The following is a 115,343-nucleotide window of genomic DNA, read 5'->3' as shown; positions in this document are numbered from 1 at the left end:
TTATCCGATGAGAACTTCATTGGAATTGTGGTTGCCAATAAGAGGCGCAGGGGCATCGGGACCGAGGCGCTGCGAATATTTTTGCAGGAGATTAAACAGCTTAAGCGAGTGGAAAGTGTAAAGGCAGAAGTGTATGAAGATAATTGGGCAAGCCTTCAGTTTTTTATGAAAAACGGTTTTCGATTATCGCAAGAGCCTTCCTGGGAAATTTTTAGAGGGAGGCAAAGAAGGCTGTTCACTCTATCCAAAGAGATATAAATGAAAATTTAATGAAGTGTTAATTATAGATGAATTGGGTATGAACACAATAAATGGAAAATACAGGAGGTTAACCATGACACAGTTAAAAGCATTGTTTTTAAACGCGTCGTTGAAATCATCCGAGGAACCGTCTAATACGGCCGCTTTAGCTAAAGCGGTCAGTGACATATATGACCAGGAAGATGTGACCAGCGAGTTTGTCAGATTAGCAGATTATCATATTCCCTTTGGTGTGAGAGAAGACATGGGGGATGGAGACGAATGGCCGCAGATTTTTGAAAAAGTAATAGAAGCCGATATCGTTATTCTGGCTACTCCTATTTGGCTGGGAGAAAAAAGCAGTCTGGCCAAGGTTGCGATTGAAAGACTTGATGGAAGCAGCAGTGTAACTAATGAAAAAGGACAATCCATTTTCTACAATAAAGTTGCCGGCGTAGTGGTAACAGGAAATGAAGATGGCGGTAAGAAAGCAGCTTCGTCTATTTTGTATGCGTTATCTCACCTTGGTTTTATAATCCCGCCTAATGCGGATACCTATTGGGTGGGAGAAGCTGGGCCGGGTCCATCATTTGTAGAAGCGGAAGGACTCAAGAATGAGTTTACTAAAAAGCATGTAGAGATGCTTGCTTATAATACCATGCATTTAGCTCGAACATTCAAAAGTAACCCAATTCCGGCAGTGGGCAACACAATGGAATAAGTGATGTAAGGGAGAGGCTTCCAATAGGGAGCCTCTTTTTTTTAGGCTGTGTCAGCTCATGGTTTTTACCGATTAATAGTAGAGGAAGTGCTTAAAAGTGAGGGTAATCCAATGTTATACTTTTATCAAGGAGGATGGTCATGAATAACAAGAAACCAATAGTTAAAGGATTAGAGGTAGATCGCGAGACAAGGTGTGCCCACTACCATACAGAAGTTGATATTATTGCTATTAAGTTCTACTGCTGTCAGGAATACTATGCCTGTTATGATTGTCATGAGGAACTTGAGGACCATTCTCCGGAAAAGTGGCCGAAAGATAAATGGGAGCAGAAAGCGATTCTCTGTGGAAGTTGCGGAAAAGAACTTGCCATTCATACATATATGTCTGCTTCAGAATGTCCTCATTGTACACACCCATTTAATGAAAGGTGCAGCAACCATTTTCCTCTCTATTTTGATATGAACAATAAATAAACGATTCTTTGAGGTCAATAGTTGGGTTTGATGCTCTTTGCGTTCGTTTAATCACTCGATTTATTCCTCCTTGGAAAGACGGTTCTATTGAGGTTTTCTTGGAAATCAAATAAGAATCTCTATCGATGACAGCTAGTTTTATTTGTATGATGCCGAACGGGAGGCGATATTTAATTGATGGCCTATGTATTTGATTCCGTGAATTTTTTAAAATTAGGGCTCGTCCTCCTCGTCTACTTGGCCGGGTTCTGGTTTTTCCATCGAACTCTAAGTAAAAAACTTGGGGTGGAAAAGAAGAAGAGAGGATTTGCGAACCAATTTGTTAATAAAAGTCACATGGAGTACCACGTCTTCATAACCATTGTTTACGTCCTGTTTGTTCTATTTTTTGGAGCGGCTTATCCTGGGAAAGCGTATGTCCTGGAATATGTCATTCTCCTGTATGGTGCCGTCGTTCTCATTCTCCAGGCGATCATGGAGTGGAAACATGACAGTAACCGCCGTGCGTACCTTCTCCCGCTTTGTAACTTTGTATATCTGCTAAGCGGATATTTCTTCATTCAGCTAGTCCTATATTAAAAACTTCCGCAGCCCACTTCAAAAGGGCAAGCGAGCTGCAGAAGGTTTTGATTTCATTCGTTCATGATCAGCAAATTCATTTCTTCTACAATCGTTTCCCAAGCAGGATCTGATGTATCAATTAATTTGAAGTGCTCCGCTTCCGGCAGCTCCACAAACTTCACGAAATCCCCCGCGTTTTCTGCCGTTCTGTGATAATGATCACTTATTCCAATCGGTACATTAATATCCAAAGAACCATGTATTAAAACCTGGGGAACGCCTAAAGGGAGAAGCTCAATGGGCGATGTCTGCTTATACCTGACAGGCTGTTCTTCAGGAGTCCCAAGCAGAAGTTCGGCAACCGGATTATTCGCTTTTTGTGCCAACGTTTGATCTCTGAAGTTATGGACATCATACATCAGTTGTAAATCATTGACTCCGGCTAAACTGACCGCTCCTGAAACAGGGAGAGGCTTGTCCGTGGAGGTAAGTTCACTGTCTGCTGGCAGAGGGTGACGTCCAGCTAGCCACAAAGCGAGTTGTCCACCGGCTGAATGTCCGATCGTCACCACTTTATCTACTTGCAGGGGATGCGTTTCTGTAAGAGTAAATAGATGATCGGCTGCTCTTGCTACATCTAAAAGGGTTCCTGGCCACCCGCCACCCTCTTGTCCTACTCTCCTGTATTCAATGTTCCATGTAGCAAACCCTTCATCCGTTAAGGCTATTGCTGCCTTTTCAGTGCTCTCCAGAGTAAAAGGTTCTCTCCAGAATCCTCCGTGAATGACGATGGCAACTGGGTGCGGTCCACTTCCAGCGGGCAGGCGCAATTCACCGAATTGATTTTCGTTTTCTCCATAATAAATCTTTTCCATATGTATTCCTCCATTCTTAAATGTGCTGACACAAGATCACGGGCAATCCAGGGGGTACGGTTTTTCAACCTAAGTATCTCATATTATGGAGGAATGATTTAACCAAGGGGATCTTTTCTATTTACCAAACAGCTCATAGAAAATTAAAACGGCCTTTCTCCGATTGAATATCAGAGAAAGACCGTTTGACTGGTTGATAAGATTCATGCTGGTACTTAAGTTATTTATTTAATCTGAAATGCGCATTTAATTGACCTCGGAGCATATGTTCAATCACTCTTTCTTTATTTTCATGAAGCATATCTTCTTTGATTTCATAGGTCTGCACCCCTTCTTCCCGCTTATCGGCGATCTTCATCAGCAATTCCACATCCGCAAAGGAGTACTTTCTTGTTCCGCGTTTGGTCCGTTCAGGGAAAATTAACTCTCGTTCCTCATAGTAACGGATTTGACGTAAAGTCAGCCCGGTTAATTCATTCACCGTTCCAATCGAAATGACTTTCTTATCTTTATATGAAGACATAATTTCTCCTCCTTGAGTATCTTTTCTACTCAAACTTCAAGTGAAAAATGACTTACAATAATGATGTTAGGAAATATAACATGAATGATCTCACCTGTAACGATCCATGCGCTTAACGAGTGCCTCTAGTTCTGTTAAGGTTAGGGACTGAATCGTACCGTCCGTATCTTTAATGACTCCGCCATCCACTAATCTTTTAATATAGTACTGCTTCATTTTCTCAACGGCATTTCGTAAGTAATTGATTTTCACAATCTTCACCTCTGTTTTTTGGTATTTATAACGGTTTATTAAACGACGGGCTCTTTTTTAATGGACGTGGGGTTTCAAATGCTTCACGGTGAATATGTTTCTTTCCTTTCTGTGTTGTTTGTTATATAAAGGTTAAAGGAATTTGTCATTTATGTCACTTGTTATGTGAGGAAATCTAACATAAATTATTTTTTGTTTCATTTATTTTGAGAGTTAATCTAACAATAGGAAGATATTGTTCAAAAAACTTCCTCCTAAATTAACTAAAATTTATCAAGGGATGGTAAAAGGAGAAGAAATTAGGGTAACTACATAAAGTGGTTGATCAATACAAGGAGAAAGGAGAATGAAAATGTGGGCGAAACATCCATTTTTTAAATATATTACGGGCGCAATTCTGGTCTTGTTATTTGCCTATTTATTAGCTAAGCTCGATTTGTTTACACCGGTGAAAACCATCATTAGTACGCTATTTTACCCGATATTAATTGCGGGATTTCTTTTTTACATTCTTCGTCCGATTGTCAGATGGCTGGCAGGAAGACTTTACCTGCCTGTTTCATTGGCGATTTTAGTGGTGTTTGGAGCGATAGGAGGATTAGGTTATGCTGCTTTCCGCTTACTGTCTGGAACTATTAAAGAGCAGGTGAATAATATTTCCCAACTTCCTCAGCAGCTTAAAGAGACAGCTCAGAAAACAAAAGAGAATATTGAGCAAAATGATATGGGGATGATCTCCACTCACTCGCTTACCAATAAGATTACGCATTATTTTGGGGGCATTACGCAAACAATTGGTGATCATTTAACGCAAATTGTCAGTGCTTTAACAGGAATGACGACCGTACTGGTGATTGTACCTTTTGTCCTTTTTTATTTTCTTAAAGACGGGGATCGTTTAGTTCCGTTTCTATTGAGAGCTATTCCTGAAAAACATGTAGAAGAAGGGAAGAGTTTACTGAGAAAAATCGACCAGACTCTGGCGGCTTACACGATTGGCCAAGTTACAGTAGCAATCGTAGATGGTATTCTTATGTATATTGGTTATCTCATTATCGGATTGGATTACGGTTTGATCCTTGCGATATTTGTTACCTTAACCGCTGTGGTACCGTTCTTCGGTCCTATCATTGGGATTATTCCCGCTATTGTGGTGGCGCTGATGCAGGATCCGATGATGGCGCTTTATGTTCTCGGAGTTATGGTCATTGTTCAGCAGCTGGAAGGGAATCTAGTTGCCCCTGTCGTACTTGGGAGCAAACTTAACTTGCATCCTTTGACAATTATCTTCTTATTAATTGTTGCCGCTGCCCTGAAAGGATTCGTCGGAATGTTAATTGCCATTCCTTTATATTCTGTTATTAAAGTATTAGTGAAGTATCTATACCACTTTTTCAAACTGCGGTCTTCGCCTGAATAGTGAAAGAGCTCCTGCCGAATAACAGGAGCTCTTTTTATTATTTAACTAATTTCATATTAATTTCATGATCTTTGATTTCTGCTTTAGGTAAGAGGATTTTTTCAAAATCAAAGGCGCTTCTTTCAATGCCGGCTGATACTTTATTTGGGAAATCTGGGTTAGCAAGAGCACTAGTTGCGAGAGAAACATAGTCAGCTTCGTTTTCACGAATTGTCCTTTCCGCTTTTTCTGGATCTCCCAGCTTTCCATTAGCAATTACCGGTAAACCGCCAAATTCTTTCGCTGCTGCAGCTAAAGTTCGTGTGCCGTTTCCGAAAGATGGTGCCGTCCCATCTCCATCAGTTACATGAATATAATCCAAGGAAGTTTTCCCGAGTGTAGAGAAGAGGTATTCGGCATCTTTCTCCCCACCGGCCCATTTATGGTCTGCATCAGCAACTTTTCCCTGGGATATACGGATACCGACCATATATTGTTCCCCAACTGCGGTGCGAACTTCCTCAATAACTTCCAAAAGCAGACGAATTCTATTCTCCAGAGATCCCCCGTATTCATCAGTACGCTGATTTAAATAATCGGTTAGAAACTGATCAAGGAGATAACCATTGGCTCCGTGAAGCTCGATCCCATCGAATCCTGCTTCTTTTGCATGAAGGGCACTCTGTACAAAGGCTTCTTTTACCTTCTCGATGTCTTGCTTACTCATTTCCATTGGCTTTTGAAAGGGGCCGGACCCGCCGTAAAAGCCTAACTGTTCACCTTTTGGTGCTATGGAGGATGGAGCGATGGTTTCACTCTCATAAGCATTTCCCTGGCTTTGCCCGCCAGCATGCATGAGTTGTGCGATAAATGTGGTTCCGTGTTTCTTTACAGCATCTACGACTGGTTTCCAGGATTCTGCTTGTGCTGCATTGGCAAGGCCGGGCTGGTTTTCATACCCTTGGCTGTACGTTTCATCTAGATAAATTCCTTCAGAAATCACAGCAGAAAACCCGCCGATTGCAAAACGTTCATAGTAATGCTTCATCGTTTCGTTAGCTTGGCCGTTGTTGTCGGCGCTGATGCGGGTCATAGGCGCGACAACAAATCGATTGTTTAACGTTTCATTTTTAAGTTGAGTAGCTGAAAATAAAGAACGTTCCTTCATGTGAACACATCCTTTCTTAAGGCTTTCATGACTAATAGTAAAGACTTCCAAGGATTAAATACAAGAAATCCGCTTGTCTTTACACGAAGGTTATTCTACACTTAGTGTTTGTGTAGTATTTCGGGGAAACCTTTAATGTAACAGCTAACCGGCTGAAGCAGGGCCGCCGATTAGAAGCAGAATTAAAGGAGAGGATAAAGAAAGCTCTATCCATCGATAAAACATTTTACTTTTGATTTCCAGCTTAATCTTTTAATATGGATGGTGTGATTTTAAATCAATGCCGTGATAAAACATTAAATGATCAAAAGTATATAAGAAAGTGGAGGAAAAGCAATTGGAATCTATGACGTTTGTATTATTTGGAGCCACGGGTGATTTAGCTAAGCGAAAAATTTATCCGGCTCTATTTAATTTATACATGGATAAGATGATGCCCGAAGCCATTTCGATTATAGGATTAGGAAGAAGAGAATGGAGTCATGAAACCCTTCAAGCCCATGTGAAAGAAGCGGTGCATACTTACTCTGACCACGAGGCAGACAGTGAGAGTATGGAAAGCTTTCTGCAGAATTTCCGCTATTGCTCATTGAACGTGACGGATCCTGAGGATTATTTTAAACTTGAAGATTTAATGCTTCAGAGAGAAGAAGAGCTTAACATCGTTCAAAACCGTTTATTTTACTTATCTGTTGCTCCTAAATTCTTTGAAGTGATTGCCGCAAATATTAAGGAAAGCGGACTGAGCCAGACAAACGGCTGGAAACGATTAATTATAGAAAAGCCATTTGGAAATGATTTAGAGACAGCTCGAGAATTAAATAGAAATCTTAGTGAGGCATTTAATGAAGAAGAAATATTCAGGATTGATCACTATCTTGGGAAGCCGATGATTCAGAATTTAGAAACCCTTGAATTTGCCAATCCTGTGCTTCAGTCGCTTTGGAATAATCAATACATTTCTAATGTGCAGATTACGGCGAGTGAAACGGTTGGCGTTGAGAAGCGTGCGGGATACTATGATCAGTCAGGGGCCGTTCGTGACATGCTCCAAAATCATATGCTGCAAATGCTAATGATGACAGCTATGCATGTTCCTCAGAAGATCAGCCCGGAACAAATCCGAGAAGTTAAGAAAAATGTCATGGAAGCTTTAGAACCTTTACAAGAAGATACCTTGGAAGAACAAGTCGTGCGCGGCCAGTATACCCGCGGCGATATTGATGGAGAGGAAGTAAACGCCTATACAGAGGAGACAGGCGTCAGCGCTTCTTCACAAAATGACACCTTTGTGGCAGCAAAATTGAATATTAACAATAGCTTCTGGCAAGGGGTGCCCTTTTACTTAAGAACAGGAAAACGGCTTGCCCAAAAATCAACGCGTATTGTTATTGAGTTCAAGAATCCATTGAAGGGTCTTTACGATCAGGAGGAAGAACAAACTTCCCCTAATTTGCTTACCATTGAAATCAATCCCAATGAGAGTATCACTTTGCAGATTAACAGTAAGAATCTGCTCAGAGACGGAAAGATTGAACCGGTAAATATTAACTTCTCAGCTAATGACAAGCATTTACCGCAAGCGTATGAGCTGTTAATATATGATGCGATGCTTGGGGATCCGACTTTCTTTGCTCACTGGGATGAAGTAGAATTATCCTGGAAATGGGTTCAACCCATTTTAGACGCATTCAAACAGAATACTGTACCACTTCATTTGTATGAAGCAGGTACAATGGGACCGGATGCAGCAGAGCAGTTAGTAGAGAAAGACGGCTTTAAGTGGTGGTAAACACCCTTCCCTTATATAGAGGAAATTTTCAAGAATAAAGGAGTAGCAAACATGAAAATAGGCATGATTGGTTTAGGAAATATGGGCTTTAACTTAGCTCAGAACTTAATGAATAATGGAAATGAAGTAGTTGCCTTTGATGTAAACCCTCAGTCAGTAGAAAGGTTAGCAGAATACGGTGCGGCAGGAGTTTCTAGTTTAGAAGAACTAGTCACCTCTTTAGAATCACCAAGAGTCGTCTGGATGATGGTTCCTCACACCGTGGTCGATTCGATCATCGACGACCTTATTCCTCTATTAAATAAAGGGGATGTATTGATTGATGGCGGAAACACCTTTTATGAGAAAACGGTGGAAAGAAGCCAGCATTTGGAGACAAAAGGGATACATTTCATAGGAGCAGGTGTTTCCGGGGGAGAAGAAGGTGCGTTGAAAGGACCTTCTCTAATGCCAGGAGGCCAGGAAGAAGCTTATGAAATTGTAAAACCTATCTTTGAATCCATTGCTGCTCAAGCAGATGGTGTTCCTTGTACGACCTATATCGGCTCTGATGGAGCGGGTCATTATGTAAAAATGGTCCATAATGGCATTGAATATGGCGACATGCAATTGATTTCAGAGGCGTACTATATTTTGAAAAATATTGTTGGACTCTCTGCACAAGAACTTCATGAAGTGTTCTCTGAATGGAATAAAGGTGAACTAGATAGCTACTTAATTGAAATTACCGCAGATATTTTCACCAAAGTTGATGAGGAAACGGGAAAACCTCTCGTTGATGTTATTCTTGATACAGCTGGACAAAAGGGAACAGGAAAGTGGACAAGCGTGAATGCGCTTGAATTGGGCGTTCCTCTACCTATTATTACGGAATCCGTATTTGCACGTTTCATTTCTGCTATGAAAGAAGAACGAGTGAAAGCTTCTTCCATTCTGAGCGGACCTGAGATTCCAGAGTTCTCTGGTGATAAACAAAAAGTAATTGAAGCCGTTAGACAAGCACTTTATTTAAGTAAAATTTGTTCTTACGCTCAAGGATTTGCTCAAATGCGTGCGGCATCCGTTGAAAAAGACTGGAATCTTGACTACGGTAATATTGCTATGATCTTCAGAGGTGGTTGTATCATTCGTGCTCAATTCTTGCAAAAGATTAAAGAAGCTTATGATCGTGAAGAAGATATTAGCAATTTACTGCTTGATCCATATTTTAGAGGTGTAACGGAATCGTATCAATCTTCCTTGCGTGATGTGGTCTCATTAGCCATCCAGCGTGGAGTTCCAGTGCCGGCGCTCTCTGGAGCATTAGCTTATTTTGACAGCTATCGCTCTGAACGTCTTCCTGCGAACCTGTTGCAGGCTCAACGCGACTATTTTGGGGGACATACCTATCAGCGTATTGATAAAGAAGGTACGTTTCACACGGAATGGCTTAAAAAATAAAGGTTGAAACTGAATCTAAATAAAAAAAGGAATGAGCTCCCTAAAGCGTCATTCCTTGTAGTATACCCTGAAGTCTAACAAGGCTTCAGGGTTTTAATTATATTTAATTTTTACTAAGTGGTTGAATGGGGGGTTAACCTACAGATGGGAAGGTGACTTGTTTCTACTCAGCAAAAGGTTCTAACATTGAACTAATTTATTTTATTGATATTTCTTGCTTTCTCTGCAGCCTCCGCCACTTCATCAACCGTTTTTCCGAAGCCTGCTTCCATTACAGCGCTGTAAGCTCCTTCGATGAAAGGGGCGTTAGCGATTCTTACTTTCGTGTTTTCTTCCAGCATATCAATTGCCATTTCAGCATTCATGACCGAACTTCCGAAATCGACTAGAATTAAGACCCCTTCGCCTTGATTCACTTCTTCTACACCTTGCTGGATTTTTATAGCGCTTGTTCCCATTTCTCCATCTTCTGTACCGCCAGCATCACAGACCTGAACGTCAGAATTTGCTTCATTTAACATCTTTTTTAACCCTTTAGTAATGTCAGGGCTGTGAGAGACAATCACTAGACCGACGAGAGACATTATTCTTCACCCTCCTTCAAAACCGTGGCAAGGGCTGCTATGAGGTAGTAGGCTGACTGTGCGCCTGCATCCTGTTTTCCGATGGATTTATCTTTATAATAAGCTGCTCGTCCTTTTTTCGCTTCAAATTCTATTACTTTATTTAATGCGTCTGCCGCTTTTTGTTCGAGCTCATCAGGGTCCAACGTATCCTTTTGGCCTTCCATAAACTCTGTGACAGGTTCTAATACATCGACCATCGTTTTTTCGCCTTGCTCTGTTTTCCCTCTTTTTTTAAGGTTGTCCACGGCTGTTCTAAAAGCTTTGCTAAGTTCTTGAACATCTGCACGATCTTGATTGCCTAAACTCGTTCCCGCTTTCATGAAAAAGGTTCCGTAGAGAGGTCCGGATGCTCCGCCGATTTTCGATAATAACGAAGTTCCGGCTCCTTTTAAGACTTTTCCGGCATCTGTGGTGTCTTGATCGAGTTGGTCGACAGCGGCATTAAAGCCGCGCTCCATATTAAGGCCGTGATCGCCATCTCCAAGTGTCTGATCTAATTGGGATAACTGGTCCTTATTTTCTTGGATTTGTTTAGCTGATAGTTGAATCCACTTTCTGGCAGAGTCTGCTGTGAACATTGTTATGCCTCCTCTTTCTGAATGTTTAGAGCTAAAGTGTTGCAGGGCTGCTTAAGCAGTGATTTAATTTCCTCATTATGTTTTAATACCGTTAATGAGGCACCGGTCATTTCAAGGGCTGTCATGAAATTACCAACGTGTGTATCTGAAATGACCGCCCCTTTTTCTCTAATTAAATCGTGAATATGATTGGAGAGTATATACAGCTCCATGAGCGGAGTTGCCCCTAACCCATTTACCATGACGGTGACCTCGTCTCCATTCTTAAGATTAAGTTCTGGAAGTACTTGATCGACGAGACGTTCAGCTATGTCATTTGCGGATGAAACTTCGGTCGTTTCCATACCTGGTTCACCATGAATTCCAATTCCTAATTCCATCTCGTTTTCTCCAATTTCAAATCCTGGATTTCCTGAACCAGGAACTTCTGCAGGGTATAGCGCTATTCCGATGGATTTAATATTTTGAATGACCGATTCTGCAGCATTTTTTACTTCATTTAAAGAGGAGCCTTGTGCTGCGGCTGCCCCTGCTGCTTTATGGACAAATAATGTACCGGCAACTCCGCGGCGTCCTGTTGTGTGAGTACTATCTTCAACTGCCACATCGTCATTAACTACCACCTGCGCCACTTCAATTCCTTCATCTTCGGCAATTTCGGCGGCCATTTCGAAATTCATAACATCTCCTGTGTAATTCTTAATAACAAGCAGAACTCCCTTGCCTTGGTCCACGGCCTTGATCGCTGCTAATACCTGGTCTGGGGTAGGGGAGGTGAATACCTCTCCACTGACTGCAGCATCGAGCATTCCGTCTCCAATATAACCCGCATGAGCAGGTTCATGGCCGCTTCCTCCGCCGCTGACTACTCCCACTTTATCAGGTGTCAGTTCTTTCTTAACGAGAACAGTGGTATTTTCTAATCGTTTTAATCGTTCAGGGTGGGCTTTCACCATACCATCGAGCATTTGAGTAACTACATCATTTGGTTCATTAATTATTTTCTTCATCATCATGCCTCCTTAAGATAGTTGACTATACCCGCTTCGAAGCATCCTTAAAAGAAGAGAGCAAATATTGCTGGAAATAGTTCTCTAACATAAACCTTACATTAGCGGAGAAACTAAGAAGGCTTCAGACAATATGGATAGGAGAGTGAACCAGAATGCAGAAGAAAAATGTACAATGGTTACCCATGATCGCATCTGTAGGAATTGGAGCCGCAGCTTATAGCATGATGACAGGCCAATCGGGCCAGCTGCAAAACATGATGCCGGGTGTAGCGAAAATGCTGAACGGCAGCCAGCAAAATGGTTTTCAATCAAACCAGCAATAAACATTGAGGCTGGACAATCATCAAAAACCCCGAACCAATTTAGTTCGGGGTTTTCTAATCTTGTTGGCGTTTGATTTAAGCTGATTTCGTGCTTTCTTCATCTTTTTTAAGTTGAAGTTCTGCTCTTTCCTGGCGTAATGATTTATACAACGAGTACACCATGAGAAGCATAATAAAGGAGAACGGTAATGCCGCAACTATCAAGGCGTTTTGCAATGCTTGCAGACCACCTGAGTATAAGAGAACGGCCGCAATGGTTGACTGAGCAACTCCCCATACAAACTTAACGGTTTTAGGCGGGTTTAAAGACCCGTTCGTTGTCTGCATTCCAAGAACAAAGGTTGCTGAATCGGCAGAAGTAATGAAAAACGTGGCGATCAGCATCATGGCAATAACCGATAACACTATGCTTAATGGAAAATGATCAAAGACCCCGAACAATACCTGAGGATCAGGAAGACTTGCAATGTCGGCACCTTTTTCCTGTGTTTGAATACCTGTTGCACCAAAAGCACTCATCCATAGAAAACTGACTACAGATGGAACAAGCAGCACACCGGATAGAAATTCACGAATGGAACGTCCTTTGGAAACACGAGCAATAAAGATACCTACAAATGGAGACCATGCAATCCACCATGCCCAGAAAAAGACTGTCCAGTCCATGATCCATTTATGTTCGTCATCGTTATTAGGAGCAAGACGTACACTTTCAGTGGCTAAATTTTGTACATAAGCTCCAATTGTATCCGTAAACGTGTTGAGAATATAAAGAGTCGGTCCAATAATCAGCATGGCTAAGAAAAGGATAGTGGCAAGAATCATATTCGCATTACTTAAGTACTTGATACCTTTACTAAGACCAGTATAAGCAGATAGCATAAACAGCACGGTTACGATGAGAATAATCACCAGCTGAATCCAGTATTGCTTTTCTACATCCAGTAAATAAGTAAATCCTCCATTAATCTGGGCAGCACCAAATCCAAGGGTAGTGGCTACGCCAACGATTGTTGCAAATACAGCAATAACATCGATCGCTGTACCCCACGGACCTTTCATTTTGTCGCCGAAAATCGGTTCAAGAGTGGCACTGATTAAACCTGGTTTGTCATGTCGGAATTTAAAATAAGCAAGAATCAAGGCGACGATGGCATAAATGGCCCATGCGTGGATTCCATAATGGAAGAACGTTACGCGCATAGAATCTCTAATCGCTTCCGTTGTGCCTGGTTCAGCTGTGGGAGGAGTTTTAATATAGTGGGAGATGGGGGAGGCAGCTCCATAAAAGACTAGCCCAATTCCCATACCTGCACTGAAAAGCATAGCGAACCAAGTGGAATAGCTGTAGTCTGGCTTATCATCAGGTTTTCCTAATTTTATCTTTCCGTAAGGACTAAATATTAAATAGATACAAAATATGACAAACAAAGTAACGATGAGTAAATAATACCAGCCAAAGTGAGTGGAGATGAAGTTCTTTACATTTCCTGAGATGGACTCAAAGTTCTTCGGAGCAAATACACCCCAGAATGATGCGGCAAGTGTGATGGCTAAGGTGATCCAGAACACGTTCGTAACTTTTTTCATTTTCTTCTCCTTTCAAGTTTTCAATTTTTTCTCGATATGGAAGTGATTAGTGCGTAGTATGATTATCCTATACCCATTGGAAATAATGATAAACAAGTTATTTCAATGTTCGACAAAAGCAAAGGTTATTTCTACTTCCTTATTTTCTAACTTATTTCGTTGTCTAGAGGTATAATGGGTGGGGAAAGGTGAATCAAGAGAAGTTCATGCATAAAGTGGCTGGTTGCGATGACCTAATTCACACGGCGGAGAAGAATGGATATGTTAATACAAAGGATCTCTACCTATTTAGCTGGAAAGAGGAGTTGATTCTAATTTTTCTCTTCTATGGACCCATTTAGGGTTATTTTTGAAAGAGAGGTGGGCAGCGATGAGTTATTTCTCATCATTCCCAAATCTAAAGACAGAGCGCACGAGTCTAAGACAATTAAGAAGAAAAGATGCTGAAGACCTTTACTACTTACGAACCGATGACCGTGTATATACTTATCTCGATCGAGAGACTTACCATACGATCGATCAAGCTTATGAATTCATCCATAACATCAATGCGGGAGTATCCAGTGGAAATTGGATCATGTGGGCGATTGTGCTGCAGAAAACAGGCCGTGTGGTTGGAACGGTCTGCCTATGGAAGTTCGACTTTCTTGAAAGGAAGGCGGAGATTGGTTATGAACTTCATCCCGATTATCAGGGGAAGGGAATTATGACGGAGGTAGTAAATAGAATCATTCACTACGGATTTAGCAATTTAAAGCTTGAAACGATCGAAGCTGTTACAAATGCGCTGAACACCAAATCGCTGAATCTGCTGGAAACGCAGCAATTTGACAGAGTGAGAATATTCCATGAGATAGACAGCCGGGGGAGAAGCGTGAATATGGCTGTCTATCGATTACGGCAGCAATCCTTTCGCAGGGTTAAGGACTAAAGGATTGGGACATCAAAAGGTGCAGATGTTGAAATTTGGAGCGGTCGTCATAGCAGCCCTCATCAATCGCTTCTAAACAGCCATGGATAAATGTCCTCTCATAGGGAGGAAGAGAATCTACATCTGCTCTGCTGATCTTTCGATAACCAAATGGTTTATCTAAGTATTGAAGCATGATACTCCGGCACTGATGCTCAATTAGTGTGCTATGAATCCGTATTTCGCTATTTACAGGGTAGAATTTGTGACTGCCAAATCCGTCTTGAAGTAAATTGAAACTCATTTTCATACCCCCTTTAAGTGATTCCTGTTGGTATTTGTTAAAATTGGATGGTTTATAGCTGTTATGTATGGAAGTTTAATATTAAGATTAATCTTCGCGGAGGTATAGAATTTCTTACTATAAACTATACCCTATTTTGGGGTATTTTAACTAGTAGTGGAGCAATGTTCGTAAGCCAAAAGATTTGCTAAGTTTATAGTTATAGTATTTTTAATAAGAGGGAGTGAAGGGATGAAGACAATTTTTGTAGATTCAAAAGGTGTAGAATACGTTCCAGATAAAAACAATTGGAAGCCCGCGGATGGATTATTTCAAGTGAAACACGGTGCCATACGGTTTCCATTAAAAATGATTTCTGTCCGGCCAGCTACAATGTGGAGATATCAGGAGGCTCTGCCGGTTTCTGAAAAAATCTCTTCAAGCCTCTCTTTAGGAGAGGGGATGACACCGCTCGTCCCATTCGACGATCAAGAACCTAATCTATGGGTTAAGATGGACTATTTAATGCCAACGGGTTCCTTCAAAGATCGCGGAGCAGCTGTTCTTATTGCTAAAGCAAAAGAGCTGGGCGTGACCTCTGTCATTGCCGACAGCAGCGGCAACGCAGCAACTTCGATTGCAGCATATTCTGCGCGAGCAGGGATCGAATGCCACGTTTTCGTTCCGGATTCTGTCTCTGAAAAAAAATTGGCCCAAGTAAAAGCCCATGGTGCCATCGTACATAAGATTGCAGGAACAAGAGAGGAAACGGCGGTAGCAGCTCAATCAGCTGTGGAGGAAACAGATGCTTTTTATGCTTCACACGTCTATAATCCTTTTTTTCATGAAGGAACAAAGACTTTTTCATTCGAAATTTGGGAACAATTGCAGTTTAAGGTTCCAGACCAAATCATTCTTCCCGTTGGAAATGGAACGTTATTGCTTGGTGCCTATATCGGTTTTACAAATCTGCTAAACGCGGGCATGATTGATAAATTACCTAAGCTCGTCGCGGTTCAAGCTGAAAATTGCGCCCCCCTGGCACACGCTTTTACCAGCAGCTCGCCAGTAACATCCGTTGAGAATGAAGGAACGGCAGCGGAAGGGATTGCCATCGCTGATCCAGCTAGAGGCGAACAGATTATTCAGGCAGTTCATGCGTCTAAAGGGACAATCATCACTGCACCTGAGGAAGATATTGATGAAGCGAAAGCCGAGTTAGCAAAGAAAGGATTTTATGTGGAACCTACAACCGCAGCCACTTATGCCGCGTACAAGAAGTATAAAATCAAGCACGTAACCGAAAGTGAGAGGGTTGTGATTGCGCTGTGCGGATCGGGTTTGAAGAAATAGGAAAGCGGGATGAATGCTTATAGTTGGCGGCTGATTTAGTAAATGAATAATTTGTTAAAAAACCCGAGTAAGGGACACAAAGCTCATTGTCCTTGATTCGGGTTTTCTTTTTTGGAGGACCAATTAGCTAAGGATAAAGTGGTTTCTTTAATAAATTCATAAAATTTAAACTTTTCCAATGGGTCAATCGTCTACAAAGAGAAGCAAGAAAGGAGGGATGGGATTGGATAATGATTTTTCATCAAAAGAGGCTTTTCTAGAAAGTATATTTAATCAATACAACAATGATATTTACCGACTATGCTATACCTATGTGAAACGGAAAGAGACTGCTGAAGATCTAACCCAGGAAATATTTCTTAAATGTTATCAAAACTATGATAAGTTTCAGAGCCTTTCCTCGATTAAGACTTGGATTTACAGGATTGCGATTAACCACTGTAAGGATTTTTTGAAGAGCGGTTACTCTAAGTACATTATAATAAGTGAGAAAATTCTAAGGTTTGCAAAAGGGAAAACCAAAACCCCTGAGGACGTAGTGCTTAAAAAGGATGAGTCTGCCCAAATAACGGATAAACTGTTAAACCTCCCGATAAAATATCGTGAAGTTCTAGTTTTTTATTATTTTAAAGAATTGAAGATTAAAGAAATGGCAAGATTGCTTGAAGTGAATGAAAATACAGTGAAGTCGAGACTGAAAAGAGCTAAAGAGCTTCTTAGTCTCTCATTACCAAATGAAAAGGAGGCAACAGGTGATGGAGAAGAAATTAAAAGAAATGGCGAAGACTTCCTATGTTAATGAACTAGAGTTATCAGAAACCCAGCAACGTAACATGCTGAAGGCGATTAAATCGAAAGGTGATTCATTGAAACCTTCCTGGAAATTTCATTGGTTTAAAAATATCCTTGGATTAGTCGCTTGCTGTTTAGTTATCATAGGTTTAAACTTTTTAGACGTGGACCAGGAAGCGGTGAATAATAATTCTTCCTCTTCCTCAGACATCCAAGAATTCAACTATGAAATTTTAAGTAAAGCTAAGGGAAATCTCCCAAATGATATGACGATCCCCACCCCCTTTTTTAAAACTATTGAACAGCCATATGTTAAGTATCAGAGAAATGGCAGGAACATAGAAGATGTATCAATTAAATTTAGAGGGGAAAAGAACGTCCTTTTTGTTCATATTTCTTTGGGGAGTAGTTTGAAAGATATTAAGGCAGATACTAAATCTAAGACAGACTCTTACTCTTATGAAGACAGCACTAGCTTATTATTGCTGCGTGAAGATAACAAACCAGGGATCATCTACTTTGAGAAAGGAGATTACTTATACTCGTTTTCACTTCTTCCTATTAATAGAGAAAGTAATAAAAAGGCTGTTCACTACGCAAAGGAACATTTAACAGAAATTCATCAAATGGCCCATCAAGTCATCACGCAGACAAACGACCGTTCTTAGTCCTGTTCGTTCTTGCAAGGAAGAATCCAATGTTAAAAAGCAGGTGCTAAGGGGAATTTATAGTGACTTTAAATTAAGGTTTAATTAAGAAAAGGGGGAGGTCAAGTTGGCTAATCGATTTCTATTATCTTCGATCGGAGTTTTCCTATTTTCATTATGCCTTTCCCTTTATTCATTGTATTCCTGGCTCAATCACACTTGGCTGGTGGCCCCGCCGAATTATGTTCTATTATGTTTTGGAATTATCGCTTTATTCTTAGGTTTAAAAGCGGTAAAGGGTCAAGTGGGTCTATTCTTCAAGTTGATGAGCTGGTTCTCCATTATTTTTTCTTTTCTGTTATCTACCATTCTCTTAGCAGCTTTTCTACTTTCTCTTGTGTTCCACACTTCAGGAGGGCGGGAGTTAATTAGAAGCATTCACTCTCCTGATGGAGCTTATACCATAGATGTATATCGCTGGGACGCTGGCGCTGCTGGGTCATTTGGAATAATGGGGGAAAGGAAGGGGCCGCTTTGGTTTAAGAAGAGAATTTACTATCAGCGGCATAAAGATCAAGTAGAGGCAGTATGGGAAAATAATCATACGGTGACGATTAATCACCATAAATTAAATCTCCAGAAAGGGGAAACTTACGGGCTGAGTAACCAGGTGGGAAATTGAGCAGAGTACTTTCTGTTGGGGTTGGGTTTATTTGCGAGTATCGTCTTTTATTTTGCGAATATCGAATTTAATTTGCTTAAAAGGAAATATATTTGCGATAATCGTCCCTCTATTTGCGAAAACGAGAATTTATTTTGCAAAGCTCCTAACCTAAACAAATAAATGCGGGATGCAGGCATGCGCCGAATTCGACAAATACATAGCATCATTTCCCAGGAAATATTTATTACGACAAATTCTGACCAGTTCCTTTCACGGCTGCCCATCCGATTGCATTTAATTTACCATGAAATTATGAGAGAGAGGTCCCGAATATAGCTGCCTGCTGCTGATTATTTTGAGGAACAAATTTATTTCCGTCCCAGACTAATGTAGTTTGGATAAGTCCCAGACCATCCGCGCTGTATCTGCCTGCAATTCTCTGTATGGCAAAGAGTTCGTACGTGCCGTTTCCTTGGAAATCAATAGGATAGAGACGGTTGAGTTCGGACACCCATCCGCTGATTGGGGTAGTCAGCTTACCACTTTTATCATAAATCTCTGAAAGATATTCTTCTCCTCTGCCGCTCAAATCAATCATGAATTTAAGTTGAAGAGTCTTGTTAACGACTTCTACTTGGTAGTGATCCTTATAAGTAACGGAATAAACAAATTCGCGATTAAATTGTTCATAGTTAAACAACAGCTGTGATTGGTTATCCTGAAAAGAATATGCGTAATAGTAAGCAAATCCACCGCTGCCTCCTGAATCTATACTAATTAGAATGTCGTCTACATGATTGCCTGTAAGATCTCCCAAAAAGAGTCCGGGCTGATACCCCTCATTGGTTTTTAAAGGAACACTGTAAAATTGATTTGTCTTGCCATCCTGGATGACCAGGGTAATATTTTTCGTGTAAGGACTGTCAGGGAACTTCTGACCGATTAAGTAAACGTAATCCTGGATATAGTCTCCATTTACATCCCCCTGTTGGAAAGCAAGAATATAAGATGTGCCGTTCATCTGCTGAAGTCTTTGGTTATAAGGATAACTATACATATAAGGATCCCTCCGCGATTCAGGAAGCTGAAACATACTTCCTGTATTCATAGTCATTTATCATATGCCCATTTGAGGGAGATTGGTGCTTATCCCGCTACTTTTCGCTAAGGGTTTCCTGTTTTTTCGTACATGTAATCTTTTTGTCATGAATTAGTAAAAATCCCGTTTAACTACCGTTCTATATAGGGAATGGAATTTATACTGAGGCAGGTAGATTATGGGTGGATTAGGAAGTGCCATGCAATTATTATTATATTCTGTGAGAAAAAGGTGTGCAGATGACACGCCGTATATTATAGGAAACCACCTTTAAAAGTTTTACTTCACTCAGAAGGAGATAAACAATCTTTTCAAGGTAAGGAGGGAAGTCGTGAATAAAAGAATAACAGGTTTGATCAGTCTATTAGCTGTTTTATTTGTCCTCTCGGCATGCAGTTCAGACACGATTAAAGCAAGCACTAGTGATTTAAAGTACTCATTTAATAATGAAAAAGTAAGTAAAGCAGCTGGAAAACTTGATTTTAAACCAGAACTGCCGGCAAAACTCCCATTTGACGCAAAAGATATATCTGCTGAATCGTCAGACGGTGTTTTGAGAATTCATATGAAGAATGAAGGGATCGGGTTTGTCGAAGTGCAGATGAAAAAGAAGGCGAAAAAAGTAAAGGGAGGAGATTTAACTAAAGCTTCTACTCCTGCAGGACAGCAAGTGAAATATAGTCAGAATCCTAATGGGAAAAACGTCTATTGGAAGAAAGATCATATATCCTATGCTATTACCAATCTTTATAAGCGCGAATCTGAATCCCTAACAAAAAAGCAGCTGCTTAAGATGGTTGATCACTTTAACTAAACGAAGCAAAAAAACTCATGGTCAGATTTCTGCCCATGAGTTTTTTTGAAAATTATAAAGGTTGAAATCCTTCTTGATCAAGAAAGTTTGCCGCTTCCTTGTACGTATTAAACGTCCCTTCTAGGTCCTCTCCTGCATAAACGTTGTATCCGTCATCTTCTCTCATTAAGACCAGCGATTGGTCATCGTCATTTAACCATTCTTCCAGAACAGGAGCTTTTTCAGCAGGGGAAAGGGATAAAGATTCGATGGATGCCTGGATAATGGATCGAAGCTCATCCTGATCAAAGTTCCGTATGTTAACCATTCCACGGTTATCTGCAGCATATTGGTCCAACTGTCCTCCATAGACAAAGCCGTTTCCGTTGGGATGGAGGTGATAGACCACGATCTTCTTTTCATAAAGACTTTCTTCAAAGTGAAAATTCAGGCGGCCGAGCGATATTTCTTTTTTTGTGAGTTCTTGAAACTCTTCTATAATTGATAATTTTTCTTCAAATGTTAGCATAGACGCCTCCAACTAGTGTATTCGTCCGTTTATTATAGCATAGGGCAGGATGGCATAGATACAGCTATTGTTTTCCAATCGTCAGCGTGGTATAGTAAGAGGGCGATGAGCTATTTGTGTAAGACGAAGTATATGCGATTAAGCTAAACGACGAATGTGGTCGTCGGTACATTCGCGACAAAATATCGAAGGCTTTCCCTTTCTGAGGGAAGGCCTTTTTAATGATTAAATGATTAAACGCTCCTCTCCGGCTTTAAATAAAACTATCCTTTGGTGGTGATTGGGTTGTACATAACGATTAAGGAAACTGCTGAATATTTGGAGATGCCGGAAGATTACATTGTGAGTCTTATTAGGCAGCGGAAAATTAAAACGGTAGATGATGGGGAACAGCTTCTCATTAACAAAGACCAATTCAGTAATCATTTTGAACAAATAGAAAAGTATCGGCAGTGGATTCAGGAGTACCTAAGTGAACCCATCCCTGAGGATCCCGACGTCAAAGATGAGGATTAATGATAGATAATTCAGCAACAGAAGAAATTTAATTACCAGGAAACCCGAACCAAAAAATAAAAATGGTCCGGGTTTTATTTATGTCCATTTATTCTTTTACGGCAATAGCTTCGATCTCTACTTTTGCACCTTTAGGAAGTTTTCCAACTTCTACAGCTGCGCGTGCTGGATAAGGTTCACTTAAGTAGCTGGCATAGACTTCGTTTACGATAGAGAAATCATCCATCGAATCGAGGTAGATATTCGCTTTAGCAATATGTTGATAGGAAAGTCCAGCTTCATGTAAAATCGCTCCGATATTCTTCATCACCTGTTCGGTTTGTTCCTTCACATCCTCCGACACAAAAGCCTGGGTGGAAGGATCCAGCGGAATTTGTCCTGAGATAAAAATTAAATTTCCTACATCAGTCGCTTGGGAGTATGGGCCAATGGCTGCTGGTGCCTTTTCTGTTGCAATGGGTTTAAACATGTCTTCTCCTCCATTATGCAGATTTTAATCTATCCTATCATGGGTGGCGGTATTTTTCGAAATGATGAGACAGATTTCCGGAAAAAATTTAGCGAATCTTGAAACCAAAACTCAACTTGTCCGTATATTTAACTATGAATCACAAACATGGAATTGGTAATTAATAGAATAGTCTTACTTTCTAACTGTGATTCTTGGGATTTTAGTGATGAATGGTGTATGATAATAGCAGAATCTATCATATATTCTGTTCAAAAATAAAAGATTAGAGGAGTGAAAGATGTGGCAATTTCTTTACAAAAAGGGCAGCGGATTGATCTCACCAAAGGGAACGCAGGTCTATCAAAAATCATGGTGGGTCTTGGCTGGGACCCCGTTCAGTCGAAAGGCGGCGGAATATTAGGGAATTTATTCGGCTCTGGAGCTCCTGAAATAGATTGTGATGCTTCTGTTCTAATGCTGGAAGATGATAAGTTTAAAGACAATAAAAGTTTAATATATTTTGGGAATCTAAATAGTAAAGACGGAAGCATTAAGCACACCGGGGATAACCTTACCGGTGAAGGAGAAGGCGATGACGAACAGATTCTTGTAGACCTGGATAAAGTTCCAGCTAGCGTGAATAAACTAGTATTTGTCGTTAATATTTATGATGCAGTTAAGCGAAAGCAGGACTTCGGCATGATTAAAAATGCTTTCATTAGAGTGGTTGATAATGCCAACCGCAAAGAATTGCTTAAGTTTAATTTAACGGATAACTACGCTGGAAAAACGACTCTTGTTGTTTCCGAGATTTATCGTCAGGAAAATGAATGGAAATTTGCAGCGATTGGCAATGGCACTAATGATCGCGGCTTAAAAGAGATCGTGCAGCACTACGTATAATCCTATTAACTAAAAGGAGATGAATGAAATGGCAGTATCATTATCAAAAGGTCAAAAGGTAGATTTAACTAAAACAAACCCTGGATTATCTAAAGTTACCGTTGGACTGGGCTGGGATACGAATAAATATGATGGTGGTCATGACTTTGATTTGGATGCCAGTGTGTTCCTGCTAAACGGTCAAGGCAAATGCGGCTCAGACCGTGATTTTGTATTCTATAACCAGTTGGAAGGCGGTAGTGGTTCCGTTGTACATACAGGGGATAACCGCACTGGTGAAGGCGATGGGGACGATGAGAAAATTGACGTTTCTCTAGCGGATGTTCCTGCCAATACTGAGAAGATTGCTTTCGTAATTACGATTCACGAAGCTGAGGCGCGCAGCCAAAACTTTGGACAGGTATCGAACGCGTTTGTTCGTGTTGTTAATAAAGAGTCAAACGAAGAATTAATTCGTTACGATCTTGGGGAAGATTTTTCAATTGAAACCGCCATTATTGTCGGCGAGCTTTATCGTCATGGCGGGGAATGGAAATTCTCTGCTGTAGGTTCTGGCTACCAAGGCGGACTTGCACGTATTGCAAGCGATTTTGGTTTAGAAATCGGCTAATGCCAGCGGCAAGAGGGAGTGGATCCTTCTTGCTTTTCTTTTCACTTTTTAAATGGCTATGAAAAATCATCACTAACGAATAATTGAAGGAGGACTTCGAAGTGGTTGTGCAGTTATCAAAAGGTCAACGAGTTGACTTAACAAAAACTAACCCAGGATTAACAAAGGCAGTTATCGGATTAGGCTGGGATATTAACAAATATCATGGCGGAGACGATTTTGACTTAGACGCCTCAGCCTTTCTAGTAAATGGACAAGGTAAATGTGAACACGACCAAGATTTTGTCTTTTATAACAATTTGGAACATCCAAGCGGCGGGGTCGTTCATACAGGGGATAACCGTACTGGTGAAGGAGAAGGAGACGACGAACAATTAGTCGTAGACTTCGGGAAAGTTCCTTCTCACGTTGATAAAATCGGGATCGCAGTGACTATACACGATGCGGATGCACGAAGTCAGAATTTCGGTCAAGTATCCAATGCGTTTGTGAGACTTGTAGATGAATCAAGCAATGAAGAATTATTACGATTTGACTTAGGAGAAGATTTCTCTATTGAAACAGCTGTCGTGATTTGCGAATTATACCGCAATCAAGGGGAATGGAAATTTAACGCTATCGGCAGCGGTTTTTCAGGAGGACTCGCATCCCTTTGCCGTAACTACGGGTTAGAAGTTTAATCTGCGGTTACGGAGAGGGTTAATGAATTAGGAGGAATTACGCAGTGGATATTATACATCAAATATTATCAACCTATGCATCCTTTTTTGATTGGAAGATGTGGGGAGAGGTCCTTACTGATCCAGTAGCCTGGGGGTATATAGGAACCTTGGTTATCTTAGAAGGGCTGTTATCGGCTGATAATGCTCTTGTCTTAGCTGTCATGGTCAGACATCTTCCGAAGAAACAACAAAAGAAAGCTTTGACCTATGGGTTATTTGGTGCTTATTTCTTTAGAGTCTTATTTATCGGTTTAGGAGTCTATTTAATTAAGTTCTGGTGGATTAAATTGATTGGGGCAGGCTATCTTGCCTGGCTGGTTATCCAGTACTTCTGGAAAGGTGAAGATGATGATGATGCCGGTGCTGTAAATAAAAATGGCTGGGCAGCCCGAGTCTTTGGATTGTTCTGGGCCACAGTTATTTCGGTGGAAATCATGGACTTAGCCTTTTCTGTGGATAGTATTCTAGCTGCTTTTGCGGTTTCCGAAGAAGTATGGATTCTATTCTTAGGCGGTGCCTTAGGAATCTTGATGATGAGAACGGTAGCCAGAGTCTTTTTAGTTCTGATTGATAAGGTGCCGGAGCTTGAAACCACGGCATATGTGCTGATTGGAATTATTGCCATTAAGATGGGACTAAGTACGTTTGGCGTGCATATTCACCACCTATTATTCTTTGGTGTTCTGATTGCCGCTTTCTTAATTACATTTATTGTCCATTACTATAATACTAAAAATGGTAAACATGAGTCGGATTCACTGAAAGAAGTGGCTGCCTCTAAAGAGGAATAGGGGAAACTCATGTGGGAAGGAGAGGGCTGAGCACTCCTTCCCTTTTGAATCTAAAGAGGTGGAAGCATGAAATACTTTAATTGGCTATCTCCATTGCAGGAATCTGGGATTTTTTATAAGAACCCAGAGAATATTTCCAAGACGTCACCGAAGTCCGTTCTCGCCCTTGCTTTAGGAGGCACTCTTTATATGCCGGCAAACCGGCAGGACTTTCTTGAGCTGGTCACTGGGAAGAAACATCCGGAAATCGGTTCCATGGTCATCTGTCTCGAAGACGCGATTGGAGATGAAGAAGTTAAGTTAGCAGAGCAAAATGTAATTCAGCAATTGAAAAAAATCTATCAATCTGTTGATCAGGATGAATGCTTCCCCTTTCTATTTATTCGGGTTCGAACTCCGGAACAAATGAAATTTGTAGCAAAGCAATTAGGAGAAGCAGCGGATTTACTGACTGGTTTTGTTTTTCCAAAACTTTCGAGTGATAATGTGGATGAATACTTCTCTTCTTTAATAGTAATTACTCAGGAATTGAACATCACCCTTTATGGAATGCCGATTTTAGAAACGGCAGATTTACTGGATAAACGCACTAGAGAGGCGCGGTTCAATCATTTGTCGGAGCGATTTGGCGCGTATCAGGATTTCCTTTTAAATCTTCGAATTGGAGCGACTGACTTATGTGGTCTTTACGGAATTCGCAGAAAGTATAATACCACCATATATGATATCTCCATCATTCGTGATTTTATGGCCGATGTGATTAATTACTTTGCTAGAGATTTTGTTATTTCTGGTCCGGTGTGGGAGTATTTTGGACAGTCCTCCCGCGTGTTAAAGCCGGAATTGCGCAAAACACCTTTTTTTGAAGATTATGGTGAAGAAGGACTGGTCTATCGTTCTCAGTTGCTGAGTGAACACGCTGATGGACTGATCAAAGAAACGATTCTGGATATAGAAAACGGCTTAAATGGAAAAACCATCATTCACCCTTCTCATTTGGGGATTGTTCAAAGCTTGTATGTAGTCACGAAAGAGGAATATATGGATGCCTTGAGTATTGTCTCCCAATCGAGTGAACATAGCGGCGCCGTTAGAAGTGCTTTTTCTAATAAAATGAATGAGATTAAGCCTCATAGCAGATGGGCAGAAAAAATTATTGCGAAATCAAAGATATACGGGGTGTACCATGAAAAACACAGCTACATCGACTTACTCACCAAACAAAGAGACTTATATGATCATGAACAACATGAAGGTCGAATTACAGATCAAAGATAATCCTTTTCAACTTCCGCTAGAAGCTCTATTCACTATGGCTGCAAGAGTCAATAAGAAACGTGCCTTTCTATTTGTCAGCAACCTATTAGGTAAACATGTTCCTGTTCACCCGATCGTTCCTTTATTTACTTCTGGACTTCTGGCTCTTCATTACTTTCAGGAGAAAGAAGGCAAGTCAATGGATTTGACGGATGTGGTGGAAGATTATTTATCAAATGAGCCGGAGCGACTTCATCAGGGCTATATGGCTTTGCGGGAACGACTGAAGAGCTATGAGACAGACGCGATTATTATTGGGTTTGCAGAAACAGCAACTGCGCTTGGTCATGGGGTATATGATGGGATGGAAGGATCTTCATACGTTCACACGACTCGAGAAGAAATTCCTGATGTGGAACCGGTCTTAACCTTTGAAGAGGAACACTCTCATGCTGTGGATCAGAGATGTCTGGCAAATGAAGAGTTTCTGGCGACCAATCAGCCGGTTATTCTTGTGGATGATGAAATTTCCACAGGGAAGACAGCACTTAATATTATCGATGATATTCATACGAAACATCCAAGAAAAGATTATACGATACTTTCAATACTTGATTGGAGAACTGAGGAACACAGGGAGGCTTTTTCCAGATATGCAGCGGAAATGGAGATCAATATCCATTGTTATTCCCTATTATCTGGAGTGATGAGTTTTGAAGGAGAGAGTTTAAGCACTTCTTCTTATGATTATGAAATCCCAAACGATACTTCAGAGCAAGTGAAGGTGAATTGGATCGACCTTTCAAGTTGGTTTCGCAGCGAGGATTGTCTATCTTCTGAACAGGGAAATAGTTCAGTAGAGCCTGGCTATATTCATGAAACGGGAAGGTTTGGTCTTGCTGCTCAGGAGCGCGATTCCATAGAGGCTGCCTGTCAATCAGCGGGAGATCAGCTGAAATTAACAAGAACCGAGGGCTCTGCCTTGTGTCTAGGAACGGGAGAGCTGATGTATATCCCTATGAAAATTGCAAGTATGATGGGGGAGGATGTTCACTATCATTCGTCGACGAGAAGCCCCATCCATCCTATTGATAAAGAGGGGTATGCCATTAGAAATGGCTGCTGTTACGCTAACCCGGAAGATAGTCGAGTCCTCCATTATCTTTATAATATTCCATCTCAACAGTATGAGGAATTGTACTTTTTCATAGAAAAACCTGTTGAAAATCGAGCCATTCAGCCCATAGTAGAACTATGCAAGAATAAAGGGATATCTAATCTAAATGTAGTCTCTTTCTCCAAAGGAAGTGTTGATCAATGACCGTTACAGGCAGCTATCCCAAAGAAGATGTTACTTTTCTCTTGAAAGATTTATCTGATCTTTCAATTGAGAAAAGTACCGCCGAACGTGAAGAAGCTATTCAGAATGGTGTTCATTATTCACAAATGCTTCCCATTGAATATGAACCTACAAAAGAGTATCTTCAACTATTCTATGATTCTTTAGAGACGAACAAACGAAGAGTAGCGATCGCTGCAGGGGTGGTTGCTGAACAAATTGTAGAGCGAAGAGGTTTCGACACCGTGCTTTGCAGCTTGGCTAGAGCGGGGACTCCCATAGGCGTGCTGATTAAAAGGTATATTGAATTTAAATATGATTGTTCCCTGCCTCATTACAGCATTTCCATTATCAGGGACAGGGGAATTGATCATAATGCTCTTCAGTATATCGAGAACGCCCATCCACATGCCTCTCTTACATTTATAGATGGCTGGACGGGGAAAGGTGCGATAACGAAACAATTAACATCTTCCATCGAACGATATAATCAAACTTTTCATACCCAACATTCTGCAGAGCTTGCCGTCCTGGCTGATCCTGGATACTGTTCTTCACTCTATGGAACGAGAGAGGATTTCATAATACCGAGTGCGTGTTTGAACTCCACGATTTCTGGTTTAGTCAGCCGGTCGGTATTAAATAGAGAGTGGATCAAACGGGATGAATTTCATGGGGCCAAGTATTATGCGGAGCTTAAAGAGAAAGATCTGTCCAACTTTTATATTGAAACGATCAGCGAACAATTTAAGAACACCCGGACAGAAGTGAATGAATTACTGGGGCAGGTTAAAGAATCCTATACAGCCCCGAACTGGGAAGGACTTCGATCCATCCAAAGAATACAGGAGCACTACTCTATAGATAACATCAACTTGATTAAACCAGGAGTCGGCGAAACTACGCGGGTACTGTTAAGAAGAGTGCCCTGGAAAATCCTAATTAAGCCTGGCACGGAAAGCGAACTTCAGCACATTTTATTACTCGCAGAGGATCGCGGGGTCCCTGTCATAGAATTTAAGGATATGTCCTATGCCTGCTGCGGGCTTATTCAGCCGATGGAGAAGAAAGAATGAAAGTTTTTGCTAGCGACTTGGACCGCACGTTAATTTACTCGAAAAGAATGATAGAGCAATATTCACCGCGAGGACCTTATGAAGTAATAGAGAAGCTCGAGAATCGTGACCTGTCTTTTATCTCGAAGGAAGCGAAGAGAAATTTAGAAGAGTGGGCTTATAATCAATATTTTATTCCCGTCACCACCAGGACGACGGAGCAATACAAACGTATACAGCTCTTTCATGAAGAAATTAAGCCGACTTATGCAATTACCTGTAATGGGGCGGTGATTTTAAAGGATGGAGAAGTTCTAGAAGAATGGACCAGCAGGATTCACAATGATCTGCGTCACTATTTTTCCGTAACAGAAATGGAAAAAGAGCTAAAAACCATCTCATTCTACTCGCATGTTCAGCGCATTAGAAAAGTGGATCCCTATTTTTTCTATTGTATAGTTGATCCTCATCTTAAAGAATCTATTGATGTAAGAGCATTAATAAATTGGACAGAGGCTCGAAACTGGCAGTTATCCTGGCAAGGAAAGAAAGTTTATTTCATTCCAGGCTGCATTGATAAGTGGCGTGCCGTGAAATTTATAACAGGAGAACTGGGTATATCCGAAGTCTATACAGCAGGCGACTCATCCCTTGATTTGAACTTAATTATAAATGGTCAGCCAGGAATCGTTCCTTCTCACGGGGAAGTGCTTGATGCTTACCCTGACCTGTTCAGCACCGATTCACACGGTATGGATGCTTCGGAAGAGATAACCAGTCGTATTCTAAATTTATCGTTTTACTTCACCTAGAGCGGTTTCGTCAAAAATGAAGCGTGAAAGGAGGGGACACCGTGGGTGAATATCATGACTTAACCATACACAAAGCTGCGCTGGAAAATGATCAATGGAAAGAAACATTGAATAAGAAACTTCCGGAACGCCAGAATTACGGAATGGAAAAATCGTTGGAATTCAGTGCATTAGCAGGTAGAATCATAGGCACTACGTATGATGAGACCGACTACCTTATGACCCTGCATCACCTATACCAGAAAGAATCCATCCATGTGCTAAGTGAGTCTTTAAATAAGCAGATCCCGCCAGAAACGTTTCAGGCGGTACAAAAAATCATAATGATTAATCAGGAGGAAAAAGGGTTATCTACTAATCGGTTTGTGGCTTTTTTAGATGGAGAGAAGCTTACTCCGAAGCACTCGAATCCTGCAATGAATCGTCATATCCGTTTATCTTTAATGAAAGTACTTGATACATTTAAGAGCTCTCACTCCAAGGGATTTACGGATCCGGATTTTCGCAGAGTTCTTGTTGATTTAGTGAAATGGTCCTGGAACCACTTGGATCCTTGGCTGAATGAAGTCAATATAGAAGAAGAGATGCCTCATGTAATTTGGTATGGAGACGCTACCAAAAGCCAGCTCTACTTCTTATATTACTTAATGATCTTAGGCTGCGATGTCTTACTATTCCATCCCGAGGGAAAAGATCAATTCGAATTAATCGACCCTGAGCAGAAGCAATCTCTTGTGTATCAATATCCGGCAAAAGGAGAACTTGAGCCTTTCCCTGTTGAGGAACCAAAACGTCAATCAACGGTTGCTTATCGTTCTTCTCAGGAAATGGACCATGTGCTTCATCATGAGGGTTCTCAGCTCTATAAACCATGGCAGTTTAGAAATCACACCCCTAAATCGGTTACATTAAAAACGACTTATGACGAATTATTTTTGATTGCCAAGGAAAAAGCCTTTATTCGTCCAAACTTTAAAGCTTCAAGAGATACCGTGGAAATTCCGAACATTTTCGCGAAAATCATGGGGGTATCTACCAATTCCAAAGAATATTGGGACAGGCTGCAGTCACTCACGGAGATGAAAGAAACTGAATTAATAAAGAAATTTCCGTTTACCGATGAAATCCATGCGAACTACACCTTTCATTTGCGGGACGCCACTAATCGAGAGGGGAAGATAGATCCAGGGAAGCTGATGGAGACGAATGTCTGGCAATATCAGCATTTACCAAGCGGAACTCAGAAGGCAATCGCCGAAACCATTTCTAGGATATGCGACAAACCAAAGCTTTTGCCTAAAAATAATGAAACAAAGGAAGATGTCCGGTTGTATTTATTCACCCAGGTGACTAATCTTCCACCATCTTTATTACATTTAATGCAGACTTTTGATTATTCTCAAACCGTTCCTAAACTCGTTCTTTATAATACCGAAATTAATGGCACACTCGCTCGTTCGGATGCAGCAAAGCTTCTTTTACTTAATGCATTTGGTATCGATATTGTTATTTATAATCCCCCGGGTCACAACTGTATTGAACAGTTTATTGAGGAAAAAGAATTTGATACGCATTGGCTGGAGGAAATGACATTTGGCCAGGAGTTTAAAGAACCAACGTTTGTGAAGAAATTCTTGAATTCTATTATGAAGTAGGGAGAGAATACTATGACAAATTCAAATGAATCCGCAATTACTACACTAGACCAAAAAGAAGAGATCACCGAGGCAAAAGCCGATGATATTCGCGGCCGTTTAAGAAAAGAACCGGAAGTTCAGCAGCTAAGTAATCAAATTGACGTTAAAGACCAGATTGCACTGCTGGAGTTTGGTAAAGAACCAGCTTATGAGATTTCTCAGTTTTCCGATCGAATTCTTTCTATGATGAGGACAAATAGCGTTACAGACTCTGGAGTGATGCTTACTCAGCTTGGTAAAATCATGGATAAGTTTGACAAAAAGGACTTTGAAGAAGAGAAAAAAGGGCTGTTCTCCAAGATTTTCAAGCGGGGTAATGATATGATCGAGAAAATCTTCGGCAAATATCAAACCATTGGCGGAGAAATTGAAAAAGTACACGTGGAAATTTCTAAGTATAAAGATGAAATGACGCAATCTACCACGACCCTTGAGGAAATGTACGAAAATAATATTAATTATTATATGCAGCTTGAAAAATATGTAGTTGCTGGCCAAATGAAAATAGAAGAGTTACAGCAGATTGTACCTGAATATGAGCAGAAGGCCGCCAATGGAGATCAGATGGCAAAAATGGAGCTGGACACGCTTAAAAATGGATTACAGGCATTGGAAGAGAGAGTCTATGATCTCGATATGGCACGTATGGTAGCCTTGCAGACGGCTCCTCAAATTCGCATGCTTCAGCGCGGGAATACGAAGCTCATTGGGAAGATCAATTCCGCCTTTATTATTACCATTCCAATTTTCAAAAATGGTATTATTCAAGCCGTTACGGCGAAGCGTCAAAAACTGGTGGCTGACTCTATGAGTGAACTTGACCGTAGAACAAATGAAATGCTTAAGCGTAATGCGGAAAATATTGCGAACCAAAGTACCGAAATCGCTCGCCTGTCTGGCCGGCCAAGTGTGGATATTGAAACGATTGAAGAGTCCTGGAACACGATCGTCAAAGGGATGGAAGAGACAAGAGCGATTGAAGATGAAAATAAGCAGCTGCGTGAAGATGGAACTCGCCGTATTATGGAGCTGCAGGAAAATATTAAACGTATTGGACAGTAAGCTATCTAAAGGGACAGTGAGACTTAGCGCTTACTGTTCTTTTTTTACTATGGAATCAAGAATTCTAGAAACGTGCAGGGGTCTGGAAGACTCGATTTCGTGACAGTTGTAGAAATGGGCAGCGGGGAACGATTCGGTCATGCGCAGAGTTTTCCCAGGCATAGCCTTCGGGGATCTCACCTGTTAGGTGCATCCAACAGAAATCTTGCCGTCCCCTGCGGACTTTGCCCTTTACAAATGCTCGAATCTACCAATCATCCACCTATACAGGGAGGGAGAGCATCTCTCCATGCGAAATCTCGGCTTTACTAGCATCCAAGGGATTTAAACAACGCACACTTCTTATGTCAAATGTGTCCGTTCACCTGAATAGGGCATTGTTGGATGGGAAATGAGGAGACTCCCGCGGGAGAAGGAGCTAGGCAAGACCCCACAGAGAGTGAAACGAGCGAGGAGGCTTGCCAGTTCCCCAGCAGGAAAGCGAGTTATTTCCCATCCAACCCTAGTCTTCCTAAGGCGACGGGCTTAGAATGTCTCTAAACGGAGTATTCCAGATATGGAAGCTTTTATATAAAAGGATGGGGAAGTGTAAGAATAGTAAAATCATAGAAGAAGTTTTTGGAAAACTGTGCAGGGGTATGAAAGTAGTAAAGGAGTGAATGGATTGGATAAACAAAAGCTGGAAACACAAATAGAAGACTTAAGAGAAATGATGTATGAAATTTATAATAATGACCCACAAGATGAAGAGTTAATTACAATATCACAAGAGCTCGATTCACTGCTTAATAAATGGCGCGATTATCAGAATAAGCATTCTTCACAAAGCCGTAAATTCTGACCACACCATTCTTACTGCAAAGTATACCCCCGGGTTCTTTTCAATGTACCTAACTAAAATAGATCTAGTCTGGATTGACGGGAATACAAAGGTACTGATAATTTGACTATGAAATAATTGCAATAGCAGAGAATAGCTAATTCTCTGGCTGATAGGTTCGTAATTTTTTTTGGATTACAGAACTGGATCTTGCTAAATATGGAAGCTTATGATATTTTTTAATCAATGCCATTCCATTCGCTATTACGACTGCGGGAACTTAACCATTCTTCATGGGATGGCAGGTTACATAGATCTAGACTTCTTTTAGATCACTCATAAAATAAAGTTATAAAAAAACGCTTAGTCTTAATAACTAAGCGTTTTTTTTAGTCTTCTATTTGCTAAAATAAGCAATACAATCGCACCAAACCCAAAAATAATACTGCCAGAAAACATGCCAAGCCAAACATATGTCAGTATTCCGCCACCTATAAGGGCTATACGGTGATTGTCCCCCCAGTCATTACGCCCAGACCAATGATAAACCATTAAGAAAAATCCTGTGGCTAGTATTACACAAGCACCAAAACTCACCCATCCATAAGAAGAATCGGCGAGCATAAATAAGCTTGAAGTAATGAAAGAAACTCCCCCTATGAACCAGGGTTTCGGGGCCGGAGTTTCTAAGGAAACACTGGTATGATATTTGCATTTAAAGGAAACAATCACAAGGATTATGACGGTTAAAGTTGTTCCTAGTAATTGTGGTACTGAAGCAAAGAAATGCTTTTCCATTTTTGTTTCATAACAGAGATAGGCTGATCCAATAATAAAGAGGGCAGCAACGAACCCTAAACCTTTTTTACTAAGCCACGGCTTCAATTTCCGTTCAGGGAAAAGTGCCTCAATAAGGAGGATCGGGATACAAGTGCTCCATACCGCATGCATGGCCAGAACGTATATCGTTAACCTGCCATCCATACCAAGAAAGGAAATATACGAATTCCATTCTTGCCCAGCAAGATAGTTAGGATTAAAAAGCATTTGGTCGACAATACCTTCTTCTATCAGACCATAAGCAATTCCGAGGATGAGCAGCATGACTGTTCCTTGCCCAGCCCTTCGAGTGACCTCACGGATTAGAATAGCCCCGCCTCCATACATTGGAGAGAGGAAAAGAACATAATAAATTTCTGATAACGATAATATTCCAAGCAAATACTCTCCAAAAAGAGGGGCGAGGAAGAATAACAAAACAGCAGGTAGAATTCGTCTTTCTTTTAATTCTGTTGGTCTTGACGTGATATGCGCTTTCTTTTTTACTTTCATATTTACCTCTTCTTTTAAAGGATATTCTTTTAAACTCATACGGATTTTTAAGCAATTATCCTGCCTGCAGCATTTGATAAATGAATAAGTAAATCATAATTCCTGTAGGACGACCTTCTTTTCTATCTAACGAATAATTATACGTAAAAATTATCTTTTAGACAATGTATCCTCATTTGTCTCAAAATCAAACCCATGCCAGCTTACTTATTCCAAATTTGAAACTTTTTCCATAATCATCCGTAACAGTAAGACATAGGAATAAGCAAAAGCGGAGGTTTTCATAAAGTGAATAATAATAAAAATTTTATCCTGTTGGATTTGGTATGCTACATTGTGTTCCCGTTAGCTGTGTGGCATCTGACTAGAGAGGCAATAGGAGATTATTATGCGATGCTGTTATCGACAGTGCCAGGGATCATTTATACGGTCTATCGTTTTTGGGCATTAAAAAAGATCAACGTGTTTGGAATCTATATGGTCGTCAACCTTATCATCGGTACGCTGATCGACGTTTTCGCTGGTTCTGCGCTGCAGTTATTATGGAACCATGTGATTTATGCGTATGTCATGGCCGTTGTCTTTTTAGTAACTATCCTCCTGAAAAAACCGCTCGCCCTTTACTTTGGTCTAGACTTTACGGAGATGCAAGGGTATGATCGCAAGTTTAGCAATCAACTATTTCATAAGCAAAAACTCTACTTGATATTCTGTCTCATCACCGCTGCCTTTGCCCTTCAAAATGTGATTCTAGCAAGTATTAAAGTGTGGCTGATTAAAGAATATGGAGTAGACGCTTTTGATAAAGGCATCATTTTGAAGCAAGCACTCAGCTGGGGAATTTCTTTCGTCATTATGGGCGGGTATTTCTATATTGGGAAGGTGATTAATAGCTCGCCAGATTTGTTACAAGAGGTGCAATTGGAAATGAAAGACCAAAATAAAAGGGAAGCATAGGGAAGGGCTGCCCTCTTATGCTTCCTTTTTTATATTTATTACTGCAACAGCAACCTACGCGACCTTACTAGTATGAAGGAGGGGCGAGGTCATAGAAGCGGCACGTATTATTAAAAAGGATCGAATACGTCCGTTCTAAAGGCAGCTGTTTGATCTTGCTAATCTGGTTAATGGAAGAGTGAATCATAGCCGGGTGGGTCAGCTGATCAGTAAACGGGCCGTTAAATGGCCAAGGACCGTCTGTTTCCACCATCATCAGCTCGATAGGATAGAAATCTATGATGTTCTGGATTTCGCGTTCATATAAGCAGTCGGGAGTAATGGAAATAAAGTAACGATTGTTGATCATTCTTTTCATTGTTGACTGTTTTCCTTTGAACCAATGAAAGTGTGCTTTGGCGATCGACTCTTGTTCTAGTAGATCACAAACTAAGTCTGCCTGATCATAGATGGCATGCAAAATAACGGGTTTATTGAGTTTCGCTGCCTGATGAATGAATCTCTTTAAGAGCGTAACATAGGGTTCCATTGCTAACTGGGGATCTTCCTTTTTCAGATAGTAGGGAAGACCGACTTCACCGATGGCAGTAATAAACAGTTTAAATCTTTCCGATAGAGAAAGCAGTTCCTCAATTTCCTCTTCAGAGGGGAGGAGTTGCTCAGGGTGAAATCCTACTGCCGGCTTAATCCGTTCATTTTCCCGGGCAAGATCTAAAGTATCGTAAGCTGATTTCAAATGGTTAGATACGGCAATAAGAGCTTGGATGGAACCAGATTTCATATCCTTCAGGAGTTTCTTTTGTTCTTGATCGCTATACATTTCAAGATGAATGTGGGCATCAATTACGGCTTGTTTCATAGCATGTCTCTCAATTCATTATAGATTTCTTTCTTCCATTCAAGAAATTCATTGGTGAGTGTAATATTTTCTTTTCTTGGACGGTCAAAAGGAACATGAAAGGTCCGTTTTACTTTGGCCGGACGGTTCGATAATACGATAATTCGATCTGATAAGAATAAGGCCTCTTCAATGTTATGAGTCACAAAAAGGATGGATCGTTTATGTTCTTCCCATATGGAGAGTAGCCATTTCTGCATTTCTAATCGAGTGAACTCATCCAGTGCGGAAAAAGGTTCATCCAGACAAATCAGTGACTGAGGACTTAACAAACTGCGGATGAAAGAAGCACGTTGCTTCATCCCGCCGGAAAGTTGGTGGGGATAAGCTTGAGCATAACCTTCCAGACCGGCAGCTGCGATCATTTCACTTGCTTCCTGCTCGTTTTCCTGGCCAACAATTTCGCCTCCCACTAGAACATTTTCTAAGATCGTCCGCCAGGGGAACAGGGAGGGACTTTGCGGCATATAGCTAATCTTTCCTCGTTTGCCGGTAACGTTCTTGCTGTCTAAATAGATTGAACCGGAATCCGGCTGATAGAGGCCGCCTATTAAATGAAACAGTGTACTTTTCCCGCTGCCGGATGGTCCGAGTATAGAAACAAATTCTGCTTCATTCACAGAAAAGGTTACATCTTGTAATACAGGCGCATTTTCAAATGACTTTGAGAGACCTTCTATCGATAATTTCTTCATGTCTTGTCCACTCCTTTCCGCTGCCAGCTGGTGGTCTTTTTCTCGATGAGATGGATGATCAAAAAGAACAGAAGACTTAAAGCCATAATGAGAAAGATGGCGACAAATACCCGGTCCGTTCTAAAGGAAGAAGAAGCGAGGGTCATATACACGCCGATTCCGTTCTTTGCCCCCAGCCATTCAGAAATAACTGCTCCCATTACACTGTAGGTGGCAGAAATCTTCAGACCTGAGAATAGTGAAGGCAGGGCGTGCGGCCATTCCAGCTTGCGAAAGATCTGTCCCTTTGCGGCGCCGGCCATCTTCATATAGTGCATCAGTTCCTGGCTGGTCTGACGCAGTCCGTCCATCACCGCAATCGCGATTGGGAAGAAGCAGACGAGAACGATCACAATAATCTTAGGAAGCCATCCGAATCCAAACCAGATGACCAGTAAAGGTGCAAGAACAATGATCGGGATGTTTTGCGACAGAATAAGAATAGGGTAAAAGGCTTGCCGAAGCGCAGGAATTAAATGCAGGGCGATGGCCACTACTAATCCAAAAGCCGTTCCGATGCAAAAACCCAGAAGAGTCAACTCAATGGTTGAAAAGAGGTGATGATGATATTCAGTCCATCCCTCAATGCCTTCCTGGCCGATATCAGAAGGAGCAGGAAGAAGCCACTCGGGTATTTCAAAGAAACGGCTGCACATTTCCCAAATGAGCAAGAAAAGGATGAGGACCAGCATAGGTCTCCATCCTTTTTTAAACAAAGAGATCAACGGTATTTCTCCGTTAATTGATCCATGGAGGCTCCGCTTGGCTGATAAAGAACTTTAATTTGGGAAATAACATTTGTGCTGCCTTTTTCAATCATAGCTTGATTCATTTTTTCAATTAAGGAGAATATCTCTGAAAGCTCACCTTCAATGGTTGTTTCCAGCGGGTGTACTTCATACCGTAACCCTGAGTCTTCAATCAATGATATGGCGTGATCTACATAAGGAATGACGTCTTCCCCTTGTTTCGTCTTTGGAATAATTTGAATGCTGACTAATGAGTTTGCCAATCTATCTCATCTCCTTTATTTGTTAGGTAAAAATTTGTTGGTATATGCATCTTCTACATTTAAGTGCTTATCTAATAAGTCGTGGTTATACATCCATTCAGAGTAATTTTCCCATACTTTCTGGTCTTGAATTCCCCACTGGTCTGCGTCATCTTTATACTTTGGGGACAGCCATTTTTGACTGGCTTTGACTAGTTCTGGATCTAAATCAGGGACAGCTTTAATTAAGATATCAGCAGAATCTTCCGGGTTGTTGATGGTATATTGGTATCCTTTGGAAACTGCGGCCATGAAAGCTTTCACAGTATCTGGCTTGTTCGCGATCATTTTCTCGTTTGTAGTGAGAACGGGCGTGTAATAATCCAGCTTATCTGAGTAGTCGGTTAAGTATTGCATGTTTAAGTCCTGACCGCGAAGTTCTGCCTCGACCCCGGTCCATCCGTAGTAAATCCAAGCAAAGTCTACGTCTCGTTTAACGGCAGTGAAAAAGTCTGTATTACCCATATTTACAATATCGACTTTATTTACGTCCGCATCTTCTTTTTCCATAATGGAAGAAATAACGGCTTTCTCAACGGGCGCACCCCAGCCTCCGTAGGTTTTCCCTTCAAATTTCTTTGGGGAAGTAATATTTTTATCTTTTGGTGAAGCGAATCCTGAGGTGTTGTGCTGGATGATTGCGCCAATAGACACGATAGGAATATCCTGTACACGTGCTTGGGTAATGGATTCCTGTGCACTAATTCCGAAGTCTGCTTTACCGGCAGCTACCAGCTGATCGGCACCTGTTTCGCCGGGCATCATAACTTCTACATGGAGTCCTTCGTCTTCGAAGTATCCTTTCTCTTTGGCAACGTAAATTCCCGTATGATTGGTATTCGGTGTCCAATCGAGAACGAGTTTCACGTTTTTCATTTGTTTCTTCTGGCTGGTACTTGCCTGTGACGTTTCTTTCTCCTGATTGCAGGCAGCGAGAAAGAGCAGCAGGCAGCCCATGAAAATAAGTAATTTCTTCATTGGTTTTCCTCCCATTCGTTTGACTAACTGAAAGTTCTGGAACAATTGAGAAGGGAACCTGTCTAGGTGAAAGGAAAATCAGGCATACAAAAAGCACCCTGGTACCATACCTAGGGTGCACATATTTTTAAAAAACGGAATGTCGTTTTCTATGTTTCCTACGCTGGTTTAAACCAGATCAGGTTCTAAGGGTCAGTACCTTTTCGGATACAATCTCAACCAGCTTTACTGGTCCCCCTACATTCAAGATTATTCAGTTAAGTTAGTCGTGAATAATTAAATCTTCCCATAGAATCGCTTTTTAATCAACCTTTTAGCTGATCGACGTGAATTAATGACGTTTACTTAACCAAAGTACGCCTGATTTAGCAAGTCTTGGCAGCAGGCCGGTCATTGGCTTCTGAAGCATATTGCCAAATCCATCTGACTTACCTAGCGAGCCCAATGATCCTTTTAACTTGATTTCTTTAGGCTTTTGAGGCTCTTTGCCTGCAAGAACAGCAGTTAGAATCGCGGCAATTTCCTCTCCTTGCTGGCCAGCAAGCTGAGCACTAGGAGAATATTCTGAAGACGCACAGTCTCCCACCACATAAATGTGAGGCTGCTTCGGAATCTGGAAGAATTCGTTCACTTTAATTTTTTCTTGATTGTCTTTCTCGACGGGCATTTCTCTTACTAGATAATTTGGACGCACTCCTGCTGTCCAAATCGTTACGTCATTAATGAAGCAGATGCCATTATTACAAACGCCGTCTTTTTCCACATATCCGACATTGGCATTATGAATGACTTCTACATCATTTTTCTCAAACCAGTCTTCCACATAGTCTTGGATTTTCGAGTCAAAAGCACGAAGCACCGTTTCTCCTCGGTCCAGTAAACGGATATTTAAATCCGGACGGCTCTCTCTAATTTCAGAGGCCACTTCAATTCCGCTCAACCCGGCTCCAACTACAGAGACCTTCCCGTAAGCTTTCAAATCATTGATCGCTAGTCCGGCCTTTCTGGATTGAGAAATCGTTTGGACACTATTGGTAAACTCTTTAGCTCCTTCAATCCCGTGATAATTATCTTCGCAGCCAAGGGCAACTACTAAATAATCGTAAGAGATGGGTTCGTTCGGATCCTGGACAATAATTTGTTCATTCTCGGTATCGATTTTTTCTACTTCAGCAAATACGTAGTCGACTTGATCGTGGGCTGGAAAATCCAAACGAACATTACGGTCAGATTCTGTTCCTGCAGCAATCCCATAAAATTCTGTTTTTAGTGAATGATAAGGATTACGGTCCACTACAGTAATTTGAACGTCCTTAGGCAGATCCTTGTCCAGTAAGGTCGTAAGTATCTTAATCCCGCCGTAGCCACCACCCAGTATGACTAATTTCTTCATCATTAATTACCACCTTTGTGTAACAGCAATGTTGTGAAATCACGTTGATTCTGCATTTTTAATAGTAAACGCTGACGCTGCCTTCCATTATAAAGAGTACCAAAAATAAAGGAAGAAGACTAGATATACCTGATAATTTAACTATTTCCTTTGCAGAAGTTTTACAAACGGTTTCAAGCGAAGTTTTATTCTAGTCCAATAGGGAAAGAGTAAATTAGACAGGGGAAGATTGTCACAATTTCTAGAAATGGAGGATAAGAAGACATGGACAAACAACAAAGTATTATCGAAGAATCGTTAACAGCATTGCTAGAAGATGAATCATTTCTTCCAGATTTAAAAGAACAAACAAGGGACCAGGCATTTAAATCACTCGTGTCTATTCTCTCTACCCCTAATCATATACATAAATCCTTTTTAAGGGTAGCGTTAGAAAATGGTATGATTATCCGGGTACCGGCATTCCGAGTTCAGCACAATGATACAGTTGGCCCCTATAAGGGCGGGATCCGTTTTCACGAATCGGTTAATGAAGGGGAAGTTGCTAATCTGGCCAAATTAATGACGTTAAAGAATGCCTTACACGAACTTCCTTTCGGCGGAGCGAAGGGCGGAGTGGTTATTAACCCGCGCGACTACTCCAATAAAGAGCTGAACTTGATCTGTAAAACCTACGTGCAATACTTTGATGATATATTAGGACCGTCGAAAGACATTCCTGCTCCAGATGTTGGAACAGGGGAGCGGGAAATGGACTGGATGATGGGTGAGTATAAAGAAAACCATCCAGGCGAAGAGTATAGAGGAAGCTTTACGGGAAAAAGCATTGTCAATGGTGGATCCCTTGGCCGAAGGGAAGCCACAGGAAAAGGAGTCTATTTCACTTTTCGTTATATGATGCACGACTTCTTACGAGAGAATAAGAAATGGCTTTCTGAAACGGATAACCGATTTGCCAAAACAGCTCTGGCTCATGAGGATCAGTCGTTGAGAATGGCTGTACAAGGATTTGGTAATCTCGGTTCAGTGGCAGCGCTTGAAGCATATAAATGTGACTATTTACAAAATAAAATTGTCGCCGTAAGTGATCAAAATGTGATGGTATATCATGAAGAAGGTCTGGATATTCCTGCCTTGGTTAAATATACAGAGGAAAATGAAGGTGAGCTTCCAAAAACGGAAGAGGACCTGCAGAATAGTGATATCAAAGCAGAGATAAAGGAACGGGATGATCTGCTTGAATTAGACGTGGACGTGCTCCTGCTAGCGGCATTGGAAGACCAAATTCATATGGACAATGTAGAGAACATTAAGGCAAAGTTGATTATTGAAGGTGCGAACGGGCCAATAACAGAAGATGCCGATAAATATTTAGCAGATCGAGGTATTCTCATTGTTCCTGATATACTGGCAAACGCCGGCGGGGTTATTGTTTCTTATTTCGAATGGGTACAAGGCCGAGACACACAATTTATGGATGAGGACGAAATCTATAAGAAGCTCTATAAGAAAATGAAGCATACTATGGACACAATCTATCCTCAATTCTTCGGCGATCCGTTCCCGCTGCGTCAAAACTGTTACATTCATACAGTTATGAAGATATCTACAATTATGTATCGTCAAGGTAAGCTGTACTAAATAGATTAAATCAGGCACCGTCTTTAACGATTAAGACGGTGCTTTTTTTAGTTCATTTACCAGAGATTGAGAAGTATTTGAAGGTGCTGAGACATAAGGAGATCCTCAAATCTAAAGTCGAACAATCTAGGAAAGATCAGAGGTTCACCTGAATGAATGCTTGGAAAATACACGACACTTGGCCGTCAGGTGGTCCTCCACCTGCAGAACTCTACTTGGGCCGAGATAAAGGAACGGGATCAAATTTCTTTATATTTGACAAGAATTCCCTTACTATTGGTTTCAATACATACAACTAGGAGAGGGAATTTCACATGAAGGAAGTCTATAGTGAAGTGATACAATTTCGCGGCAGTCATTATGATTTTGGCTATAAACAAGGAGAACGGCTGAAAAAAACATTAACGGTTAAAAATCGGGAAAAACAGTGGAAGGTACGAATTCCCCGATTTAAAGTGCAAGAAGAAGAAGTAAAATCCGCCATTACTCGTTTTGCACCTGGGCTTTGGGACGAGCTCATTGGGCTGAGAGATGCGCTTGAATGGCCGATGGAAAGAGTGATGATGGAATTTGGCGGATATCGAGTTAATTATAAGAAATCCGGCTGCTCGATCATTACCGGAGATGGATATTTGATACGGAATTATGATTATATGCCAAAAACTTACGAGGGGCGTTTCAGTTTCTTTAAGCCGTTAGATCAGGGGTACGCCTCAGCTGGCCCTACTCAGCGGATTACAGGCAGAATGGATGGGATGAATGAGAAAGGATTAGTTCTTGGTTATAATTTCATGCACCGAAAACGTCCTGGTCCCGGCTTTATTTGCTGCATGATTGGAAGGATCATATTAGAATCCTGTGCGAGTGTGGAGGAAGCGGTATTGATGCTCCGTGAAATTCCGCACCGTCATTCTTTTAGCTATACAGTCTTTGATCAGGGCAATACTGCGTATGTCGTGGAGGCATCTCCTAGAGGCGTAGAAGTGCGGGAATCTGATGTGTGTACAAACCATTTTGAAATCTTAACTAAAGAAAACCGCAATCATCTTGTGGATTCCATGAAACGATTGGAATCGATGAATCAGGCGAAAGGTCATTTAAGGTCGGTTGAGGATGCTTTTCGGTTTATGAATGGCACTGAAAACGGTGTGTTTTCCAAGCAATACCGTAATTGGGCGGGGACTATCCATACGTCTGGATACGTACCTCAGAATCTTAAAGTGCTGTTTGCCCTTGGCGGTGATGAAACACCCGTTACCTTTGATTTTAAGGAATGGCTGGCAGGCGGGGATTTAGAACGATCACGCATAATTGGCCGCGTCGATACGAATATCCCTTTTGTGCACATGGATGAAGGAGCTTTCTGGAACGGTAAAACGTATAATTAATTTAGGAAATCAGCGGGGAGTTTAATCATCTCGGTTTTAAAAATAGCGAAAACCCGAACCAGGGAAAAATAACTGGTTCGGGTTTTTTGTAGTATGCCGCTTTTTTTACATAAAACAGGAAAAATGACGGAGTTAAGAAAGATTGTATTTGGGTATCGATTAGGAAACCAGTTAGTAAAGCAGGAAGGTCTTATTTTAGGAGGAATAAAAATGCCGCGATTGTCAAAACTCATGCAAAGGTACACTCCTTCGGTAACGGATGAAGCAGAGCTTTATCAAATACTAGAAGAACACACTACAGAGAAAGAGAAAATCAAACAAGATGAAACAGCTTATTATAATAAAGAAAAGGATCAAGAAGCAGTCCAGTCATACTACTGCGATATTGATTTCACTCAACTTAATGAAGAGAACTTTATGTCCGCACTCCACCAGCTGCTGAAGGACACACATAAACATCCGAATTCCTATAATCCGAGCAAATACTTGTATCCACGCGTAGATTTGCGGCCGGATGGAAGACTTATTAGTGTATATTCAGGGAAAATCCGGCAGCCGGAAGAGGTGATTAAAGAAGATTACCAGACCTCCTTATCGAGAAAAGACGCAATAGAAAAGGCCGATGATTTTTCCACAGAAAGTGACACTCAGTTAGTGAAAATTATGGACAAACTGAAATATAATTGCGAGCATACCGTTCCGCAATCATGGTTTAATGAAGATGAACCGATGCGTGGCGATCTTCACCATTTATTCACTTGCGAACCTGTCTGTAATTCGATGAGAAGTAATTATCCTTATCACGATTTCTTCGGTTACCAGCCGGAAAGTGCCAACATTGAACAAATTCGAGAAGCATGCGGTAAAGCAGAGGACCATCTATTTGAACCAGAACATGGCAAGGGGACGGTTGCCCGCGGGGTACTCTATTTCTTAATTCGATATCCAGATCAGCTCGTTGATCATCACAAAGACGAAATCGATACCCAGCTTCTATTAAAGTGGCACGAACAATTTCCACCTGAACTATATGAGAAGCACAGGAATCAGGTAATCTTTGAAATGCAGGGAAATCGCAATCCGTTTATTGATTTCCCTGAGAAATTGAAGAACATTCAATTTTAATAATAAGTATGTAAAGGAATAAAGCTCACCAGCCATCCGGCGATCTAACCGCTGGACGGCTGGTGTTTTTTTACCAGAATGGGAAGAATGGCGAAAACCATCGTATGCCGAAGAATGGAAAACCAAACAATCCAAACGGTCCGAAGAACGGGAAGAAGCGGTTGTCATTGGACTGGGCAGCCTGGTTTTGCGGAGTATTTGGATTTGCCATGATGAGATACATGTGATCTTTGTCGAAACTGTGCAGCATCCCTTGATACATTGTGCCATCATTCATTTGGATTTGGATGAATTGGTATAAGTATTGATTACATGCCTCATGCATTTGGTTTTGGTTCATGGCTTGCGTGCCTTGGGGTTCAGCAGCCTCACGCTCATTATTCGTAATCATAGCAGCACCACCTTATTAAATTTAATGTATTCTATTCACTGGGCGGAAAAGTGTGTTTCTATTGTTAACTCCGCTAACTTAAGATGGAAGCTCGTTAGATTATTAATAGTCAGTAGATTCTGTTAAAATTAAACAGAATATTAAGACAGAGAATCGTTTCGTTGAAGTCATGTTTTTCATGCAGGTAACCTAACAATAATTAGAAGAGGTGGTTTCTTTGATCAACGTAGCTTTATTAAGCAAATGGCACGTACATGCGGTGGATTATGCAAAGCAAGCGAAGGAAAGTGATCATATTCATGTTAAGACCGTTTGGGATGAAGATCATAAGCGTGGGGAAGAATGGGCGGATGAACTCGGCGTTCCCTTTGTAGCAGACTTATCTCAAGTACTTAGCGATTCAGAGATTGACGCTGTAATCGTAGCGGCACCAACGAATAAACATAAAGAAATTATGCTGGCCGCTGCTGAACATAAGAAACATATCTTTACGGAAAAAGTATTAGCGATGAATGTTCAGGATTGTGAAGAAATATATTCTGCTGCTGAGAAAGCAGATATCGAATTGACGGTCTCGCTGCCGAGGCTTACGGAGGATTATTATTTGTACGCTCAGAATGTGATTGATAACGGGAATCTGGGAACGATCACGATGATGCGCTGCCGGCTGGCACATAATGGAGCCGTCCCGGGAGAGAATCACCCGAAAGGCTGGCTTCCGGAACAATTTTTTAATGAGGAACAATGCGGGGGAGGCGCGCTGATTGATTTGGGCGCCCATCCCATCTATCTTGCCAATCGACTGCTTGGAAAGCCTGCAGCCGTGACGGGAAGGTTGGAGGAGATGATGAACAGGGGAGTGGACGACCATTCAGCGGTGATTGTGGAATATGAATCTGGAGTCCTGGCTGTTCTTGAAACGAGTTTTGTTTCAGCTGGCAGTCCATTTCAACTTGAATTATATGGGACGGAAGGAACTCTTCTGGTAGAAGATGATCATATTCGGATTAAAAGCTCTCATTTTGACAGCAATGAATGGGCCGCTCCAGATGAATTGCCTGCCTCCTTGCCGATGCCGATGGAGCAATGGGTAACTGCGATTGAACAAGGAAAAAAGACGAAGATCAAGAAAGAAGACGCTCTTCAGCTGACCCTGATTAATCAAGCAGCAGCTTTGTCTCATAGAGAAGGACGACGGGTAACTCTTAGGGAACTAGTGTGATAAATAAACGGACACAAAGGAATTTTACGCATAGAAAAACCCGAACCATGTATGACTGGTTCGGGTTTTCCAATGGTAAAAAGGGCAATGTCGTGGTTTTGCTTATGCGACTCGCAGTATCATGTAGTTCTAAGCGATAGGGATTATAGTTTTTTTGCTGCTGCGTCTACGGTGTGTTTGAGGAGCATGGAGATGGTGACTGGGCCAACTCCGCCTGGAACTGGGGTGATGGCACTTGCTTTTTCGTAGCATGAGTCATAGTCCACGTCGCCAATGTTTCCTTTATTGTAACCCGCATCGAGCACCACTGCCCCATCTTTAATCCATTCTCCTTGGATGAAGCTTGGTTTCCCAATGGCTGCGACTACAATATCAGCTCGTTTTAAAATGTCTGGCAAGTCTTTTGTGCGTGAATGACAGGTGGTTACTGTAGCATTTTCATTTAGTAACAGGGCGGATACAGGTTTTCCTAGAATCGGGCTTCTGCCAACGACGACAGCATTTTTTCCTTCTGCTGAAATGTCATAATAATCTAGGATTGTCATGATGGCAGCGGGAGTGCAGGAAGGGTATTCACCAAAACCAAGAGCCGTTTGACCGTAACCTGTACTGGTTACACCGTCGACATCCTTTTCAATCGCGATAGTGTCAAATGCTTTTCTTTCATCAATTTGTTCAGGAACAGGGTGCTGGAGTAAGATTCCGTGTACGGCATCATCATGGTTCAATTTATTAATCGTATCCACTAATTCTTCTGTAGTAGTTTCACTTGACAGATGGATCCGTTCTGACTGAATGCCAAGCTTCTTACAGGCGTTACCCTTCATTTTTACATAGGTTTCAGAGGAAGGGTTTTCTCCTACCAAAATAGTAGCAAGGCAGGGGGTGACTCCTTTTGATTGCAGTTCTTCCACACGTACGGCCAAATTGCTTCGTATGTCTTTTGATACAGCTTTTCCATCTAAGATTAATTTTTCCACTTGAAAACCTCCCATAGTAATAACTGAAAATACTCCTATAAACAACAAAAGAGATAAAGATGCATTCATCCCTATCTCTGCCCAGACGACCCGACCGTATATAAAATGCAGTTTCCACGTGGTCTTTTCCACAGATGTCGTCAGTTACTGCATTAAGGTATTGCTTTTCTTAAAAATATCATAACCAACTTCATGATGCAATTAAGAATAATCGTTTATCAAAAGCCGCTGTTATTTTTCGCTGATGAGGAGTTTTAAACTGATTAAAAGAAAGACCATTCCTTGGACTAGACTTATTTTTCTTGAAAGAGAAGGTTTCTTTACAAATAGGGAACGGACTTTTTCAGAAAACAAGCTGATTCCTATAAATAGGACTAGAGCTTGGACAAGGAAGACCATGCCTAACACAAACATTTGTAACGACACATGCCCGAGTGATTTATCGATGAATTGTGGCAGTAAAGCCAGGAAGAACAAAGACACCTTAGGATTTAACAAGTTCATTAAAATCCCTTTCTTATAGAGAGATTTGTAATTGGTGGACTTCTGAGTTCTCATTGTTAAATCTGCAGAAGGATCACGGAATGCCTGCCAGGAAAGATAGAGTAAGTAAATGGCTCCCGCATATTTAACCAGATTAAATGCCAGAGAAGATTGGTAAACAATAGCGGATATGCCAAGGGAAGCAGCGGTTACGTGGACAATTAATCCTGAACAGAGACCGAAAGAAACCGCGATTCCTGCATTCTTTTCCTGGGAAATGCTTTGAGCGATTACAAACAGGTTATCGGGTCCTGGCATAAGAGTAAGTACAATAGCTGCTCCTAGAAAAGAAAACGTCAGCATGGGATCCATAGAATCGTACCTCCTTAAGGAAATTTTAGTCTATTATACAGGAAAAAGAAAAAAATCACCCCTTGAATCAGAAGTGATTTCATCCGCGTATTCACAATGTTAATTGGACGAAGGTTTAATTATGCATAATTATATTCACGAGGAACAAGAAGGTCGGCAAATTCGTACAGCAAGCCATCAAAGATCGTATCCCAGGAGCGGCTGAGTGCATACTGACGAGCTTCGTAACCCATTATTCTTAACATTTTTTTGTTTTCCAGTAAGTTTGTTATGGCATCAGTAAAGTCTTGTACACTCCCAGGGTCACATAAGATTCCAGTCTTTTTATCCTGAATGACTTCCTGGACTCCTCCTGCTTTTGAGCCAACCACTGGTGTTCCGCAAGCCATTGCTTCCAGGACCACATTGCCAAACGTTTCTGTTGTAGAAGGAAAAACAAATAAATTTGAGCCTGCGTATACCTGGGTTAGTTTTGATCCGCTTAAGTAACCAGTAAAAGTCATGTTGGCCGGCGCATTGGCTTCCAATTCCTCATGTAACGGCCCGCTGCCTGCGATCAGCCAGTGAACTTGATCTTTAATAGAGTCGGGCAGTTGTCGAGATACGTCCATAAGTATGTGTAAGTCTTTCTCTGGAGCTATTCTTCCTACATAGGTCAAAATATAAGGCTGGGTAATTTGGTATTGCTGTCTGAGAAGATCAGTATTTATCATTGGATGAAACTGGCGGCAGTCTACTCCCCGGCTCCAAATATGCAGGTTGGAGAAGCCATTGCGCAGCAGCTCCTGGCGCGTATTTTGAGAGGGAACGAACGTTTTCTTGAAGGAATGATGGAACCACCTCATGTACTTCCAAATCCACTTGGAAAGAAACTGGAGATCATAATATTTTAAGTAATGGTCGAAATTCGTGTGAAAGGAGCCGACGATGGGGATGTTTAGTTTTTTTCCATAATAGAGCCCGGCCAAGCCTATATTGAAAGGGGTGGCAATATGAATGAGGTCAGGACGAAAGGATTCCAGCTCTTTACGGATGGAATATATATTAGGAATAGCTAATCGGCATTCAGGATAAAGATGAAAAGGAATACTTTTAAAACGCTGAATTTGACTTGAAATGCAGCGGTCTTTACTCGCTTTAGGTACAAATAATCGATATTCGATTCCTTTCGTTTCTAAATATTCGACATAGCGCTGCAGTGTCTTAGCCACACCATTGACTTGTGGCGCATAAGTATCTGTAAAAACAGCAATTCTCATGATGACCCCCCTGTCTTCATGGAGATAAAATGTACTTTTCTGCGATTAATTATATGAAATATTTATGTGGGCAGTATCAACCTCATGTTAAGTTGCTATGGATTTGTTCTAATATTTATCTAATCTTTACAAATTCCGCTTTCAGGAATATAGGAGTTTGAGGAGAGTGGATTCAGAAGTTATGCTGCGAATCGGCTTAGCCATTGTCTAATAGACATTAAGGTGCCCAGGGAGAATGAGGGAAGAAGCAACAACCAAAATTAACTCAAATTTAATAGTGTCAGGGAATAATCAAGGTAATCTATGAGTATGATGGTGGTTAGTACAGAGAAGGGATCTCAGCATGATATGATGGTCTATAAAGGAAGAAGAAGGAGTGGAATGGTATTGTATCTGAACGAAATAAACAATCTTCAGTTTCATAGTCAGCTATCTTTAAAGCAAGTGGAAGACCGCCTTATGATTACTGCGGACTTTCCCAGGAATTTTCTTGTGGAAAGCGATTTGATACAGCCTTTTCTCTATGTCACTTTGTACGTTCGCGGCGGGGAGCAGATTAAGATCATAGATGAGGCAACTGCGAAGCTTTATACCCCCGCAAAGAAAGAGTTTGAACCGGGAACTTATCGGCAGATTATTCAATTTGCCAAAAAACATGCGAAGCAATTTACAGCGTAATTCTCATGGTCGGTTAAAAAACATGTACTGCTATGTTAAGAATAGACAAGCAATGAACATCCGAACCTCAAAAAAATGGGGTTCGGATGTTTATATTTTTCTTTCATTAGATCAGTAAGCGTGGACATTATTTCTTCTGTCGCTTTTGGATGGCCTACCTTAAACAAGAGGGCTAAGTATGATAGAGTGGTTATGTAATATTTACCATTTATATAACTAGATCAAATTTTATAGATCAAATAGTATGCATACGAAGAATGCTTACTAAATAAGAACACTCCAACAAAGAAGAAGGGGGGAAGATAGCTTTGGAAAGGAATCAAAATGCTTTTCTTCTAGCGGGATCTTTTTTTAGTATAATCGCGGCATTATGGATCTTTACTGGAATAGCAGCGGGTGAGTTACCTCCTGCTTCGTCCTATACAGCACTCTCATTAGCGATTCTCTCTTTTTGCATGATCTATTTATATCCCCATTTAAAAAACGATCAGATAAAATGGATAAGAAAAAGAGCCTTTCGTTATACGCTGGTTGCTTTATTCGTGTGCGTTGCGGGGTTTTTAATCACTCTTCCTATCGATAAGTTCACCCTTGGATCCGTTGATTTTCTAACGATAGTCATTTCCATATTGATTTCTACCCAGTTTTTATCGATGGTTTGGGCTGCTAAAAGGATTTAGGTAGATAGCTAAACAGCAAAATTTGGGAGTGGTAACATGGATAAATGGAAAACGTTAGACTCGAATTATTTGTTCCAAACCCCCTTTGGCCATTTAAGAAAAGATACATGTGAATTGCCTGATGGAAAGGTCATTGATGATTACTATGTACATGAATACTCTGATTGGGTGAATGCTGTGGTTTTGACAAAGGAAAATAAATTAGTGCTGGTTGAACAATATCGACATGCCGGCGAAGACTTCTATTTGGAAATTCCTGCTGGGAAAACGGAAAAAGATGAGTCTGCTGAAGAAGGTATTCTAAGAGAAGTTCGAGAAGAAACCGGGTTTATTTCTAAACATCGGCCAGTTAAATTAGGCGATTTTATGGTTAACCCGGCAACTCAAAATAATAGAATCAAAACGTATCTTATTTTAGATGCGTACAGAGAATATGAACAGGATCTCGATGAAACCGAAGAAGTAAAAGTAGTGCTGCTAGACTTTGAGAAAATGGGAAGTCTCATTGGCGGATGTGAAATAAACACTCAGCTGTTTACTGCCCATGCTTACTTTATGGCAAAAGTCTATTTATTGGAACACAGTGGAGGATCATTTACATACAAATAGAGACTGGAACAGAATTCTTTTAACCCTTATGAAATCTGAACTATGATGGAATGTTACTAACATTCTTCCATAGTTCAGATTTTTTGTTGCAAGATTTCTAGAGGTTTCCTCAGGACATATACTCACGCTGCCTCTTTTTCCTATGCTTTCTCTTGTGATAAACCATGGAGGAGCCATTCCTGCAAAGGACAAACACGAGACTCTTTATATAGGGATCCCGTCCCTATTTTTAGAAGTTCGGGCCGGGAACTATTGCTGGGTTAAGCAGGAAATCATTTTAAGTAGAATTTCGTACATGTTTTCTAGTAATCAGAATATAGATAACTAGTATCTAACGTTTTTCAAAGAGGTGGAAAAATGAAATGGTATAGTCTATCTATTCAAGAAGTTGAAAAGATTACTAGAACTAGACATGAATGTGGTTTAAGTGCATCTGAGGTAGAAAACAGACTAAGAGAAATAGGCTATAACGAGCTTGAAGAACGCAAGAAACCTTCTCTCTTTCTTATGTTTCTTGAGCAGTTTAAAGATTTTATGGTTTTAGTTCTGTTGATTGCTACTGTGATTTCAGGTTTATTGGGGGAATATCTCGATGCGGGTGCGATCATTTTTATCGTGATCATTAATGGGGTATTAGGTTTTATTCAGGAACGAAAAGCTGAAGAATCTTTACAAGCACTTAAAGAATTGTCGGCTCCTCAGATGACAGTGTTAAGAGATGAGAAGTGGTCATTGGTGCCTGCTCGCGAAGTCGTGACAGGAGATATCGTTAAATTTGAAAGTGGCGACAGGGTTGGAGCAGATACGAGAATATTCCATTGTAACGATTTATCGATTGAGGAATCCTCCATGACGGGTGAGTCGGTTCCTGTAAAGAAAACTTCTCGTCCCTTAGATGGATCAGACCTTCCAATAGGAGATCAGGAAAACATTGCATTCATGGGAACTATGGTGACTCAGGGAAATGGTATGGGAATCGTTGTGGCAACCGGAATGAAAACGGAGATGGGAAAGATTGCGGATCTGCTGCAAACAGAACAAGCTTTAATAACTCCATTGCAGCAGCGGCTGAAACAGCTGGGAAGTATTCTAATTACGGTTGCTTTAATGTTAACAGCGTTAGTAGTCATGGTGGGAGTTTGGCAGGGACACGGTGTCTATGAGATGTTTTTAGCAGGCGTATCTCTGGCTGTAGCTGCCATTCCCGAAGGTCTGCCTGCTATTGTAACCGTCGCTCTTGCCCTTGGAGTTCAGCGTATGATCAAAAGAAATGCCCTTATCCGCAAATTGCCCTCAGTGGAAACTTTAGGCTGTGCCACCGTCATTTGCTCGGATAAGACTGGTACGCTGACTCAAAATGAAATGACCGTCACGACTCTTTGGAGCGGTGGGGAGACCTTGAAAGTAACCGGAACCGGCTACCATCCTAGGGGAGAATTTTATAATCACAGTCAGAAGATATCGGTTCAGCAGAATCATTCGCTTTCTCAGCTGCTTTCCTGTGGGATGATTTGTAATCATGCAAGCATTAGAGAGAAAGGAGACCATTTTATCCTTGAAGGAGATCCTACGGAAGGGGCTATGGTGGCAGCTGGAATGAAAGCTGGTTTGTCCCCTGATAGTCTTTCCAAGGATTTTGAAATCGTAAAAGAATTTCCGTTTGATTCGAACAGAAAAATGATGAGTGTCATTGTTAAAACAAGAACTGGAGAGCACTTGATTATTACTAAGGGAGCCCCTGAAGTGATCCTTCCCTGCAGTGAACGGATCAGGTGGGGCAATAAGGATGTACTGCTCTCTGACAAGTATATAAAGCAAGTAAATAATAAAATTAATGAATTGGCGGGTGAGGCATTAAGAACTATTGCAGTAGCTATTCGTCCGTTAAAAAGCTTTGAAACGATTCATTCCTCACAAGAAGCCGAGCGGCGATTAACCTTTGTCGGTATGGAAGGAATGATAGATCCTCCTAGACAGGAAGTGAAATCTTCTATAGAGGAATGCCATGCAGCAGGGATCAAAACGGTGATGATCACGGGTGACCATGCGATTACCGCAGCTGCTATTGCACGGCAAATAAATTTACTGCCGGCTACTGGACAGGTCCTTGATGGGAATGCTTTAGAAAAGATGTCAGTGGAACAATTACAGGAAGTCATTGAGAACGTTTATGTTTTTGCCCGTGTTTCACCTGAGCATAAGTTGAAAATAGTAAAAGCTTTTCAGCAGAAAGGGCACGTTGTGGCAATGACTGGAGATGGAGTTAATGATGCCCCAGCCATTAAAGCATCTAATATTGGCATAGCAATGGGGATATCTGGTACCGATGTGACGAAGGAAGCTTCCTCCTTAATCTTAAGAGATGATAATTTTGCCACCATTAAAGCTGCTGTTAAAGAAGGCAGAAATATATATGAAAACATCCGCAAGTTTATTAGATATTTGCTTGCCTCTAACGTAGGCGAGATCCTGGCGATGCTCTTTGCCATGCTGCTTGGTCTTCCTCTTCCATTAGTACCCATTCAGATTCTTTGGGTGAACCTTGTTACCGATGGACTACCTGCAATGGCATTAGGATTGGATGAACCGGAGAAGGATTTAATGCATAGAGGTCCAAGACCCGTGGAAGAAAGTATTTTTGCCAGAGGTTTAGGAATGAAGGTAGTCAGCCGCGGGTTTTTAATCGGTATAGCAACGATGGCGGTTTTTATTACCGTCTATCAGAGAAGTTCGAGTGAATTGATTATGGCTCAAACGGCTGCTTTTGCTACGCTGGTTATGGCACAGCTCATCCATGTGTTTGACTGCCGTTCGGAACAATCGATCTTTCATAGAAACCCTCTGGGAAATCCTTATTTGATTTGGTCCGTATTGTCTTCCGTCGTCTTACTGTTGGTTGTTATTTATATCCCTTTATTTCAGCCTATTTTCCATACGACTGCCTTGCCTTTCAGTCAATGGCTGCTCATTTTAGGGTTTGCTGCGTTACCTACAGTTTTACCAGGGGGATTTGTTAAAAAAAGTAAAGATAAGTAGCGATGTTTCGTTTACTTAAATCCGTCTATAGTTCATGCTGTACGCACAGAAAAACCAGAGGCTGGGACAAAACTTGCTCTTGTCCTAGTCTCTTCTTAATTATTGATAAAGAGTGTCGCAATACCATTGAATAAAGGCACTACGAATCCATATACATAATAGTAAACCTACATAAATTAAAACCTTATAAGTTTTATAAAAGGAAGGGGGGATCGTGTGGGGTATATGTTTGACATCGACAAGTTTATTGATGAACGAACATTAACTGTAAGTGTGAAGAATAAAGGGCTGAATTACGGACTGGGCTGTTTTGAAGGAATAAGAGGATTCTGGAATGATAGAAAAAAACAGCTGTATCTCTTCCGGCTCGAGGATCATTTAAATAGATTTCATCAATCAGGAAAGAGTATATTCATCCCCGTCCCCTATTCTGTTCAGGAACTATCCAATATTATTCGTAGACTGCTGTTACTGAATGAGACAAAGAGTGATGTATATATCCGTCCGATTTGTTTTAAAGGCACCAATACGATTCGTCCGGATTTAAACGATCCATTTAATCATTTGTCTATTTACACGGTTTTTACCGATTATGAACCTAAACCTGCCTTGAAAACTGGCATTTCTTCATGGGCACGGGTGGGCAGTAATATGATTCCTCCACAAGTAAAACCGACCGCGGGTTATTTGAATTCAGCTTTAGCTATTAATGAAGCTGATCTGAATGGTTATGATACAGCAATATTTCTGACTGCAGAAGGTTATATTAGTGAAGGGCCGGCAGAGAATATTTTTATCGTGCAAGGGAATAAGGTACTTACTCCCCCTGTTTCTGATGATATTCTGGCCGGAATTACAAGGGATACCGCCATTCAAATTCTTCAACAAGAGCTGGGTCTGCCAACGATGGAGAAGAGCTTTACAAGAGTGGAGTTATATGAAGCTGATGAAGTCTTTTTTACAGGAACAGCCCTTGGAATAAAACCTGTGATTGAAGTAGATCGCCGAATCATTGCAGACGGGACAGCTGGAGCGGTTACTTTACGCATTCAGCAAATTTATAATCAGATGGTAAGATGCGAACTGCCTCACTACCAGAGTTATTGTTTCCCGTTATATTAATTTATCCTTCCATGGAAGGTCAACAATTCCTATTCATTTAAATTTGTATGGGGAAACATTTACCCGCATAAGGTAAGTGTTTTTTTATTTTTTGCAGATGGATTTCTGTTGTGTGGGTTTTCCACTGTCTTCAATTTGCTGTTTAAGGTGAGAGAAGAAGATTATAAGGAAAGCATTCCATTGGGAACGAGCAATATTCTCTTTGGTTGTTTTCCATCATGAAGCGGTTTCCATGGCGGGTAATTATAGAATTAGTCATCATGATCGGCTTAACTCTGATCGTAGCCGGCGCTATTATTCTATAAGAGTTTTCTATGTTATATTAAAAAAAATAAATGCCTGATTATCGGCGGTACTTTTTTTAAGAACAGGTATACTTATACTTAACAGCAACTCTTGTAGAGGAAGCGGAGGAGTAAGGATGATCTGTTCAGAACTGGAACGTGAATATTACCAAGCATTAGTAGAAAGAAAGAGGAACTATGAAGGGTTATTTTTTGTCGGGGTAAGAACTACAGGTGTGTTCTGCCGGCCCACATGCCCAGCGAGAAAACCTAAATTTGAGAACTGTGAATTCTTTGAAACTGCCCAGCAAGCTTTACTTGCTTCTTACCGTCCTTGTCAGCGATGCAATCCGCTTTCTCATCCGATGATCGCCTCAGAGCTTGTCAAAGAGCTTGTAGAGAAGGTTGAGGAAGACCCAGAAAAGCGATGGAAGGATCAAGATTTAAGGGGACTGGGTATCGACCCTTCTACAGCACGACGTCAATTTAAAAAAAGATTCGGCATGACATTTGTAGAATATGCCCGGGCAAGAAGAATGGGCGTGGCGATGAAGGAAATTAGAAAAGGGAATTCAGTGATAGATACTCAGATATTAACCGGTTATGAATCCAGCAGTGGTTTTCGTGATGCCTTTTCCCGGATTATGGGAGCCCCTCCTTCTGTAAAAGGAGAAGTAAACATTTTGAAAGCAGCATGGCTTGACACAGAGTTAGGTCCGATGATAGCAATTAGTAATGAAGAAGCACTTTATCTGCTTGAATTTGTAGATCGGAAGGGTCTCGAAAAGGAAGTAGAGCGGATGAGAAATAAATTGAATGCAGCCATTATACCTGGCAATACGGCTATTACTCGTTCAATTGAAAAAGAATTACTGCAGTATTTCAAAGGACAGCTCACAGAATTCAAGACGCCGATCTATTTAATGGGGTCACCTTTCCAAAAGAGCGTATGGGAATCTTTGAGACGAATTCCTTCTGGAGAAACCAGGTCGTATTCTGAGCTTGCTGCCTCGATACAAAGACCTACTGCATTTAGAGTTGCTGCCAGAGCAAATGGTGCGAATCAGCTGGCCATCGTAATTCCTTGCCATCGGGTGGTTCAGTCCAATGGCGGGCTGGGAGGTTATGCTGGGGGATTGAATAGGAAAAAGTGGCTGCTTGAGCATGAATACAAGCTGAAACTGGAGAGAAAACAGGTGTTAAAGGAGAAATAAATGAAAAAATGGATCGTTACATTTGGGATTATCGTTATTCTTCTAATTGTGATGGTTGTGACCAAACCCTCAGAAGAACAATATGTAGACTGGGTCGTTGATAAGGCCGGCGAACAACTGGCTGGAGACAACCCATTTATTGGTGCTGGCATAGAACTCATTGGTCCCAATATAATTAGAAATCATACAACAGAAAAGGATTACTTCATTTTTAAGGAGTATAAGACAGAAATGCTTGGTAAAAAAGTGAAAGTGATCGGTATATTTCATACGTTTATTCCCATCTCAAAACCTTAAAACGCAGTTAAAACAGGACGGAAATAACACTACCAATAGTCACCTGAAAAGCCACTGATGTGAATAGGGAGATCAGCCGCAAAACGTAAGAATACTTTCTGTAGAAATGTTTAGAAACCTTTTTCAGGCAGCACAAAAAATCCGGACGAAGCTGGGATAATGACGTAACATTCCATCTTCGTTCGGATTTAATTATGGCTAAAAGACTTCCAGTACCAGTCGCTGTATAACTTCGTTTGCCAAACAGTTAATTTTTAGGTTTCAACTCATTCTCTACGTCTTCGTTTACTGCACCAGGACCGCCAAGAATGTACAGGCGTTCGATTCCAAGCTGATCGTATGCTCTTTTTACACTATCTGGAACTCGGTTTTCTTTTACTAAAATGGATGCGGCATTTTGTTTAGCAGCGAGTACGGAGCCGGTAAGTGCATCAGCAAATTCCTGGCCAGTACTAACAAATGCAGTGTTCCCAGCATCGTTTAAATCAGTAATGACTTTAGCTGCGGTTTTATACCTGTCTGTTCCGCTATAGCGCTCAGCATTTGGAAGTTTATCCATAACTTTCTTACTGACCACTCCATTGCCTCCGACTACCACGGTGCGTTCCATTCCATGAAGGGCAAGGTTCGTTTCACGAGGAAGAGTGCGGTCTTTAGTCAGAAGGATCGGGTAACTATTTTTAGCTGCATAGGGAGCAACGGATAAGGCATCGGGAAATTTATCTCCGTTAACAACTATTGCTTTGTCAGGGTTTCCATCTAAACGGGCAGCAATGTTGGAAGCTGTTCCGTAACGAGTATCCCCGCTAATGCGCTCAATATTCAGACCCATTCCTTTCAGTTGGTATTCCACATGATCAGAAATAGCATTGGGTCCACCGAGAATAATTGCTTTCTTTGCTGATAAGCGTTCCACTTCTGTTCTTACTTTGGGATCAAGGTAATAATTGTGACTTAGTAAGACAGGGGCATCCTCTTTATAAGCAAGAGGAGTGCCAGCCAATGCATCGGCGAATTCATCTCCTCGAGCAATTATAACTGTATCTGCTTTGTCCCAGCCTTCTTTCGATACTTCAATGGCAGTTTCATAGCGATCGGAACCAGCAAGCCTCTTTTCTCCTAATAGACTTTCAACATTAAAGGCAGCAACTGTTCCAGATACTTCATGTGCGACCAGGAGCATCGGGCTGCCATTTGGGCTGTCTTCAGCAGGGATAAAGGTTAATCCTTCTGGACCGCTGTCCCCTTTGACTGAACCGTCCTCACTAGAGAAGTCCCGGCTGGTAAAGTATGTGACATAATGAGGGTTTTCCGGGTCATCAATATTGTAAACCATTACCCCGCCTTGTCTCTCCAGCCCGATAAATGCATAGTTTTTCCCTTTTATTTTTCCAACAACTGCCGTTTCAGGTTCTGGTCCTTTATCATCGCTTCGTTTTTTAGCCTCATTTTCATCATTATTAGCATTAAAGTGTTCTGGCAGGTTGTTTGCAATAATCTTCTCAAATTCATTTCCGCTGTCATAGACTTGGTTAAACTGCTCCGCTTCATAGATAGAAAAAGATCGTCCTCCGAAACTGTAAAGAGCTTCATATTCATCTTGATCATTTAATCCATTGGCAGTAGTTACGTGTAGTTTACCTAATTGATCATCATCGAATAATCCATTTGCAATCATTTGATCTAATTCTTTCTGAGTGAACCCTGAATAATTGTCGGCATTTAGATGGATCTTTTTTCCGGTATCTTTTTCTAAGTCACCGACACGAGTTTCTTCTGAATAACCGTCGTAATCTCTGGAATCTCCTTCATTTGGAGTAAGGATGTATTCTTTTCCGTTCACAGTGTAGGAAGCAATGGCATCAGGCTGATACATTCCAAGCACTGGGAGGGGCTTGATGTCGATAGTTGAAGAATCGTTGGATGCATCAAGTCCATTCCCTTTAGTGGAATGGTCTTTAAAACCCAATCCGTGAACAGCGGTAAATTCATTATTTTCTAAGTCCAATTCTGCAATACCATTGTTTTCCTGCAGGGAGACATATGCTTTTTTATCCTGGGGGCTGATTGTGATATATTCTGGTTCGAAGTCTTGTGCAGCGGAGGCTTCAGGGCCGAATATCCGAACGTTTTTATCAATTTTGCTTTCATCAAGTGAACCAAATCCGGCAGTAGTTACTTTTCCGTCCGCAGGTCCTTTACTAACATCTATGATTGAAACACTTCCCTCAGGGTCCACGGTGTAATCATCATTTGGCTCCCCCTCATTAGCTGATAGAATCTTTGTTCCATCATGAGAAAAAGTCACCATATCCGGAAGGGCACCGACTTGATATTTTTTAATGAAATTTCCGTCCGCATCAAATAGGGCAACAATACCATCAGACGTTTTCTTATCATTTACGATTGCTACGGCCACATAACCTTGACTCGGGTGAACCGCTACACTTGTAGGACCGTCTATTTGAAAGTCTCCCAGATCGAGGTCATTTAGTTGAACACGTTTCACAAGTTGAAATTTTCCGTTTTTCGTTGATGACAGGTCAAGAATATCAAGCGATTTGGCGTCTCCATTCGTTACAAAGGCTCGCTTGTGCTTTTTGTCATATTCAATAATCTCAGCACCACCTTCATCAAAGGCTGCACCGCTGTCGTAGTGGCCGGCTAAAGACACTTCCAGCTCTTTCTTTCCATCATAAGCTGTCACTTTCTGATCACTCGCCATGGACATGGCAGGTAAGGATAGGAAAGAAGCGGTAAATACCGTCGCTAATGCTAAAGGGAGTTTCTTCATTTCTTTTACCTCCTATATAATAGATTCACTCTTACTATGAAGGATCTGTATGAATAGGAAATTAAAAGTAGATAAATTTTTGTAAATATTCAGAGGATTATGCCGTTTTGATTGGCATTCATGTTTAAGCCGCTGTCCACATAATTATGAAGGAAGGAGGAGGGATTAAATGGATGTCGTTCATATCTTCATTACTACCTTTTGTACAACTTTTGGTGCAGTTCCTGTCTTATTTATTCGCCGATTATCCCATAAAGGAAAAGACGGTCTTCTCGCATTAGCAGCGGGGATAATGGTTGCAGCTTCTACATACGGATTGATTCCTTCAGCGTTGAAATTATCGAATCTTTTTACGCTGGTGGCGGGTATTTTAATAGGAACGTTCGTCCTTCTAATCCTTGAGATCATGATCCCTCACCACGACTTAGAGCATCATAATGATACAAACACGAATATTAGTCTTTTTATCATAGCTATGGCCTTACACAATCTACCAGAAGGAATGTCTGTAGGGATGAGTTACGCTAGTCAGTATGTGAACCTTGGTCCGGTGGTGTCCTTTGCGATTGGTCTGCAAAATTTCCCGGAGGGTTTTCTGATTGGGTTATATTTAATCATTCAGAACATTCGCGGATGGAAAATGCTTGGTCTGGTAACTTTCACTGCCCTGGTAGAATTTTCGGCTGGCCTTGCCGGTGTTTTTTTTGGACAAGCGTTTAGTGGACTGGTCCCCTATGGTCTTGCGTTTTCTGCAGGTGCAATGTTATTTATTGTGTATAAAGAGTTGATTCCAGAAAGTCATGGGGATGGGAACGAACGGATTTCCACATTGGCTTTTATTATGGGATTTATAGTTATGATAATACTTACAGAACAACTAAGATAATCTCCAGCAAAGTTTTTAAATTTGAGGAAAAAATTCAAAAGAATTCTTATGGGGTCTTTGTACGATTTATATGTTAATAATTGGATGGGGTATCTATGATAAAAAGATCGATTTTGATTTACATTTTACTTAGATAAGATTAGGGAAAAAAGAGTAGTCTTGTAAAGATAGGTTTTACAATAGAATTAAGATTAGTAAAGTTTCATCTTTTTTGTACGTCTTTAAACGGTTCCCTAGACTTAAAAGATGCCCTTTGTATATATCTTTTAATAATTTAAAACAAATAAAAAGTATTGTAATTTTATTGTTACAGTACTGTTACAAGATTATCAATGATTCGAATGACTACTCATTTAGCAGTGGAATCATTACATAATATCTGGAAGCGGATTTCGACATCGTTCGTTATAGTCTAACTATCTTCGTAATACTTTCCTACCTTTGCACTGTATACATTGTATGGTAGTCTATTGCTGGAATTGATCATCAAGAATAAAAGAAGGGAAGGTGGCATATGGGAAGGGTTCCACATGAGACTGAAGCTCAAATAAAAGAAAGTATGATGAATGCAATGAAAGAATATTGGTCGGATGCAAACCTACTAGAGTTAGCGAGCGGATTTATAGACTACCAATATAAAGAGGGGTTTACTTTTTCTGCTCTTACACAGGTAAACTTTCATATGATCTCAAATCGAAGAGATCAAACATTCATTCATCGTTTAGCTGCAGTTGAAATACTAATCCTTGCCTTAGATATATTCGATGATCTGCAGGATCAAGATACAGAAGACCGCCCCTGGACTCAATCTCCAAGTGCTTCCACCATGAATATTGCTACTGGCTTTCTCTTACTGAGTGTAAGTATTATTGAACGAAGTAATATGGATGAAAGCTGCAAATGGAAGATCATCCCTTATATTAACCAGCAGGTTTTGAAGGCTGTCCAGGGGCAGCATCAGGACTTATCTACAGATATCCAGTCAGAGAATGAATATTTACAAATGATAAGAAGGAAGTCCGGCTCATTAATGGCTTGTGCTTCGTTAGTTGGGGCTGCGTCTGCCTCTAAAGAACATCAAGAAATTATTTATCAATATTCAGAATATCTTGGCATGGCTGCTCAACTAGCGAATGATTTAAAGGATGTAACTAGAGTAGATGGGAAGAATGATCTTTTTAATAAGAAGAAGACCTTGCCGATTATTCAGCTTCTAAGTGAAGATTGTATAGAAGCACGATGGGTGAGAGATTATTTTGATGAGAAGGTAACCTGCGAGTTTATAGTAGCGAATAAACTCCCCTTATTCAGCTGGATTGAGAAATCTTCAGCTCTTAAATATACGCAAGTAATGAAACGGCTGTATCAGTTAAAAGCTCTGAGAGAAATTGAGTCATTAGAGGTTGCAGACCATTGGAAATCAGAATTAACTACCATGGTTGAGGAATTTTAAAATTATGAAGGAGGCAGTTATCATGTTGCAAAAAGTAGTCGATTATGTGGTAAACCACCCGAACGCACTAGAAGATTTAAAGAATAATAAGCTGGACTTCGCAGGTGTTTCTGAGCTGGAGAAAGCAGCATTGGTGGATGTATTAAATGACCAGGACAATAATGGACTGGAAGTTGAAATGTGTTATTGGAAATAATTAAATAAAGTAGAGAGGAAAAGCCAGAAATTTTCTGGCTTTTTTGCTCTGCAAATAACGAGGGGAGTTCGTCATGACACAAGCTCGAATGAAAAAGAAACCCATCTTTTTCTTTGCCTTTATTTTTATGGTCGCTCTATATTTAGTGTACGTTACGATATCTATTACCTACGCAGGGATCGATGTTACTAAAAATGTGAAGGATGAATGGGAGATCACAGATGTTGATCAAATTGGATGGGCAAGTAAGCGGAATTTGAAAGAGGGGGACAGGGTGGTTGAGGTTAACTCACAGCCGCCCGGTGACTATTACTCTATAAAAAGATATGGAGTCATTGGAAAACTTGATGAAATGGTAATAGTGAGGGACGGTAATAAGATCAAGTATGAAGTAAAGTCCCCTCTGAACTACAACACACTTCTCTATCACACGTTCATCCCTGGACTCGTTTTTGCCGTTTTGTTTATTCTATCTGTTTACATTTTCTATAAGAAAAGCAATGAGCGGCTCACTTATTTTTTAATCGCATTTCTCCTTGCGGTTGGATTAGGATACTTAAGCGCTGGGGCTTCTGCCAGAACAGATACAATAGGAAGGTTTATTAACGGTTGTTCTCTCTTACTAGTACCTGTTCTATTCTTGCATTTTTACTATTACTATTTCTTGAAATTTAATATAAAGTTACTGAACGGAAAACTGATCGCCTTTCTATATTTAATTAATCTTATGACGGTTCTATTAGATACGGTTACCATGTACGTCTTTATTGGAAAAGTGTATGCGGTGATTCGAAATTTACAGCTTATTTTATTTTCTATTGAAATATTATTAGGTTTATTTTTACTTATTTTTTATTACTTCCGATTTCGAAAAACCATACATAAACCGATCTTTCAAAATACTATTTTCAGTATTATTATTTCCTTTTTCCCATTTATCTTTTTAACCGTTTTGCCGAGTACGCTGCTTGATGTAGAATTACTTCCAGCACCCGTAACAGCTGCATTTCTCATCTTTCTGCCTATTTTTTTCTTCTACTTAGTTGTAACAAACCGGATATTCGATATTGATTTTATTAACAGCCGTCTTCGTTATTATTCCCTCATGTCGCTGATTCTGACGACAGTTATAGTCGGGCTTTTTGTCTTCTTTACAAATATGACTTGGGTTGAGTGGGCACGATTAATGATCATTATGTATGTTTCTATGGTCGTTTTCTTTTATTTAGAAGAGAAATTAAATCTTCGTCCCCGTTTGGTGAGAGATAAATTGAATTTTGAAATCAGTCTTGACCGGTTTTCTAATGATTTATCGCAGATTGTAAAAAGAGAAGAATTGGACGAACGACTGGTGAAGGAAATCAGAGATGTTCTTTTAGTTAGTTCTGTTTCCCTATTAAAATATAAGAAAAAAGATGGATTTGTGGGTCTTGTCTATGGAGATTATGAATTTCCTGCCGATTACATTAAAGAGTATATTACTCATAAAGACGAAAGATTAAAAACAGGAGATGCTTTCTTTATCGAGCATGGGATATGCTATGTGATCAGTGAAAGGCATGAGTCGGTCAGAGTACTATGGGTTGAGCAAAAAATTAATCATACCCCGTTTAACCTTGATGAACAGCGCTGGCTGAAGACGATATCGCATTATACAAGTATGGTATATGAGAATTTCCTGCTTATTGAAGGAGTAACCGAGGAATTGAAGGAATCCATGCATCAAAACCAGAATACTCCGGCTTGGATGCTGCGGCTATTGTTTAACCTATCAGAAAAAGAACGGTCTCGCCTTGCTTCCGACCTTCACGATTCTGCACTTCAAGAACAATTAATATGGTATAGGAAAATTGATGATTTTATAGAAGATAAAGAATTCCCAGTCCAATATAACGCTCAGCTGAAGCAATTGCGGGAAGGGCTGCTTGGAGTAGTGAATCAAATCCGGGAAACGTGTACGCTGTTAAGGCCGCCTTTTCTAAAAGAAACAGGAGTGGTAGAAGCACTCAATTATTTGATCCACCAATACCAAGTCAGAGAGTCGTTTGATGTTACTTTTACTTATCGGAAATTCTCCTCTGAGCTTGGGGATGATCAGTCACTTACGATCTATCGAATTGTTCAGGAGCTAATGAATAATGCGGCCAAACATTCCCTCGCTAAGAACGTTCATGTTGATTTAAAAAGCGAAGGGGATATGGTGATCTTAAATTATGAAGACGATGGAATTGGTATTAAAAAAGTAGAAAATGATGCCTCGTCACCGAGTATGGGTCTGGCTGGTATACGGCAAAGAGTCAATAGTCTGCAGGGAAATATGGAAATTTTCTCTTCAGGGGATGGTGGTGTCGAAATTGCCATCCTTGTCCGTGCAGATATTCCAATGAAGAACTTTTTTGAAGTTATGTAAGAGAGGAAGAAGATAATGATAAATATTCTATTAGTGGATGATCACCCGTCAGTTGGGGCCGGGACTAAATTAATGATAGAAAAGGAAGCAGACATGATCGTCACCAATGTTGAGTCTCCTGGAGAAGCATTAGAGGTGTTGAAACGGAAGGACTTTGATATTATGCTTCTGGACTTGAGGATGGCAGGGATGAATGGGATTGAGTTGAGCAAGCAGATTCGTTCGACGGGGAATCAAAATCCTATTCTTATCTATACCGGATACGACATTGGCCCCTACTTTAATACGCTTGTAGAGGCAGGAGCTTCCGGGTTTATTGATAAAACTGAACCGAGAGAGGACCTCATCCATGCAATACGCTGCGGGATAAAAGGAAAGACCGTCTTACCTGTTTCGCTATTTCTTCAGCTGAGAAAAATGGAAGTTAGAGTAGAGGAAACGGAGAAAGAAAATGATGCTGAATTCGAAGAAGTTTCCATTACGTCTAAGGAGCAGGAAATTTTAAGAGAAGTGGCCAGAGGAAAAAGTAATAAAGAAATTGCTAAAGAGTTTTTCAAAAGCCCGCGGACTATTGAATATAACCTGACAGAAATATTTAAAAAGCTGCAAGTGAAGACGAGAGCAGAAGCTGTATTAAAATCGAAACAGTGGGGGATCATCCCTGATGATTTCGATTAAAGAAAGGGCCGCGGAATTAAGTTCCGCGGCCCTTTCTATATGTGTTCTGATTAGCTTGATACCAAGTTATTAAATAGTAAGACTCGATTTCGAAGCTTTTATGGTGGTTTAGGGAGCTCAGGGGAACGACTCGCTTACCGCGGGCATGCGCCTGAGCCTCTTCAGACTTCGACTTCCGGTGTCTCACCTGTCATGCGTCTCCCCGTTCCCCTCCGCTCCTTGCTGTATTGCGGCTCTCGAAATCTACTCCATATCTGCTTAAGTTTCATTGGTGTCAGTCTTTCTTTTTTCGGTTTTGCAGCGGCTTACTTAGCCCGAAGAATCTTACCGCTCATCTCCGCTTTTGATTATTCCTTTGCGTTTTTCCAGTATTTGTAGGAGTGGATGATGTGGCCTTGGTAGGAATTGTGCTGGCCAAGGTCTTCATCGGCTAGGCTGAGTTGTTTCCTCATGGCTTGTTTTCCATTATCGTGAAAAGTTATAACTTTGTTGCTGACATCTTTCATTTCTACACTGATGTAGAGCTCTTTGTTAAGTTCATCTGCGTATTTGACTTCATTTTTAGTCATATCTACAATTCCGCCTGAACCTTCTGCATAGTCACGGAATGCCATAACGGACGTATGATCGACTTTGCTTATGACCCACTTGTTAAAGGGAGTGTCTGGCTTGCCAGGAGTAGGGGTATCATCAAACCACATGGCTAGATCCATACTGGATTCGAGGTTTGCATTTTTAGTTTCCTCTACAAACATAGTGATATTATCCATCCACGTTCGTAAGATCTCTTGTTCATCCGATGTCCAGGATGGATTAACATACGGTTCCACATCGAGGTGGATGCCTGTGAATTGCTGTGCATCTGAAGAGTGATTATTATAGTCCTTCACGTAATTAATTAATTTTTCGAGGTGAGGTCTACCTTCTTCCAGAGCCCACGTAGGGTGTCCACCCATGGCGTGAACTTCTATACCAGCTTTACTCGCTTTTTCTACGAAGTCCTGATACGCACTAAAAGGCTGGGTTAAATCTAAACGAGTATAGAGCATATTTAGGTTATTTTCTTTCGCAAAAGCAATGATTTGGTCCTGCTCAGATACCAGTGTATCCGCATGCCAAATGTAAGTCCCTCTTTTCTTCTTGTTTGTTTGAGTATCCGCAGGCTTATTGTCGGCATTTACATGGCTTTGGTAGCTTTGAAAGTCGGCCACAGCGGTTCCTGCGTACGAGGACCATTTTCCTGCGTATTGATCGACCAGAGATAAATGCATATCCATATCCTCAATGCCTTCCTCGTTAAAGGTGGTATAATCTGCTCCTGTGTCTTCGAGAGTAACCCCAACCATGACTTGTTTGTTATCCTTTTCCGCCTGCTTTAATTCGTCTTGAACTAAAGCGATTATTCCGTTATCACCTTCTAAAGTATCTCGGTAAGCAAGAATAGTCGTGTGATCAAATTGACGGATCATCCATGTGCTGAAAGCTGTATCGTTTTGACCAGGTGTTGGTGTCTGATCAAGCCAGAAAGGGATAGAAGCACTAATTTCGAGATCCGAATCTTTTGTCTGCCCCGTGATTTCGTCCACGTTGTTCTTCCATTGGCTGATTACATCACTTTTATGGTCATACCACTGAGATAGAAATTGGGGCTGAATTTTAAAATGGATACCCGTAAATTTCTCATTCGTGGCTGCGGACTGGTTATAGTTCTTCACCCATTGAATGAAATGATCGATATCTCCTTGGTTTTCAGTCAGGGCCCATGAAGGAGATCCGCTAAGTGCATGAACGGTAATTCCTGATTTTCCTGCTTTTTGAATGAATTGCTGGTATTCTTCAGCTGGAATATCTGTATTTACTTTTAAATAAATGACATCAAAATCATTTTCTTGACTCGTTGTAATAATTTTATCTGCACTCTTATTCCACTCATCTTTACTTACCCACAAGGCTTTATGTGTTTGATCAGGGGATGAGAATCCTGCCAATATCCATGAAATACTGATCAAAGTTAGCACCGGAATTAATTTTTTTATCATCATTTACCCTCCAGAATGTTCTTCATTAACAAGAAGTCAATAAAGTTTTATGAAAATCAATAGGAAAAAACCTTTTTTCAGCCGGTAACATCGAACTCTTTTCTTTCAGGGTTATCCGGGGGTCCCCGGGTCTTTTTGCTGCGGAAAAAAGTAAGCGTTTTACATATGAATCTCATCCGTTTTAAGAGAGATGTATTTTTTCCGCATGGACCGAAGAGAGAACCTGTTAACTCCACGAAATATGTGGGGGTACCGAAATAGATATTCGGAGTTCCGAATCCTAGTTTTCGATGAAATGGCCGGTATGTGCGTGATAGGTTTAATGTGTGCTCAGCAAATGACAACTTCAAGTTAACTGTTTACATTTAAATTTTCAACAAGAAATAATTTGAAAAAAGAGATTTAGAAGATCAAAAGAAAGGAGGAACTGACAATTCATTGGAAGGGTAAAGTGCTCACTATATTACTCGTGGTTGCCGGGGTGGGAAGCTACCTGCTCTTTACCAATCACAGTGTGATAGAGAGTAAGGAACTTAGTAATGGTACAAATATCAAATTCAGAACTAATGGAGAACAATTAGAAGTGTATCAGAATAAATCCTGGTCCCCGCTATTTGTTAAAGGAGTAAATTTAGGAGCTACTTTACCCGGACATTTTCCTGGGGAGCTCCCGATCACGAAAGAAGAATACCTGGACTGGTTTCAAATGATGAAAGATATGGGTGTCAATACAGTTAGGATTTATACCATTCATGAACCCGTCTTTTATGAAGCACTGGTCGAGTTTAACAAGGATCACAAGGAAGATCCTCTTTACTTCATGCAAGGGGTGTGGTCACCTGTCAAACTGCTGAATGAAACTCAAAATGCTTGGTCTGAAAAGGTTACAAACGCTTTTAAAAAAGAATTGGATCATGCGATTGGAGCTGTTTACGGGGATATTACTCTGCCGGATCAACCTGGAAAAGCAAGCGGCGAGTATTCCTATGACGCAAGTCCTTACTTGCTTGCCTGGCACATTGGAACAGAATGGGATCCGAAAGTAGTCGCTCATACAAATGAAAAGAAAAAAGGGCGCCCCGTTTTTAAAGGAGACAAAGCGGCAGCTGTTGAGGAGGCTTCCCCTTTCGAAAGCTGGCTTGCCGAATTGTTAAACTATACAGCGAAAACGGAAGAGAAAAAGGGGTGGCAGCATCCGCTGACTTTCACGAACTGGATCACGACTGATCCATTGAAACATCCCGCAGAGCCATTACCCACTGAGGATTCAGTAAGTGTAGATGCGACTCATATCAAAGTAAGGAACTGGAAGGCTGGTTATTTTGCTTCGTTTCATGCTTATCCCTATTATCCCGATTTCTTGAACCAATCGGATCATCAACAGCAAGATTCAAATATGGATTCTTATGAAAAGTATTTGAAAAATCTTAAACAGTATCACAAAGGTATGCCAATCATGATCACGGAATTCGGGGTTCCTTCTTCACTCGGGAATGCTCATCACGGCCCAAAAGGGAGAGATCAAGGCGGCCACAGTGAAGAGGAACAAGGAAAGATGGATGCAGCAATGCTTAAGGAAATTCATGCGGAGGATTATGCAGGTGCGGTCTTATTCAGCTGGCAGGACGAATGGTTTAAGAAAACCTGGAATACGGTTCCACTCGTGAAGAAACAAAGCCGTCCGAATTGGTTTAATTATCTCTCTCCGGAAATGTCGTTTGGCCTTATAGCAATGGATCCTGAAAAAAATGATCATCTGCAAATCGATGGCTCACAAAAAGATTGGCAGGAAATCGATGATAAACAAAAGCTTTTCCCCCAATCAAATCGTTTTCAAAATATGTGGGTTACCCATGATGAAGGCTATGTATACGTTACAGCTAAGCTGAAACAGAAATTTGATCCTGCTAAGGAAACCCTCTATTTCGGTGTGAACACCATACACGGAGGAATTAAGTCTCCCCAAGCATTAGGAAACAAAAAGTTAGATGAGGGGCTGGAAACCTTAATTGAATTAGGTCAGAACAGTGAAGTTAGGATCGCTTCGAATTACGATTTTGATCAGCGTCTTTATGAAGAAGCAACGTCGACCTGCGGCAATACAAAGCCTTGTTTTGAACCGTGGAGACTAGCTGTGAGCAGAAAAATGGAACCTCCGCAAGCCAACGCTTCGCTTCCGTTTGAAGATGTGAAAGTTGGACAACTGAACAGGGCTGACGCCGGTGCGGAAAAAGATCAAGCTTTATGGCAAGTCAAAGGCAGTGTTATAGAAATGAAGATTCCCTGGGCGCTGCTGGGATTTGCAGATCCAAGTACTCACCAAGTGATCGGCTATCAAGAAAAAGAGTCAGGCAAGAATTCACTTCCAACCACTACTACGAAAGACTTGACGTTTGTTCCGTGGATCGTAGACCGCTCGGACGGCGCTATAAAAGGATTTGATCCGCATCCAGATACGATTTCACTATCTGATAAGTCACGGTATCAATGGGAGAACTGGGAGAAGGTCCATTACCATGAACGTAAGAAACAGGGATATGATCTGATGAAAAAAGCATTTAGATCACTTAATTAAGGAAGGGAGGAGCCATAATGTTTTTAAATTTAAAAGTGGCAGTTGGAATGATTGTATTTCTCTTAGTACTAATGGCGATCGTCATGGGAATTACTCTCATCATAAAGCTTGGTAAAATCCGTAAACAAAAGAAAACCAAACAATGTTTGGCTAAGTTCAGCGGTTATCTCCATTACGTACAAACAGAAATGGGGCAGAGCGAGAGGTTAAAGCCCCCGCATCGGACCTTAAGTACATTTGAGAAGAGGGTCCTCCAAGATACGCTGTATAGATGGATGGCACCTTTATCAGGAGCGCATAAGCAAAGTCTTCTTGACTTGTGTAAGGACATGGGACTTATAGAGTTTAACTTAAAGCGACTAAGAAGTTTATCACATTATACCAGGATAGATGCAGCATACTTTCTGGGGGCGATGGAAAGTGAAGAGGCAGTTCCTCAGTTATTTAAAATGCTCGATAAAAATCCTTATGACTCTACGATATTTATCATTGGCCGCTCCATCGCACAGGCATCTAAACAGCCGGCAGAAGTGGCAGAAATGCTGAAATATCTTGCTAGCGGGGAGAAAAGTACTTTTCAATTATTGGCAGACATCGGCTATGATTCCCCATTAAATCTCAAAGATCAGTATATCGAATTTATTTCGAGCGATCAGCCGGATTTGGTGAAACTAGGCTTAATTCGACTGCGTGACTATAAAGGAGAGGACCTTCCTTCCTTTCTTAGCAGTTTGATTCATTCAGACGATAAAGAAATCCGCAGCTTAACGACTAAGTTATTAACGAATCATATGAAACTATCCAAGAAAGATGTGAAGCTGCTTGCCCGAAGTTCTGATGACGATGTCCGCTTACACATTTTTGAGTGGATAGGAGATACTGGCCAGCTTGCCTATGCTGATCTCCTGGAAGAAGCACTCCATAGTTCGAATAAGGTAATTTCCAGAGTTTGCGCAGGAAATCTACTAAAGCTAGGCAATGTAGGATTTTCTATTCTTTGCAAGATCGCACTGGATAATGAGAGTGCATACGGATCATCCATTGCGCTTGATTACGTACATGAAGAGTTGGATCATGCAGCTAAGCAGCGGGAGCTTATTGAACACGCGGTTGATAGTAATCAGAAGCACTTTATTTATAAGAAGTTCTTTGGTAAAGATCGATCGTTAGTAGAAGCCATATAACAAAGGAGGGAGGATTGTATGAGAGATCTATTACTAGGCTATGGAATCTTTGCTATGTATTACGTAATAGTTATTAACAGTATTTACCTTGCCATTCTTCTCTTTTCCTTCAAAAGAATAGGCAGAATAATTAAGGGCACTGTATTTTCCAAGTATCAGTCCTTAGCCGGTTCTAAGCATGTGCCGCCGATTTCTATACTAGTTCCGGCCTATAATGAAGAACTGACCGTAAAGGAAAATGTCCGCTGTTTACTAGCTTTACATTATCCGGAATTTGAAGTCATCGTGGTAAATGATGGATCTTCTGATGAAACGCTGAATGTCCTCATCGATGAATTTAAATTGGAATATAAGAAACCCACGATGGTGAAGAATACAGTGAAAACGGCGAATGTCCGTGGAGTTTACTATAATCCGGACTTTCCGAACCTTTACATTGTAGACAAAGAAAACGGCGGGAAAGCGGACTCCTTAAACGCTGGAATTAACGTTTCAAATTATCCGTTGATTTCTTCCATTGATGCGGATTCGCTCCTTGAGAAGGATGCCTTGATCAGGATTGCGAGAAAGTATATGGAAAACCCCGAAGAATCCGTAGCTATTGGCGGCAATGTCCGTATTGCTAATGGGTGCCGCATTGAAAATGGAATGGTTAAGAAGGTGAATCTGCCTAAGAAGCTCCTTCCTATGTTTCAAACTGTCGAATACTTAAAAGCGTTTCTGGGAGGAAGAATTGGCTGGAGTGAAATTAACGGTTTGATTATTGTATCCGGTGCATTTGGCGTATTTAAGAAAGAATACGTGATTAAGGTAGGTGGCTACCGTGGTGGTTATCCTGGTGAAGATATGAATATTATTATTAAGCTCCACAGGTACATGCTCGACAATAAACTGCCTTACAAGATCGACTTTTGCCCAGATGCTGTCTGTTGGACTCAGGCACCAGATTCTTTCAAGATTCTAGGAAGCCAGCGGAAAAGATGGGGCAGAGGGAATTTGAAAAACATGATTGAAGAAGGCATGTACATGTTATTTAGACCAAAGTACAAAGTCATGGGATGGTTAACCGTTCCTTATAATATCATTTTCGAAACGCTCAGCCCTTACTTTAGAATAACTGGTTTGCTGGCGTTAATCGGTTACAGTCTGCTGGACATGTCCGGATGGAAGATTATGGCTGTATTTGCCTTAATCAATGTGCTGTACGGATCGTTACTTGGACTGGGGTCACTGCTGCTTGAAGAAATGGCCTTCCAAAGGTATCCCAGAATTCGTGATTACTTTAAGATGTTCTTCTTCACGGTTCTTATGTTCTTTGGTTATCGGCAGCTGGGAATCTTATGGCGATTCCTAGGTCAAATCGATTTTATGAGAAAAAACAATTCCTGGGGCACCATGACAAGAACTAGCTGGAATGAAGATGAGAATAAGTCAGCATAGGGTTTATTAATAAGGAGGAGAAGAAAGTGGCTCAAAAGGAAAACGTAGGTTCAAGAATTATTCAAACCTTCAACCATTTTATAAAAAACTATCAGTCCAGCAAAATGACCTATGGAGTCATTCTCTGCCGGGCAGATTTGAATCAAGGATGGGTCGACAAGTTAAAGAATCATCTCGAACAAGTGGAGCCGGACGTAGAAATTCAATTAAGCTATGATCCTGCAGAGAAGATGACTGTTATTTTGCTAGAAGGCAGCACGCTTGGATTTACCCATTATTATTCCCTCCATGTGAAGGAATATTTGGACAGCAGCCAGAAATTAAGCGGACCGATTCTCGTGAATAGTTTTACAGAAAACCGCGAACAATCCGAGCAAATGTTATTCAGTATGATATGGGAATTGATGGAAAGTAATCGAGGCGAACAGGATATTCGGATTTTCACAAATGATATGCCATCGAATGATTGGAAGCCTTCCATTCTATTAGTAGATAGTGACGACAGTATCCACGAGCTTCTGAAGACTTATTTACAAAGAAAAGGATACATGATTCACACAGCTTTGGATGGTCAGGAAGGGATCGAGCAGTATGAAAAGCTGCTCCCAGACATTGTAATTACAGAGATTAATTTATCAGCCATCAATGGTTACCAATTTATTAACCAGATTAGAAACATTGATGATCATACCAAAGGTTCTTCAGAAATTATTGTATTGACCAATAAACAATTGGAGGAAGATATCAAACGCACATTTGAGTATGGTGTTTCAGATTATCTTACCAAACCATTTTCCTTAATTGAATTGGAAGCACGAATTAAGAAACTCTTAGAACCGCAAGCTCAGCAAGTATAAACAAATTTCTACTATATAAATTTATGAAAAGAGAGGGATTCGAAAATGGGATATGTTGAACAGCTTAATCAAAAGATTGATAAGACAAAAGCAAATGTCGGCGTTGTAGGTATGGGGTATGTAGGTCTCCCGTTAGCAATGGAAATGGTAAAAGCGGGCTACACAGTATGTGGAATTGATTTAGATGACAAAAAGATTACTTCTCTTCAGCAAGGAGAATCTTACATTAATGACGTCTCCAATGAAGAACTTCAAGAGTGTCTTGCTACCAACCGTTTTCTTCCAACACCTAATTATGAAGTCGTAAAAGAATTGGACGCTGTAAGCATCTGTGTTCCAACACCGCTAAGCGACAACCAGGATCCCGATACTTCCTATATCACTGGAGTTATTAATGAAATGAAGCCTCATATGAAAAAAGGAATGCTGATTACTCTGGAAAGTACCACGTACCCCGGGACTACGGAAGAACTGATCTACAGTGAATTCCACAAGATGGGGTATGAAGCAGGGGAGGATATTTTCTTATGTTATTCCCCAGAACGTGTAGACCCGGGAAACACCACTTATAATACGCATAATATGCCGAAAGTGATGGGCGGGATTACAGATACCTGCAGTGAGCTTGGGGCTGCTCTTTATGGAAAAATGCTGGACAACGTCGTTCGAGTCTCCTCTCCTAAAGTGGCGGAAATGTCCAAGCTGCTTGAAAACACGTTCCGCAGTATCAATATCGCCTTCGTAAACGAAATTGCTATGATGTGTGAGCGTATGGATATCGATGTATGGGAAGTAATCGATGCCGCAGCAACTAAACCATTTGGATTTATGAAGTTCCAGCCTGGCCCAGGAATTGGCGGACACTGTATCCCGCTTGATCCGATGTATCTATCCTGGAAGGCAAAAGGATTCCGTTTCTATAGTAAGTTTATCGATCTTGCCCAATCGATTAATAATAATATGCCAGAAGTTGTAGAAGCCAAAACCTCCCAAGTACTGAATCTTTACGGCAGGTCCATTAACAGTTCTAAGATCTTAATTTTGGGCATGGCTTATAAACCAAACATCAGCGACCTTAGAGAATCTCCTGGACTCTATATCTATGAGTTGTATAAAGAGAATGGTGCGAATGTCGATTACTATGATCCTCACGCCCACAGCTTTCTTGATGATAATGGGGAAGTCGTTCGGTCTATTTCTTATAATAAAGAGAACCTCAAGCAGTATGACTGCATGGTATTAGTCACCAATCATAGTGACTTTGATTATGAAGAGCTCGCCCAGCTCGGGGTACCTATTGTGGATACAAGAAATGCATTCATTGATTATGACAAATCACACATTTATAAACTAGGTACAGCCACCAAGGTGAACAAACGTCACAGCTCGATTGCTTTATAAAAAATAACTCAATTTCTAAATCGTAAGGGAGATGAAAATTATGTGCGGAATCATCGGTTATATTGGCACGAAACAAACTCAAAATATTTTAACATCTGGCTTGGAAAAATTAGAATATCGAGGTTACGATTCAGTTGGCATTGCAGTACATGACGGTGAATCCGTTCATGTAAGAAAAACGGAAGGAAGACTTGATGGACTGGAGGAAAAAGTCGGTCAGGATCCGCTAGCAGGAACTGTGGGTATTGGTCACACACGCTGGGCTACTCACGGACGCCCATCTAATGAAAATTCTCATCCTCACACTGATGCACAAAATGAGTTTGCCGTCGTTCACAACGGGATCATCGAAAATTATATGGAAATTAAAAAAGAGTTAATAGAAAAAGGATATACTTTTATTTCAGAAACGGACTCAGAAGTTGTGTCGCATTTATTCTCTCACGTATTCAATGGCGATATGATTGCTGCTATTCAAGAAGTGGTGAAAAAGCTTGAAGGTGCCTATGCTTTAGGCATTGTTTCCAAACATGAACCGGACAAGCTGTATGCTGTTCGTCAGGCAAGTCCGCTGATTATTGGAGCTGGAGAAAATGAAAATTTAATCAGCTCTGATATTCCTGCGGTCCTTGAGTATACAAGAGATGTCTATATTCTAGAAGATGGTGAAATGGCTGTTATGACGGAAGACGACATCACTCTGCTGGAAACAAACACAGGAAATCAAATTAACCGTGATCTCTTCCAAGTGGACTGGGATATGGAACAGGCGGAAAAGAATGGTTATGACCACTTTATGCTTAAGGAAATCTTTGAACAGCCTCATGGTCTGAAAAAAACAATGACGGGCCGCCTTAACGAAGAAACGAAACTAGTGGAATTTGAGGAACTGAATTGGACAAAGGAACAGATGAATAACTGGGATAAGATTTCGATTGTAGCATGCGGAACTGCTTATCACGCCGGCCTTATCGGCAAGCACGTGATTGAAGAATTAACTAGAATACCAGTTGAAGTAGAAGTTGCCTCCGAATTTAGATACCGCAATCCGATCATTAATGAAAGAACGCTCGTAATTGTAGTCAGTCAATCTGGTGAAACTGCCGACACGCTGGCCGCTTTGCGTCAAAGTCAGCACATGGGTGCGAATGTATTAGCAATCACGAATGTCGTAGGCAGCTCAATTGCAAGGGAAGCGGATGAAGTTATTCTGACTATGGCAGGACCTGAGATCGCCGTTGCCTCAACGAAAGCTTATACAACACAAGTTTTGTCCTTTTATCTGCTAGGAATCTATCTTTCGCAAAGTAAAGATAGATTATCCGAGGATTACAAAGACCAATTAATTGAGGGAATTGCCGCCATTCCTGAGCAAATTGAAGAGATTCTTGAGCATTCGAAGGGGATTCGCTGGTACGCTGAATCTATTAAAGATGCCTCTAGCGTCTTCTTCTTGGGAAGAGGAGTGGATCATGCCGTTTCTCTTGAAGGCTCGCTAAAACTGAAGGAAATTTCCTACATTCATTCCGAAGCTTACCCTGCCGGTGAATTAAAACACGGAACGCTCGCTTTAATAGAAGAAGGTACACCGATTGTTTCCCTTATGACCCAGGAATCGGTGAGTGAGAAAATGCTCGGAAATATTAAAGAAGTGAAAGCTCGCGGTGCTCAAGTACTAGGGATCGCCATTGAAGGGGATATGAAGATCTGGGATTACGTTGATGAGACATGCTTTATCCCAAACACTCTATCCATCCTAACCCCGCTGTTAACGGTAATCCCGCTTCAGCTGATCGCGTACTATACGTCCCTTGCATTAGGGAACGATGTGGATAAGCCTAGAAATCTTGCCAAAAGTGTAACCGTAGAATAATAGGTGCCTCTATGGATAGAAAAGAAACGCTGCTGAATCAAGATAAATTGTTTCGGATTATGACGGGAATTCACGAAAAGGTAGAAAATCAGCAAATTCAAAATGACGAAGAAATGATTCATGAAGTAATCGATGACTTAAAGCCAATTTATCAATACCATCAATTAAACATGAATAGTTTTTCCTAATCATTTAAAGCTAGGAATGGGGGATTTATTGTGAGTGAAAGATTCGCCGTGATCTTGGCGGCTGGCAAAGGTACACGTATGAAATCAGACTTGCCCAAGGTACTCCACACCATTTGCGGAGTACATATGGTCCAGCATGTTATTAATCAGCTTAAGCGTGTGTCCGCAGATGAGATCATCACCGTAGTTGGGCACCAGAAGGAAACGGTTAAGAATCAGTTAGGAGCTTCCTTACAATATGCTTGGCAGGAGGAACAGCTGGGCACGGCCCATGCGGTAAAAACAAGCGAACACCTGTTAGCAAAGAAACAGGGCACCACCCTGGTTATAACAGGAGATACTCCCTTGATCACTAGTGAAACTCTTGAACAATGCTTTCAGTTTCAACAAGAATCAGGAGCTGCTGCTACAGTGCTTACTATGAAGCTGGAAGACCCTGCAGGGTACGGGAGAATCGTCAGAAACGATCAAGAAGAAGTAGAGAGAATTGTAGAACATAAGGACGCTTCAGACGACGAATTGGAAATCAAAGAAGTGAACACGGGCATCTTCTGCTTTGATAACCAATCCTTATTTGCTGCATTGAATCAAGTATCTGACAATAATAGTCAAGGAGAGTATTACCTTCCTGATGTGATAGAAATTTTAAAATCAGAAGGAAAGAAGATCTCTGCGATCGGCGTTCAGTCTGCGGAAGAGGGTTTTGGAATTAATGATAGAACGCAACTTGCCCGTGCAGAGAAAATTCTTCAGCAAAGAATTTTAACTGATCATATGAAGCAGGGTGTTACGATTATTGATCCAGATTCGACGTATATAGAAACTAATGTAGAAATTGGCCGGGATACGGTCATTGAACCAAGAACCCATCTAAGAGGCACAACAAAAATTGGAGAGAATTGTATGATTGGTCCGAATGTAGATGTAGTGAATTACGTTTGTGGAAATCAAACGAAAATTAAGAACTTTTCGATGACCAATGATATTAGCGCAATCCGTTATGTTTAACTCAAGGAAAGGAGAAGGATCTTTCAGCTCTACACGTTCTGAAAGATCTTTCTTTATTAAATTCGTTCATCGTATGAAAGAAAACTACAAGGTCTATCTTTTTATGATCAGTTTGTTAGTTATTCTAATAGCGGCAGGTGTCTGGATGAAGCAAGAACCGCAAACGAAAGCAACTTGGATTTGGAATACCAGCCAAATTGACGGTCGGGAGGCGCAGGCTGTTGAATTTGCTCAAGAAGAAAAAGTAAATCTTATCTATCTGCATGTGGGAAAAAATGATTTTGATCCGCAAACCTACCGTACATTTATAAAGGAAGCTCATCAAAAAGGCATTGAAGTCTTTGCCTTAGGAGGCGATCCTGCCTGGGCGCTTTCGAAGCATGAAAAGAGTATCGATAAATTTGTCCAGAACGTGAAAGAATTCAATGAAAAAGTTCCGGATGAGGAGAAGTTCTCAGGAATTCATGTGGATATTGAACCTTATCTGCTTCCTGAGTGGAAAAAGAACCAGGACCAGGTGATTGATCAATGGACTGGGAATGTGAAGCATTTAATTCGCACAGCGAAAGCAAATACGAATTTAAAGGTCAGCGGAGATTTTCCTTTCTGGCTCTATAAAGTGAAGGATCCGGAAACAAAGGAAAGCCTGGGGAAATGGATGATCTCACAGCTGGACTCGATTACCATTATGGCTTATCGAGATAATATACAAGGCAGAAATGGAATCAAAAGCATCGCCACACCATTAGTAGAGCAGGCAGCCAATCAGCAGAAATCAGTGATAGTTGCTGTTAACCTTATGAAAATGAGTGATGAAAAACATACCACTTTTTATAACCAAAGCCCCGCTCAAATGAAAGGTCAATTAGTAGAATTAAGAAAAGAATTTCACGGACACCCCGGGTTTGGCGGAATTGCTATCCATGACTATAGTCATTGGAAGAAGTGGATGAAGCTCAATAGCTGAGCTTCATCCACTTTAGTTTCTCCTATACGTTCCTCCTCGCCTTTGTTCGTCCAGCTGCAGATTGCCTTGTCCTTCGAAGTCATAAGTCCATCAATCCACTCATCCGCTCGCCTTCTGCTTTTTGGTAGAGAAATTTGTAGAATGGTAGGAACTCTTTACCATTAATGGGGTATAATTTCATAGTTTTCATGTATAATGTAAGATGTTCATTTAGTTTCAATAGACTAGTAAAGGTGGGAGTTTGTGAAGAAACTTGGAAATGCTTCTATACTCATGATGATTTTATACGTACTGTTCACGGGTGCGACGGGTACATATGCTCAGTCTGCCGCGAAACACATTGACAGCTTTGAACAAGAGGGACAAGATATTCAATTAGAGGAAACGAAACCTTCCTTTAAAACTCAAAGTGTGAAAGAAGTAGATTTAGATAAAATTAAGGATCGGCAAATTGTAATTAAAGTGGAAAAAGGTTCGAAGGCAGACTTGTCTCACTATTCTGTAGTTAAAGACCAGAACTCAAAACAGACAGGTCACTGGATGACTGTACATATTCCTGATAACCAGAATTATCTGAAAGAGCTTAAGAATATTCGTGAAATGGATCAGGTAGAGCTCGCTTCTCCTAATGAGTATTTTCATACAGATTTCCTTCCTAAGGATACATATTACAGAGATGGGGACCAATCTTACTTAAAGTTAATTGGTATGGAACAGGCGTGGGATGTTACGCGAGGAGACAAAGAAGTAAAGGTAGCCGTAATTGATACAGGTGTCTATTCCGATCATAAGGACCTGCAGGGCCGGCTCACAGATGGGTATGACACTCTAAACGATGATCATACTCCTGATGATAAGGATGGCCATGGGACTCATGTTGCCGGGATAATTGCTGCTAACACAAACAGCTTTGGAATTACGGGGACAGCGCCGGGTGTATCAGTCGTACCTATAAAGACAGGTAAAGGTGATATATTGTCTTCAGATGCCATTATTGCTGGAATTAATTATGCCATTACTAAGAAAGTCGATGTCATTAATATGAGTTTTGGAAGTTTTGACTCTAACCCCGGCATTGAAGGGGCGCTCTGGGATGCACATAAGAAAGGAATCGTACTGGTAGCTTCTTCTGGAAATGACGAAAGCTCAAAAGTCGCTTTTCCTGCTGCTTATCCTTGGGTGATCGCAGTCGGTGCTGCTGATTTGAGAACGAAGACCCCGAAGAAAGCAGATTTCTCAAACTTTGGAGGCTTTTTGGATATCATGGCTCCTGGAGTATATCTAAAAAGTACTTCTCTAAGCGGAGGATATGATGATAAGCTCAATGGCACCTCGTTTTCAGCCCCCGTAGTCAGCGGGCTTGCAGCTTTGCTTAAAACCAAGCATCCTGACTGGCAGCCGGAAGATATAGAGTATGCTCTTGAAAATGGTTCTGCGGCTATGGGGAGTCAGCAATTCTCAGTTACTACTGGTTTCGGGGAAGTAAATGGAAACAAAGCGCTGCACTCTTCGCTGGAGGGAAGAAAGAAGGATGGCTCCAGCTTCTCGATAACCAATACCAAACTTCTTACAGAACCCGTATATAATAAAGAGGGACTGGATTTTCCGAATGATCAGGATTTATACCGGCTGGAAATTACACACACAGGAACAGCATCGGTTACCATTCACTGTCCTGCTAAATATATGGATTTGGTAGCTAGATTGTATCAGAAGAAAGACGGCAAACTTTCTCGTTTAATGGAGGAAGATGAAGGAATGCAAGGAGATCCTGAAACTCTGAACTTTACAATTTCTCCTGGCACCTACTATATAGGTATCACCGATTATTATGAAAATTGGTCCAAACAAAATTACTCGATAGAAGTGAAGAAACAACTGGATCAGCCGGTCCGCATTAATGGAAGTACGCGTTATGAAACAGCCGTGGAAATTTCAAAAAAAGGCTGGTCAAAGGCAGATAATGTTGTTCTCGCTACCGGAGACAATTTCCCTGATGCACTTTCCGGTTCTCCACTTGCTTATGCGCTGAATTCCCCTATTCTATTAACGAAAAGAAGCTCACTTGCTAAAGAAACAGCAAAAGAGTTAACTAGACTTGGGACAAAGAACGTTTATATACTCGGAGGGGAAGGAGCAGTTTCTGACCAAGTGAGAAAATCACTAGAGGCGATGGACATTAATGTTACCCGTCTAGCTGGCACGAATCGTTATGAGACTTCCGCTGAAATTGCTAAGGAGATGCTGAAGATCAAAGGGCAAACTCGTTTTGATAAAGCGATTGTTTCTAGTGGAGAGAAATTCCCTGATGCTTTATCCTCAGCTTCTTATGCTGCCAGGAATGGATATCCAATTCTATTAACGAAACAAAATGAATTACCCGAGGTTTCACGTGAAATCGCAGAACAGACGAATCATTCACTTGTCGTAGGTGGTTCTGGCGTAGTAAGTGATCCAATTATGGATGAATTGCCGGATCCTGTTCGTTATGCAGGGACAAACAGGTATGCAACTACGGTTGCCTTCCTCGACGGACTTAAGCAAGCCAGTAAAAGTGTTTATGTCGCTACAGGAGAAAACTTTGCCGACGCGTTAACGGGGTCTGTTTTAGCCGCAAAGAATGGGGCTCCTATTGTTCTAGTAAAGGAAAAAGTTATTCCAGAAGAAATTCAAACTTACATGAATGAACATCACCCGGCGGAGTTTAAAATCCTTGGTGGTGAAGGAGCAGTAAACCAGGTAGTTGGAGCGGACTTATTAAATGAAATGAAGAAGCAGGGTTGAAATCTATTTTCATAAAGGAAGCATAAGATAAATAGTAATGAAGCAGACAGTTCAACGTACCACTAGGTTGAGCTGTTTGTTTTAAAAAGAAAAAAACGATTCCCCTGCATCGTAGGTTTAATCCAATGAGCAAGATACTTTTTTTGGCAGGAAGGTATTTTCAAACCGATTTGCTCATATTAATGATTTGTGTTAAAAATATGAAAAAGGCGGATCTGCTTTCTAAAACTCTTTTATTTAGAATAGCAGTTGAAAATTACCAGAAGCTCTTATAGTATAATGGTTATATAGTTTCAGAGCTTTTATTTCCGTAGAGGAGTGAACCAATGTTAAAGGAAACTGACTTTCCCACTGAAGAACTTAAAAAGCAATGGGTAAAAGTACGAAACAAGAAGTTAGAAGAAATGGCACAGTACATGCAGCGATACTTTCATCTAACAAAAGTGAGAGAGAACAAAAGCAGCTATGAAGTTCAGGGCTATTTTTATCAACCGAGTTTCGGTGAGATTAGAATGGCATTTGAATTCAGTTATGAAAATGTTGCTAAATTTACTGATTTGTTCGATGATCCGATTGAAGAAAATAAATAATCTAAGAAAAAACTCCCGATTCCCATCTGCGGAATCGGGAGTTTTTTCTGTCCAGGACGTTAGCGGTTAGAAATAGGCAGTTTAGGTTTCAGTGAATCGTACAAGAGAGAAGGGACATAAAGTTGAGACTACGATTGGTATTTGACTTCATAACGGAAAAAGGGGGATCAACGCCAAAATCATAGGGTAGACAAAAATAAAACAAGAGCTGAGAATAAACTCAGCCCTTGTTATTTAAGTTTCTTCTTATTTCCTTTAATTGATCTAAATGACGGAGCTCATGCCAGCCAATAAATTCGATCCATTGTTCAAGATTCATGTCACCAAAAGAGGGGTGAGGAAAGGTACGGTTTCTAAGAGTCTCTTTATCCTTGTTATGAACGAGAAACAAAGTGGCTTCTCTTGTTTTCTCAAGGCTGCGTTCCGCCTCTGCAATACTGCTTATTTCACCAGTTGGCTGAACGGCTTCCGGGGCAGTGACCTTATAATTTCTATTTCTTGTTTTATGAAGAGGCTTATCAGAGGTGGTGCGCTGATCCCCTTGTTTAATAGCTTGATTGATTTGATACACGACGAGCTGCTCCATAAGATATAGGTGCTCGAGTACCTCTAGCATGGACCACGATTCTTTATCGGGTCTTATATGTGCTTCTTCATCAGAAACATCGGCTGTGAAATTTAGAACCTCTTGTCTCTTTTCCTCTAATCCGTACATCGGAACATCCTTTCCCATATGATAGTTTTATTCAGTTTACCATATTTTATAGGATGACTTACATTGATATCCTATGGAAAGGGAGGGAATGGTGACGACTTTGTGTCAATTCTTGGCCTCCTGAGCTATTGAGGATGATTCATGACCAAAAAGGGTTTAAGGAGAAAGAAAAGAGGTAATGGTTTTTACGTGTTGTTGAGCTTTTCGTGAAAAAAGTGAAGAAAGGAGTTATCTTCAACATGTCAAACCAGCTTCGTAAAGGACTAATCAAACGTCGAACCTTTTTGATTAAAGAATTGGCACATTCGTTTATATATAAAGATAAAGATAAGCAGAAATTATTTGAAATGAACTTTAGTCAGTTAGAAAATGAATATTCTTATGTGCATAGAAAAGACAAAGACAGCGATAAGATGATTCAATAAAAAAGTGGCAGAAAAACAAGAATTTTATTCACCAAAAAACCCGAGCCATGATTGGTTCGGGTTTTTGTGTGAGCCATTCCATGTCGGTTAAGAAACACGGGTAACGCGGGATTTATCCGTCTTAAGCTCATCTTTTTCCTTTTGCTTTCTAAAGATGGTGGCAACAATAGGTCCAGAAATATTATGCCACACACTAAAGATAGCACTAGGAACAGCAGCCAGCGGACTAAAATGCACAGATGCAAGTGTGGCTCCGAGACCAGAATTCTGCATACCTATTTCTATCGATACCGCTCGTTTCTTGGCGGGATCCATTTTAAATAGTTTTCCCAGTCCGTAACCAGCCAAATATCCAATGAGATTATGGAGGATGACAATTGCGAATATCACGACCCCCGTTTCAGCAATTTTAGCTTGGTTTGCCCCAATTACAGCTCCTACAATAGCTACGATAGCTATCACAGAAACCAGAGGCAGCGCCTTAACCCCGGATTCTATTTTATTCCCAAGCATTGCTTTCACTAGAAGCCCGAGAAGAATAGGAATAAGAACGATTTTTACAATAGATAAGAACAACGCCCCGGCTGATACAGGCAGCCATTGGCTTGCAAATAAGAGAATAAGTGCAGGCGTAAGAAAAGGCGCAAGCAGGGTCGATACGGCAGTTATAGATACGGACAGCGCTGTATCCCCTTTGGATAGATAAGTCATAACATTAGAGGAGGTACCTCCAGGGCAGCATCCTACCAGAATAACGCCCACAGCGACTTCAGTTGAAACTGGAAGTACGGAGACAAGGAAAAAGGCAATGAGCGGCATGAATATAAATTGTCCGGCTACCCCTATGGCTACATCTTTAGGACGCTTAAATACTTCCTGAAAATCTTTCTTGGAAAGAGTCAGTCCCATACCAAACATAATGATCCCCAGCAGCGGAACGATGTAAGGAGCTATCCATGTAAACCCTGCAGGAAAAATAAAAGATAAAATCGCAAATAATAGCACCCAAATAGCAAATGTACTGCCTGCAAAATGACTAACTTTTTCTAACGTTTTCATTTCTTCACTCCTCTACTATGTAAATATAATTTCAGATTATACACTATTTTCAGATTAATAGAACCAATACATCTGGGAAAAAAAAGAGAAGAAGTATGTAATTAGAATATTTGGAGATGGATAGAAGTTCGTTCGTGGAATCGATTTGAGGAAATATAAATCTTTATTCCGAGTAAATCACCATGTATAATAGGTTATAAGTGAAAGGGGAAATGTTTCATGAGTATTCCAAAACCGCTTGTCCAATTAAATCAAATTTTTATAGTTGTCACGGTCATCCTGGCGCTTGTTTTTTATAAAGCTATCTTGCTCGTTCCATTTATAGTTGGCGTCTATACATTAATCTCTAAGCAAAACCCAGTTATCCTTTTTGGGAAACAGTTTCTAAGGAAGCCATTGAACTCCTATATTCCGGAAGATAAAGACCAGCAGTTGTTTAACCAGTGGATTGCGACGATCTGTATAGGGGCATCTTTGGCTTTCTTTTATTTACATTTGGCTTTCTTTGGTTATTTATTTAGTATTATGGTGATCGCTGCAGCAGGAATCGCATTGATGGGGTTCTGTATAGGCTGCACCATTCGTTATCGATTTAAAATGTGGAAATATAAAAGAGCTAATCCGCAGACGTAATCATCAAAAGAGAATCTAATCTGTCAAAACCCGAACTTTACTTGTAGAAGTTCGGGTTTTTATTGTGTACTTCATAAATTGCTGTCTGTGCTGTGGACTTTTGACTCCCTCTGTCTAGCTTCCTCAATTGAATTCTAAGACTTGTTTCAGCTATGAGGGTGCTTTATCCTCTAGTTGTGCTATAATCGATTTCTAGGAATAATAAGGAAAACAGCTATGATTTTGGAAGAGAATATCGTATTTACATAGGTTTAGAGAACATTCTCTTCTCAAGTAAGGAAGGGTTTGAACGAATGGAATTCTTAACCGCAAAAGTCATCTATATCGCTTTGTTCATATTAATTATTCACACGATTGAAACGTTAGCTTATGCCGTGAGGTTATCAGGGGCAAGAGTAGGGTTAATAGCTTCTGCCTTGTCATTATTTAACTTAATGGTCATTGTATCAAGATTGGCAAACATGATGCAGCAGCCTTTCACTGGGAGTTTAATCGATGCTGCGCCAGAAGATCATCCTCTCGTGTTTGTGGCCCACCAGTACAGATTTATTATTGGGGCATCAACGGCAGGGACTCTGTTGGGAATTGTTTTGCTGCCTACTTTTGTAGCCTTGTTTTCAAGAGCGATTATCCATTTATCGAATCAAAAAGGTTCTGTTCCTGCGTTGTTTAAGACACTGTTTTCATATGATTATTTCAAACGGGGGCTTCTTCACACCCATCTTCCTAGAAAAACGTATTTAAAAGGGCTGTCTCTTAAAGGATTTCCTAAACGTCTGTTTCTCGTCAATATGGTCGTGACTTCTATTTATACTATAGGGGTATTATCAGCGTTATATGCTGCTTTGCTTGCGCCAGACCGTCACTCTACAGCCATTATGGCATCAGGTTTGATAAACGGCTTGGCAACGATTTTATTGGTGATATTTGTAGATCCCAAGATATCCGTGATGGCAGACGACGTGATTAATAAAAAGGGGAGCTACGTAACTTTGAAGAACGTATCGCTTATGATGGTGACCTCCAGGCTGCTGGGGACTATTCTTGCCCAGCTGCTATTTATCCCCGGAGCTGAATATGTTGCATGGTTCACGAAGTTTATTGTGTAAATGAAACAATGGGGAACTTCCGGATCCCCGAGTGATTGTTGGAACATCTAATATTGCAAAAGAGTTAACGTAAACATAAAAAAACGCATGGAATCTAAATTCCATGCGTTTTTTTATATAAGAAAAGCTGGAGAATCAAGTTCTCCAGCTTTCTAATATTATTGACTGGCTTCAGTGTCTTTCTTATCCTGGTTTTCTTTCTGTTCGCTATCCAGGAAGCGGAGCAAGTCGCCATAAACGACTTTATCGGAGTACTGAAGTTCTTTATCTGCTTTATCTTTTAATGGAGCACAGGTTTTCATGTCTATTTCTTCGCCAGAGGATTTGTCATAACACTTATTCCCCTCAGCAGCATAAACGTATTTATCTGTGACCATACTTCCATCACGGAAGATCGTGGCACTTTCACGATTTTTAGCAAATAGATCTGTACCGAACTGAACATCATTCTTCTCATCAATACCTAAAAGGTGAAGGATGGTAGGTTTCAAGTCAATTTCTCCACCTACAGTGTCCATTGTCTTTCCTTTCATTCCAGGAATGTGGATGATCAATGGAACTTTTTGCAATTGAACGTGTTCAAACGGACGAATCTCTTTCCCAAGAATTTCACTCATCGCACGATTATGATTTTCAGAGATACCATAGTGATCGCCATACAAGACGAAAATCGTGTCTTTATACTCGCCATTTTCCTTCATAAGCTGGAAGAATTTCTTAATTGACTCATCTTCATAGCGGACGGTTTGGAAATAACGGTCCACTGATCCATCACCCGTATCAGCAGGGTCAATCATTTCCATACTTTTATCATTCGTAATATACGGATAATGGTTAGTCATGGTAATAAATTTCGCATAATAAGGTTTATCCAGATTCTTAACAATCGGCATAGATTGTTCAAAGAAAGGAATGTCCTTTAAGCCATAGTTTACAGAATTCTCATCTGTAACATTGTAGGAATCTTTAGAGTAGAAATGATCGTAACCAAGAGATTGGTACATCACATCTCTGTTCCAGAAACTTGCATGGTTTCCGTGTAAACTTACCGGAGTATAGCCATGATCTTTTACAATTTCAGGGGTTGCATTATATTCATTGTTCGCATTGGTCGTATAAACTGCTCCTCTTGGAAGTCCATACAAGGAGTTATCAATTAAAAATTCTGCATCTGAGGTCTTACCTTGCCCCGTGTTGTGATAGAAATTATCAAAGTAGAAACTGTCATCTGCCAGATCATTCAAAAATGGTGTGATTTCCTGACCGTGTAACTTTCGGTTGATAACAAAGTTTTGTGTGGATTCCAATGATACAAGAACCACATTTTTTCCTTTTGCTTTACCGAAGTATTTACCATGTACACCCATTTTACCTTGTTGAGAATTGACATAGTTCAATATCTCAGATAATTCATTGCTGTCAGCGAAAACGCGGCGTGATGATGTCTTAGCCGTCATAACACTGTCGTAAATGTGATAGTTATAGATTCCAAGAAGTTTTACTAGTTTTGCGCGGTCGAATGTTCTTACAAGCAGCTGAGGGCGTTCTACTTCAGCTAAACTTAAGTTAACAGCTGCAAAACCAAGAACAGTTGCGAAAATCATCGCTACTGTACGTTTGCGGAATTCCATTGTAGGTCTAATCTTCTTAAAGACAAGCCAAGCAACAAGAATTACAGTATCCAACCAATATAATACGTCCATTGGATGCGTTAAAGCTTTAGCACTTCCACCAAGATCACCGAAGTTCTTATACTGCATAAGAACGGGAAGAGTGATGAAGTCATTAAAGAAACGATAGTAAACGACGTTCGCATACAAAACAAATGACATGATGAAATAAATCGTCATGAACGCTTTATTTCTTCTCTTAGGTGAAAAGAAGAATGACAATCCTAAGAAAAATAAAATGGAACTAATCGGTGTTATCACTAGAATAAATTGCTGTACGCCATTTTCAATATCTAAAGTAAAAGCAGTCTGAAGAGCGTAATAGGTTTTTGCCCACAAAAAGAGAACCGCGGCAGCGAAGAAAACCCAACCCTTACTCAACCATTGTTTATAATCTTTATTCATGATGAACCTCCTGTGTTTCTTTCATGAGTTATAATAATATAATTTAACAAAATATTTACAATAAGTAAACAAGAAAGAAGAACTAGTTTATGAAACTTCTGTTACAATATCTATTTATGAAACCTAACCTATTTTATACTCGTATAAACCTATAAGTCAATAAATAGTAGAAAAGAGGTATCAAAATGAGTAAGTACTCAATTGAAGAATTTATAAAGAAAACCAAACAGGATGATAATGAAAACGATTACTTTGAATTGGAAACACCAAGAATTTTAGAAGTGAATTTAACAGATCAAGTCTGGGCAAAAGCTGGATCGATGATTTCTTATAATGGACAGATTAAATTTGAAAGAGAAGGAATTCTAGAGCATGGGGTCGGCCGCATGTTTAAAAAGGCTTTGACTGGAGAAGGGACCTCTTTAATGAAAGCAGAAGGGAGCGGACGACTGTATTTAGCAGATCAAGGTAAAAAGATTACGATTTTACACTTGGATGATGAATCTATAACAGTAAATGGAAACGATCTTCTTGCATTTGAACCAGGAATAGAGTGGGACATTAAATTAATGAAGAAAATCGCTGGAATGATGTCAGGGGGATTATTTAACGTCACCCTGAAAGGGACAGGAAGAGTAGCGATTACTTCCCACTACGAGCCTCTTACACTTCTCGTTACTCCATATGATCCTGTTATAACAGATCCGCACGCTACTGTAGCGTGGTCGGGAATTTTAGAGCCAGAGTTTCAAACGGATATTAGTTTTAAAACTTTTTTAGGCAGAGGCAGCGGTGAATCGATCCAAATGAAATTCTCTGGAGAAGGATTTGTTATTGTTCAGCCATTTGAAGAAATCTATACGAATGGGAACAGCTCCTAATATAATAAGGAAGGTTTTTTTAATTTTTCGACATTTAATACGCAAATCTGCTTTCGTTCTTGGAAAAATGATAAGGATGAATTTGCATTTTAATGTATGTACAACTTGAGTCTTCTGTATGGTTTAAGAAAGTGTGGGAGCTGTCTTGCCTCACCCTTTCTATGGGAGAACTTGAAACCTTCGTCAAGGAATACAAGCGAACACTCCTGCATACGAAACACATATTTAATGAAGAAAGTCGTCAACCTCTTCAAATGTATGTTGTAAATCATGCTCTTAATCATGAAAGAAAAACTTTATTTTTTTATCATCAATTTCTAATTCTTTCATAAGATAGGGATAGAAGAATTTTTTTCAGCACAAACCTTTACTTCAGGATAAAAACAATGTAAGATGGGAATCAATATAAAAATAATAACGGAAACTTCTTATCCAGAGAGGCGGAGGGACTGGCCCTTTGATGCCCGGCAACCATCGATTCAATCCACGAGATTGAAGAGAACGGTGCCAATTCCTGTAGAATGCTTTGCATTCTAAGAGATGAGAGGATCGTACGGAAATTACGACCCCCATTTCTTACATTGGATAAGAAATGGGGGTCTTTATCATTAATAAACCCGTTACGCTCTCTAAATAGAAAGAAGTTGCGTTAAGGAAAGGGAAGATGACAATGGCAACAGCGATTTTTGGAGCAGGATGTTTTTGGGGTGTTGAAGCATTTTTTGAAAGGTTTGAAGGAGTAACTCAAACACGCGTCGGTTATACAGGTGGCAAAGTGAAGGACCCGGTTTACGAACAAGTGAAAACAGGGGACACTGGCCATGCAGAAGCTGTAAAAATTGAATATGATCCATCTGTTATTACTTATAATGAATTGATAAATATCTTTTTTGAAGCGCATGATCCTACTTCTAAGAATCAGCAAGGTGGAGACGTTGGCCATCAATATCGCTCTGCAATTTTTTATTCAGATGCCAGTCAGAAATTTATTGCTGAAGAGAAAGTAAAAGAATGGAACGAAAAATCTATCTTTAAGCGTCCGATTGTGACGGAAATTGTAAAAGTGGATACATTTTACGAAGCTGAAGAAGACCATCAGAAATATTTCCAAAAACATGGATCTGTTGCTTGCGGGATTAGCTGATCTTGAGCGCAGCATGAAAAATATTATTATGAAAACCCGAACCTCCAAATCAGGTTCGGGTTTTCTATGTCTTCGAGCATGTAAGAAGAGCTAAGTATAACGGTTTTGGTTGAGTGGGTTACTCATTGAAGTTCGATTTGCAGCGACTGGCTGTATCCTTCATGAAGATGGTATAATTTTTCAGGTGACTCGATTGAAGAAGAAACGACAAAACTAACTAGTTACCTTGTCCTTCTTTCAATTTGATGACTATTCTTAAGGATTTATTTTACGGGGAGGAAAAGACTGTGAGGTTATATGGAGCGCTGGCAGGTTTGAGTTTGATCTGGGGATTATCTTTTGTTTTTATTAAGTGGCTGGTCGACCCCGTTGGGTTATGGGGGACCGTCTTTTTGAGATGCTTTGCAGGTGCAATCATAGTATTACCGTTCTTGTGGTTTAATCGGAAAAAGATTGTGAGACCTATCCCTTTTAAATCTTTAGCGGTCGTCGGGATTTTTAATGCTGGTCTTCCGTGGGGACTGATTGCTCTTAGCGAAACACAAATTAATAGCAGTACTGCCGCCGTTCTTAATGCTCTAACCCCTATTTGTACGAGCTTAATTGGCTTTTTGTTCTTTTCTATCCTTTTGAAAAAAAGACAGTGGGCAGGAGTGCTGCTTGGATTTATCGGAATCCTTGTCTTAATGAATTTTAATGTGCGAGAGTTATTTAATGAAAGTTTTATTGGGGTGGGGACGATGGTGTTAGCAGCGATAAGTTATGGGTTCGCTTCACAATACACCAAAAAATATTTGCAAAATACGGGAGTATTTCTAATTACTGCTTGTTCCTTGATTGCAGGAACTGTAATTGGAGGAATAGGAGTGATCGCCTCAGGATCAGCCCGGCAATTTGTATCTGCCTCCTTTACAGATCCAGTCATTATCATTGCCATCATAGGACTAGGCTGCTTTGGTTCAGGAATAGCTCACCTGTTATTTTATTATTTAGTTACACAGGGGAGTGCTGAATTTGCAACGTCGGTAACTTATCTTATTCCTATCACGGCAATGGTTTGGGGGTATGTGTTACTTGGAGAAGCTGTTACTAGTCATTTGCTTGCAGGCTTGTTCATTATCTTTTTCGGGGTATACTTGGCTAGTCGAAAGCCAAAGGGAAAAGCGGCCGTGCGAAAAAGCAAAAAAGCGGTCTGACCCACTTAATAAAGCAGCACTCTGCTGCTTTATTTCGTATATTTATTTGCATAACTGCTCGCGGCAATGGAGTCGGGCTTGATTTTTGGTTCGATTCCTAAAGATTCAATTCGAGCGATCATTTCATTCACATAAACACTAGTACGATTCCTTTCTCCTGCACCAATATCAATGTGACCTTCCATTGTAAAGGTGGATCCCCGATAAATGTTGGGCAGGACTAAATCAACCAGCAGATTAATTTTCTCAGGAGTAAATAGGACAGCAACTTCTTCAGTTAAAGTGGTCTCATAGGAGATTCGCTCGTGGAGCACAGTCATTTTCCTTGGAATGATCACTTTGCGGAAGCATGCCCAGGCCCCTTTGCCAACCCTTTGAATTACAATCCCTGTAATGAATATTGTTGAATCTGAATGAATCTGTGAATCTGTCCCGAGCATTAAGCGATAATTTCCTAATGCGTCTTTATTCATAAAGGAATAAATATGATCAAACACCTCTGTGAAATCCATGTTTTCCCGGGCAATATTTTGAAATGAAAGTTGCTCCTCCACTTTATAACACCTCAATAGTTAGAGTAATCTTCTTTGCAATTCTCCAGAAACGAATGATTGAGCAGCCGTTCGTCAGGCGAACCATCAAGATAAGATGGTTTGAAAGATCTTACCTTATTCTATGCTGTGATTACGGTTTTGACTGGATGGCAGGAGAATCCAGGGAATATTGATCTACTTATTAGTTTCTCAATGGTTAGTTCATTTATCCGTGGAAAGAGACGATTGATTCTACTTAGAAATGCTATAAAGTTTGAATTAAAATACGTAAAGAAAGCTAGCTTCTTAATTTTTTTAGAGCGCTTGTCATTAATACTAAGGTGATAATTAGGATCATGCTGCTTGTAACCGTCAATATAATCGAAAGCTGCTGATTTGCATTAATCCCGATATATCCCCAAATAAAAACTAGCGGGAATATATAGTCCTTTTGAACATAATGAAAGATAATAGCAATTAATCCTCCCGCGATAAGCATAATGACCGACCAAGCTAATTCATGAAGTCCTAAAAATTCTTGAATTCCGTTGTATTTAAAAACAATAAAAGTATCGACTATGGTGGCAACTGATGTCCATCCTAGATAAAGCGAGAACGGGAGACGGTAATAGAACGTCCCAATAGGAATAGAAGCTTTCAAATTGCTGTATACCTTGCAGAGAGTGAGGAGAGAAGCAGCGAGAAAAAGAATGGAATAGCTTGTCCCCACAATAACGGAGGTTCCTGAAAGAAGCATACTAAGTGGAAACCAGAAACGGATAGCCGCAACCATCCTGTTTAGTTTCTCTAAATCAAAGAACTGCAGGACGATAAAAATGAGAAGGGTAATATAGATAAGTCCCCATATTGCAAAGGCAAAAGGAGCAGGTGCCACTAATACCTTTTCTGAAAATCCGCCGGTGAAATCTGCAATAATTAGGGAAGATACTAATAAATAGAGATAACTGACCGTGTTGAATAGTTTCAGTCCCAGAAGACTCATTCAAAGTCCACTCCTTTAACACAACTAATATTTTTCAGGTTCTTTCCTCCTCTATTCCAGATAATCCTTTGTTTTATAAAGTTAGCTTGGTCTAATACAAGTCTATGATGGAAAAAGAAATAAATGCCAGCAGCTTCATGAGAGGAATGGATTATAAAAGGGGGATCACAAAAGAAATGCCCCTTAAAAAAACCCGAACCATTCCAAGGTTCGGGTTTTTTTGATCGTGAATCCCATCTTAGTTTAAAAGTCTATTGAACTATCTTACTGTATAGTCCCGTTTCCTTTAAATCAGAAAATATAGATCCAAACCAGCAGGATGATGATTAGAAAGGTAATAAGGTAGATAATCGTTAACATGGGAATACTGGAGTTGTTTTCTGCTTCCTTGAGACTTTTTAAATCCTCTTCTTGTGATTGTGGTTCTTTCTTTGAAACGGTTCTTGCGATCATTAAGGTGCCAGCTAAGGCAACGATACAAATACCAACGATGATTAAATAATAGCTTATGTTCACATCCATCGCTCCTCGGTTTTGTCTTTTCTTTTTTTAATATGAAAGGATTATTGTTTCTATTGTAAGGGAATGGAAGTAAAGAGAACAGAACAAGAGACTAAATGCAGGAAAAAATACGGGAGGAGTCGGAATGTACCAATCACTTAATGGTTTTTTCTTGTCGTGGGAGTATGAAGTGGAAGAGACGATGAAAATTTTTCAAGGACTGACAGATGATTCCTTGCAGCAGCGTGTTACTCCTGAGCAGAGAAACTTAGGTGAAATTGCCCTCCATATCATTAACTCTATCCAAGAACTCATGGAACATACAGGATTGGAAATTGAAGATTCAGTAACGCAGGACAGCGTGCAGGAATCATCAGAAGCGCTCATTCGTCACTATGAAAATAGCTGTCATTCTTTTAAAAAGGCCATTTATACTCAATGGACGGATCATTCCTTGAATGAGAATAGCACGTTAAATGGGAAAGTTATCCCCAATCATTACTTTTTAATGATTTTAATACGGCATCAGATTCACCATAGAGGCCAGATGACGGTCCTCATGAGCCAAGCGGGCTTGAAAGTGCCGGATATCTATGGACCTTCTAAAGAAAAGAAGCAGCTCATGGATTGAAGAAAAACGGAAATTTAAAACGATGGGTCAGAGACAGGGATAGAAATTCTTAAGCGATTATTAAATCTGAACGATGATGAAATGCTACCAGCATTCTTCCATCACCGTTCGGATTTTTTGTTTGATGCAGGATTTCTGTATTTTTCCATAAAGAAATATTTTCAGGCCACTGGTGTTTAATAAAGGACCTATTAAAGTCGTTGTTTGGAGCACAATCCTCCACTACTATAAATATAATCGATAAATTATAGTCCTACCAGGGAGGGAATACATCAATGGAAACAATTGAGGAATTGGAATATAAAATGTCTCAGCCCTCACAGAGGCTAGTGGATGATTTATTAAAAATAAAAGGAGATATCATGATTCTCGGTGTGGGAGGGAAAATGGGACCGACACTTGCCATGCTAGCTAAGAATGCAGTACGAACTGCCCGACTTGATAAACGGATCATTGGAGTTTCGAGATTTTCCCAAGGAACTTTAAAAGAAGAGTTGGAAAGCAGTGGAATTGAAACCATTCAGGCAGATTTATTAAACGAGGAAGAATTGGAGGCGCTGCCTGAGGTTGAAAATATCATATATATGGCAGGCAACAAGTTTGGGACAACTGGTAATGAACATTTCACCTGGGCAATGAACACTTATTTACCTGGGCGAACTGCGGAAAAATTCAAACGGTCTAAGATCGTTGTTTTTTCTACAGGTAACGTGTATCCGCACAGTTATATTGGAGGTGGCGGATCCTCAGAAGAAATGACTCCGAATCCTCTAGGTGAATACGCTCAATCCTGTCTTGGAAGAGAAAGGATATTTAGTCATTTCTCTCATAAATATCATATCCCTCAAGTTCATTTTCGCTTAAATTATGCAATTGATCTTCGGTACGGGGTATTAGTTGAGATTGCCAGAGCAGTAAAAGAAAAACGGCCGATTAACTTAAACATGGGTTTCGTGAATGTCATCTGGCAGGGAGATGCGAATGAAATGGCATTACGCTCCTTGCTCCACTGCCAATCGCCGCCGCTTGCTTTAAATATTACGGGTCCAGAAACTCTTTCAGTTCGATGGTTAGCTGAAAGGTTTGGTGAGAAATTCGGCATTGAACCTATCTTTGAAGGGGAGGAACAGGAAACCGCCCTGTTAAGCAACGCTTCTCATTCTCACCAGTTATTTGGATACCCTTCCGTGACCATTAGAGAAATGATGGACTGGACGGCTGGGTGGTTGACTAATAACGGTGAATTGATCGGCAAACCAACCCATTTCCAAGAGAGAAAGGGGAATTACTGATATGACTCATTCTCTTAAAGTGGAGTTGAGAGACTTATTATTTCAAGGAACAGTGATTCCTGCTCATCCGCTTGCTTTAACAAGAGAACGGAAATTAGATGAAGAGCGGCAGCGCGCTTTGACGCACTATTATATGGCAAGCGGCGCAGGTGGTATTGCCATTGGGGTCCATACCACTCAGTTTGAAATCCGTCAAAAAGGAATTGACCTTTATGAACCAGTATTAAGAATGGCAGCAGAGGAAATAAACAAAGCCCAGTTAAATCGTCCTTTTCTCAAAATAGCCGGCATTGCTGGAGAAACAACCCAAGCTATTTCAGAAGCAGAGACGGCAGCGGGGCTTGGTTACCATCTAGGTTTAGTAAGTATGGGGGGCCTGACCCACTTGAGTGAGAGACAGCATTTGGAAAGAGTGAAAGCCGTAGCTGATGTGCTCCCGGTTTTTGGATTTTATCTACAGAGATCGGTAGGTGGACGTCGATTCAGCTATAATTTCTGGAGAGAATTTTGTGAGATTCCTGGAGTAACAGCTATTAAGCTTGCCCCATTTGATCGCTATTGTACCCTGGAGGTGGTCCGAGCCGTCTGCCACTCTTCACGTCATTCAGATATAGCATTATATACCGGTAATGATGACAATATTGTAGCGGATCTGTTAACTGAATTCCGCTTTTCCGTTGGTGGAGAAGTACGTACTAAACAGATGATAGGAGGATTACTTGGACAGTGGGCGGTGTGGACAACTAAAGCGGTGGAATTGTTAGAAGAAATAAAAAGAATAAAGGATATGGACAGCATCCCTGTGGAAATGTTGACCATTGGTGCCGAAATAACTGATGCGAATGCGGCCTTGTTTGATCCGGGAAATGGTTTCAAAGGCTGTATAGCTGGTATTAATGAGGTGCTGAGACGACAAGGGCTTGTTAGAGAAAATGTCTGTCTGAAGGATACCGAGCAGTTGAGCCCGGGGCAGATGGAGGAAATTAACAGAGTTTATCTCCAGTATCCTCACCTAACCGATGATGATTTTATTAAGGAGAATCTGCCTGGCTGGTTAAGCGGGGTTTCTTTACATTCAAATTAGGAATGGAGGGAGGAGATTGGCAGAAGAAAAAAGTTCCAGATTTTTTTATCAGGCGCAGCAGCGTCCGTTTATAAAAGAGATGTGTGAGAAAAACTGGGGCCGTGAAGTAGAGGAGGTCTTAGAGAGAGCGGATTTAGCATGTGAGAATACTTTTATATTCACTCATCGATGGGATATGGAACGATGTGAAACGCCGGTTTCATTCGGCGGTGAAGTAGATTGGACATACAGATATAACGGAGACTTTGAATGGACCGTTAATTTAAACAGAGCCAGATTTATGGCAGAACTCGGTCAGGCGTACTGGCTTACCGATGATGAAAAATATGCGTCTTCCTTTATCAGATTGTTAAAAGATTGGGTAGAGCACAACCCGTTAACTTTAGAAGATGTCCGGCAAAGTAAAGCAACGCAATATAACGTGAAGGATACGTGGAGGAAGCTGGACAGCGGCATTCGAATTACGAATTGGATCAAAGGTTACTTCTGTGTTCGTGAGTCCCATTTATGGGGAGAGAAAGAGGAGATGATCTTTGGAGATGCTGTTCACATGCATGGCCAATATTTAAGCATGGCTTATACGCCGCATGATCAGCAAAGCAATTGGGGATTTTTAGAAACTAATGGCTTGTTTCAAATTTCTGTTCTGTTTCCCCAATTTTCTGAAGCAAAAAGCTGGCAGGAACAGGCGATAAGTCGTTTAGAAGCTATGTGCCGCCTTCAAGTATTTAGCGATGGGATGCATAATGAACAAAGTCCAATGTATCATCACGAAGTTCTTCATTGCCTTTTTGAATCGATTCTATTATCTGAAGTCAATGAAATGCCGATGCCAGAGGAATTAAAAAGGACTCTTGAAAAAATGTATCACGCTTCTTTTGCTTTAATAAAGCCTAATGGGAACCAGCCGAGATTGAGTGATAGTGATGATACTGACATTCGGGATGTTCTCACAAGAGGGGCCGCTTTATTTCAACGGGGAGATTGGAAATGTAAAGGCTATAAAGGGTTGGATTACGAGGGGATTTGGTATTTTGGAGAGAAAGGATTATCCGATTACTCCGCCTTACTAACGCTGAGTCCAGCATTTGGATCCATCCATTTGGAGAATTCAGGTTACTCTGTGTTAAGGAATAACTGGTCCTCAAAGGGACATTACTTATTGTTTGATGGCGGTCATATGGACATTATCCGAGCCCATGGCCACGATGATTTCCTCCACATCGATCTCACTCTTTTTGGTAAAGAATTTCTAGTGGATCCCGGCAGGTACACGTATATGGAGAATGAAGAGCGAAAGTATTTTAAGGAGTCGTTTCAACATAATACTACGAGTGTGGATAACCACTCGATTTCTAGTTATGTAGATTCCTGGCATTGGGACCAAGTGGCGAATATTACCCAACCTTACTGGAGGACTTCAGATGCTTTCGATTTTGTGCAAGCCGGACATGATGGATACTGGAAACTCGATGATCCAGTCCAGGTTCTTCGGCAGATATTTTACGTGAAGCCTGATTATTATATTCTCATCGATCGTTTTCTCTCCCGTGAAGAACATGTGTACACCCAGCACTTTCATCTGGATGAACACGCGGAATTGAGAGTGTTGAAAGAGGGGGAGGAAGTGTTGATAGAACGGGAAGAAGGAGAGAAACTTTCTATGATCTGGTTGGATCCTGTCCAATTAAGTAAAGAGGAGAGCTGGGTTTCCAGACATTATAATCAGAAGCGGCAGGCCGTTAAACTAACTGCCTCAAAAACAGGGAAAGGTGTAACGACTTTTATCACCGCCCTCCTTCCAAGGTCCTCTGAAGAGGAGGGTCCGTTTAGCATGCGGAAAATAGATGTCTTTTCAACGCGATATGAAAAGCTGACGGATTATGAAGTAACCGCATTAGAAGTGAAAAGAGGAGACCGGGAAGAAATTGTAGTATTCTCCCATCAAGGTCCATTCAGCTATCAATTCGCTGATACACAGATGACAGGAGAGGTTCTCTTTCTAAAGAAAGACACAAATTCTGAGCAATCATGGGTGGTAAAAACGTAAGTGAGATGTACCTTGTTATGAAATTCCGATCCTTTTCCGGTATTGGGTGGGGGTGATTCCTATATGTCTTTTAAAAGTCTTTGTAAAATGAGGATAATCCCCGTATCCAATAGAATGAGCAATTTCGTAAGTTTTAAATACCGGGTTGTTTAATAATTCTTTGGCTTTATCAATTCTGAGCTTGGTAATAAACTGTTTATAACTGATTCCAGTTTCCGCTTTAAACTCCATGCTGAAATAAGAAGGAGACATGTGGACAGTATCAGCTACTTCTTGAAGTGAAAGGGTTTCTTCTCTGAAATGAGTTTCGATATACGCCACTGCTTTCAGTATATTTTTTCGGTGCCCGAAATTTCTTACCTCTTTAATTTGATCCATAAGAGTCTGACAGAAGCCGATTAATGTTCGTCTCATCTTCTCCGTATCGTTAGGAAGTATGGAATTATTCAGTGGTTCATCCAAAGTGAAATCCGCAGATTGTTTGTTTAGCTCCCCTTTAATATATACAATAAGGTCTGCATAAAGGGACTTCATTAATCCAGGCTCTACCTTATTCTCAACAATCTGGGTGTGAAGTTCAGTAATCATGAGGGTTGTTTTTTCTTCTTCCAGCAGCCAAATTTGATCCGCAAGCTTCTCCGCAAAGGACTTAATGATCCATACCCACTTACTTCTTTCCTTAGAACTTTGATTTTCTGATTCCAACTTGGCCTTAACCTTTCCCAAAGAAGCAAGGAATTGGTCAGGTTTGATCGGCTTTAGCAAAAAATCTACCACGCCGAATCTGAGAGCAGATTGAGCGTATTCAAATTTATCATACCCTGAGATAATGATGAATTTAGCTTTAGGATTTTCTGCATTAACTTTTTGAATAAAGGCAAGACCGTTCATTTTAGGCATCCGGATATCGGTGATAATGAGGTGAGGCTCAAATTGCTGATTTAATTGACTCGCCTCTTCGCCGTCTTTTGCCTCCCCTACAATTTGAAACCCAGTGGGATTGTTTTGAATTAAGGCCGAGATGCTTTTCTTTATCATTTTTTCGTCGTCTGCAATAAGTACCGTATACATGGCTATGCCTCCTTCTTTTTAACTTCATAATCAAATGGCAAGTTAATTTGAATGACGGTCCCTCGTTCATCGGATTGTTTGATCAACAGGCCGTAGGGATCACCAAAGTTTGAAGAGATTCGCTTATGAACATTGATTAACCCAATTCTCTTCGTCGTTTTGTTACTCAACGGCGGGTCTTGATTCTGTTCAAAAGATTGATTGAACATATCCATGGTCTTGCCTGACATCCCTTTTCCACGGTCCACAATGTAAACGATATACCTTGCTGGCTCTTTAATTCCGTAAATTCCGATAAAGTCAGGTTTGAGCTCATGATCTTCATACCCATGGATAAATGCATTCTCAATAATCGGCTGCAGAGTGATTCTTGCTGCAAGCACAGTTTTCACGGTTTCCTCATTTACATCATAAACCACCGTTAAATCTTCAAATCTCTCTTTCTGAATTTCCATATATGCTTTAATGTGCTGTAATTCTTCCTCAAGGGTAACGATGGTTTTCGTATTACTAACATTATAGCGAAACATATCTGCTAAAGATGTCGTCATTCGACTAATCATCATTTGATTTTCAATAATGGCGTACGAATTAATGATTTCTAGTGTATTGTAGAGAAAATGAGGGTTAATTTGTGATTGCATCGCCTGAAGTTCTGACTCCCGGTTTTTCAACTCCAGCTCATTTTCTTTTCGTTTAGAATAATGAACGGCTGCAATTAACCGGTTTAGATCATTTGTCATCGAATAAAAGCTCTCGTACAGTTCACTAATTTCATCCTGTCTATAAAAGGGGAGCGGCTTCGTTTTGGTAAAGTTTAAATTTCCATGCTGAGCCTTCTTCATTAGTTTCTGTAAATGAGTGAGTGAATACGTTAAAGATAGAGAAAAACCTCCGACAAATAACAAAGCGATCCCAATTAGAATTAAACCTATCCACATCGTAGAATTTCTTAAAGAAATTAATTCTCCCATAATGCTTTTCATAGGAACATTCGCAATCATTGTCCAATTTGATACAGGGGAGTGATCATAGACTTGCAGCGTACTTGCTGCACTCTTCCGATTGATGAAAAACTGGTCCTCGGTTCCTTGCCGGCTATCCTGATAAGAAAACGTCTGGCCTAATTCATTTTCGTTTGGGTGGTAGATAATTTTATTATTTTTGTCGACAATCCAAACGTTTTTGAAATGACTCAGGGTCACTTCATTGATAATATTTTCAATCTGATTCAAACGAAGATTCACAATGAGCAGTCCTGATGTTTCATATGTATTTTTATCGTACACCTTCCTTACTATTGTAAGTACGGGTGTGGAATGGATGAAAGTAAGGTTCATTATTTGGTAGGAATCTAATTGGTCTGCATTTTTCCACATTTGCAAGTTACGATCTTTTATTTGTTCCATATTAAGAAAATCGCCGACGTGTACGTAATTATTCACTTGCATTTCATTTTTGTTAATAAGAGAAATTCCGTAAATATCAGAACGACCTTCTAAAATGTCTCCAAAAGCTTCGTTCTGAATCTTGTTTGATAATACATATTTTTCGTATCGAGTGGAGGAGTCAGGATTTAGACTAAGGAAGGATTGAACTTCTGGCTTTGTTAAGAATGGGAGTGTGGCTTTTTCTAAATCATTTAAATAAAAATCCATGTATTCATTCGTTTGCTTTAATAAATATTGACTATATTGAACAGCATTATGTTCAATGGCTGCCGTAGATTTTTCATACCAAATGTATCCAAGAACCAGCAAAGGAGCACAGACAAATAGAAGAATGATAAAAAATAATTTTGCATGTATGGATCGATAGTTTAAAGGGAGTATTCTCAAAAGTCATTCTCCTTAATGGAAAATATTGCGAATATTGTTTATTTTCATTTTATTGAAATAAACACAAACTTTCAAATGAATTTCCATTTATGGTAAAAAAAATAAGGATTACAATAAAAATGTAAACGCCACCAAACTTAAAGGGGGAGACAATTTGTCCAAGAAAATGTTTCGTTTATGGCTGGCAGCAAGTTTATTGATTTTTCTACTTGTGTTAAGCGGATGCTCGGGTGCTAAAGAAAAAGCGAGTTCTGGTTCTTCTGATTCTGATACGACTGAAATAACGTTAGGGTTTTATTCTTCAGGAAGTGCCGATGACAAAATGAATGAGTTGATTAAGAAGTTTGAGAAGCAGCATCCAGATATTAAGGTGAAAACTCAAAATGCTCCCTACCAGCAATTTTTTCAGAAGCTGGATACCCAAATTGCCGGAGGAAATGCTCCTGATGTCTGGCTGTCGGACGGGGTGTTCGTTCAGAAATATGCAGAACGCGGGGCGGCCAAAGACTTAACGGATTGGATTAATAAAGACCTCAATAAAGATGACTATTACGGATTGGATTTTAATAAAGATTCAGATGGGAAATATTGGGCTGTTCCCCAGGGCATTCAAATTGGAGCGCTTTTTTACAACAAGGATATGTTCGATAAAGCAGGTGTAGACTACCCGGATGAGAATTGGACATGGGAAGACCTGAAGAAAGCTGGTGCTAAATTAACTTTAGATACCAGTGGGAAGACAGCAGACGAATCTGGGTTTAAAACGAATAGTGTGAAGCAATACGGGCTTACCTTTTTCAATATTACAGAAGGATGGATGCCTGTACTGAAGTCTTATGGCGGAGGAGTTCTTGACGAAGATTTGCGTAATTCAATAGTGGACTCACCTGAGAATAAGGAAGCCGTCAATTATATCGTCGATGGAATGGACCGAGGTATTTTCACAGATCCATCAGATTTACAGGCTTTCCAAAGTCCCATGTCTCCGTTCCCGAGCCAAACAGCTGCAATGAGGATAGGCATCTATGCAAGAGCATTAGCCGCTAACGAAACAGGAGTGAACTATGATGTAACCGTGCTTCCTAAAGGCCCGGACGGTAAACGTTTCTCACCAGTAATCGCTAATTCCTGGATTATAAGCAATAGTACATCGGATGCCAAAGCTAAAGCTGCATGGGAATGGATTAAGTACTGGGTATCAAACGATGAAGTACAGAAGGAATGGGCTGCTTTAGGTGAAGCCGTACCTGTGAAAAAATCAGTAGCAAATTCTGATCTGTTTTTAAATTCTGGCGAAAAACCGGAAAATAAACAAGCTTTTCTTGATAGCTTTGATTTCGCAGGAACATTGGATGTTAACGCGGTGTGGTCCGAATGGGTGAAAAAATTCGGGGATAATATTGATCGTGCATTTCTCAATGAGACCAGCGTGGATAAAGCTTTGAAAGAGGCAGACAAAGAAGTTCAAAAAGTGTTAGACGAATTCTATCAAAATAAGTAACTGAGAGTGTGTGGTGATTATGGATAGAACAAACAAATCTAAACAAAAACGCAATAGAACGTTCAGACTGAGTAATGAAGGGAAGTGGGGAATCCTTATGATTTCCCCTTACCTGATTCACTTTATAGTATTTATTGCTTTCACGTTGCTAGCATCCTTATATTTTAGTTTTTCTAAGTACGATATGCTGAACAGTCCCGAGTGGATTGGCCTGGATAATTACCATAAGCTGATTCAGGATCCGGTTTTCTGGAAGTCATTTTGGAATACCATCTACTTCACTGTGCTATTTGTGCCGACTCAGACGATTCTTGCCTTGATCTTAGCAGTGGCATTAAATCAGCAGCTGAAAGGCTTAAAGTTTTATCGAATGGCACACTTTATACCGGTCATTTCTTCCTGGACAGTAGTCCTTTATGTAGCAGATGCCATTTTCAATCCTCGATTTGGTTTAGCGAATGATATTCTGCTAAAACTCGGATTGCAGCCTCAGCAATGGTTGAATGATGAAAAGCTGGTCATTCCCGTGCTTGTTCTGGTCGCCGTATGGAAAGGGATCGGCTATATGATGGTCATCTTCTTGGCTGGTCTGCAAAATGTTCCCGAAGACCTTTATGAAGCCGCCGATATTGAAGGAGCTGGTGTGCTGAAAAAGTTCAGGCATGTAACGATTCCACTGATTTCAGCTACAACTTTTCTCGTTTTAGTTTTAAGTACGATCACTACTTTCCAGGCGTTTGAACAAATTTATGTAATGACAGGCAATTCAGGTGATATTACTGCAGCGGGCGGTCCCAATAACGCAAGTATGGTATTAATGCTGTATTTATTCCAGCAGGGATTTGCTTTTCTCAAAATGGGTTATGCATCAGCCATTGCGTGGGTTTTATTTATCATGCTGTTTCTCATCACTTTAATTCAAGTGAAATTACAGAACAAATGGGTTCATTATGAAAAGTGAGGGTGAATTGAAGGCAGAGGTGTATAGGTAATGAAAAAAAATGCTAATAGAAAACGAAAGCTTGTAAGCTATATCATTATTACGATCAGTGCGATATTAATGCTTACTCCTTTTGTAACGGCAGCTTTGAATTCATTAAAAACATATACGCAGTATACGGCGATTCCGGTCGAGTGGGTTCCTAACCCGTTTCGCTGGCAGAATTATTTAGACGTGTGGAAGATGACTGATTTTGCTCAGTATGGATTAAATAGTTTAATCGTTACGGTACTATCAGTTGTTGGCGCCTTATTGTCGTGTTCGATGGTGGCTTATGCTTTTGCTCGCTTAGATTTTCCATTTAAACATTCCTTATTTTTGATGGTTCTAGGCACGTTAATGATTCCTCCTGTTGTCATGATTATTCCTCAATTTATCATTTTTAAAAATATGGGTTTTTTAGATACCCTTGTTCCTTTATGGATTTTAGAGTGGCTGGCTCAGCCATTTGGAATATTTCTGATGCGGCAAGCCTTCTTGACGATACCCAAAGAATATGAAGAAGCGGCTAAATTAGACGGATGTTCTCCGTTTCAAACTTACTGGAGAATCTTCCTGCCAATGTGTAAACCCCAGCTTGCTACATTAACCATTTTTACTTTTATGACGAAGTGGAATGAAATTATGGCTCCTGTGATCTATTTATCTTCAGAGGATAAATTCACTTTGCCGATTGGAGTACTTTCTATGTCGGGTGCTTGGTTTGGCAAGGAACAATATTTGGTAGCAGCTGCATTAATGACACTCGTGCCGATCTTAGTCGTCTTCCTATTTACAGAGAAATTTTTTGTGAAAGGAGCAAGTTCCTCAGGCCTGAAGTAATCAATACGGTTGATAGGATGTGGGAATGTGAGCTTTAATTTACTAGTGATTGGCAGAGGAGACACCATAAAAAAGGTAAACACTGCCGGAAGAGAATATAAACAGTTAAACCTAGTTTCCATTCAACACAATGAACTACAAAGTAAATTAATAAAAAACATTCAATGGAGAAATTTTGACGGTGTTTTCTATACAGAACCTGTTCCAATTTCTTTACATGTTTCTTTAATTAAGACAACTGGCGATCTTCCAGTATTTAAATTGCAGTTTTCGGTAACGGCTTTATACGCAGGTCTATTAAAATACTTCTACGAATGCAGCGAGACTCCGATGTCTTATCCCATAAGTGTGGATTTTTTCGGAGAAGAGTCAATGAAAGCGCAAATAGAAGATGAGGGAATGGGGCGCTATCTTGCGATGTATATGTGCGATATTTATCAAACCCCGCCTGAGAGGCTGATCGATCATCATACAGAGTTATGGGAAATGGGTAAAGTCCAAGGCGTACTGACGGGGCACGAGGAAGTCTATCGAAGGTTGAGAGAGAAGGACATCAAGACTTGGCTGCTTACCCCATCCCTTCCTTGTATTGAAGAGGCGTTAATCAAGGTACAGTCAGCTCTTAACCATTTGCAGAATGCATCTCCAGAACTTCCTTTCCGTGTTGAAGATTTTGCCTCATTAGCAGAACTGAAGCGGATCGGTGTAAGCGGGGCGACTCTTCACAAACTTCATTCCCTATGCCAGGCAAAAGGGACGAACCGATTAACAACAGCTGAACTGGCAAGAGGATTCTCGATCACTATGAGAAGTGCCCGCAGAATTCTTACCACACTAGAAGAGCATAAAGTAGCGGCAGTGATAGGGGAGGAACAGCTTCATAACAGAGGACGTCCCCGCTATGTGTACGATATTAACTTCGACTATTTTAAGCAGTCCTTGTGTTCGTTTCCGGCTTTAGGCTGAGAAGGAGGAGAGAAGTGAATCGCTTTCTAATCAATACGGTTTTATTGGAAAGAAATCGCTGGGAAACACATCGAACCCCTTCGATCCTTGTCAGCGAATGGTTGGAACGGTTTAAGGAAGATGGTTTCGATGGACTGGAGCTGTGGGAGAATCACGTAATAAAAGCACAGAAGGAAGAAGTCCAACTCTTGAAGAAGAGTCCGTTCAAGGTTGATACTTATAACTCTTATGTGCGATTTGAAGATGGATACGAAGAAGAACGAGAGTCCTCTGCTAATATGATCAGAGAGCTGCAGGTTAATAAGGTAAAATTTAATTTAGGAAGCAAACCAGATCTAGAAGAACGTTATTTGGAAAATCTTCAGATATGGAAAAGAGATTTGCCTGCGGGCTGCCGTCTGCTGTGCGAATGCCACCCGGGAACGATCATGGAAGATCCATTCGAGGTGGCGCGAATTTATGATGAGCTAGGAAGCAGCCAGTTTGAGGCGATTGTTCACCCGTTTAATGAACAGCAGGATCTGAAGCGTTGGTTCGATTGTCTAGGGAGCACCGTCACTCATGCGCACGTTAGTTTATACAAGAGTCAGTCGTTTCATCATTTAGCAGACGAAGAAGAGTTCGTGAAGAAGCGGGCAGCAATATTAAGGAACCAGAAGTTTGCTGGAACGTATTCAATGGAATTCGCAAAAGGTACTTCCTGCCCCAATGAGAATCAGGAGGTAGTTTACAACAACGCTTTACAGGACCGCCATTATTTACAGAATTTATTGCGAACTTAATGGATGATGGATCGTGTCGAGGGAGAGATCAGAATGTGGAAAGCAGCTTTAATTGGAGCGGGGATCATCGCCAAAGAACATATCGAAGCTCTGGAAAAAAGGACAGATCTAAGAGTGGTGGCTATTGCTGATATTGTTAAAGAAAAACTTACAAATTATCCTTTCCGCAAGTATCTGAATTATAAGGAAATGATCCTCAATGAGTCTCCTGATATCGTGATTATCAGTTTACCTCATTTTCTGCATAAAGAAGCGGCCTTATTCTGCGCTTCTCAAGGCTGTCACATATTACTTGAAAAACCAATGGCACTTAATACTGCAGAGTGCAGGGAGATCATCACTGCTGCAGAACATTACAACATTCAGCTTCTAGTGGGGCATATTCAACACTATTTTACAGAAAATATGGTAGCGAAAGAAATCATTCGTAAGGAAGAACTTGGAAAGGTTTTGATGGTTAAAGAAGAGAGACATATGAATTATTTTGTTTCGGAACGACCGGACTGGTTTTTGGATCGATCTAAATCAGGCGGGGGAGTAATGATGAACATAGGTGTTCATTCAATAGATAAGCTTCAGTGGATGCTTTCGACTCGTTTTTCTAAAGTACTGGCTAATTTGACTTTTGAATCTGGCACGCATTCAGATATTGAGGGGAGCGGGATAGTATATTTGCAAACAGCCGAAGGAATTCCAGCAACTATCCTGATTTCTGGTTATCAAGGCGTCCCGCGAAATAGTACAGAGTTCATTTGTGCCAAAGGAATGCTTAAAGTAGAAACCGGGAAAGGAGTTTGGAAAAGCGTGGATGGGGATTACGAAAGGGTGATCTCTCCTGAAGCATTCTCTCCTTTTTCCAGTCAGCTAACTGAATTAACGGATGCGATTGAAGGGAAGGCAGAGCTCGAGAATTCCAGCTGGTATGGTCAATCAGTAATAAAAGTAGTTGAAGCAATCTATCAATCTCATAATTGCGGCGAAGTTATCGAATTAAGTTAAGGAAGGAGGGTGTTATGAAACTCTTTTTACAGGGCGATTTAGATGGCCTGCAGCCGGGGATAGAGGAATTGGAGAAAGAGTATGCATTTTGTATTTCTAAGCAAGGGTTACTGATTAAAATCGAGCAATGGAAAAAAGAGAGAATTGAAGTCTCTCTAACTCATCAGGGAGGATTTATCGGATTTAAAGAGAAAATCCATTTCTTTAGAGCTCTCGGTCTGCTGCTTGAGCATGCAAGAGAGAAGTCTACTTTTCACTTGTGCGAGCATCCCCAATTTATTTTAAATGGCGCAATGCTGGATTGTTCGCGAAACGCGGTCCTCAAACCAGACCAAATCCACCGGCTAATGAGAAAAATGGCAATAATGGGGCTAAATCTCGTCATGCTCTACATGGAGGATACCTACGAGCTGGCAGCCCAGCCTTATTTCGGTTATAAACGGGGGAGATATACGCAAGAGGAATTATTGCACATTGACGAGTATGCCGATCAATTTGGCATAGAGGTCATACCGGCCATTCAGACGTTAGCTCATCTTTCCAATTTCCTGCGCTGGAGCAGCTCTCAGCGATTTAAGGATACAGATGATATTTTACTTGCAGGATCCAAGGATACCAGTGAACTCATTAACCAAATGCTCCTTTCCGCTACTCAGCCTTTTCGTTCGAAACGTGTTCATATTGGAATGGATGAAGCTCACTTTCTTGGAAGAGGGGAATTTCTTAATCAGCATGGATTTTCTTCTGCTTATTCCATCATGAGCTCTCACTTGAACCAAGTTTATCAAATGGCCAAATCGTTAGAATTAAGGCCGATGATGTGGAGTGATATGTATTTTCGGATGGCCTCATCCACGGGGAGTTATTACGATGACCAAGCTGTGATTCCACAAGCGGTCTTGAACGATATTCCAAAAGACATGCAGTATGTATACTGGGATTATTATCATGAAGATGAAGACTTCTATCAGGAATTCCTTCAAAAACATCAACAATTTGGCAGCGATCCTATTTTTGCTGGAGGTTTATGGACGTGGAATGGCAATTCTGTTCACTATCAGAAAGCCTTTCGAACCACTCATCCTGCATTAATGGCATGCAAGAAAGCAGGAGTGAAAGAAGTTATCGCGACACTTTGGGGAGATGACGGGGCAGAAACTGATCCATTTACGAGTCTTTTAGGACTTCAGCTGTATGCAGAGCACGGATATTCCTTGGAAGTAACCGACGATAAGTTGAGCAAACGATTTCGATTTTGTTCAGGAGCAGAGATGAGCTCTTTTCTCCAATTGGGAGAATTAGATCTTCCACCTGGTTCGGGAGACAGTCAGCTGGAGCCGGCCAATCCTGCTAAGTATCTATTATGGCAAGACCCATTGACCGGCCTATTTGATCATCATCTGGATGACGTTTCTCTTAACCATTATTACAAAGACTTGCACCAATCCTTACAAATAAGTGGGGCGCAAGCTGGAGAATGGAAATCGCTTTTTCAAGTTCCTGCTGCTCTTTGCGAGGTATTAAGTATAAAAAGTGAATTAGGATGCAGAATTAGGAAATTTTATCGGGAAAAAGACCGAACCAGTCTCCATTCTTTGATGAAAGACGAGTTTCCGCTTCTCCTAGAAAAAATCAATCATCTTAAATGGGCTCACTACTCGCAATGGATGGAGAGAAACAAGCCGTTTGGATGGGAGATCTTAGATATTCGCTATGGAGGGTTACGGTCAAGAGTAGAGACGGCGATCCATAGACTCACGCAATATTTAGAAGGAACCCTCACAGCCCTCCCTGAGCTGGAAGAAAAATCACTGGACTATGGTGAACCAGGTGCGATCTCTCCTTATCTAAGATGCAATCAATACAAAGACATTATTTCCGCCAATCCTATTTGAAGAATACTTCAGTCCATCTAAGTCTGAGGAACGCAACAACCCAGAACCACTAGTTGCAAGTGGTTCTGGGCTGTTGTTTAATTCTATTTAATCTTCCATGCTGTTTCCTATGACTGCTCCATTTCAGCCGAAGCTAAGTCATCGGGAGAAGCCTTTTTAATGAATAAAGATAAAAGGAAACCTGCGGCTGCCACACCGAATGCGACTAGATAAACGAGCTCTACGCCAGAAACTAAAGACTGAGTCATAGTTTGAGCGGAGGAAGGGTCCTCAGCATGGGCTAAGTAGCTGTCCTGTTTTGAAGTCATGATGCTGATAAATACGGAAACCCCGATGGCACCAGAAACAGGCTGCAAGGTATTCATAATCGCTGTTCCATGGGGATAAAGTTTCTTAGGCAGCTGATTCAGTCCGTTCGTTTGAGCAGGCATCATAATGGCAGATATCGAGAACATTAGGAAAATGTAGGTAACTACAATATGCCAAATGGGAGTATTCACTCCTACCTGGCTGAGCGAAAACATCGTTCCCATTAAAATGAACGCAGCAGGTATTATTAATTTTCTCGGACCAAATTTATCAAAAAGCTTTCCCATGACAGGTGAAAGAAGTCCGTTGAGTAGACTTCCAGGGAGAAGAATAAGACCGGCGGCTGCTGCTGATAAAGCTAGCGGACCTTGCATATACATAGGCAGGATAATCTCAGAAGAAAACATCGACATCATAATGATAATAAATAATCCTACCGATAAAGCGAACATCGGGTACTTGAAAACTCGCACATCGAGCAGGGGTTCTTCCAGTCTAAGCTGTCTGCGTGTGAAGAAGATCAGACTAATGACTCCTGCGATGATCAAACTGTACACTTGAGGTTCGAGAAATCCTGCATTTCCTTCCCCTGCAAAACTAAACCCTAATACTACCCCGCCGAATCCGATCGTGGACAGAACGATAGAAAGAACATCCGTTTTCGGCTTGGTGACTTCTCCCACATTTTTAAGAAACTTATATCCGAATCCAATTGAAAACAAAGCAAAAGGAATAACGGTAATAAATAGAAAACGCCAGCCCAGGTGTTCTACAATAATTCCAGATAGGGTAGGACCGATTGCTGGGGCAAACATGATAACAAGTCCAATCATTCCCATCACTGAACCTCTTCGCTCAGGTGGAAAGATTAATAAGAAGGTATTGAAAATAATCGGAATCAATAACCCTGTTCCTACGGCCTGTAGTAGCCTTCCGGCAAGGAGGATTCCAAAACCCGGAGCCAGGGAGCAAATAAGAGTACCCACTGTGAAAATGGACATCGTCCCGAGGAACATTTGCCTTGTGGTAAAGGATTGGATAAGTAATGCAGAAATCGGTATAAGAATCCCCATCACCAGCATAAATCCAGTAGCCATCCACTGAACGACAGGCGGAGATACATCGAATTGATCCATTAATGTAGTAAGGGCAATATTAAGCAATGTTTCATTTAGAATAGCAAAGAACGCCCCAATAATGAGTGAAATCATTACAGGCATAACGCTGAAATCTGGATCTTCCGCAAGAAACTCATAGGATTTCTTGTTGTCTTTTTCGTCCATTGCGGCCACCTCCTTTAGTCAATAGTTTGTAACTATCGCAAGTATTTATTATAACGGATGAGAGGAGGCGGGTATAGGATGAAGTTTGTTAAACTTCAGCTTACATTTCTTCAGGAGTTTCAATCCCTAGAAGGGACAACCCTTCTTTAAGGACAATACTAAAACAAAAGATGAGAGTAAGGCGCTGATTTAAATGGTCTTCAGCTAATATTCTCTTGGATGCATAATATTGGTTAAATGATTTGGCCGTATCGAGTAAATATTTAGCTAATTTAGACGGATCATAGGATGAGTAGGCTTGTTTAACAGTTTCCGGGAACAAACGGAGCTGTTTGATCAATGGCCAGGCATCTTCATCATTTAAAGAGGCAGCAGCGTTCTTTAACTCAAATGTTCCTTTATTTAGAATGGAACAAGTCCGAACATAGGCGTATTGCAGATAAGGGGCCGTATTCCCTTCAAAGGTAAGCATGTCATCCAGTGAAAATTCCACATCATTACGGCGATCGTGTTTTAAGTCATGGAAAATGACCGCACCAACGCCCACTTGTTTTGTTGTTTCTTCCTTATTATTAAGGGAAGGATTTTTGGCTTCAATATTGGATTGTGCTTGCGCAACTGCTTCTTCAAGTGCTTGTTTCAGAAGCACAGTTTTGCCTTGTCTGGTGGACATTTTCTTCCCACCCTGAAGCATCATTCCAAAGGATATGTGCTTCACAGAATCCGCCCAGGTAAATCCCATTTTACTTAAGACGTGCTTCACTTGCTGAAAGTGTAACGACTGTTCATGTCCTACGACATATAGAGCTTCATCAAACTGGTAATTCTGATAACGATCCACGGCTGCGGTAAGGTCTCGTGTAGCATAAATAGAAGTCCCATTGCTTTTCTTTATTAAACATGGAGGCATTCCTTCTTCATCCAGCCGTACAACCTGGGCTCCCTCAGATTCGGTGAGCAGGTCTTTCTCTATTAGAAGCTGAATAGTTTCTTCCATCTTATCGTTATAGTAAGCTTCTCCACGGGTGAGATCAAAAGAAACCCCGAGAAGCCGATAGATGTTTTCAAACTCTTCTAGAGATTCCTCCTTAAACCATTTCCACAGCTTCACAGCTTCTTCATCTTGGTTCTCGAGTTTCTTAAACCATTCTCTCCCTTCTCCAATTAGACGTGGATCTTCTTTAGCTTCATTATGAAACTGAACATAAATTCTCGTAAGCTCAGTTAATGGATCAGCTTTGACTAATTCCTCCTTGCCCCAGCGCTTATAGGCTGCCAGAAGCTTGCCAAATTGAGTTCCGTAATCACCGATATAGTTGATTTTCACTGTAGTATAACCGGATTTCTCAGCAAGATTTGCCAGGGCATTGCCGATCACTGTGGAACGGAGGTGGCCCATGGAAAACGGCTTCGCGATATTAGGGGCAGACATATCGAGTACCACAGTTTTATTTTTGCCATTTGTATTACTGCCGTAGCTGCTCTTTTCCGAAAGGATTTGTTTCAATGTGTGCTCTGCTATAAAGGTTTGATTTAGAAATATGTTTAGATAGCCTCCTGCTGTCTGTACTTTTTCGATCGTTTCATGTTTGAGCCGGGAAGCTAATTCCTCAGCAATCGCAGCCGGGGATTTTCGCAGTATTTTGCTAAGTTGAAAACATGGGAAAGCAATATCTCCATGGTCGGATTGCTTTGGTGTTTCGAGAAGGTTGTAAACCCACTCACGGTCATACTCCTCACCAAGGAGATGAGAAAGCTGCAGGGCGATTAAGTGTTTTTCCATTAGTGATCCTCCTTTAAGGAATGAAACTGAATGCATGTTGAAAAATAAAACAAAAAAACCTCGTCTCCATGAAGAGACGAGGTTTGTGCTCGCGGTACCACTCTAATAGCTGTAAACAGCCACTCGATAGTTGATAACGGGGGTCACCCCGGCCATCCTTACTAGTTATTTTCAGGATCGCTTCTCAAAAGTCCGGTTCACTTATTAGTCTGCTGTTCAGGCTTCCACCGTCCCTGATTCGCTGTGCGCTTTCTAAAAAGTTACTCTCTTTTTCCTAGAAATTAAGTATTGTTCAGATTATAGCTAATGGTGATAAGGAATGCAACTGTTTCTACGGTTTCTTGTAAATATAAATGCAGGAGCTAGACAAATCATGAGGAACCCTTGCTTTCTTAGCAGCAGACCAGTCAGGAAGATGGAAGGTATTGGACACAAGTGTGAATTTTCGGTGGCTATGAATTTTCAAAGATAATTTCCTCATAGCTCCTGGATAAAGGTAGGTATACAGGAAATCATGAGAGGTAAGGTCTAATTTGAAAAAATCCTTCCTTATTATATACACATTTCTATAGCGGAATAGTAGTTTCCGAAGAAGTAGAATCATCCAGGGGAACCAGGACATCTCGTAGGCCGTAATTTTTGCATTAGGAAATTGTCTGGCATAACTAAATGTCATTGCCCCAAATCCTGCCCCGAGTTCAGCTATAGAGTCTGGTGTATGGGGAGACGAAATTTCAAAGATTTTTTTTCTGGCAGCTGCGGAAGTTGGTGTTGGAGTGATCCCTGTGGCTATAGTGCCAATAACAAGCATAAGGAGTATAAAAATGATGAGAATAAGAGCAATGATTATGAACATAGCAGACACCTCTTTCTTCCATTGTAATAGATACGGGCAGAATTGAAGAAGAATATCTAAATCGCTGTTATAATAATTTTGAATTTAAGTGAGGTGAATGAATTGAAGAAAGCAGAAACAATGGAAGATATACAGTCCTTTATCCATTCTCATAAACTAGCACTTCTCTATATCCCAGACCGGCTGTTCAGTGTGTCACAGTTTACTGCCTCAGATTGAGGAAATATTAATAGAATACCCTAACGTGAAGACTATTCAAGCAGATGCTGCTGAGATTCGTGAAGTTGCCGGAGCGTTTTCCGTCTTCACTGCCCCTGTAGTTTTGGTATTTGCGGAAGGAAAGGAATGGTTCCGCAGAGCACGTTTTGTCCCAATGGGTGAATTACAACAGGAACTAACCAAATTAAATCATTTACTTAATGAATGAGTAAAGGAAATTTTAAAGACAAAAGAATAGTCTTCATTAGAAACCCGGACCATTTATATTCCTTTGGTTCGGGTTTTCTCTTTCTGGCTTTAAATGAGAGTTCTTTGTCTGCCTGCATAGTCGTCTATTTTAACGCTTGAAGCCCTTCGTTGATAGTTTTTTGAAAATTTGACCTTTTCCTTCAAATGGGCATTATCCAGTTTTTCTCAAAAATTCAACCTCCATATAACTCCGTGAGAGCGAATTATTCCCGATGAGAGACGATGAATATCAAATACCTTCGAGTGAAACCGTTTACACTGACTAATTGGCGTTTATAGACATGACTTGCTAAAAACCCCTTGAATAAGTATTTGCGAGTGTTATGATGAAAAACGTCATAAAGAAAGCGAACAAAAAACGCGAACAAATAAACGAACGGGAGAGATGAACTCATATGATCAAACAAACGATTGCTTTTCTAGGTGCAGGTTCTATGGCGGAAGCAATGATTTCCGGAATGGTCGAGTCTGGAAATATCCCTGCAGAACAAATTATTGTTACTAACCGAAGTAATCAAGAAAGGTTAAATGAGATTCACAATAAATACGGTGTACGTACAGTTCTAAAAGATCAATTAGATTACTCAGAAGTTGATCAATTTATCCTGGCAATGAAGCCAAAAGATATTGAAGCTGTACTGGAAGATATAAAAATTAAAATTGAACCAAATCAAGTACTTGTATCTGTACTTGCTGGTATTTCTACTTCTTATATGGAAGATCGTCTGAATGACGGTCAGCAGGTTATTCGAGTAATGCCGAATACTTCAAGCATGTTAAGAGAGTCTGCAACAGCTATTTCTCCAGGCCGGCATGCGGCTATGGACCAAGTGATGGTAGCTAAAGAGCTGCTGCAATCAATTGGCCGCGTATTCGTAATTGATGAAGAGAACATGGATGTCTTTACGGGCATCGCTGGAAGCGGACCTGCTTATTTCTATAACTTAATGGAGCACATCGAAGATACAGGTAACCAAGAAGGATTAGATCGCGAAACTATTCGTGAAATTGGTGCGCAGACGTTATTAGGTGCAGCGAAAATGCTACTAGAACGTGACGAAAGCCCAACTGAACTTCGTAAAAAAGTTACTTCTCCAAACGGCACAACCGCAGCTGGTCTTGATGCTTTAGATCAAAATGGCGGCGGTCAAGCTATTTCCGAAGCTATAAAAGGAGCAGCCAGCCGTTCTGAAGAACTAAGAATGGAATTGGAAGGAATGCTAGTCGGTAGTAAATAAATGAGAAAAACATCCAAGGTAAATTCGAGAAAATATAACCAAAAACGTCTTAATAGGAGTGATATGTTGACT

Annotated in this window: 110 protein-coding genes, 3 riboswitches and 1 other annotated feature (2 of these 114 only partly in view); of the genes, 74 read left to right on the top strand and 36 right to left on the bottom strand. The window is 40.7% G+C overall.

Annotation, left to right across the window (positions count from 1 at the left end; genetic code table 11):
* From Q7A53_RS08600 to Q7A53_RS08585, 4 genes are all read left to right on the top strand, one after another.
* Positions 1–258, top strand: the 3' portion of a protein-coding gene (locus tag Q7A53_RS08600; RefSeq protein ID WP_411788738.1) for a GNAT family N-acetyltransferase. It extends 216 nt beyond the left edge of the window; 258 of the gene's 474 nt are visible here — the last part of the coding sequence; the start codon falls outside the window, past its left edge; its stop codon occupies positions 256–258.
* Between the two features lie 76 nt (positions 259–334).
* Complete coding sequence (locus Q7A53_RS08595) at positions 335–961, top strand: flavodoxin family protein (protein ID WP_411788737.1); 627 nt, start codon at positions 335–337, stop codon at positions 959–961.
* A 140-nt stretch (positions 962–1,101) separates the two neighbouring features.
* On the top strand, positions 1,102–1,437 hold the full coding sequence (locus Q7A53_RS08590) for a CHY zinc finger protein (RefSeq protein WP_411788736.1): 336 nt from the start codon (positions 1,102–1,104) through the stop codon (positions 1,435–1,437).
* 177 nt (positions 1,438–1,614) lie between these two features.
* The gene (locus Q7A53_RS08585) at positions 1,615–2,016 is read left to right on the top strand and encodes a DUF4181 domain-containing protein (protein ID WP_411788945.1); all 402 of its coding nucleotides are present in this window, start codon (positions 1,615–1,617) and stop codon (positions 2,014–2,016) included.
* 53 nt (positions 2,017–2,069) lie between these two features.
* On the opposite strand, the gene Q7A53_RS08580 is transcribed toward Q7A53_RS08585, so the two are convergent.
* The 3 genes from Q7A53_RS08580 to Q7A53_RS08570 all read right to left on the bottom strand — a co-directional run bounded on the left by Q7A53_RS08580 (position 2,070) and on the right by Q7A53_RS08570 (position 3,648).
* Positions 2,070–2,873, bottom strand: a complete 804-nt coding sequence (locus Q7A53_RS08580; RefSeq protein ID WP_411788735.1) for an alpha/beta hydrolase family protein — start codon at positions 2,871–2,873, stop codon at positions 2,070–2,072.
* 220 nt (positions 2,874–3,093) lie between these two features.
* Positions 3,094–3,396, bottom strand: a complete 303-nt coding sequence (locus Q7A53_RS08575) for a MerR family transcriptional regulator (RefSeq protein WP_411788734.1) — start codon at positions 3,394–3,396, stop codon at positions 3,094–3,096.
* 90 nt (positions 3,397–3,486) lie between these two features.
* Positions 3,487–3,648, bottom strand: a complete 162-nt coding sequence (locus Q7A53_RS08570; RefSeq protein ID WP_411788733.1) for a Fur-regulated basic protein FbpA — start codon at positions 3,646–3,648, stop codon at positions 3,487–3,489.
* A gap of 346 nt (positions 3,649–3,994) precedes the next feature.
* On the opposite strand from Q7A53_RS08570, the gene Q7A53_RS08565 reads away from it, so the two are divergent.
* Positions 3,995–5,068, top strand: a complete 1,074-nt coding sequence (locus tag Q7A53_RS08565; protein ID WP_411788732.1) for an AI-2E family transporter — start codon at positions 3,995–3,997, stop codon at positions 5,066–5,068.
* 37 nt (positions 5,069–5,105) lie between these two features.
* Here Q7A53_RS08565 and Q7A53_RS08560 read toward each other — a convergent pair whose 3' ends face one another.
* On the bottom strand, positions 5,106–6,215 hold the full coding sequence (locus Q7A53_RS08560; RefSeq protein ID WP_411788731.1) for an oxidoreductase: 1,110 nt from the start codon (positions 6,213–6,215) through the stop codon (positions 5,106–5,108).
* A 337-nt stretch (positions 6,216–6,552) separates the two neighbouring features.
* On the opposite strand from Q7A53_RS08560, the gene zwf reads away from it, so the two are divergent.
* Complete coding sequence (gene zwf, locus Q7A53_RS08555; RefSeq protein WP_411788730.1) at positions 6,553–8,007, top strand: glucose-6-phosphate dehydrogenase; 1,455 nt, start codon at positions 6,553–6,555, stop codon at positions 8,005–8,007.
* A gap of 51 nt (positions 8,008–8,058) precedes the next feature.
* A complete protein-coding gene (gene gndA, locus Q7A53_RS08550; RefSeq protein WP_411788729.1) occupies positions 8,059–9,447 on the top strand; it encodes an NADP-dependent phosphogluconate dehydrogenase in 1,389 nt (462 codons plus the stop codon).
* Positions 9,448–9,638: 191 nt separating this feature from the next.
* On the opposite strand, the gene dhaM is transcribed toward gndA, so the two are convergent.
* The 3 genes from dhaM to dhaK are packed head-to-tail and all read right to left on the bottom strand — an operon-like array spanning position 9,639 to position 11,661.
* Entirely contained in the window at positions 9,639–10,031 is a 393-nt protein-coding gene (gene dhaM / locus Q7A53_RS08545; RefSeq protein ID WP_411788728.1) for a dihydroxyacetone kinase phosphoryl donor subunit DhaM, read from the bottom strand.
* On the bottom strand, positions 10,031–10,651 hold the full coding sequence (gene dhaL / locus Q7A53_RS08540; protein ID WP_411788727.1) for a dihydroxyacetone kinase subunit DhaL: 621 nt from the start codon (positions 10,649–10,651) through the stop codon (positions 10,031–10,033). Before dhaL ends, dhaM begins: the two co-directional genes overlap by 1 nt.
* Positions 10,652–10,653: 2 nt before the next feature.
* On the bottom strand, positions 10,654–11,661 hold the full coding sequence (dhaK, locus tag Q7A53_RS08535; RefSeq protein ID WP_411788726.1) for a dihydroxyacetone kinase subunit DhaK: 1,008 nt from the start codon (positions 11,659–11,661) through the stop codon (positions 10,654–10,656).
* Positions 11,662–11,816: 155 nt separating this feature from the next.
* Here dhaK and Q7A53_RS08530 point away from each other — a divergent pair, with 155 nt between their 5' ends.
* Positions 11,817–11,987 carry a hypothetical protein gene (locus tag Q7A53_RS08530; RefSeq protein ID WP_411788725.1) on the top strand — a complete coding sequence of 57 codons (171 nt, stop codon included), beginning with the start codon at positions 11,817–11,819 and terminating at the stop codon, positions 11,985–11,987.
* Between the two features lie 75 nt (positions 11,988–12,062).
* Here the strand turns inward: Q7A53_RS08530 and Q7A53_RS08525 are convergent, their stop codons facing one another.
* Entirely contained in the window at positions 12,063–13,577 is a 1,515-nt protein-coding gene (locus tag Q7A53_RS08525; protein ID WP_411788724.1) for a glycine betaine uptake BCCT transporter, read from the bottom strand.
* 370 nt (positions 13,578–13,947) lie between these two features.
* Between Q7A53_RS08525 and Q7A53_RS08520 the strand changes: the two genes are divergently transcribed.
* Complete coding sequence (locus Q7A53_RS08520; RefSeq protein ID WP_411788723.1) at positions 13,948–14,508, top strand: GNAT family N-acetyltransferase; 561 nt, start codon at positions 13,948–13,950, stop codon at positions 14,506–14,508.
* Here the strand turns inward: Q7A53_RS08520 and Q7A53_RS08515 are convergent.
* A complete protein-coding gene (locus tag Q7A53_RS08515) occupies positions 14,498–14,791 on the bottom strand; it encodes a hypothetical protein (protein WP_411788722.1) in 294 nt (97 codons plus the stop codon). The genes Q7A53_RS08520 and Q7A53_RS08515 overlap by 11 nt on opposite strands.
* 231 nt (positions 14,792–15,022) lie before the next feature.
* Between Q7A53_RS08515 and thrC the strand changes: the two genes are divergently transcribed.
* The 4 genes from thrC (at position 15,023) to Q7A53_RS08495 (ending at position 18,244) form a co-directional block, all read left to right on the top strand.
* Positions 15,023–16,123, top strand: coding sequence for a threonine synthase (gene thrC / locus Q7A53_RS08510; protein ID WP_411788721.1), 1,101 nt, complete (start codon positions 15,023–15,025; stop codon positions 16,121–16,123).
* 223 nt (positions 16,124–16,346) lie between these two features.
* Positions 16,347–16,922 carry a sigma-70 family RNA polymerase sigma factor gene (locus Q7A53_RS08505; protein ID WP_411788720.1) on the top strand — a complete coding sequence of 192 codons (576 nt, stop codon included), beginning with the start codon at positions 16,347–16,349 and terminating at the stop codon, positions 16,920–16,922.
* A complete protein-coding gene (locus Q7A53_RS08500) occupies positions 16,879–17,583 on the top strand; it encodes a hypothetical protein (protein ID WP_411788719.1) in 705 nt (234 codons plus the stop codon). The genes Q7A53_RS08505 and Q7A53_RS08500 overlap by 44 nt, the downstream gene beginning before the upstream one ends.
* 106 nt (positions 17,584–17,689) lie before the next feature.
* Entirely contained in the window at positions 17,690–18,244 is a 555-nt protein-coding gene (locus Q7A53_RS08495; protein ID WP_411788718.1) for a DUF5412 family protein, read from the top strand.
* Between the two features lie 292 nt (positions 18,245–18,536).
* On the opposite strand, the gene Q7A53_RS08490 is transcribed toward Q7A53_RS08495, so the two are convergent.
* Positions 18,537–19,340, bottom strand: a complete 804-nt coding sequence (locus Q7A53_RS08490) for a VCBS repeat-containing protein (protein WP_411788717.1) — start codon at positions 19,338–19,340, stop codon at positions 18,537–18,539.
* Between the two features lie 316 nt (positions 19,341–19,656).
* Between Q7A53_RS08490 and Q7A53_RS08485 the strand changes: the two genes are divergently transcribed.
* Positions 19,657–20,139 carry an outer membrane protein assembly factor BamD gene (locus Q7A53_RS08485; protein ID WP_411788716.1) on the top strand — a complete coding sequence of 161 codons (483 nt, stop codon included), beginning with the start codon at positions 19,657–19,659 and terminating at the stop codon, positions 20,137–20,139.
* Positions 20,140–20,191: 52 nt separating this feature from the next.
* On the opposite strand, the gene Q7A53_RS08480 is transcribed toward Q7A53_RS08485, so the two are convergent.
* Positions 20,192–20,647 carry a hypothetical protein gene (locus tag Q7A53_RS08480; protein ID WP_411788715.1) on the bottom strand — a complete coding sequence of 152 codons (456 nt, stop codon included), beginning with the start codon at positions 20,645–20,647 and terminating at the stop codon, positions 20,192–20,194.
* 285 nt (positions 20,648–20,932) lie between these two features.
* Here Q7A53_RS08480 and Q7A53_RS08475 point away from each other — a divergent pair, with 285 nt between their 5' ends.
* A complete protein-coding gene (locus Q7A53_RS08475) occupies positions 20,933–21,163 on the top strand; it encodes an excisionase family DNA-binding protein (protein ID WP_411788714.1) in 231 nt (76 codons plus the stop codon).
* Positions 21,164–21,251: 88 nt separating this feature from the next.
* Here Q7A53_RS08475 and Q7A53_RS08470 read toward each other — a convergent pair whose 3' ends face one another.
* Positions 21,252–21,632: a RidA family protein gene (locus Q7A53_RS08470; RefSeq protein ID WP_411788713.1), complete on the bottom strand. Its 381-nt coding sequence runs from the start codon at positions 21,630–21,632 to the stop codon at positions 21,252–21,254.
* A gap of 282 nt (positions 21,633–21,914) precedes the next feature.
* Here Q7A53_RS08470 and Q7A53_RS08465 point away from each other — a divergent pair, with 282 nt between their 5' ends.
* The 11 genes from Q7A53_RS08465 (at position 21,915) to Q7A53_RS08415 (ending at position 32,703) form a co-directional block, all read left to right on the top strand.
* A complete protein-coding gene (locus Q7A53_RS08465) occupies positions 21,915–22,517 on the top strand; it encodes a TerD family protein (protein WP_411788712.1) in 603 nt (200 codons plus the stop codon).
* Positions 22,518–22,545: 28 nt separating this feature from the next.
* The gene (locus Q7A53_RS08460) at positions 22,546–23,127 is read left to right on the top strand and encodes a TerD family protein (RefSeq protein WP_411788711.1); all 582 of its coding nucleotides are present in this window, start codon (positions 22,546–22,548) and stop codon (positions 23,125–23,127) included.
* A gap of 101 nt (positions 23,128–23,228) precedes the next feature.
* On the top strand, positions 23,229–23,807 hold the full coding sequence (locus Q7A53_RS08455; protein WP_411788710.1) for a TerD family protein: 579 nt from the start codon (positions 23,229–23,231) through the stop codon (positions 23,805–23,807).
* A gap of 44 nt (positions 23,808–23,851) precedes the next feature.
* Positions 23,852–24,640, top strand: a complete 789-nt coding sequence (locus Q7A53_RS08450) for a TerC family protein (RefSeq protein WP_411788709.1) — start codon at positions 23,852–23,854, stop codon at positions 24,638–24,640.
* Positions 24,641–24,706: 66 nt separating this feature from the next.
* Positions 24,707–25,918 (top strand): HpcH/HpaI aldolase/citrate lyase family protein, encoded by a 1,212-nt coding sequence (locus tag Q7A53_RS08445; protein ID WP_411788708.1) that lies wholly within the window; start codon positions 24,707–24,709, stop codon positions 25,916–25,918.
* Positions 25,827–27,218, top strand: a complete 1,392-nt coding sequence (locus Q7A53_RS08440) for a phosphoribosyltransferase family protein (protein WP_411788707.1) — start codon at positions 25,827–25,829, stop codon at positions 27,216–27,218. Before Q7A53_RS08445 ends, Q7A53_RS08440 begins: the two co-directional genes overlap by 92 nt.
* The gene (locus tag Q7A53_RS08435; protein ID WP_411788706.1) at positions 27,215–28,312 is read left to right on the top strand and encodes a cysteine protease StiP family protein; all 1,098 of its coding nucleotides are present in this window, start codon (positions 27,215–27,217) and stop codon (positions 28,310–28,312) included. Before Q7A53_RS08440 ends, Q7A53_RS08435 begins: the two co-directional genes overlap by 4 nt.
* Complete coding sequence (locus Q7A53_RS08430) at positions 28,309–29,103, top strand: HAD family hydrolase (RefSeq protein WP_411788705.1); 795 nt, start codon at positions 28,309–28,311, stop codon at positions 29,101–29,103. The genes Q7A53_RS08435 and Q7A53_RS08430 overlap by 4 nt, the downstream gene beginning before the upstream one ends.
* Positions 29,104–29,144: 41 nt before the next feature.
* A complete protein-coding gene (locus Q7A53_RS08425; protein ID WP_411788704.1) occupies positions 29,145–30,758 on the top strand; it encodes a YceG family protein in 1,614 nt (537 codons plus the stop codon).
* A 12-nt stretch (positions 30,759–30,770) separates the two neighbouring features.
* Positions 30,771–31,862, top strand: a complete 1,092-nt coding sequence (locus Q7A53_RS08420; RefSeq protein WP_411788703.1) for a toxic anion resistance protein — start codon at positions 30,771–30,773, stop codon at positions 31,860–31,862.
* Positions 31,863–32,526: 664 nt separating this feature from the next.
* On the top strand, positions 32,527–32,703 hold the full coding sequence (locus tag Q7A53_RS08415) for a Spo0E family sporulation regulatory protein-aspartic acid phosphatase (protein WP_411788702.1): 177 nt from the start codon (positions 32,527–32,529) through the stop codon (positions 32,701–32,703).
* A 348-nt stretch (positions 32,704–33,051) separates the two neighbouring features.
* Here Q7A53_RS08415 and Q7A53_RS08410 read toward each other — a convergent pair whose 3' ends face one another.
* Entirely contained in the window at positions 33,052–34,014 is a 963-nt protein-coding gene (locus Q7A53_RS08410; RefSeq protein ID WP_411788701.1) for a hypothetical protein, read from the bottom strand.
* A 288-nt stretch (positions 34,015–34,302) separates the two neighbouring features.
* Between Q7A53_RS08410 and Q7A53_RS08405 the strand changes: the two genes are divergently transcribed.
* Positions 34,303–34,971, top strand: a complete 669-nt coding sequence (locus Q7A53_RS08405; RefSeq protein WP_411788700.1) for a VC0807 family protein — start codon at positions 34,303–34,305, stop codon at positions 34,969–34,971.
* A gap of 67 nt (positions 34,972–35,038) precedes the next feature.
* On the opposite strand, the gene Q7A53_RS08400 is transcribed toward Q7A53_RS08405, so the two are convergent.
* From Q7A53_RS08400 to Q7A53_RS08375, 6 genes are all read right to left on the bottom strand, one after another.
* Positions 35,039–35,830, bottom strand: coding sequence for a TatD family hydrolase (locus Q7A53_RS08400; protein WP_411788699.1), 792 nt, complete (start codon positions 35,828–35,830; stop codon positions 35,039–35,041).
* Positions 35,827–36,564: an ABC transporter ATP-binding protein gene (locus tag Q7A53_RS08395; protein WP_411788698.1), complete on the bottom strand. Its 738-nt coding sequence runs from the start codon at positions 36,562–36,564 to the stop codon at positions 35,827–35,829. Before Q7A53_RS08395 ends, Q7A53_RS08400 begins: the two co-directional genes overlap by 4 nt.
* Complete coding sequence (locus tag Q7A53_RS08390) at positions 36,561–37,295, bottom strand: ABC transporter permease (protein ID WP_411788697.1); 735 nt, start codon at positions 37,293–37,295, stop codon at positions 36,561–36,563. The genes Q7A53_RS08395 and Q7A53_RS08390 overlap by 4 nt, the downstream gene beginning before the upstream one ends.
* A 29-nt stretch (positions 37,296–37,324) precedes the next feature.
* Entirely contained in the window at positions 37,325–37,615 is a 291-nt protein-coding gene (locus Q7A53_RS08385; protein ID WP_411788696.1) for a thiamine-binding protein, read from the bottom strand.
* A gap of 15 nt (positions 37,616–37,630) precedes the next feature.
* Positions 37,631–38,632 carry an ABC transporter substrate-binding protein gene (locus Q7A53_RS08380; protein ID WP_411788695.1) on the bottom strand — a complete coding sequence of 334 codons (1,002 nt, stop codon included), beginning with the start codon at positions 38,630–38,632 and terminating at the stop codon, positions 37,631–37,633.
* A 138-nt stretch (positions 38,633–38,770) separates the two neighbouring features.
* Positions 38,771–38,881, bottom strand: a riboswitch (TPP riboswitch).
* Between the two features lie 82 nt (positions 38,882–38,963).
* The gene (locus Q7A53_RS08375; protein ID WP_411788944.1) at positions 38,964–40,025 is read right to left on the bottom strand and encodes an NAD(P)/FAD-dependent oxidoreductase; all 1,062 of its coding nucleotides are present in this window, start codon (positions 40,023–40,025) and stop codon (positions 38,964–38,966) included.
* A gap of 264 nt (positions 40,026–40,289) precedes the next feature.
* On the opposite strand from Q7A53_RS08375, the gene Q7A53_RS08370 reads away from it, so the two are divergent.
* The 3 genes from Q7A53_RS08370 to Q7A53_RS08360 all read left to right on the top strand — a co-directional run bounded on the left by Q7A53_RS08370 (position 40,290) and on the right by Q7A53_RS08360 (position 44,179).
* Entirely contained in the window at positions 40,290–41,666 is a 1,377-nt protein-coding gene (locus Q7A53_RS08370) for a Glu/Leu/Phe/Val family dehydrogenase (protein WP_411788694.1), read from the top strand.
* 314 nt (positions 41,667–41,980) lie between these two features.
* A complete protein-coding gene (locus Q7A53_RS08365; protein ID WP_411788693.1) occupies positions 41,981–43,054 on the top strand; it encodes a C45 family autoproteolytic acyltransferase/hydolase in 1,074 nt (357 codons plus the stop codon).
* 210 nt (positions 43,055–43,264) lie between these two features.
* On the top strand, positions 43,265–44,179 hold the full coding sequence (locus tag Q7A53_RS08360; RefSeq protein ID WP_411788692.1) for an endonuclease I family protein: 915 nt from the start codon (positions 43,265–43,267) through the stop codon (positions 44,177–44,179).
* Between the two features lie 70 nt (positions 44,180–44,249).
* Here the strand turns inward: Q7A53_RS08360 and Q7A53_RS08355 are convergent, their stop codons facing one another.
* Complete coding sequence (locus Q7A53_RS08355; protein ID WP_411788691.1) at positions 44,250–44,570, bottom strand: LSm family protein; 321 nt, start codon at positions 44,568–44,570, stop codon at positions 44,250–44,252.
* 217 nt (positions 44,571–44,787) lie between these two features.
* On the opposite strand from Q7A53_RS08355, the gene Q7A53_RS08350 reads away from it, so the two are divergent.
* Positions 44,788–45,792, top strand: a complete 1,005-nt coding sequence (locus Q7A53_RS08350) for a Gfo/Idh/MocA family protein (protein ID WP_411788690.1) — start codon at positions 44,788–44,790, stop codon at positions 45,790–45,792.
* A gap of 143 nt (positions 45,793–45,935) precedes the next feature.
* Here the strand turns inward: Q7A53_RS08350 and Q7A53_RS08345 are convergent, their stop codons facing one another.
* From Q7A53_RS08345 to Q7A53_RS08335, 3 genes are all read right to left on the bottom strand, one after another.
* Complete coding sequence (locus Q7A53_RS08345) at positions 45,936–46,772, bottom strand: bifunctional 5,10-methylenetetrahydrofolate dehydrogenase/5,10-methenyltetrahydrofolate cyclohydrolase (RefSeq protein ID WP_411788689.1); 837 nt, start codon at positions 46,770–46,772, stop codon at positions 45,936–45,938.
* Positions 46,773–46,844: 72 nt separating this feature from the next.
* Positions 46,845–46,930, bottom strand: a riboswitch (ZMP/ZTP riboswitch).
* 73 nt (positions 46,931–47,003) lie between these two features.
* Positions 47,004–47,627 carry a LysE family translocator gene (locus Q7A53_RS08340; protein WP_411788688.1) on the bottom strand — a complete coding sequence of 208 codons (624 nt, stop codon included), beginning with the start codon at positions 47,625–47,627 and terminating at the stop codon, positions 47,004–47,006.
* A gap of 119 nt (positions 47,628–47,746) precedes the next feature.
* Entirely contained in the window at positions 47,747–48,886 is a 1,140-nt protein-coding gene (locus Q7A53_RS08335; protein WP_411788687.1) for a glycosyltransferase family 4 protein, read from the bottom strand.
* Between the two features lie 381 nt (positions 48,887–49,267).
* Here Q7A53_RS08335 and Q7A53_RS08330 point away from each other — a divergent pair, with 381 nt between their 5' ends.
* The 7 genes from Q7A53_RS08330 to Q7A53_RS08300 all read left to right on the top strand — a co-directional run bounded on the left by Q7A53_RS08330 (position 49,268) and on the right by Q7A53_RS08300 (position 56,806).
* Complete coding sequence (locus tag Q7A53_RS08330; RefSeq protein ID WP_411788686.1) at positions 49,268–49,564, top strand: hypothetical protein; 297 nt, start codon at positions 49,268–49,270, stop codon at positions 49,562–49,564.
* A 308-nt stretch (positions 49,565–49,872) separates the two neighbouring features.
* Complete coding sequence (locus tag Q7A53_RS08325) at positions 49,873–50,244, top strand: hypothetical protein (RefSeq protein WP_411788685.1); 372 nt, start codon at positions 49,873–49,875, stop codon at positions 50,242–50,244.
* A 36-nt stretch (positions 50,245–50,280) separates the two neighbouring features.
* Complete coding sequence (locus Q7A53_RS08320; protein ID WP_411788684.1) at positions 50,281–50,853, top strand: NUDIX hydrolase; 573 nt, start codon at positions 50,281–50,283, stop codon at positions 50,851–50,853.
* A 357-nt stretch (positions 50,854–51,210) separates the two neighbouring features.
* Positions 51,211–53,889 carry a calcium-translocating P-type ATPase, SERCA-type gene (locus Q7A53_RS08315; protein WP_411788683.1) on the top strand — a complete coding sequence of 893 codons (2,679 nt, stop codon included), beginning with the start codon at positions 51,211–51,213 and terminating at the stop codon, positions 53,887–53,889.
* A 225-nt stretch (positions 53,890–54,114) separates the two neighbouring features.
* Complete coding sequence (ilvE, locus tag Q7A53_RS08310) at positions 54,115–55,011, top strand: branched-chain-amino-acid transaminase (RefSeq protein WP_411788943.1); 897 nt, start codon at positions 54,115–54,117, stop codon at positions 55,009–55,011.
* 421 nt (positions 55,012–55,432) lie between these two features.
* Positions 55,433–56,509 carry a bifunctional transcriptional activator/DNA repair enzyme AdaA gene (locus Q7A53_RS08305; RefSeq protein ID WP_411788682.1) on the top strand — a complete coding sequence of 359 codons (1,077 nt, stop codon included), beginning with the start codon at positions 55,433–55,435 and terminating at the stop codon, positions 56,507–56,509.
* Positions 56,510–56,806, top strand: a complete 297-nt coding sequence (locus tag Q7A53_RS08300; protein WP_411788681.1) for a hypothetical protein — start codon at positions 56,510–56,512, stop codon at positions 56,804–56,806. It begins immediately after the preceding gene.
* Positions 56,807–57,053: 247 nt separating this feature from the next.
* On the opposite strand, the gene Q7A53_RS08295 is transcribed toward Q7A53_RS08300, so the two are convergent.
* The gene (locus Q7A53_RS08295) at positions 57,054–59,600 is read right to left on the bottom strand and encodes a choice-of-anchor I family protein (RefSeq protein ID WP_411788680.1); all 2,547 of its coding nucleotides are present in this window, start codon (positions 59,598–59,600) and stop codon (positions 57,054–57,056) included.
* Positions 59,601–59,769: 169 nt separating this feature from the next.
* Here Q7A53_RS08295 and Q7A53_RS08290 point away from each other — a divergent pair, with 169 nt between their 5' ends.
* From Q7A53_RS08290 to Q7A53_RS08270, 5 genes are all read left to right on the top strand, one after another.
* Positions 59,770–60,486 carry a ZIP family metal transporter gene (locus Q7A53_RS08290; protein ID WP_411788679.1) on the top strand — a complete coding sequence of 239 codons (717 nt, stop codon included), beginning with the start codon at positions 59,770–59,772 and terminating at the stop codon, positions 60,484–60,486.
* 514 nt (positions 60,487–61,000) lie between these two features.
* The gene (locus tag Q7A53_RS08285; RefSeq protein WP_411788678.1) at positions 61,001–61,939 is read left to right on the top strand and encodes a polyprenyl synthetase family protein; all 939 of its coding nucleotides are present in this window, start codon (positions 61,001–61,003) and stop codon (positions 61,937–61,939) included.
* A gap of 22 nt (positions 61,940–61,961) precedes the next feature.
* A complete protein-coding gene (comX, locus tag Q7A53_RS08280) occupies positions 61,962–62,135 on the top strand; it encodes a competence pheromone ComX (protein ID WP_411788677.1) in 174 nt (57 codons plus the stop codon).
* A 73-nt stretch (positions 62,136–62,208) separates the two neighbouring features.
* Positions 62,209–64,545, top strand: coding sequence for a sensor histidine kinase (locus Q7A53_RS08275; RefSeq protein WP_411788676.1), 2,337 nt, complete (start codon positions 62,209–62,211; stop codon positions 64,543–64,545).
* A gap of 15 nt (positions 64,546–64,560) precedes the next feature.
* Positions 64,561–65,223 (top strand): response regulator transcription factor, encoded by a 663-nt coding sequence (locus tag Q7A53_RS08270; RefSeq protein WP_411788675.1) that lies wholly within the window; start codon positions 64,561–64,563, stop codon positions 65,221–65,223.
* 347 nt (positions 65,224–65,570) lie between these two features.
* Here Q7A53_RS08270 and Q7A53_RS08265 read toward each other — a convergent pair whose 3' ends face one another.
* Positions 65,571–67,262, bottom strand: a complete 1,692-nt coding sequence (locus tag Q7A53_RS08265; RefSeq protein WP_411788674.1) for a hypothetical protein — start codon at positions 67,260–67,262, stop codon at positions 65,571–65,573.
* Positions 67,263–67,713: 451 nt separating this feature from the next.
* Here Q7A53_RS08265 and Q7A53_RS08260 point away from each other — a divergent pair, with 451 nt between their 5' ends.
* The 11 genes from Q7A53_RS08260 to Q7A53_RS08210 all read left to right on the top strand — a co-directional run bounded on the left by Q7A53_RS08260 (position 67,714) and on the right by Q7A53_RS08210 (position 82,129).
* The gene (locus Q7A53_RS08260; protein ID WP_411788673.1) at positions 67,714–69,837 is read left to right on the top strand and encodes a hypothetical protein; all 2,124 of its coding nucleotides are present in this window, start codon (positions 67,714–67,716) and stop codon (positions 69,835–69,837) included.
* 17 nt (positions 69,838–69,854) lie between these two features.
* Positions 69,855–71,021: a hypothetical protein gene (locus Q7A53_RS08255; protein WP_411788672.1), complete on the top strand. Its 1,167-nt coding sequence runs from the start codon at positions 69,855–69,857 to the stop codon at positions 71,019–71,021.
* Positions 71,022–71,039: 18 nt separating this feature from the next.
* The gene (locus tag Q7A53_RS08250) at positions 71,040–72,461 is read left to right on the top strand and encodes a glycosyltransferase family 2 protein (RefSeq protein WP_411788671.1); all 1,422 of its coding nucleotides are present in this window, start codon (positions 71,040–71,042) and stop codon (positions 72,459–72,461) included.
* Between the two features lie 26 nt (positions 72,462–72,487).
* Entirely contained in the window at positions 72,488–73,318 is an 831-nt protein-coding gene (locus Q7A53_RS08245; protein WP_411788670.1) for a response regulator transcription factor, read from the top strand.
* A gap of 45 nt (positions 73,319–73,363) precedes the next feature.
* Positions 73,364–74,719 (top strand): nucleotide sugar dehydrogenase, encoded by a 1,356-nt coding sequence (locus Q7A53_RS08240; RefSeq protein WP_411788669.1) that lies wholly within the window; start codon positions 73,364–73,366, stop codon positions 74,717–74,719.
* A 40-nt stretch (positions 74,720–74,759) separates the two neighbouring features.
* Positions 74,760–76,592 (top strand): glutamine--fructose-6-phosphate transaminase (isomerizing), encoded by a 1,833-nt coding sequence (glmS, locus tag Q7A53_RS08235; protein ID WP_411788668.1) that lies wholly within the window; start codon positions 74,760–74,762, stop codon positions 76,590–76,592.
* Between the two features lie 11 nt (positions 76,593–76,603).
* Positions 76,604–76,780 (top strand): hypothetical protein, encoded by a 177-nt coding sequence (locus tag Q7A53_RS08230; protein ID WP_411788667.1) that lies wholly within the window; start codon positions 76,604–76,606, stop codon positions 76,778–76,780.
* A 30-nt stretch (positions 76,781–76,810) separates the two neighbouring features.
* Positions 76,811–77,788, top strand: coding sequence for a bifunctional UDP-N-acetylglucosamine diphosphorylase/glucosamine-1-phosphate N-acetyltransferase GlmU (gene glmU / locus Q7A53_RS08225; protein WP_411788666.1), 978 nt, complete (start codon positions 76,811–76,813; stop codon positions 77,786–77,788).
* A 145-nt stretch (positions 77,789–77,933) separates the two neighbouring features.
* Positions 77,934–78,755 carry a hypothetical protein gene (locus Q7A53_RS08220; RefSeq protein WP_411788665.1) on the top strand — a complete coding sequence of 274 codons (822 nt, stop codon included), beginning with the start codon at positions 77,934–77,936 and terminating at the stop codon, positions 78,753–78,755.
* A gap of 243 nt (positions 78,756–78,998) precedes the next feature.
* A complete protein-coding gene (locus tag Q7A53_RS08215; RefSeq protein ID WP_411788664.1) occupies positions 78,999–81,539 on the top strand; it encodes a cell wall-binding repeat-containing protein in 2,541 nt (846 codons plus the stop codon).
* 326 nt (positions 81,540–81,865) lie between these two features.
* On the top strand, positions 81,866–82,129 hold the full coding sequence (locus tag Q7A53_RS08210; protein WP_411788663.1) for a hypothetical protein: 264 nt from the start codon (positions 81,866–81,868) through the stop codon (positions 82,127–82,129).
* Between the two features lie 220 nt (positions 82,130–82,349).
* On the opposite strand, the gene Q7A53_RS08205 is transcribed toward Q7A53_RS08210, so the two are convergent.
* Complete coding sequence (locus tag Q7A53_RS08205; RefSeq protein ID WP_411788662.1) at positions 82,350–82,844, bottom strand: DinB family protein; 495 nt, start codon at positions 82,842–82,844, stop codon at positions 82,350–82,352.
* 239 nt (positions 82,845–83,083) lie between these two features.
* Here Q7A53_RS08205 and fbpA point away from each other — a divergent pair, with 239 nt between their 5' ends.
* Positions 83,084–83,269 (top strand): Fur-regulated basic protein FbpA, encoded by a 186-nt coding sequence (fbpA, locus tag Q7A53_RS08200; RefSeq protein WP_411788661.1) that lies wholly within the window; start codon positions 83,084–83,086, stop codon positions 83,267–83,269.
* A gap of 87 nt (positions 83,270–83,356) precedes the next feature.
* Here the strand turns inward: fbpA and Q7A53_RS08195 are convergent, their stop codons facing one another.
* Positions 83,357–84,328, bottom strand: a complete 972-nt coding sequence (locus tag Q7A53_RS08195; RefSeq protein ID WP_411788660.1) for a bile acid:sodium symporter family protein — start codon at positions 84,326–84,328, stop codon at positions 83,357–83,359.
* 219 nt (positions 84,329–84,547) lie between these two features.
* On the opposite strand from Q7A53_RS08195, the gene Q7A53_RS08190 reads away from it, so the two are divergent.
* Positions 84,548–84,961: a DUF4395 domain-containing protein gene (locus Q7A53_RS08190; RefSeq protein WP_411788659.1), complete on the top strand. Its 414-nt coding sequence runs from the start codon at positions 84,548–84,550 to the stop codon at positions 84,959–84,961.
* Between the two features lie 293 nt (positions 84,962–85,254).
* The gene (locus Q7A53_RS08185; protein ID WP_411788658.1) at positions 85,255–86,070 is read left to right on the top strand and encodes a lipid II flippase Amj family protein; all 816 of its coding nucleotides are present in this window, start codon (positions 85,255–85,257) and stop codon (positions 86,068–86,070) included.
* A gap of 158 nt (positions 86,071–86,228) precedes the next feature.
* On the opposite strand, the gene Q7A53_RS08180 is transcribed toward Q7A53_RS08185, so the two are convergent.
* Positions 86,229–88,145 (bottom strand): LTA synthase family protein, encoded by a 1,917-nt coding sequence (locus tag Q7A53_RS08180; protein ID WP_411788657.1) that lies wholly within the window; start codon positions 88,143–88,145, stop codon positions 86,229–86,231.
* 185 nt (positions 88,146–88,330) lie between these two features.
* On the opposite strand from Q7A53_RS08180, the gene Q7A53_RS08175 reads away from it, so the two are divergent.
* The 3 genes from Q7A53_RS08175 (at position 88,331) to Q7A53_RS08165 (ending at position 91,366) form a co-directional block, all read left to right on the top strand.
* Positions 88,331–89,026 (top strand): AIM24 family protein, encoded by a 696-nt coding sequence (locus tag Q7A53_RS08175; RefSeq protein ID WP_411788656.1) that lies wholly within the window; start codon positions 88,331–88,333, stop codon positions 89,024–89,026.
* A 425-nt stretch (positions 89,027–89,451) separates the two neighbouring features.
* Positions 89,452–89,573, top strand: a riboswitch (SAM riboswitch).
* Positions 89,574–89,696: 123 nt separating this feature from the next.
* Positions 89,697–90,170, top strand: coding sequence for a peptide-methionine (S)-S-oxide reductase MsrA (gene msrA, locus Q7A53_RS08170; RefSeq protein ID WP_411788655.1), 474 nt, complete (start codon positions 89,697–89,699; stop codon positions 90,168–90,170).
* 287 nt (positions 90,171–90,457) lie between these two features.
* Entirely contained in the window at positions 90,458–91,366 is a 909-nt protein-coding gene (locus Q7A53_RS08165; protein ID WP_411788654.1) for a DMT family transporter, read from the top strand.
* Positions 91,367–91,395: 29 nt separating this feature from the next.
* On the opposite strand, the gene Q7A53_RS08160 is transcribed toward Q7A53_RS08165, so the two are convergent.
* The 3 genes from Q7A53_RS08160 to Q7A53_RS08150 all read right to left on the bottom strand — a co-directional run bounded on the left by Q7A53_RS08160 (position 91,396) and on the right by Q7A53_RS08150 (position 93,418).
* The gene (locus Q7A53_RS08160) at positions 91,396–91,878 is read right to left on the bottom strand and encodes a ribonuclease H-like YkuK family protein (RefSeq protein ID WP_411788942.1); all 483 of its coding nucleotides are present in this window, start codon (positions 91,876–91,878) and stop codon (positions 91,396–91,398) included.
* Positions 91,879–92,197: 319 nt separating this feature from the next.
* The gene (locus Q7A53_RS08155) at positions 92,198–92,902 is read right to left on the bottom strand and encodes a tryptophan-rich sensory protein (protein WP_411788653.1); all 705 of its coding nucleotides are present in this window, start codon (positions 92,900–92,902) and stop codon (positions 92,198–92,200) included.
* 291 nt (positions 92,903–93,193) lie between these two features.
* Positions 93,194–93,418, bottom strand: a complete 225-nt coding sequence (locus tag Q7A53_RS08150; protein WP_411788652.1) for a hypothetical protein — start codon at positions 93,416–93,418, stop codon at positions 93,194–93,196.
* Positions 93,419–93,548: 130 nt separating this feature from the next.
* Here Q7A53_RS08150 and Q7A53_RS08145 point away from each other — a divergent pair, with 130 nt between their 5' ends.
* The 4 genes from Q7A53_RS08145 to Q7A53_RS08130 all read left to right on the top strand — a co-directional run bounded on the left by Q7A53_RS08145 (position 93,549) and on the right by Q7A53_RS08130 (position 98,460).
* On the top strand, positions 93,549–94,034 hold the full coding sequence (locus Q7A53_RS08145; protein ID WP_411788651.1) for a DinB family protein: 486 nt from the start codon (positions 93,549–93,551) through the stop codon (positions 94,032–94,034).
* 275 nt (positions 94,035–94,309) lie between these two features.
* Complete coding sequence (locus tag Q7A53_RS08140; RefSeq protein WP_411788650.1) at positions 94,310–95,326, top strand: NAD-dependent epimerase/dehydratase family protein; 1,017 nt, start codon at positions 94,310–94,312, stop codon at positions 95,324–95,326.
* A gap of 1 nt (position 95,327) precedes the next feature.
* Positions 95,328–96,410 carry a dihydrodipicolinate synthase family protein gene (locus Q7A53_RS08135; RefSeq protein ID WP_411788649.1) on the top strand — a complete coding sequence of 361 codons (1,083 nt, stop codon included), beginning with the start codon at positions 95,328–95,330 and terminating at the stop codon, positions 96,408–96,410.
* A 16-nt stretch (positions 96,411–96,426) separates the two neighbouring features.
* Complete coding sequence (locus Q7A53_RS08130; protein ID WP_411788648.1) at positions 96,427–98,460, top strand: alginate lyase family protein; 2,034 nt, start codon at positions 96,427–96,429, stop codon at positions 98,458–98,460.
* A gap of 15 nt (positions 98,461–98,475) precedes the next feature.
* On the opposite strand, the gene Q7A53_RS08125 is transcribed toward Q7A53_RS08130, so the two are convergent.
* Together Q7A53_RS08125 and Q7A53_RS08120 are read right to left on the bottom strand one after the other, a co-directional pair.
* On the bottom strand, positions 98,476–99,531 hold the full coding sequence (locus Q7A53_RS08125; RefSeq protein WP_411788647.1) for a response regulator transcription factor: 1,056 nt from the start codon (positions 99,529–99,531) through the stop codon (positions 98,476–98,478).
* Positions 99,532–99,533: 2 nt separating this feature from the next.
* A complete protein-coding gene (locus Q7A53_RS08120; RefSeq protein ID WP_411788646.1) occupies positions 99,534–101,369 on the bottom strand; it encodes a sensor histidine kinase in 1,836 nt (611 codons plus the stop codon).
* A gap of 154 nt (positions 101,370–101,523) precedes the next feature.
* Between Q7A53_RS08120 and Q7A53_RS08115 the strand changes: the two genes are divergently transcribed.
* From Q7A53_RS08115 to Q7A53_RS08085, 7 genes are read left to right on the top strand one after another with little or no spacing between them, the layout of a single operon-like run.
* Positions 101,524–102,870 (top strand): ABC transporter substrate-binding protein, encoded by a 1,347-nt coding sequence (locus tag Q7A53_RS08115; protein ID WP_411788645.1) that lies wholly within the window; start codon positions 101,524–101,526, stop codon positions 102,868–102,870.
* A gap of 19 nt (positions 102,871–102,889) precedes the next feature.
* Complete coding sequence (locus tag Q7A53_RS08110) at positions 102,890–103,831, top strand: carbohydrate ABC transporter permease (protein ID WP_411788644.1); 942 nt, start codon at positions 102,890–102,892, stop codon at positions 103,829–103,831.
* A 30-nt stretch (positions 103,832–103,861) separates the two neighbouring features.
* Complete coding sequence (locus tag Q7A53_RS08105) at positions 103,862–104,692, top strand: carbohydrate ABC transporter permease (protein ID WP_411788643.1); 831 nt, start codon at positions 103,862–103,864, stop codon at positions 104,690–104,692.
* Between the two features lie 27 nt (positions 104,693–104,719).
* Positions 104,720–105,658 (top strand): hypothetical protein, encoded by a 939-nt coding sequence (locus Q7A53_RS08100; RefSeq protein ID WP_411788642.1) that lies wholly within the window; start codon positions 104,720–104,722, stop codon positions 105,656–105,658.
* Positions 105,659–105,672: 14 nt separating this feature from the next.
* The gene (locus Q7A53_RS08095; protein WP_411788641.1) at positions 105,673–106,440 is read left to right on the top strand and encodes a sugar phosphate isomerase/epimerase family protein; all 768 of its coding nucleotides are present in this window, start codon (positions 105,673–105,675) and stop codon (positions 106,438–106,440) included.
* Between the two features lie 33 nt (positions 106,441–106,473).
* On the top strand, positions 106,474–107,439 hold the full coding sequence (locus Q7A53_RS08090) for a Gfo/Idh/MocA family protein (protein WP_411788640.1): 966 nt from the start codon (positions 106,474–106,476) through the stop codon (positions 107,437–107,439).
* Between the two features lie 14 nt (positions 107,440–107,453).
* The gene (locus tag Q7A53_RS08085) at positions 107,454–109,334 is read left to right on the top strand and encodes a beta-N-acetylhexosaminidase (protein WP_411788639.1); all 1,881 of its coding nucleotides are present in this window, start codon (positions 107,454–107,456) and stop codon (positions 109,332–109,334) included.
* 107 nt (positions 109,335–109,441) lie between these two features.
* On the opposite strand, the gene Q7A53_RS08080 is transcribed toward Q7A53_RS08085, so the two are convergent.
* The 3 genes from Q7A53_RS08080 to Q7A53_RS08070 form a co-directional block, all read right to left on the bottom strand.
* Positions 109,442–110,926: an MDR family MFS transporter gene (locus Q7A53_RS08080; protein ID WP_411788638.1), complete on the bottom strand. Its 1,485-nt coding sequence runs from the start codon at positions 110,924–110,926 to the stop codon at positions 109,442–109,444.
* Between the two features lie 100 nt (positions 110,927–111,026).
* A complete protein-coding gene (argS, locus tag Q7A53_RS08075; protein WP_411788637.1) occupies positions 111,027–112,709 on the bottom strand; it encodes an arginine--tRNA ligase in 1,683 nt (560 codons plus the stop codon).
* A gap of 69 nt (positions 112,710–112,778) precedes the next feature.
* Positions 112,779–112,994 (bottom strand) — a binding site (T-box leader).
* Between the two features lie 46 nt (positions 112,995–113,040).
* Positions 113,041–113,565, bottom strand: a complete 525-nt coding sequence (locus Q7A53_RS08070; protein WP_411788636.1) for an rRNA adenine N-6-methyltransferase family protein — start codon at positions 113,563–113,565, stop codon at positions 113,041–113,043.
* A 244-nt stretch (positions 113,566–113,809) separates the two neighbouring features.
* Here Q7A53_RS08070 and Q7A53_RS08065 point away from each other — a divergent pair, with 244 nt between their 5' ends.
* The 3 genes from Q7A53_RS08065 to proB all read left to right on the top strand — a co-directional run.
* Positions 113,810–113,992, top strand: coding sequence for a YbbN family protein (locus Q7A53_RS08065; RefSeq protein ID WP_411788635.1), 183 nt, complete (start codon positions 113,810–113,812; stop codon positions 113,990–113,992).
* A gap of 436 nt (positions 113,993–114,428) precedes the next feature.
* Entirely contained in the window at positions 114,429–115,271 is an 843-nt protein-coding gene (gene proC / locus Q7A53_RS08060) for a pyrroline-5-carboxylate reductase (RefSeq protein ID WP_411788634.1), read from the top strand.
* Between the two features lie 63 nt (positions 115,272–115,334).
* A protein-coding gene (gene proB / locus Q7A53_RS08055; protein WP_411788633.1) for a glutamate 5-kinase crosses the window boundary here: on the top strand, positions 115,335–115,343 show its start. It continues 1,122 nt past the right edge of the window; the window shows 9 of its 1,131 coding nt (coding positions 1–9); its start codon is at positions 115,335–115,337; the stop codon falls past the right edge of the window.

Origin of the sequence: Halobacillus rhizosphaerae, from assembly GCF_046719735.1 — a bacterium.
GTDB lineage: Bacteria > Bacillota > Bacilli > Bacillales > Halobacillaceae > Halobacillus_B > Halobacillus_B rhizosphaerae.
This window is presented reverse-complemented; position numbering and strand designations above follow the sequence as displayed.

Excerpts from the sequence above, each read along its gene's own strand:
- Q7A53_RS08525 (WP_411788724.1), bottom strand. The coding sequence starts at position 13,577 with ATGAAAAAAGTTACGAACGTGTTCTGGATCACCTTAGCCATCACACTT.
- glmS (WP_411788668.1), top strand. The coding sequence starts at position 74,760 with ATGTGCGGAATCATCGGTTATATTGGCACGAAACAAACTCAAAATATT.
- Q7A53_RS08290 (WP_411788679.1), top strand. The coding sequence starts at position 59,770 with ATGGATGTCGTTCATATCTTCATTACTACCTTTTGTACAACTTTTGGT.
- Q7A53_RS08105 (WP_411788643.1), top strand. The coding sequence starts at position 103,862 with ATGAAAAAAAATGCTAATAGAAAACGAAAGCTTGTAAGCTATATCATT.
- thrC (WP_411788721.1), top strand. The coding sequence starts at position 15,023 with ATGAAGACAATTTTTGTAGATTCAAAAGGTGTAGAATACGTTCCAGAT.
- Q7A53_RS08365 (WP_411788693.1), top strand. The coding sequence starts at position 41,981 with ATGAAGGAAGTCTATAGTGAAGTGATACAATTTCGCGGCAGTCATTAT.
- Q7A53_RS08590 (WP_411788736.1), top strand. The coding sequence starts at position 1,102 with ATGAATAACAAGAAACCAATAGTTAAAGGATTAGAGGTAGATCGCGAG.
- Q7A53_RS08430 (WP_411788705.1), top strand. The coding sequence starts at position 28,309 with ATGAAAGTTTTTGCTAGCGACTTGGACCGCACGTTAATTTACTCGAAA.
- Q7A53_RS08135 (WP_411788649.1), top strand. The coding sequence starts at position 95,328 with ATGACTCATTCTCTTAAAGTGGAGTTGAGAGACTTATTATTTCAAGGA.
- Q7A53_RS08250 (WP_411788671.1), top strand. The coding sequence starts at position 71,040 with ATGAGAGATCTATTACTAGGCTATGGAATCTTTGCTATGTATTACGTA.
- Q7A53_RS08145 (WP_411788651.1), top strand. The coding sequence starts at position 93,549 with ATGTACCAATCACTTAATGGTTTTTTCTTGTCGTGGGAGTATGAAGTG.
- Q7A53_RS08390 (WP_411788697.1), bottom strand. The coding sequence starts at position 37,295 with ATGCTGGTCCTCATCCTTTTCTTGCTCATTTGGGAAATGTGCAGCCGT.
- Q7A53_RS08080 (WP_411788638.1), bottom strand. The coding sequence starts at position 110,926 with ATGGACGAAAAAGACAACAAGAAATCCTATGAGTTTCTTGCGGAAGAT.
- Q7A53_RS08295 (WP_411788680.1), bottom strand. The coding sequence starts at position 59,600 with ATGAAGAAACTCCCTTTAGCATTAGCGACGGTATTTACCGCTTCTTTC.
- Q7A53_RS08515 (WP_411788722.1), bottom strand. The coding sequence starts at position 14,791 with ATGAGTTTCAATTTACTTCAAGACGGATTTGGCAGTCACAAATTCTAC.
- Q7A53_RS08330 (WP_411788686.1), top strand. The coding sequence starts at position 49,268 with ATGGTATTGTATCTGAACGAAATAAACAATCTTCAGTTTCATAGTCAG.
- Q7A53_RS08400 (WP_411788699.1), bottom strand. The coding sequence starts at position 35,830 with ATGAAACAAGCCGTAATTGATGCCCACATTCATCTTGAAATGTATAGC.
- Q7A53_RS08085 (WP_411788639.1), top strand. The coding sequence starts at position 107,454 with ATGAAACTCTTTTTACAGGGCGATTTAGATGGCCTGCAGCCGGGGATA.
- Q7A53_RS08335 (WP_411788687.1), bottom strand. The coding sequence starts at position 48,886 with ATGAGAATTGCTGTTTTTACAGATACTTATGCGCCACAAGTCAATGGT.
- Q7A53_RS08500 (WP_411788719.1), top strand. The coding sequence starts at position 16,879 with ATGGAGAAGAAATTAAAAGAAATGGCGAAGACTTCCTATGTTAATGAA.
- Q7A53_RS08185 (WP_411788658.1), top strand. The coding sequence starts at position 85,255 with ATGGAATTCTTAACCGCAAAAGTCATCTATATCGCTTTGTTCATATTA.
- fbpA (WP_411788661.1), top strand. The coding sequence starts at position 83,084 with ATGTCAAACCAGCTTCGTAAAGGACTAATCAAACGTCGAACCTTTTTG.
- gndA (WP_411788729.1), top strand. The coding sequence starts at position 8,059 with ATGAAAATAGGCATGATTGGTTTAGGAAATATGGGCTTTAACTTAGCT.
- dhaM (WP_411788728.1), bottom strand. The coding sequence starts at position 10,031 with ATGTCTCTCGTCGGTCTAGTGATTGTCTCTCACAGCCCTGACATTACT.
- Q7A53_RS08220 (WP_411788665.1), top strand. The coding sequence starts at position 77,934 with ATGAAGCAAGAACCGCAAACGAAAGCAACTTGGATTTGGAATACCAGC.
- Q7A53_RS08355 (WP_411788691.1), bottom strand. The coding sequence starts at position 44,570 with ATGATTACGAATAATGAGCGTGAGGCTGCTGAACCCCAAGGCACGCAA.
- Q7A53_RS08585 (WP_411788945.1), top strand. The coding sequence starts at position 1,615 with ATGGCCTATGTATTTGATTCCGTGAATTTTTTAAAATTAGGGCTCGTC.
- Q7A53_RS08210 (WP_411788663.1), top strand. The coding sequence starts at position 81,866 with ATGTTAAAGGAAACTGACTTTCCCACTGAAGAACTTAAAAAGCAATGG.
- Q7A53_RS08160 (WP_411788942.1), bottom strand. The coding sequence starts at position 91,878 with ATGGATTTCACAGAGGTGTTTGATCATATTTATTCCTTTATGAATAAA.
- Q7A53_RS08410 (WP_411788701.1), bottom strand. The coding sequence starts at position 34,014 with ATGAAAGTAAAAAAGAAAGCGCATATCACGTCAAGACCAACAGAATTA.
- Q7A53_RS08265 (WP_411788674.1), bottom strand. The coding sequence starts at position 67,262 with ATGATAAAAAAATTAATTCCGGTGCTAACTTTGATCAGTATTTCATGG.
- Q7A53_RS08520 (WP_411788723.1), top strand. The coding sequence starts at position 13,948 with ATGAGTTATTTCTCATCATTCCCAAATCTAAAGACAGAGCGCACGAGT.
- Q7A53_RS08230 (WP_411788667.1), top strand. The coding sequence starts at position 76,604 with ATGGATAGAAAAGAAACGCTGCTGAATCAAGATAAATTGTTTCGGATT.
- Q7A53_RS08305 (WP_411788682.1), top strand. The coding sequence starts at position 55,433 with ATGATCTGTTCAGAACTGGAACGTGAATATTACCAAGCATTAGTAGAA.
- msrA (WP_411788655.1), top strand. The coding sequence starts at position 89,697 with ATGGCAACAGCGATTTTTGGAGCAGGATGTTTTTGGGGTGTTGAAGCA.
- Q7A53_RS08110 (WP_411788644.1), top strand. The coding sequence starts at position 102,890 with ATGGATAGAACAAACAAATCTAAACAAAAACGCAATAGAACGTTCAGA.
- Q7A53_RS08275 (WP_411788676.1), top strand. The coding sequence starts at position 62,209 with ATGACACAAGCTCGAATGAAAAAGAAACCCATCTTTTTCTTTGCCTTT.
- proC (WP_411788634.1), top strand. The coding sequence starts at position 114,429 with ATGATCAAACAAACGATTGCTTTTCTAGGTGCAGGTTCTATGGCGGAA.
- Q7A53_RS08340 (WP_411788688.1), bottom strand. The coding sequence starts at position 47,627 with ATGGATCCCATGCTGACGTTTTCTTTTCTAGGAGCAGCTATTGTACTT.
- dhaL (WP_411788727.1), bottom strand. The coding sequence starts at position 10,651 with ATGTTCACAGCAGACTCTGCCAGAAAGTGGATTCAACTATCAGCTAAA.
- Q7A53_RS08125 (WP_411788647.1), bottom strand. The coding sequence starts at position 99,531 with ATGTATACGGTACTTATTGCAGACGACGAAAAAATGATAAAGAAAAGC.
- comX (WP_411788677.1), top strand. The coding sequence starts at position 61,962 with ATGTTGCAAAAAGTAGTCGATTATGTGGTAAACCACCCGAACGCACTA.
- Q7A53_RS08580 (WP_411788735.1), bottom strand. The coding sequence starts at position 2,873 with ATGGAAAAGATTTATTATGGAGAAAACGAAAATCAATTCGGTGAATTG.
- Q7A53_RS08300 (WP_411788681.1), top strand. The coding sequence starts at position 56,510 with ATGAAAAAATGGATCGTTACATTTGGGATTATCGTTATTCTTCTAATT.
- Q7A53_RS08490 (WP_411788717.1), bottom strand. The coding sequence starts at position 19,340 with ATGACTATGAATACAGGAAGTATGTTTCAGCTTCCTGAATCGCGGAGG.
- Q7A53_RS08565 (WP_411788732.1), top strand. The coding sequence starts at position 3,995 with ATGAAAATGTGGGCGAAACATCCATTTTTTAAATATATTACGGGCGCA.
- Q7A53_RS08190 (WP_411788659.1), top strand. The coding sequence starts at position 84,548 with ATGAGTATTCCAAAACCGCTTGTCCAATTAAATCAAATTTTTATAGTT.
- Q7A53_RS08070 (WP_411788636.1), bottom strand. The coding sequence starts at position 113,565 with ATGTTCATAATCATTGCTCTTATTCTCATCATTTTTATACTCCTTATG.
- Q7A53_RS08530 (WP_411788725.1), top strand. The coding sequence starts at position 11,817 with ATGCAGAAGAAAAATGTACAATGGTTACCCATGATCGCATCTGTAGGA.
- dhaK (WP_411788726.1), bottom strand. The coding sequence starts at position 11,661 with ATGAAGAAAATAATTAATGAACCAAATGATGTAGTTACTCAAATGCTC.
- Q7A53_RS08195 (WP_411788660.1), bottom strand. The coding sequence starts at position 84,328 with ATGAAAACGTTAGAAAAAGTTAGTCATTTTGCAGGCAGTACATTTGCT.
- ilvE (WP_411788943.1), top strand. The coding sequence starts at position 54,115 with ATGTTTGACATCGACAAGTTTATTGATGAACGAACATTAACTGTAAGT.
- Q7A53_RS08180 (WP_411788657.1), bottom strand. The coding sequence starts at position 88,145 with ATGAATAAAGATTATAAACAATGGTTGAGTAAGGGTTGGGTTTTCTTC.
- Q7A53_RS08445 (WP_411788708.1), top strand. The coding sequence starts at position 24,707 with ATGAAATACTTTAATTGGCTATCTCCATTGCAGGAATCTGGGATTTTT.
- Q7A53_RS08420 (WP_411788703.1), top strand. The coding sequence starts at position 30,771 with ATGACAAATTCAAATGAATCCGCAATTACTACACTAGACCAAAAAGAA.
- Q7A53_RS08315 (WP_411788683.1), top strand. The coding sequence starts at position 51,211 with ATGAAATGGTATAGTCTATCTATTCAAGAAGTTGAAAAGATTACTAGA.
- Q7A53_RS08270 (WP_411788675.1), top strand. The coding sequence starts at position 64,561 with ATGATAAATATTCTATTAGTGGATGATCACCCGTCAGTTGGGGCCGGG.
- Q7A53_RS08375 (WP_411788944.1), bottom strand. The coding sequence starts at position 40,025 with ATGAAGAAATTAGTCATACTGGGTGGTGGCTACGGCGGGATTAAGATA.
- Q7A53_RS08090 (WP_411788640.1), top strand. The coding sequence starts at position 106,474 with ATGTGGAAAGCAGCTTTAATTGGAGCGGGGATCATCGCCAAAGAACAT.
- argS (WP_411788637.1), bottom strand. The coding sequence starts at position 112,709 with ATGGAAAAACACTTAATCGCCCTGCAGCTTTCTCATCTCCTTGGTGAG.
- Q7A53_RS08480 (WP_411788715.1), bottom strand. The coding sequence starts at position 20,647 with ATGCTAACATTTGAAGAAAAATTATCAATTATAGAAGAGTTTCAAGAA.
- Q7A53_RS08255 (WP_411788672.1), top strand. The coding sequence starts at position 69,855 with ATGTTTTTAAATTTAAAAGTGGCAGTTGGAATGATTGTATTTCTCTTA.
- Q7A53_RS08560 (WP_411788731.1), bottom strand. The coding sequence starts at position 6,215 with ATGAAGGAACGTTCTTTATTTTCAGCTACTCAACTTAAAAATGAAACG.
- Q7A53_RS08240 (WP_411788669.1), top strand. The coding sequence starts at position 73,364 with ATGGGATATGTTGAACAGCTTAATCAAAAGATTGATAAGACAAAAGCA.
- Q7A53_RS08140 (WP_411788650.1), top strand. The coding sequence starts at position 94,310 with ATGGAAACAATTGAGGAATTGGAATATAAAATGTCTCAGCCCTCACAG.
- Q7A53_RS08470 (WP_411788713.1), bottom strand. The coding sequence starts at position 21,632 with ATGTTTAAACCCATTGCAACAGAAAAGGCACCAGCAGCCATTGGCCCA.
- Q7A53_RS08575 (WP_411788734.1), bottom strand. The coding sequence starts at position 3,396 with ATGTCTTCATATAAAGATAAGAAAGTCATTTCGATTGGAACGGTGAAT.
- Q7A53_RS08205 (WP_411788662.1), bottom strand. The coding sequence starts at position 82,844 with ATGTACGGATTAGAGGAAAAGAGACAAGAGGTTCTAAATTTCACAGCC.
- Q7A53_RS08320 (WP_411788684.1), top strand. The coding sequence starts at position 50,281 with ATGGATAAATGGAAAACGTTAGACTCGAATTATTTGTTCCAAACCCCC.
- Q7A53_RS08370 (WP_411788694.1), top strand. The coding sequence starts at position 40,290 with ATGGACAAACAACAAAGTATTATCGAAGAATCGTTAACAGCATTGCTA.
- Q7A53_RS08380 (WP_411788695.1), bottom strand. The coding sequence starts at position 38,632 with ATGAAGAAATTACTTATTTTCATGGGCTGCCTGCTGCTCTTTCTCGCT.
- Q7A53_RS08175 (WP_411788656.1), top strand. The coding sequence starts at position 88,331 with ATGAGTAAGTACTCAATTGAAGAATTTATAAAGAAAACCAAACAGGAT.
- Q7A53_RS08285 (WP_411788678.1), top strand. The coding sequence starts at position 61,001 with ATGGGAAGGGTTCCACATGAGACTGAAGCTCAAATAAAAGAAAGTATG.
- Q7A53_RS08360 (WP_411788692.1), top strand. The coding sequence starts at position 43,265 with ATGCCGCGATTGTCAAAACTCATGCAAAGGTACACTCCTTCGGTAACG.
- Q7A53_RS08595 (WP_411788737.1), top strand. The coding sequence starts at position 335 with ATGACACAGTTAAAAGCATTGTTTTTAAACGCGTCGTTGAAATCATCC.
- Q7A53_RS08460 (WP_411788711.1), top strand. The coding sequence starts at position 22,546 with ATGGCAGTATCATTATCAAAAGGTCAAAAGGTAGATTTAACTAAAACA.
- Q7A53_RS08440 (WP_411788707.1), top strand. The coding sequence starts at position 25,827 with ATGAAAAACACAGCTACATCGACTTACTCACCAAACAAAGAGACTTAT.
- Q7A53_RS08155 (WP_411788653.1), bottom strand. The coding sequence starts at position 92,902 with ATGAGTCTTCTGGGACTGAAACTATTCAACACGGTCAGTTATCTCTAT.
- Q7A53_RS08395 (WP_411788698.1), bottom strand. The coding sequence starts at position 36,564 with ATGAAGAAATTATCGATAGAAGGTCTCTCAAAGTCATTTGAAAATGCG.
- Q7A53_RS08435 (WP_411788706.1), top strand. The coding sequence starts at position 27,215 with ATGACCGTTACAGGCAGCTATCCCAAAGAAGATGTTACTTTTCTCTTG.